General features: G+C 37.3%; 129 protein-coding genes and 1 other RNA gene (2 of these 130 only partly in view). 59 read left to right on the top strand and 71 right to left on the bottom strand.

Annotated features, from left to right (window positions below):
* Positions 1-1,050: the 5' portion of a helix-turn-helix domain-containing protein gene (locus BW964_RS14870; RefSeq protein ID WP_084175898.1), read on the bottom strand. Its footprint begins 435 nt before the window's first position; 1,050 of the gene's 1,485 nt are visible here — the first part of the coding sequence; its start codon is at positions 1,048-1,050; its stop codon lies off the left edge, out of view.
* Positions 1,051-1,175: 125 nt separating this feature from the next.
* On the opposite strand from BW964_RS14870, the gene aceB reads away from it, so the two are divergent.
* The 3 genes from aceB (at position 1,176) to BW964_RS14855 (ending at position 4,679) form a co-directional block, all read left to right on the top strand.
* The gene (gene aceB, locus BW964_RS14865) at positions 1,176-2,753 is read left to right on the top strand and encodes a malate synthase A (protein ID WP_076508342.1); all 1,578 of its coding nucleotides are present in this window, start codon (positions 1,176-1,178) and stop codon (positions 2,751-2,753) included.
* A gap of 122 nt (positions 2,754-2,875) precedes the next feature.
* Positions 2,876-4,156 (top strand): isocitrate lyase, encoded by a 1,281-nt coding sequence (aceA, locus tag BW964_RS14860; RefSeq protein WP_076508340.1) that lies wholly within the window; start codon positions 2,876-2,878, stop codon positions 4,154-4,156.
* A gap of 127 nt (positions 4,157-4,283) precedes the next feature.
* Complete coding sequence (locus BW964_RS14855) at positions 4,284-4,679, top strand: acyl-CoA thioesterase (RefSeq protein WP_076508339.1); 396 nt, start codon at positions 4,284-4,286, stop codon at positions 4,677-4,679.
* Between the two features lie 46 nt (positions 4,680-4,725).
* On the opposite strand, the gene BW964_RS14850 is transcribed toward BW964_RS14855, so the two are convergent.
* The 6 genes from BW964_RS14850 to BW964_RS14825 all read right to left on the bottom strand — a co-directional run bounded on the left by BW964_RS14850 (position 4,726) and on the right by BW964_RS14825 (position 9,042).
* Complete coding sequence (locus tag BW964_RS14850) at positions 4,726-5,670, bottom strand: helix-turn-helix transcriptional regulator (protein WP_076508337.1); 945 nt, start codon at positions 5,668-5,670, stop codon at positions 4,726-4,728.
* Positions 5,671-5,867: 197 nt separating this feature from the next.
* Positions 5,868-6,194 (bottom strand): transposase, encoded by a 327-nt coding sequence (locus BW964_RS14845; protein ID WP_076508335.1) that lies wholly within the window; start codon positions 6,192-6,194, stop codon positions 5,868-5,870.
* Positions 6,175-6,363 (bottom strand): hypothetical protein, encoded by a 189-nt coding sequence (locus tag BW964_RS14840; protein ID WP_167369807.1) that lies wholly within the window; start codon positions 6,361-6,363, stop codon positions 6,175-6,177. Before BW964_RS14840 ends, BW964_RS14845 begins: the two co-directional genes overlap by 20 nt.
* Positions 6,364-6,370: 7 nt before the next feature.
* Positions 6,371-6,808 carry a transposase gene (locus BW964_RS14835; protein ID WP_076508332.1) on the bottom strand — a complete coding sequence of 146 codons (438 nt, stop codon included), beginning with the start codon at positions 6,806-6,808 and terminating at the stop codon, positions 6,371-6,373.
* Positions 6,809-7,099: 291 nt separating this feature from the next.
* Positions 7,100-8,362 carry a hypothetical protein gene (locus BW964_RS14830; protein ID WP_076508331.1) on the bottom strand — a complete coding sequence of 421 codons (1,263 nt, stop codon included), beginning with the start codon at positions 8,360-8,362 and terminating at the stop codon, positions 7,100-7,102.
* A 35-nt stretch (positions 8,363-8,397) separates the two neighbouring features.
* Positions 8,398-9,042 carry a hypothetical protein gene (locus BW964_RS14825; RefSeq protein ID WP_123911935.1) on the bottom strand — a complete coding sequence of 215 codons (645 nt, stop codon included), beginning with the start codon at positions 9,040-9,042 and terminating at the stop codon, positions 8,398-8,400.
* Positions 9,043-9,697: 655 nt separating this feature from the next.
* Here BW964_RS14825 and queD point away from each other — a divergent pair.
* The 5 genes from queD to BW964_RS14800 all read left to right on the top strand — a co-directional run bounded on the left by queD (position 9,698) and on the right by BW964_RS14800 (position 13,230).
* Positions 9,698-10,144, top strand: coding sequence for a 6-carboxytetrahydropterin synthase QueD (gene queD / locus BW964_RS14820; RefSeq protein WP_073335212.1), 447 nt, complete (start codon positions 9,698-9,700; stop codon positions 10,142-10,144).
* A gap of 29 nt (positions 10,145-10,173) precedes the next feature.
* A complete protein-coding gene (locus BW964_RS14815; RefSeq protein WP_084175895.1) occupies positions 10,174-10,965 on the top strand; it encodes a UDP-2,3-diacylglucosamine diphosphatase in 792 nt (263 codons plus the stop codon).
* Between the two features lie 180 nt (positions 10,966-11,145).
* Positions 11,146-12,129, top strand: a complete 984-nt coding sequence (locus BW964_RS14810) for a LuxE/PaaK family acyltransferase (protein ID WP_076508328.1) — start codon at positions 11,146-11,148, stop codon at positions 12,127-12,129.
* Positions 12,130-12,190: 61 nt separating this feature from the next.
* Positions 12,191-12,661: a phosphate ABC transporter permease gene (locus tag BW964_RS14805; protein ID WP_228437935.1), complete on the top strand. Its 471-nt coding sequence runs from the start codon at positions 12,191-12,193 to the stop codon at positions 12,659-12,661.
* Positions 12,662-12,684: 23 nt separating this feature from the next.
* Positions 12,685-13,230 carry a hypothetical protein gene (locus tag BW964_RS14800; protein WP_076508326.1) on the top strand — a complete coding sequence of 182 codons (546 nt, stop codon included), beginning with the start codon at positions 12,685-12,687 and terminating at the stop codon, positions 13,228-13,230.
* Between the two features lie 638 nt (positions 13,231-13,868).
* On the opposite strand, the gene BW964_RS14795 is transcribed toward BW964_RS14800, so the two are convergent.
* From BW964_RS14795 to aqpZ, 7 genes are all read right to left on the bottom strand, one after another.
* The gene (locus tag BW964_RS14795; protein WP_076508325.1) at positions 13,869-14,675 is read right to left on the bottom strand and encodes a GLPGLI family protein; all 807 of its coding nucleotides are present in this window, start codon (positions 14,673-14,675) and stop codon (positions 13,869-13,871) included.
* Between the two features lie 8 nt (positions 14,676-14,683).
* Complete coding sequence (locus tag BW964_RS14790; RefSeq protein WP_076508323.1) at positions 14,684-15,286, bottom strand: hypothetical protein; 603 nt, start codon at positions 15,284-15,286, stop codon at positions 14,684-14,686.
* On the bottom strand, positions 15,270-16,280 hold the full coding sequence (locus BW964_RS14785; protein WP_076508322.1) for a hypothetical protein: 1,011 nt from the start codon (positions 16,278-16,280) through the stop codon (positions 15,270-15,272). The genes BW964_RS14790 and BW964_RS14785 overlap by 17 nt, the downstream gene beginning before the upstream one ends.
* Positions 16,255-16,446: a hypothetical protein gene (locus BW964_RS14780; protein ID WP_076508320.1), complete on the bottom strand. Its 192-nt coding sequence runs from the start codon at positions 16,444-16,446 to the stop codon at positions 16,255-16,257. Before BW964_RS14780 ends, BW964_RS14785 begins: the two co-directional genes overlap by 26 nt.
* A complete protein-coding gene (gene gwsG / locus BW964_RS14775; RefSeq protein WP_076508319.1) occupies positions 16,436-17,386 on the bottom strand; it encodes a grasp-with-spasm system ATP-grasp peptide maturase in 951 nt (316 codons plus the stop codon). The genes BW964_RS14780 and gwsG overlap by 11 nt, the downstream gene beginning before the upstream one ends.
* Before the next feature lie 51 nt (positions 17,387-17,437).
* A complete protein-coding gene (locus tag BW964_RS14770) occupies positions 17,438-17,617 on the bottom strand; it encodes a hypothetical protein (protein ID WP_076508317.1) in 180 nt (59 codons plus the stop codon).
* An 834-nt stretch (positions 17,618-18,451) separates the two neighbouring features.
* The gene (aqpZ, locus tag BW964_RS14765; protein ID WP_076508963.1) at positions 18,452-19,168 is read right to left on the bottom strand and encodes an aquaporin Z; all 717 of its coding nucleotides are present in this window, start codon (positions 19,166-19,168) and stop codon (positions 18,452-18,454) included.
* Positions 19,169-19,385: 217 nt separating this feature from the next.
* Between aqpZ and BW964_RS14760 the strand changes: the two genes are divergently transcribed.
* The 13 genes from BW964_RS14760 (at position 19,386) to BW964_RS14700 (ending at position 36,094) form a co-directional block, all read left to right on the top strand.
* Positions 19,386-20,006, top strand: coding sequence for a DUF5715 family protein (locus tag BW964_RS14760; RefSeq protein ID WP_076508316.1), 621 nt, complete (start codon positions 19,386-19,388; stop codon positions 20,004-20,006).
* A 203-nt stretch (positions 20,007-20,209) separates the two neighbouring features.
* Positions 20,210-20,944, top strand: coding sequence for a hypothetical protein (locus BW964_RS14755; protein WP_076508314.1), 735 nt, complete (start codon positions 20,210-20,212; stop codon positions 20,942-20,944).
* Positions 20,945-20,963: 19 nt separating this feature from the next.
* Entirely contained in the window at positions 20,964-21,587 is a 624-nt protein-coding gene (locus tag BW964_RS14750; protein ID WP_076508313.1) for a hypothetical protein, read from the top strand.
* A 17-nt stretch (positions 21,588-21,604) separates the two neighbouring features.
* Positions 21,605-22,366 (top strand): sensor histidine kinase, encoded by a 762-nt coding sequence (locus tag BW964_RS14745; protein ID WP_228431971.1) that lies wholly within the window; start codon positions 21,605-21,607, stop codon positions 22,364-22,366.
* A complete protein-coding gene (locus tag BW964_RS14740; RefSeq protein ID WP_076508309.1) occupies positions 22,335-23,012 on the top strand; it encodes a response regulator transcription factor in 678 nt (225 codons plus the stop codon). Before BW964_RS14745 ends, BW964_RS14740 begins: the two co-directional genes overlap by 32 nt.
* A gap of 159 nt (positions 23,013-23,171) precedes the next feature.
* A complete protein-coding gene (locus BW964_RS14735; protein WP_076508308.1) occupies positions 23,172-24,512 on the top strand; it encodes a T6SS phospholipase effector Tle1-like catalytic domain-containing protein in 1,341 nt (446 codons plus the stop codon).
* Positions 24,513-24,696: 184 nt separating this feature from the next.
* Positions 24,697-26,622 carry an ABC-F family ATP-binding cassette domain-containing protein gene (locus BW964_RS14730; protein WP_076508961.1) on the top strand — a complete coding sequence of 642 codons (1,926 nt, stop codon included), beginning with the start codon at positions 24,697-24,699 and terminating at the stop codon, positions 26,620-26,622.
* A 295-nt stretch (positions 26,623-26,917) separates the two neighbouring features.
* The gene (locus tag BW964_RS14725; protein ID WP_076508306.1) at positions 26,918-27,274 is read left to right on the top strand and encodes a hypothetical protein; all 357 of its coding nucleotides are present in this window, start codon (positions 26,918-26,920) and stop codon (positions 27,272-27,274) included.
* A 428-nt stretch (positions 27,275-27,702) separates the two neighbouring features.
* Complete coding sequence (locus BW964_RS14720; protein ID WP_084175892.1) at positions 27,703-30,087, top strand: TonB-dependent receptor; 2,385 nt, start codon at positions 27,703-27,705, stop codon at positions 30,085-30,087.
* A gap of 50 nt (positions 30,088-30,137) precedes the next feature.
* Positions 30,138-30,713 (top strand): hypothetical protein, encoded by a 576-nt coding sequence (locus BW964_RS14715; protein ID WP_076508305.1) that lies wholly within the window; start codon positions 30,138-30,140, stop codon positions 30,711-30,713.
* A gap of 138 nt (positions 30,714-30,851) precedes the next feature.
* Entirely contained in the window at positions 30,852-32,186 is a 1,335-nt protein-coding gene (locus BW964_RS14710; protein ID WP_076508303.1) for a trigger factor, read from the top strand.
* A gap of 203 nt (positions 32,187-32,389) precedes the next feature.
* On the top strand, positions 32,390-33,076 hold the full coding sequence (locus tag BW964_RS14705) for a hypothetical protein (protein WP_076508302.1): 687 nt from the start codon (positions 32,390-32,392) through the stop codon (positions 33,074-33,076).
* 162 nt (positions 33,077-33,238) lie between these two features.
* Positions 33,239-36,094: a M16 family metallopeptidase gene (locus BW964_RS14700; RefSeq protein ID WP_076508300.1), complete on the top strand. Its 2,856-nt coding sequence runs from the start codon at positions 33,239-33,241 to the stop codon at positions 36,092-36,094.
* 56 nt (positions 36,095-36,150) lie between these two features.
* Here the strand turns inward: BW964_RS14700 and BW964_RS14695 are convergent, their stop codons facing one another.
* A complete protein-coding gene (locus tag BW964_RS14695; protein ID WP_076508299.1) occupies positions 36,151-36,735 on the bottom strand; it encodes a DUF3109 family protein in 585 nt (194 codons plus the stop codon).
* Positions 36,736-36,740: 5 nt separating this feature from the next.
* Entirely contained in the window at positions 36,741-37,646 is a 906-nt protein-coding gene (locus BW964_RS14690; protein ID WP_076508297.1) for a DUF6427 family protein, read from the bottom strand.
* 42 nt (positions 37,647-37,688) lie between these two features.
* On the opposite strand from BW964_RS14690, the gene BW964_RS14685 reads away from it, so the two are divergent.
* Positions 37,689-37,922, top strand: a complete 234-nt coding sequence (locus BW964_RS14685; protein ID WP_073335195.1) for a DUF6341 family protein — start codon at positions 37,689-37,691, stop codon at positions 37,920-37,922.
* 78 nt (positions 37,923-38,000) lie between these two features.
* Here BW964_RS14685 and BW964_RS14680 read toward each other — a convergent pair whose 3' ends face one another.
* The 5 genes from BW964_RS14680 to BW964_RS14660 form a co-directional block, all read right to left on the bottom strand.
* Positions 38,001-38,438 (bottom strand): universal stress protein, encoded by a 438-nt coding sequence (locus tag BW964_RS14680; protein WP_076508296.1) that lies wholly within the window; start codon positions 38,436-38,438, stop codon positions 38,001-38,003.
* Positions 38,439-38,498: 60 nt separating this feature from the next.
* Positions 38,499-39,104, bottom strand: coding sequence for a fumarylacetoacetate hydrolase family protein (locus BW964_RS14675; protein ID WP_076508294.1), 606 nt, complete (start codon positions 39,102-39,104; stop codon positions 38,499-38,501).
* A gap of 101 nt (positions 39,105-39,205) precedes the next feature.
* On the bottom strand, positions 39,206-39,607 hold the full coding sequence (locus tag BW964_RS14670; RefSeq protein WP_076508293.1) for a putative signal transducing protein: 402 nt from the start codon (positions 39,605-39,607) through the stop codon (positions 39,206-39,208).
* Between the two features lie 3 nt (positions 39,608-39,610).
* The gene (locus tag BW964_RS14665) at positions 39,611-40,375 is read right to left on the bottom strand and encodes a 3'-5' exonuclease (RefSeq protein ID WP_076508291.1); all 765 of its coding nucleotides are present in this window, start codon (positions 40,373-40,375) and stop codon (positions 39,611-39,613) included.
* Positions 40,376-40,475: 100 nt separating this feature from the next.
* Entirely contained in the window at positions 40,476-41,189 is a 714-nt protein-coding gene (locus BW964_RS14660; protein ID WP_076508290.1) for a CDP-alcohol phosphatidyltransferase family protein, read from the bottom strand.
* Positions 41,190-41,278: 89 nt separating this feature from the next.
* On the opposite strand from BW964_RS14660, the gene BW964_RS14655 reads away from it, so the two are divergent.
* The 9 genes from BW964_RS14655 to BW964_RS14615 all read left to right on the top strand — a co-directional run bounded on the left by BW964_RS14655 (position 41,279) and on the right by BW964_RS14615 (position 52,401).
* A complete protein-coding gene (locus BW964_RS14655; protein ID WP_076508288.1) occupies positions 41,279-43,207 on the top strand; it encodes an LTA synthase family protein in 1,929 nt (642 codons plus the stop codon).
* A 299-nt stretch (positions 43,208-43,506) separates the two neighbouring features.
* Positions 43,507-43,926 (top strand): DUF2147 domain-containing protein, encoded by a 420-nt coding sequence (locus BW964_RS14650; protein WP_076508286.1) that lies wholly within the window; start codon positions 43,507-43,509, stop codon positions 43,924-43,926.
* A gap of 367 nt (positions 43,927-44,293) precedes the next feature.
* Complete coding sequence (locus BW964_RS14645) at positions 44,294-45,274, top strand: pyruvate dehydrogenase complex E1 component subunit beta (RefSeq protein ID WP_076508284.1); 981 nt, start codon at positions 44,294-44,296, stop codon at positions 45,272-45,274.
* Positions 45,275-45,390: 116 nt separating this feature from the next.
* Positions 45,391-47,385: a KUP/HAK/KT family potassium transporter gene (locus tag BW964_RS14640; RefSeq protein ID WP_076508283.1), complete on the top strand. Its 1,995-nt coding sequence runs from the start codon at positions 45,391-45,393 to the stop codon at positions 47,383-47,385.
* 67 nt (positions 47,386-47,452) lie between these two features.
* Complete coding sequence (locus tag BW964_RS14635; protein WP_034731532.1) at positions 47,453-47,926, top strand: Fur family transcriptional regulator; 474 nt, start codon at positions 47,453-47,455, stop codon at positions 47,924-47,926.
* A gap of 3 nt (positions 47,927-47,929) precedes the next feature.
* Positions 47,930-49,663: an OstA-like protein gene (locus tag BW964_RS14630; RefSeq protein WP_076508281.1), complete on the top strand. Its 1,734-nt coding sequence runs from the start codon at positions 47,930-47,932 to the stop codon at positions 49,661-49,663.
* A 97-nt stretch (positions 49,664-49,760) separates the two neighbouring features.
* The gene (locus tag BW964_RS14625) at positions 49,761-50,936 is read left to right on the top strand and encodes an aspartate aminotransferase family protein (protein WP_076508958.1); all 1,176 of its coding nucleotides are present in this window, start codon (positions 49,761-49,763) and stop codon (positions 50,934-50,936) included.
* Positions 50,937-51,127: 191 nt separating this feature from the next.
* A complete protein-coding gene (locus BW964_RS14620; RefSeq protein ID WP_073335235.1) occupies positions 51,128-51,514 on the top strand; it encodes an START-like domain-containing protein in 387 nt (128 codons plus the stop codon).
* Positions 51,515-51,591: 77 nt separating this feature from the next.
* The gene (locus tag BW964_RS14615; protein ID WP_076508279.1) at positions 51,592-52,401 is read left to right on the top strand and encodes an aminotransferase class IV; all 810 of its coding nucleotides are present in this window, start codon (positions 51,592-51,594) and stop codon (positions 52,399-52,401) included.
* Between the two features lie 79 nt (positions 52,402-52,480).
* Here the strand turns inward: BW964_RS14615 and BW964_RS14610 are convergent, their stop codons facing one another.
* Positions 52,481-53,062, bottom strand: a complete 582-nt coding sequence (locus tag BW964_RS14610; RefSeq protein WP_076508278.1) for an N-acetylmuramoyl-L-alanine amidase family protein — start codon at positions 53,060-53,062, stop codon at positions 52,481-52,483.
* Positions 53,063-53,169: 107 nt separating this feature from the next.
* Complete coding sequence (locus BW964_RS14605) at positions 53,170-53,718, bottom strand: YqgE/AlgH family protein (protein ID WP_076508276.1); 549 nt, start codon at positions 53,716-53,718, stop codon at positions 53,170-53,172.
* A gap of 24 nt (positions 53,719-53,742) precedes the next feature.
* Here BW964_RS14605 and pdxH point away from each other — a divergent pair, with 24 nt between their 5' ends.
* A complete protein-coding gene (pdxH, locus tag BW964_RS14600) occupies positions 53,743-54,384 on the top strand; it encodes a pyridoxamine 5'-phosphate oxidase (RefSeq protein WP_076508274.1) in 642 nt (213 codons plus the stop codon).
* Positions 54,385-54,662: 278 nt separating this feature from the next.
* On the opposite strand, the gene BW964_RS14595 is transcribed toward pdxH, so the two are convergent.
* Entirely contained in the window at positions 54,663-54,953 is a 291-nt protein-coding gene (locus BW964_RS14595) for an HU family DNA-binding protein (RefSeq protein WP_002976900.1), read from the bottom strand.
* 398 nt (positions 54,954-55,351) lie between these two features.
* Between BW964_RS14595 and panD the strand changes: the two genes are divergently transcribed.
* The 8 genes from panD (at position 55,352) to BW964_RS14555 (ending at position 62,900) form a co-directional block, all read left to right on the top strand.
* Positions 55,352-55,702 (top strand): aspartate 1-decarboxylase, encoded by a 351-nt coding sequence (panD, locus tag BW964_RS14590; protein ID WP_034709952.1) that lies wholly within the window; start codon positions 55,352-55,354, stop codon positions 55,700-55,702.
* Positions 55,703-55,705: 3 nt separating this feature from the next.
* On the top strand, positions 55,706-56,731 hold the full coding sequence (locus BW964_RS14585; RefSeq protein ID WP_076508273.1) for a lysylphosphatidylglycerol synthase transmembrane domain-containing protein: 1,026 nt from the start codon (positions 55,706-55,708) through the stop codon (positions 56,729-56,731).
* 315 nt (positions 56,732-57,046) lie between these two features.
* Entirely contained in the window at positions 57,047-57,622 is a 576-nt protein-coding gene (locus tag BW964_RS14580; protein WP_076508271.1) for a TerD family protein, read from the top strand.
* A 30-nt stretch (positions 57,623-57,652) separates the two neighbouring features.
* Positions 57,653-58,324, top strand: a complete 672-nt coding sequence (locus BW964_RS14575; RefSeq protein WP_073335178.1) for a TerD family protein — start codon at positions 57,653-57,655, stop codon at positions 58,322-58,324.
* A gap of 84 nt (positions 58,325-58,408) precedes the next feature.
* Positions 58,409-59,047, top strand: coding sequence for a vWA domain-containing protein (locus tag BW964_RS14570; RefSeq protein ID WP_076508269.1), 639 nt, complete (start codon positions 58,409-58,411; stop codon positions 59,045-59,047).
* Between the two features lie 23 nt (positions 59,048-59,070).
* On the top strand, positions 59,071-60,114 hold the full coding sequence (locus tag BW964_RS14565; protein ID WP_076508267.1) for a TerY-C metal binding domain-containing protein: 1,044 nt from the start codon (positions 59,071-59,073) through the stop codon (positions 60,112-60,114).
* Positions 60,115-60,152: 38 nt separating this feature from the next.
* Entirely contained in the window at positions 60,153-61,382 is a 1,230-nt protein-coding gene (locus tag BW964_RS14560; protein WP_076508265.1) for a PP2C family serine/threonine-protein phosphatase, read from the top strand.
* Between the two features lie 3 nt (positions 61,383-61,385).
* Positions 61,386-62,900: a helix-hairpin-helix domain-containing protein gene (locus tag BW964_RS14555; protein WP_076508264.1), complete on the top strand. Its 1,515-nt coding sequence runs from the start codon at positions 61,386-61,388 to the stop codon at positions 62,898-62,900.
* Between the two features lie 640 nt (positions 62,901-63,540).
* Here BW964_RS14555 and BW964_RS14550 read toward each other — a convergent pair.
* The 9 genes from BW964_RS14550 to BW964_RS14515 form a co-directional block, all read right to left on the bottom strand.
* Positions 63,541-63,999 (bottom strand): GNAT family N-acetyltransferase, encoded by a 459-nt coding sequence (locus BW964_RS14550; RefSeq protein ID WP_228437934.1) that lies wholly within the window; start codon positions 63,997-63,999, stop codon positions 63,541-63,543.
* Positions 64,000-64,001: 2 nt separating this feature from the next.
* Positions 64,002-64,523 carry a 3'-5' exoribonuclease domain-containing protein gene (locus BW964_RS14545; protein ID WP_076508262.1) on the bottom strand — a complete coding sequence of 174 codons (522 nt, stop codon included), beginning with the start codon at positions 64,521-64,523 and terminating at the stop codon, positions 64,002-64,004.
* Positions 64,524-64,526: 3 nt separating this feature from the next.
* A complete protein-coding gene (locus BW964_RS14540) occupies positions 64,527-65,069 on the bottom strand; it encodes a hypothetical protein (protein WP_076508260.1) in 543 nt (180 codons plus the stop codon).
* 37 nt (positions 65,070-65,106) lie between these two features.
* Positions 65,107-66,309 carry a tyrosine--tRNA ligase gene (tyrS, locus tag BW964_RS14535; RefSeq protein ID WP_076508259.1) on the bottom strand — a complete coding sequence of 401 codons (1,203 nt, stop codon included), beginning with the start codon at positions 66,307-66,309 and terminating at the stop codon, positions 65,107-65,109.
* Positions 66,310-66,658: 349 nt separating this feature from the next.
* Positions 66,659-66,796: a hypothetical protein gene (locus tag BW964_RS22570; protein WP_165789175.1), complete on the bottom strand. Its 138-nt coding sequence runs from the start codon at positions 66,794-66,796 to the stop codon at positions 66,659-66,661.
* A gap of 11 nt (positions 66,797-66,807) precedes the next feature.
* A complete protein-coding gene (locus BW964_RS14530; RefSeq protein WP_076508257.1) occupies positions 66,808-67,398 on the bottom strand; it encodes an NAD(P)H-dependent oxidoreductase in 591 nt (196 codons plus the stop codon).
* A gap of 75 nt (positions 67,399-67,473) precedes the next feature.
* On the bottom strand, positions 67,474-68,295 hold the full coding sequence (locus BW964_RS14525) for a helix-turn-helix domain-containing protein (protein WP_076508256.1): 822 nt from the start codon (positions 68,293-68,295) through the stop codon (positions 67,474-67,476).
* 10 nt (positions 68,296-68,305) lie between these two features.
* A complete protein-coding gene (locus tag BW964_RS14520; protein ID WP_076508254.1) occupies positions 68,306-68,770 on the bottom strand; it encodes a GNAT family N-acetyltransferase in 465 nt (154 codons plus the stop codon).
* The gene (locus BW964_RS14515) at positions 68,767-69,393 is read right to left on the bottom strand and encodes a TetR/AcrR family transcriptional regulator (RefSeq protein WP_076508253.1); all 627 of its coding nucleotides are present in this window, start codon (positions 69,391-69,393) and stop codon (positions 68,767-68,769) included. The genes BW964_RS14520 and BW964_RS14515 overlap by 4 nt, the downstream gene beginning before the upstream one ends.
* An 89-nt stretch (positions 69,394-69,482) precedes the next feature.
* Between BW964_RS14515 and BW964_RS22845 the strand changes: the two genes are divergently transcribed.
* Positions 69,483-69,617, top strand: a complete 135-nt coding sequence (locus BW964_RS22845; RefSeq protein WP_262484545.1) for a hypothetical protein — start codon at positions 69,483-69,485, stop codon at positions 69,615-69,617.
* On the top strand, positions 69,617-69,988 hold the full coding sequence (locus tag BW964_RS14510; RefSeq protein ID WP_076508251.1) for a hypothetical protein: 372 nt from the start codon (positions 69,617-69,619) through the stop codon (positions 69,986-69,988). The genes BW964_RS22845 and BW964_RS14510 overlap by 1 nt, the downstream gene beginning before the upstream one ends.
* Here the strand turns inward: BW964_RS14510 and BW964_RS14505 are convergent.
* A complete protein-coding gene (locus tag BW964_RS14505) occupies positions 69,956-70,708 on the bottom strand; it encodes a hypothetical protein (RefSeq protein ID WP_076508250.1) in 753 nt (250 codons plus the stop codon). The genes BW964_RS14510 and BW964_RS14505 overlap by 33 nt on opposite strands.
* A gap of 37 nt (positions 70,709-70,745) precedes the next feature.
* Entirely contained in the window at positions 70,746-73,115 is a 2,370-nt protein-coding gene (locus tag BW964_RS14500; RefSeq protein WP_076508248.1) for a TonB-dependent receptor domain-containing protein, read from the bottom strand.
* 134 nt (positions 73,116-73,249) lie between these two features.
* Here BW964_RS14500 and BW964_RS14495 point away from each other — a divergent pair, with 134 nt between their 5' ends.
* Positions 73,250-73,825 carry a Crp/Fnr family transcriptional regulator gene (locus BW964_RS14495; protein ID WP_076508247.1) on the top strand — a complete coding sequence of 192 codons (576 nt, stop codon included), beginning with the start codon at positions 73,250-73,252 and terminating at the stop codon, positions 73,823-73,825.
* Between the two features lie 59 nt (positions 73,826-73,884).
* Complete coding sequence (locus BW964_RS14490) at positions 73,885-74,901, top strand: NAD-dependent epimerase/dehydratase family protein (RefSeq protein WP_076508245.1); 1,017 nt, start codon at positions 73,885-73,887, stop codon at positions 74,899-74,901.
* 11 nt (positions 74,902-74,912) lie between these two features.
* Here the strand turns inward: BW964_RS14490 and BW964_RS14485 are convergent, their stop codons facing one another.
* A complete protein-coding gene (locus tag BW964_RS14485) occupies positions 74,913-75,533 on the bottom strand; it encodes a hypothetical protein (protein ID WP_076508243.1) in 621 nt (206 codons plus the stop codon).
* A gap of 90 nt (positions 75,534-75,623) precedes the next feature.
* Positions 75,624-76,013 carry a VOC family protein gene (locus BW964_RS14480; RefSeq protein ID WP_228437933.1) on the bottom strand — a complete coding sequence of 130 codons (390 nt, stop codon included), beginning with the start codon at positions 76,011-76,013 and terminating at the stop codon, positions 75,624-75,626.
* 177 nt (positions 76,014-76,190) lie between these two features.
* On the opposite strand from BW964_RS14480, the gene BW964_RS14475 reads away from it, so the two are divergent.
* Entirely contained in the window at positions 76,191-76,754 is a 564-nt protein-coding gene (locus BW964_RS14475; RefSeq protein WP_076508240.1) for a TetR/AcrR family transcriptional regulator, read from the top strand.
* Positions 76,755-76,793: 39 nt separating this feature from the next.
* Positions 76,794-78,197, top strand: a complete 1,404-nt coding sequence (locus tag BW964_RS14470) for an MFS transporter (protein ID WP_076508239.1) — start codon at positions 76,794-76,796, stop codon at positions 78,195-78,197.
* A 70-nt stretch (positions 78,198-78,267) separates the two neighbouring features.
* Here BW964_RS14470 and BW964_RS14465 read toward each other — a convergent pair whose 3' ends face one another.
* The 10 genes from BW964_RS14465 to BW964_RS14420 all read right to left on the bottom strand — a co-directional run bounded on the left by BW964_RS14465 (position 78,268) and on the right by BW964_RS14420 (position 86,249).
* Positions 78,268-78,717, bottom strand: coding sequence for a hypothetical protein (locus tag BW964_RS14465; RefSeq protein ID WP_076508237.1), 450 nt, complete (start codon positions 78,715-78,717; stop codon positions 78,268-78,270).
* Positions 78,718-78,725: 8 nt separating this feature from the next.
* Entirely contained in the window at positions 78,726-79,802 is a 1,077-nt protein-coding gene (locus BW964_RS14460) for a serine hydrolase domain-containing protein (RefSeq protein WP_076508235.1), read from the bottom strand.
* A 126-nt stretch (positions 79,803-79,928) separates the two neighbouring features.
* Positions 79,929-80,129 carry a YqaE/Pmp3 family membrane protein gene (locus tag BW964_RS14455; RefSeq protein ID WP_228423788.1) on the bottom strand — a complete coding sequence of 67 codons (201 nt, stop codon included), beginning with the start codon at positions 80,127-80,129 and terminating at the stop codon, positions 79,929-79,931.
* 29 nt (positions 80,130-80,158) lie between these two features.
* On the bottom strand, positions 80,159-80,611 hold the full coding sequence (locus tag BW964_RS14450; protein WP_076508234.1) for a hypothetical protein: 453 nt from the start codon (positions 80,609-80,611) through the stop codon (positions 80,159-80,161).
* Positions 80,612-80,667: 56 nt separating this feature from the next.
* Complete coding sequence (locus BW964_RS14445) at positions 80,668-81,399, bottom strand: class I SAM-dependent methyltransferase (protein ID WP_076508232.1); 732 nt, start codon at positions 81,397-81,399, stop codon at positions 80,668-80,670.
* A gap of 162 nt (positions 81,400-81,561) precedes the next feature.
* Complete coding sequence (locus BW964_RS14440; protein ID WP_076508231.1) at positions 81,562-82,278, bottom strand: hypothetical protein; 717 nt, start codon at positions 82,276-82,278, stop codon at positions 81,562-81,564.
* 132 nt (positions 82,279-82,410) lie between these two features.
* Positions 82,411-83,541 carry a lactonase family protein gene (locus BW964_RS14435; protein ID WP_317044352.1) on the bottom strand — a complete coding sequence of 377 codons (1,131 nt, stop codon included), beginning with the start codon at positions 83,539-83,541 and terminating at the stop codon, positions 82,411-82,413.
* A gap of 59 nt (positions 83,542-83,600) precedes the next feature.
* Entirely contained in the window at positions 83,601-84,389 is a 789-nt protein-coding gene (locus BW964_RS14430; protein WP_076508228.1) for a DUF4919 domain-containing protein, read from the bottom strand.
* Between the two features lie 54 nt (positions 84,390-84,443).
* Positions 84,444-85,436, bottom strand: coding sequence for a phosphotransferase (locus BW964_RS14425; RefSeq protein ID WP_076508226.1), 993 nt, complete (start codon positions 85,434-85,436; stop codon positions 84,444-84,446).
* 159 nt (positions 85,437-85,595) lie between these two features.
* Positions 85,596-86,249, bottom strand: coding sequence for an NAD(P)H-dependent oxidoreductase (locus BW964_RS14420; protein WP_076508224.1), 654 nt, complete (start codon positions 86,247-86,249; stop codon positions 85,596-85,598).
* Positions 86,250-86,348: 99 nt separating this feature from the next.
* Here BW964_RS14420 and BW964_RS14415 point away from each other — a divergent pair, with 99 nt between their 5' ends.
* Complete coding sequence (locus BW964_RS14415; RefSeq protein WP_104669432.1) at positions 86,349-86,738, top strand: winged helix-turn-helix transcriptional regulator; 390 nt, start codon at positions 86,349-86,351, stop codon at positions 86,736-86,738.
* 63 nt (positions 86,739-86,801) lie between these two features.
* Here BW964_RS14415 and BW964_RS14410 read toward each other — a convergent pair whose 3' ends face one another.
* Positions 86,802-87,626 carry an alpha/beta hydrolase gene (locus BW964_RS14410; RefSeq protein ID WP_076508221.1) on the bottom strand — a complete coding sequence of 275 codons (825 nt, stop codon included), beginning with the start codon at positions 87,624-87,626 and terminating at the stop codon, positions 86,802-86,804.
* Positions 87,627-87,710: 84 nt separating this feature from the next.
* On the opposite strand from BW964_RS14410, the gene BW964_RS14405 reads away from it, so the two are divergent.
* Positions 87,711-88,088, top strand: a complete 378-nt coding sequence (locus BW964_RS14405; protein ID WP_076508220.1) for a winged helix-turn-helix transcriptional regulator — start codon at positions 87,711-87,713, stop codon at positions 88,086-88,088.
* A 106-nt stretch (positions 88,089-88,194) separates the two neighbouring features.
* Here BW964_RS14405 and BW964_RS14400 read toward each other — a convergent pair whose 3' ends face one another.
* Together BW964_RS14400 and BW964_RS14395 are read right to left on the bottom strand one after the other, a co-directional pair.
* A complete protein-coding gene (locus BW964_RS14400; RefSeq protein ID WP_076508218.1) occupies positions 88,195-88,935 on the bottom strand; it encodes a CPBP family glutamic-type intramembrane protease in 741 nt (246 codons plus the stop codon).
* Positions 88,936-89,065: 130 nt separating this feature from the next.
* On the bottom strand, positions 89,066-91,102 hold the full coding sequence (locus BW964_RS14395) for a M3 family metallopeptidase (RefSeq protein ID WP_076508217.1): 2,037 nt from the start codon (positions 91,100-91,102) through the stop codon (positions 89,066-89,068).
* A 255-nt stretch (positions 91,103-91,357) separates the two neighbouring features.
* On the opposite strand from BW964_RS14395, the gene BW964_RS14390 reads away from it, so the two are divergent.
* The 6 genes from BW964_RS14390 to rimM all read left to right on the top strand — a co-directional run bounded on the left by BW964_RS14390 (position 91,358) and on the right by rimM (position 95,195).
* Positions 91,358-91,888: an SRPBCC family protein gene (locus BW964_RS14390; RefSeq protein WP_076508215.1), complete on the top strand. Its 531-nt coding sequence runs from the start codon at positions 91,358-91,360 to the stop codon at positions 91,886-91,888.
* A 214-nt stretch (positions 91,889-92,102) separates the two neighbouring features.
* Positions 92,103-92,552, top strand: a complete 450-nt coding sequence (locus BW964_RS14385; RefSeq protein ID WP_076508214.1) for a hypothetical protein — start codon at positions 92,103-92,105, stop codon at positions 92,550-92,552.
* 188 nt (positions 92,553-92,740) lie between these two features.
* The gene (locus BW964_RS14380) at positions 92,741-93,334 is read left to right on the top strand and encodes a DoxX family protein (protein WP_228431973.1); all 594 of its coding nucleotides are present in this window, start codon (positions 92,741-92,743) and stop codon (positions 93,332-93,334) included.
* Positions 93,335-93,375: 41 nt separating this feature from the next.
* A complete protein-coding gene (locus BW964_RS14375) occupies positions 93,376-93,888 on the top strand; it encodes a nitroreductase family protein (protein WP_076508211.1) in 513 nt (170 codons plus the stop codon).
* 189 nt (positions 93,889-94,077) lie between these two features.
* The gene (locus BW964_RS14370; RefSeq protein ID WP_073335141.1) at positions 94,078-94,641 is read left to right on the top strand and encodes a 30S ribosomal protein S16; all 564 of its coding nucleotides are present in this window, start codon (positions 94,078-94,080) and stop codon (positions 94,639-94,641) included.
* 11 nt (positions 94,642-94,652) lie between these two features.
* Positions 94,653-95,195, top strand: a complete 543-nt coding sequence (gene rimM / locus BW964_RS14365) for a ribosome maturation factor RimM (RefSeq protein ID WP_076508209.1) — start codon at positions 94,653-94,655, stop codon at positions 95,193-95,195.
* A 427-nt stretch (positions 95,196-95,622) separates the two neighbouring features.
* Here rimM and BW964_RS14355 read toward each other — a convergent pair whose 3' ends face one another.
* The 3 genes from BW964_RS14355 to BW964_RS14345 all read right to left on the bottom strand — a co-directional run bounded on the left by BW964_RS14355 (position 95,623) and on the right by BW964_RS14345 (position 99,068).
* A complete protein-coding gene (locus tag BW964_RS14355) occupies positions 95,623-97,269 on the bottom strand; it encodes a serine hydrolase domain-containing protein (protein ID WP_076508206.1) in 1,647 nt (548 codons plus the stop codon).
* Between the two features lie 67 nt (positions 97,270-97,336).
* Positions 97,337-98,140, bottom strand: a complete 804-nt coding sequence (locus BW964_RS14350; RefSeq protein WP_076508204.1) for a helix-turn-helix domain-containing protein — start codon at positions 98,138-98,140, stop codon at positions 97,337-97,339.
* The gene (locus BW964_RS14345) at positions 98,124-99,068 is read right to left on the bottom strand and encodes a transcriptional regulator (protein ID WP_076508203.1); all 945 of its coding nucleotides are present in this window, start codon (positions 99,066-99,068) and stop codon (positions 98,124-98,126) included. The genes BW964_RS14350 and BW964_RS14345 overlap by 17 nt, the downstream gene beginning before the upstream one ends.
* Before the next feature lie 107 nt (positions 99,069-99,175).
* Here BW964_RS14345 and BW964_RS14340 point away from each other — a divergent pair, with 107 nt between their 5' ends.
* The 4 genes from BW964_RS14340 to rpoN all read left to right on the top strand — a co-directional run bounded on the left by BW964_RS14340 (position 99,176) and on the right by rpoN (position 103,800).
* The gene (locus BW964_RS14340; protein WP_076508201.1) at positions 99,176-99,814 is read left to right on the top strand and encodes a hypothetical protein; all 639 of its coding nucleotides are present in this window, start codon (positions 99,176-99,178) and stop codon (positions 99,812-99,814) included.
* Positions 99,814-100,413: a CDP-alcohol phosphatidyltransferase family protein gene (locus BW964_RS14335; protein WP_076508200.1), complete on the top strand. Its 600-nt coding sequence runs from the start codon at positions 99,814-99,816 to the stop codon at positions 100,411-100,413. The genes BW964_RS14340 and BW964_RS14335 overlap by 1 nt, the downstream gene beginning before the upstream one ends.
* A gap of 315 nt (positions 100,414-100,728) precedes the next feature.
* Positions 100,729-102,177: an asparagine--tRNA ligase gene (gene asnS / locus BW964_RS14330; RefSeq protein WP_076508198.1), complete on the top strand. Its 1,449-nt coding sequence runs from the start codon at positions 100,729-100,731 to the stop codon at positions 102,175-102,177.
* Between the two features lie 159 nt (positions 102,178-102,336).
* Positions 102,337-103,800, top strand: a complete 1,464-nt coding sequence (gene rpoN / locus BW964_RS14325) for an RNA polymerase factor sigma-54 (RefSeq protein ID WP_076508197.1) — start codon at positions 102,337-102,339, stop codon at positions 103,798-103,800.
* 73 nt (positions 103,801-103,873) lie between these two features.
* Here rpoN and BW964_RS14320 read toward each other — a convergent pair whose 3' ends face one another.
* From BW964_RS14320 to BW964_RS14310, 3 genes are read right to left on the bottom strand one after another with little or no spacing between them, the layout of a single operon-like run.
* Entirely contained in the window at positions 103,874-105,502 is a 1,629-nt protein-coding gene (locus BW964_RS14320; protein WP_076508195.1) for an AMP-binding protein, read from the bottom strand.
* 58 nt (positions 105,503-105,560) lie between these two features.
* Complete coding sequence (locus BW964_RS14315; RefSeq protein WP_076508194.1) at positions 105,561-106,235, bottom strand: beta-carotene 15,15'-monooxygenase; 675 nt, start codon at positions 106,233-106,235, stop codon at positions 105,561-105,563.
* Positions 106,228-106,719 carry an RNA polymerase sigma factor gene (locus BW964_RS14310; protein WP_034729370.1) on the bottom strand — a complete coding sequence of 164 codons (492 nt, stop codon included), beginning with the start codon at positions 106,717-106,719 and terminating at the stop codon, positions 106,228-106,230. Before BW964_RS14310 ends, BW964_RS14315 begins: the two co-directional genes overlap by 8 nt.
* Before the next feature lie 272 nt (positions 106,720-106,991).
* Between BW964_RS14310 and rnpB the strand changes: the two genes are divergently transcribed.
* Positions 106,992-107,316, top strand: an RNA gene (gene rnpB, locus BW964_RS14305) — RNase P RNA component class A.
* A 60-nt stretch (positions 107,317-107,376) separates the two neighbouring features.
* On the opposite strand, the gene BW964_RS14300 is transcribed toward rnpB, so the two are convergent.
* The 15 genes from BW964_RS14300 to BW964_RS14235 all read right to left on the bottom strand — a co-directional run.
* Positions 107,377-107,928: a hypothetical protein gene (locus tag BW964_RS14300; RefSeq protein ID WP_076508192.1), complete on the bottom strand. Its 552-nt coding sequence runs from the start codon at positions 107,926-107,928 to the stop codon at positions 107,377-107,379.
* Between the two features lie 3 nt (positions 107,929-107,931).
* Positions 107,932-108,309, bottom strand: a complete 378-nt coding sequence (locus tag BW964_RS14295; RefSeq protein WP_076508191.1) for a hypothetical protein — start codon at positions 108,307-108,309, stop codon at positions 107,932-107,934.
* A gap of 57 nt (positions 108,310-108,366) precedes the next feature.
* Positions 108,367-108,561 carry a hypothetical protein gene (locus BW964_RS22390; RefSeq protein WP_123911936.1) on the bottom strand — a complete coding sequence of 65 codons (195 nt, stop codon included), beginning with the start codon at positions 108,559-108,561 and terminating at the stop codon, positions 108,367-108,369.
* Between the two features lie 35 nt (positions 108,562-108,596).
* Positions 108,597-109,133 (bottom strand): hypothetical protein, encoded by a 537-nt coding sequence (locus BW964_RS14290; protein ID WP_076508189.1) that lies wholly within the window; start codon positions 109,131-109,133, stop codon positions 108,597-108,599.
* Positions 109,134-109,145: 12 nt separating this feature from the next.
* Entirely contained in the window at positions 109,146-109,709 is a 564-nt protein-coding gene (locus BW964_RS14285) for a hypothetical protein (protein WP_076508188.1), read from the bottom strand.
* A 9-nt stretch (positions 109,710-109,718) separates the two neighbouring features.
* Positions 109,719-110,096 carry a lipoprotein gene (locus BW964_RS14280; RefSeq protein ID WP_076508186.1) on the bottom strand — a complete coding sequence of 126 codons (378 nt, stop codon included), beginning with the start codon at positions 110,094-110,096 and terminating at the stop codon, positions 109,719-109,721.
* Positions 110,097-110,136: 40 nt separating this feature from the next.
* On the bottom strand, positions 110,137-110,694 hold the full coding sequence (locus BW964_RS14275; RefSeq protein WP_076508185.1) for a hypothetical protein: 558 nt from the start codon (positions 110,692-110,694) through the stop codon (positions 110,137-110,139).
* Between the two features lie 6 nt (positions 110,695-110,700).
* Positions 110,701-111,078 carry a hypothetical protein gene (locus BW964_RS14270; RefSeq protein ID WP_076508183.1) on the bottom strand — a complete coding sequence of 126 codons (378 nt, stop codon included), beginning with the start codon at positions 111,076-111,078 and terminating at the stop codon, positions 110,701-110,703.
* 55 nt (positions 111,079-111,133) lie between these two features.
* A complete protein-coding gene (locus tag BW964_RS14265; RefSeq protein ID WP_076508182.1) occupies positions 111,134-111,679 on the bottom strand; it encodes a hypothetical protein in 546 nt (181 codons plus the stop codon).
* Between the two features lie 26 nt (positions 111,680-111,705).
* Entirely contained in the window at positions 111,706-112,083 is a 378-nt protein-coding gene (locus BW964_RS14260) for a hypothetical protein (protein WP_076508180.1), read from the bottom strand.
* A 137-nt stretch (positions 112,084-112,220) separates the two neighbouring features.
* Positions 112,221-112,748, bottom strand: a complete 528-nt coding sequence (locus BW964_RS14255; RefSeq protein WP_076508179.1) for a hypothetical protein — start codon at positions 112,746-112,748, stop codon at positions 112,221-112,223.
* Positions 112,749-112,760: 12 nt separating this feature from the next.
* Complete coding sequence (locus tag BW964_RS14250; protein WP_123911937.1) at positions 112,761-113,303, bottom strand: hypothetical protein; 543 nt, start codon at positions 113,301-113,303, stop codon at positions 112,761-112,763.
* Between the two features lie 3 nt (positions 113,304-113,306).
* The gene (locus BW964_RS14245) at positions 113,307-113,684 is read right to left on the bottom strand and encodes a hypothetical protein (protein WP_076508176.1); all 378 of its coding nucleotides are present in this window, start codon (positions 113,682-113,684) and stop codon (positions 113,307-113,309) included.
* A gap of 153 nt (positions 113,685-113,837) precedes the next feature.
* Positions 113,838-114,707 (bottom strand): polyphosphate kinase 2 family protein, encoded by an 870-nt coding sequence (locus tag BW964_RS14240; RefSeq protein WP_076508174.1) that lies wholly within the window; start codon positions 114,705-114,707, stop codon positions 113,838-113,840.
* 227 nt (positions 114,708-114,934) lie between these two features.
* Positions 114,935-115,343: the 3' portion of a DUF1573 domain-containing protein gene (locus tag BW964_RS14235; RefSeq protein ID WP_034729320.1), read on the bottom strand. It continues 56 nt past the right edge of the window; only the last 409 of its 465 coding nucleotides appear in the window; its start codon lies off the right edge, out of view; the stop codon is at positions 114,935-114,937.

The following is a 115,343-nucleotide window of genomic DNA, read 5'->3' as shown; positions in this document are numbered from 1 at the left end:
TTCCTTTAAAATCTGAATCTTATCCGAATTTTTTTTCTTGACCAGACACAGGTAAAATAAATCTTTTATCCCCAATTCAGAAGATAGAAGATTGGTCAGCCGGTAATAAAAAGTTTCCGGAGAATCTGTAAAGCTTTCAATCAGCTCTTCAAAACTTTTCGGTTCCCAGGTGTGCTGAAGCAAAAATTCTGAGGTTTTTTCAAGCGTCTGTTCCTTGGAAATCAACAAAGCACCGGCAAAATAAGAAGCATAAAAATTATTCAGAATTTCTTCAAAACTTCCGAAATCCAGCCACGAATAGGTGTTGGGACGAATTTTTAATTCCAAAACATTAAATCCTATTTCTTTGGCCAGAATAAAGGTTCTCTGATCTTTTTCAAGCTTCTGGTTTAAAAGTAAAAGTTTTTGTTCAGGAACGAACAGCGAACGCAAATTATCCAGAATTCCGAATTGTTCAAAATCCTCAGACCAGATGCTGTAATGAAACTTTTCCGTGAGAATACTTTCCAAAACAGAAGCTCTCAGATCTTTGTTGATGTCCAATCCGTTTTCTTTGATGAATTCTACTGTTTTATCCTCAATTTCAGGGAAATAATTATCATACAGCTCCTGAAAAGATCGGAGTACCGCAAAATAAAAACGTTCTTTTCCCAAATTATAATTCTGCGAGATCTCAATCAGCGCATTAATAAAAGCAGTGACCTTTTTGGGAGCATCACTGATGATGCTGATCAGATTGTTTTTACTGATTCCAAAAAGATCCAGCGGCACTTCCTTGAAGAAATCCGATTGAAGAATCTCGTTAAATGGAGCTAAGCTTTTGTCGAGTTTAGTAGAAACCAGCTCGTCAAAAGTACAGCCCAGTGATTCCGAAAGCTGGATGATCTTGTCATGCTTCGGATATTTTTTTCCGTTTTCAATTTCATTGAGGTAAGATTTGGATAGTCCGGTCTTTACCGCAAGATCCTGCAGAGACCAGTTTTTCTTTTGTCTCAGCTGTTTCAGCTTTAGTCCGAAAACGGTTTTGATAAAATCACTTTCTGAATTCATATTCAAATATAAATAATTGAATGCGATTATTCGCATAATAAATTTTAAAAATAATTAGCGAACGTTCGCTGTTTGTGAAAATTTTTATTTATGTTTGTAACATCAAATCACAAAATCAATAGGTTATGGAAACCAGGACTCAATTAAAAATAAAAGATAAGAAACAGTTTGACGATGTTTTTACTCCGGAGATGACCGATTTTCTGGCAGAACTTCATCAGAATTTCAATGCAAAAAGACTGGCACTTTTAGAAGAAAGGAAAAAAACACAGCAGCTTTTTGATTTGGGAAATCTTCCTGAGTTTTTGCTGGAAACCGAAGAGGTAAGAAACGGAAGCTGGACCTGTGCGCCACTTCCCTCTGACCTTTTAGATAGAAGGGTAGAAATTACAGGACCTGTAGACCGGAAAATGATCATTAATGCATTAAACTCCGGCGCATCTGCTTTTATGGCTGATTTTGAAGACAGCAACTCGCCAACCTGGGAAAACTGTATTCAGGGACAAATAAATCTGGCCGATGCGGTAAGAAGAACTATAGATTTCACGACTGAAAATGGAAAATCTTACCAGCTTAATGAAAAAACAGCCGTTCTTCAGGTGCGTCCAAGAGGTTTACATCTCCCGGAAAAACATGTGGAGATCAATGGTGAAGAAACATCAGGTTCGCTCATCGATTTTGGAATTTATTTTTTTAACAATGCTCAGCAGTTAATACAAAATGGAAGTGGCCCCTATTTTTACCTTCCGAAATTAGAACATTATAAAGAAGCACGCTGGTGGAATGAGGTTTTTGTTTTTGCCCAAAATTATCTTGGAATTCCGACAGGAACTATCAAAGCAACGGTGCTCATCGAAACCATTACCGCTTCATTTCAGATCGATGAAATTTTATTTGAACTAAAAGAGCACAGCGCCGGACTGAATTGCGGAAGATGGGATTATATTTTCTCATTCATCAAAAAATTCAGAAACCTTCCGGAATATTTAGTGCCCGACAGAGATCAGGTGACCATGGCTTCACCGTTTATGAGTGCGTATTCAAAAAGAGTGATCGAGATATGTCATAAAAGAAACGTTCATGCTATCGGAGGAATGGCAGCACAGATTCCTGTGAAAAATGATGATGAAGCGAACAATTCGGCTTTTGAAAAAGTAAGAAAAGACAAGGAGCGTGAAGTGAAAAATGGTCACGACGGAACCTGGGTGGCTCATCCTGCATTAGTCTCCGTTGCAAAAGATATTTTCGATGACCATATGCCAACGCAAAATCAAATTGATAAAAAATTGGAATACCACATCAAAGAAACAGATCTGTTGGAAGTTCCAAAAGGTGAAATTACTGAAAAAGGAATCAGAAAAAATATCAACGTAGGTATTTTGTATCTGGAAAGCTGGCTGATGGGAGTAGGGGCCGCAGCTATTTACAATCTGATGGAAGATGCCGCTACCGCAGAAATTTCCAGAACACAGTTGTGGCAATGGCTACAAAATGAAGCAAAGCTGGATAACGGGCAAATATTGACCCGAGTAATGATTCTCCAATGGGAAGCAGAAGAGATGGACCACATCGAAAAGTATGTAGGTGAACAGCGTTTTAAAAATGGAAAATTCAATCTTGCGAAAGAGCTTTTCAATGAATTGGTATTCTCGGAAAAATTTGAAGAATTCCTGACTTTGAAAGCATATCCTTTCATTGAGTAATCGTGTAAAACCCATCGAATTTAACTCATAGCGTACCAATGATATCTCAAATAGTGCTAAAACTCACCCTAATCCCTGAAACCTATCCCATAATCCATAACAAACAACAAATCCAAAATAGTATGAAAACAAGACAAGAACAAATCCAGGCTATAGAACAGGATTGGCTGAACAATCCCCGCTGGACAGGAGTGAAAAGAACCTATACTGCTGAAGAAGTACTAAAACTTCGCGGTTCTTATAAAATCGATTATACGATTGCGACAGAAATGGCAAACAAATTCTGGGATAAATTAAATAACCAGGATTATGTGGCAGGACTTGGTGCATTAACCGGAAACCAGGCGGTTCAGGAAGTGGATGCTGGACTGGAAGCGATCTATCTTTCAGGGTGGCAGGTAGCGGCTGATGCCAATTTATCAGGAGAAATGTATCCTGATCAGTCATTGTACCCGGCTAATTCAGTGCCTTCTGTGGTGAAAAAAATAAATAATGCTTTATTGAGGGCAGATCAGATCCAGTCGGTGAGTGGAAACGGGGATAAGGAGTATCTGGTTCCCATTATTGCAGATGCTGAGGCAGGATTTGGAGGTAATCTGAATGCTTTCGAACTGATGAAACAGATGATAGAAGCAGGAGCAGCAGGGGTTCATTTTGAAGATCAGCTTTCTTCTGCAAAAAAATGCGGACACCTGGGCGGGAAAGTTTTGGTTCCGACTCAGGAAGCTATTAACAAGCTGGTAGCTGCGCGTCTGGCTTCAGATGTATTGGGCGTTCCAAGTATTATTATTGCAAGAACAGATGCGGATGCGGCAGATCTTCTGACCTCAGATATTGATGAAAGAGATCGGAAATTTGTGACCGGAGAAAGAACTTCCGAAGGATTTTACGTGGTGAACAATGGAGTAGAGCAAGGAATAAACCGTGGTTTATCTTATGCGCCTTATGCAGACCTGATCTGGATGGAGACTTCTAATCCCGATCTGGAACAGGCAAGAAAGTTTGCAGAAGGAATTCATGCTCAGTTTCCGGGGAAAATGCTCGCTTATAACTGTTCACCTTCATTCAACTGGGCAGCGAGATTAAGTGTGGAAGAAATGGGGAATTTCCGTGAAGAGCTTGCAAAAATGGGGTATAAATTCCAGTTTATTACACTGGCAGGTTTCCATGCATTGAATACTGCAATGTTTGAACTCGCTTTAGCGTATAAAGAGAGGGGGATGGCAGGATATTCCGAACTGCAGGAACGCGAGTTTGCTTTGCAGCAGAAAGGATTCAGAGCTGTAAAACACCAGTCGTTTGTAGGAACAGGGTATTTTGATGAAGTACAGAATGTGGTGACTAACGGTTCTTCTGCAACCGTTGCTATGAAAGATTCTACGGAAACGGCGCAGTTTCATTGATCATTTTCCTTATTTAAATAAAATTTTCAAAGATGAACCTTCTCAGTTTTGAGAAGGTTTTTTGATCGAAATTAGAATTAAAAATTTAAAGTTTATATATTTGATTCGTAATGCAGAAGAAAGCATAATGGATTTAACATATCAAAAAGAAATACACATAACGGAAGAGCATATCGACAAGAATCATCATGTCAATAATGTGCAGTATGTACATTGGGTAGAAGAAATTGCCGGTGAACATTGGGATTCTTTGAAACACAAAACGGAATTTGCAGAATTCGCATGGATCCTCGTCGATCACCATATTCAGTACAAAAAACAAGTGTTCTTAAATGATGTGATCACCGTTAAAACCTATCCGAAACCTCCTGAAGGCATAAAACAACCCAGAAAAGTTGAATTCTACTGCAAGGATAAACTTGTGGTAGATTCAGATACGCTTTGGGTTTTGGTAGATCTGAAAACTCAGAAGATCAAAAGGCTGGAAAGTGACTGGCTGGATAATATTTTTGAAGAATCATAAGTTTTCAAAGCCATCTGAATCATCATCAAAACGGATCTGCTCCCAACTATAAAGTATCGATCCATTTGTACAGATCTGTATCAGCAGATATTCCGAATGATTTCCTCATTCTGCTTTTCTTTGTCTGAACGGTTCGTACTGAAATGTGATTATATTCAGCGATATCTTTTGTAGTGAAACCCAGCTTGAGAAGAGCACATAATTTAAACTCCTCGGACGTGATATTCGGATTTATTTCCATGAGATTAGCATATAAATTGGGAAATGAAGATTTTATTTTGGGTATGAAAGCGATATCATCATTTATCGCTAGTTTGACCAGATTCTCCAAATCCAGATCATCTTTTCTGTTGAGTTTTGTACGCATATCGGAGATTATTTTTTCACTTCTAAGAAGCTTCTGGTATAATTCCAAAACCGTAAAGTGTTTTAACATAATAAAATACCCGATAATCGCCAGTGCCACAAACACCATTATAAAAGTAATAAGTCTCTGATTTTTTAAAAATTCTAAATTTCCCATCTTACCAATGCTGAATATTCTGAAATCATAATAATGACTTATGAGAAATAAAATAAATACCGTAGCAAAAATAATGATGACATGCTTCACGGTTTTTCTTGTATTAAAAATAAACAGCGGACTGGTTAATAGCGGAAAGTAGTACAATGACATCCCATTTTCAAAACCTGATGTGGATGAGAAAAAGAAAACCACCAGAATGCAAAGCTCGATGGTAATAAGGCATGCTAAAGAATTTTGTCGAACCTTCGTAAAAAAGAAAAGGATAAGAGAAGTAACTCCTAATATAAACAACACTCCAAAATAATTTTCGAACCCAAACCACAAGTCCCTGAAACTGTTGAAAATCAAAATAACCCCTATAGAAAATGAGAATAAATTGAGTCTTTGGCCATCAAGACGCTTAAGGTGGTCTGCATCGGTATCAATATGCAGATTCAGTATATAATTCAGTATTTGATGTAGCATTTTTAATAAATAAATGTAAAAATATAATGCTTATTGATTGATAAATTTAAGTTTTAAAATTAATTTTCTGTAATATTAAAGAAAATAGTATTGTTTATATGTGCTTGTTTATCAGTTGAATAAAATTAAATTTTTCTTTAGCAAAACTTGAAATAACATCCCTGAAATGCTTTCTCTTAAAAAAACCGCATACCCTTTTATACCACAAAATATCTTTTCCATTTGGATACTGTGTTGCGGCTTAATTTAAAATGGATGGCAAGCTGGCTGTTGTTGAGTTGATTTTTTTTCTGGTAGTCAAGTATTTTAAAAATGTCTGTTTTTGTATATGAACGGTGCCTCTGGTTGGTTGCAAAAGTTTCTTTGTTCGGGAGGCCGAAAATTTTTTCGTTCAGTTCTAAAATGTCCATAACCGATAAGCTTTCCTTTTGTAATAATTGCATGCAGGAATCTCTTTTATTTGGAAACTCTTTTATAATGATGTCGTTATAGATTCTTTTATAATCAGGGATTAATTTTTCCATAAGTAGTTTTTATTTTAATTTCACATACCTTTTCTTCTTTGAAATACAGCAATAATACCTTTATTCTCCCTGGCCAACTCTTAGACAAAATGTAAAACCAGAAATCGGCAGGATAGTAGTTAAAGTCCTGTTCAAGAAGCTCTGTTATCTCTTTTTTGGATTTTCCCATGAGATAATCATAGCTGTTTTTTTTCATCTTTATATTTGCTTATCCATTTATAAAGAGTTGTTTTTGGGATTTTATAACGTTCAACAACTTCAAATTTTGACATTTCTCCCGACTGTATTTGCTTCAGAATAAAGCCAATAACTTCTTTTGTATAGATGTTTTTACGGAACTGAGGCAGGATTGTTTTTTTGTGTGTTTTGTTTTCTGCACTTTTCGTTACTGGAGCATACAAGATCAAATGCTGTGAATACAGCCTGAAAAAATCATATTCTAATAGCTTGCTCCATTTCAACAGATTTTCCGTTTCTACACTGGTTGCTTTGTAGATTTCCTTTATTGCCTGTTCCGTACATTGCATAAAATTGCAGATACGGGAAAGTTCTATTTTGCGTGCTGCAACTTCTTGTTCAATCAATGATCCTATTGGAATCTCTTTAAAATTCATTTGTTTGTATTTTTTGAAGTCCTATAGAAACCGGCAGACAGGTGATCTGCCGGATAGGAATTTATTATGTTCTGTTTTTATATACGCTTTAATATCAATGGATTTAGTCCTCATTGGTCCATTGTCAGCCCCTGCCATTACCGTGAAAAGATAAACGGTTTTTATGTCTTCCTGTGCGATCCGCTTGTTCCGGTTTGTTATTTGGATGGAAGCACAAAGCTGGTTGTCCCCTTGCTTTCATGACTGTATATTAAATAGTAACAAAATTTTTAATAAAATTTGAAATCATTGTTAGGATGACATTCTTTGTGCGGTCATAAAGACACGCCGGATGTTATTAGTAGGATCATTATCATTCAGGTTATCTACAGAAACAAAAACTGTTATTCTATACCAAATTAAGTCAACAATTAAATCTACTGTTTCTATCTCCTGTGAATCATCACTAAAGCTAGTGGCTGTTACAGCAGTTGAACTACCATTCATATTATCTCCCCAGTTAAGATAAATTCCGTTGTCGGTTTCCATATAACCTCCTGGGGCTAATAAAACGTTCGAACGCCGGAAATGGTCTATGCTCGATGATGATGCATACCATAGCTTGATATTACCCGAAGAGACATTAATTAAACGAGGATTGTAGCTAACCACTCCGGACCCTTGATTGGAGCTTACAGTAAAATTAAGATCCAATCTTACCTTTCCTCCTATAACAGCATTAAAAGAGCTGCCAATCTGTGTACTCAATAATCCTACGTACGTCGCGGGTAATCTATAAGTAAAGAACTGGTATTCACCGGCAGCCAATACTTTTCCAGGGCCAACTGATGCACTACAGCTTTGTCCTCCGATGGAAAGAGGAAATGTTGTTGTATTTGGACTGGATACCGTTGGTGTCCCGGAAATGCGATAGTTTAAAGTCCCGGATCCCTGCGCAAAATTACTCTGTGAAAGTGTTGCGGTAAGTCCGTTGACAGGTCCCATAGATTGTGCGGGGTAAATTCCTCCATTTCCTCCAGTATAGGCAACAGATAGGGTGCCTGCAAAAGGAACGCCGCTAGTATAGGTAAGTGGCTCCAGAGTTCCGTCTGTACATCTCAAACTACTTATGGTGCCAGGCTGTAATGAACGCCCATTAAAAGATCTCCATTGGGAACTGTCCCAATATACATATCCTTGATAGGTAAGGGCAGATGTTCCTAAATTAAATACTAGTAAACCGGTTGCCGGACTTGGAATTGTAACCGCATCGTCATACGCTGTTAAAGCTACTCTTGGACCTAAAAATCCTTTTTTATTTGTTGCGGCAAGCTGACTTACATTAAGTTCCAGAATAGCAGAGGCATCTGGATCTGCACCGATACCTGTTGATCCGGATGCAGTGACAATAAAATCATCTGCTAACTGTATTTCAGTGGGAGTTCCTGTGGCAACATTGTTTTTGCCGCCATCTATATTGAAGATCCCTTGTGGATTTTGTGTGTTGATACCCACCTGGCCGAAAGCTAACGAACCGATCGTTACTGTAAAGATGATATAAAATTTATTTCTCATTTTGTTTTCTCATTTTAGAAGAATGGAAAAGAGCTTTATAATAACTCCCTTCCTGAATTGATAGATTTGAACTCATACTTTTTTTCATATCGTGTATTTAAAAGAGGAGGAGGACGGATCTGTATTCCTGATAATAAAGTCCATTCGGATAATACTGTTTTGAAAGGTTGTTTTGGAAATTTTTCATTTTCGTATACAGCAAACCTGTTGTATGCATGCTGCAATACTGATTGTTTTCCCTTAAAAGGAGTGGTTATGATAACGGCAATATTTACTGATTTTTTACTGGAAACTATAACAGAGCTTTTATTGTCAGAGATATAGACTTCCCGTTGGGAAACCAATTTTAAAAACGTCTTTTCTGTTTTTCTATTTTTAAATTTTCTTGCAGTTATAGCAAAGGCTTCCGGTAATGACCTTTGTTGAATTTGAGAAGAACGCACAACGGCTTTGATATTGGATAACTGTTCCGGACTCTGTACTGTGGTGATGTCTTTAGCATGGCATGAAACCCAACTATTATATTTCTCCGTTCGAAAAATAATACTGTTCTTTTTAAGTAGATTGTCATCTATTCCTGTGTGTAATTGTGCATCGATATTGTAAAAAATGCATAGAAAAAGAAGCATGCAGGATGCTTTTTTCGTACGGTAAATGGTTTTCTTTAATTTGATTTTCACCTACTAGAGAATTAAGGTGCAAGATTAGCCTTATTTTTACGTATGTTAAAGGAATGAGATACGCTGCAGATACTGTATCTGTCTACTTAGACATACTACATAGATACTATCAAAAAAACAACACGAATTTAAGTTTATTATTATCAGTGATTTAATGCAGTTGTGGTGATGTTCTCAAAACGCTGACCTGAGCAATAATGAGGTGAAAGTGGATCCTTTTGTAAGATTATAACGACTAAAATTTATGGATGTGGAAAATCAGACTTTAGAAAGATCGTCCTTCACCGAAAAGATAACACGGGACTTAGAACGAGACCTTTACAACTGTCTTTACCTATCTTTTCCAAGAGAGACGGGAATCTTCAGTATTGCAGATGAAGAAAATTAAGAAAACTACTAATTATTCTCACGGATAACGGTAAAAATCACATCGGGTAACAATGTTTAAAAATTAATGAAATCAAATTTTATAATCATTTATTATTGACTAGTTATAAAACAAAATTAAGAGTAGGTTTTTTTCCTGCTCTTTTTTATTTTAAATTTGAGCATTATTTTATGGTTTCATTGATCGTTGAGACATATTTTGACACAATTAAATTTGACTTAATTGTAATATAATGAAAACCAGTTATTTAAAAATAGTACCTTTAATATGATACGTATTACAAAAATTTTCACATTCGAAACAGCCCACGTGCTGTACAATTATGATGGGAAATGTAAAAATATGCACGGACATTCCTATAAGCTGTTTGTAACGGTTAAAGGAAGAGTGATTAATGATTTGGAGAATTCCAAAAATGGAATGGTAGTGGATTTCGGAGATATTAAAAGTATCGTAAAATCTGAGATCGTAGACCTTTGGGATCATGCAGTCCTTGTTAATGCATTGTCTCCCCATAAAGAACTGGGAGAAGATCTTGAAAATAAAGGACATAAGGTGATCTATTGCAGTTTTCAGCCGACCTGCGAAAATATGCTGTACGCCATTGCTGCCAAAATAAAGTCAAAACTTCCGGCTGAGGTTTCTCTGGCCTATCTTAAACTTCACGAAACAGAAAACTCTTATGGAGAATGGTTCGCAGAAGATAATAAGTAACAGTAATTTATCCATAAAAACTCAGACCGGTGTTAAAAACGATCATTAATTTAGAACCTGGAAAAAAAGTCTATTTCGCTTCGGACCAGCATTTTGGCGCTCCTAATCCTAAGGAAAGCAAGAGGCGTGAAGAGAAATTTATCCGCTGGATGGATGAGATCAAGGAAGATGCTCAGGTTTTGTTTTTAATGGGCGACCTTTTTGACTTCTGGCACGAGTGGAAACATGTTATTCCCAAAGGATATGTGCGCGTTCTCGGAAAAATTGCCGAACTGAAAGACAGAGGGATTCAAATCTACTTCTTTGTAGGCAACCATGATCTGTGGATGAAAGATTATCTTGAAGAAGAGATCGGATGTACTGTTTTTTATAAGAAGCAGTATTTTGAGATGGGTGGAAAAGAGTTTCTCCTGGCTCACGGAGACGGTCTGGGGCCTGGTGACAAAGGATATAAAAGAATGAAAAAGCTTTTTACCAATCCCGTAGCCCAGTGGTTTTTCAAATGGCTGCATCCCGATATTGCCATGAAAGTGGCTTTGTATCTTTCACAGAAAAATAAAATGATCTCCGGAGAAGAGGATAAAGCCTTTTTAGGAGAAGAAAAAGAATTTCTGATTATCTATTCGAAAGAAAAACTGAAGACCCAGAAAATCGATTATTTTATTTACGGTCACCGTCACCTTCCTATGATTTTGGATCTGGAACAGAAAGCAAAATACATTAATCTGGGAGACTGGATTTCCTATTTTACCTATGGCGTTTTCGAGCATGATTTTGAACTGAAGACGTTTAAAGACGGCACAAAAAAAAATTACCCCTGAGAGAGGTAATTTTCGAATGAACCGAAGCTCACTCTTGTTTTTAATCCATATTCCAAATTAATAATTGCAAGAAGTTTACCAAAGTATAATTCTGCAATGAAAAAATAGTAAAAAAATACAATTTTTTATATAATTCATTCATTTTGAGTTGATAAGAAGTTTTAAAATAGTCTTATAAAATTGGAAAATATATTCAGCATACAGACAGAACAGGATTTCCTGGATGCATCGTTGGCCGCTTTTCATTATCAATATGAACATGTTGAGATCTACAGAAAATTTGTAGATTATCTGAAAATAAACCCCGATGAAGTCAATACGGTGACCAAGATTCCTTTCCTGCCGATCGAAATGTTTAAAAACCACCAGATCCTGGACAAAAAAGCGAAGACTGATTTGTTTTTTCAGAGTTCCGGAACTACGCAGATGAATCTTTCAAAACATTTTATTGCCGATCCCGGTCTTTATGAAGAAAGCATTGTTAAGAGTTTTGAACAGTTTATAGGAAAACCTGAAGATTTTATTTTTCTGGGTTTACTTCCAAGTTATCTTGAAAAGCAAAATTCATCTCTGATCTATATGGTAGATTATCTGATGAAAAAATCTGCAAAACCTGAGAACGGCTATTTTCTTTATAATCATTCAGATCTGTTTGAGCTTTTAAACAATCTGAAAGATAAAAAAGTCATCCTTTTCGGAGTGTCTTTTGCGCTGCTGGATTTCCTGGACTCTATGGAATCCCTTAACTTATCGGTTGGTGAATCTCAAAATCTGACAGTTATTGAAACCGGAGGAATGAAAGGCAGAAAAGAGGAAATGACCAAGGATGAACTCTTGAAAATTCTGCAGAACGGTTTTAAAACAGAGAAGATCTATTCCGAATACTCAATGACGGAGCTGCTCTCTCAGGCCTATTCGCTGGGCAACAATGAATACAAGTGCCCCAACTGGATGAGAATATTAGTACGGAATGCAGAAGATCCTTTTTCCTACGAGCAGGAAGGAAGAACCGGAGCTGTTAATATAATAGATCTGGCTAATATCCATTCATGCTGCTTTATTGCAACACAGGATTTGGGTAAAAGACTTCCAGGCGATACATTTCAGGTGCTGGGAAGAATAGACCATTCCGATATCCGCGGATGCAGTTTGCTGGTTTCATAAAATTCAGTTTTTAAAATAATAATCATCTCTTGCTATGGATTTCATGAAAAAATTCTTTTTAATGGTTATGCTGACTGGGATTTCTTGTCTTTTATCTGCCCAGAAGAAGGAAAATGATATCTGGTCTGGAACCTATAGGGTGAATGAGATCAAGAAGGGGATTACCACGACTACAGACACCTTAGTGGTTACCAGAATTAAGGATGCTGATCCTAAGGAAATTCCTGCTAAAGAAAAATCAGATCTGGCAAGATGGTCGATGACTTCAAAAAGAGATGGAGGGCAGGATAAAATCACTATTAAGCGGTTTTTATTTGATGTCGAAGATGATCGCGATGCTTATAAAGAATTTGGGTGGACAAAACTGCATAAAGATGGAAAAATGAATTGCATGGATGGCGGACATTTTTTTATTTGCCAAACCCAACCCAATACTGTCGTTACCTTTGGGAAAAATGAGTCTTATGTGACCAAAACAGGTATTTTCGGGATATGGCTTCATTATGGCGTTGTGGAACTGCAAAAGAAATAATCTCAATTTAAACATTAATTGTCATGCTGAAGATCGAAGAACTTGTTCACGCTTATATCCATTCCCACTGCGATTTCGAAAAAGAAATTGTACTCACGAATTATTTCCAGGCCGACTGGGAAGCGGATATTCTGTTGGTTGATTCTGAAGGATTCAGCCATGAAATTGAGATCAAACTTTCAAAAAGTGACTTTAAAAATGATTTCAAAAAATCATACCTCAATAAAGAGACCGGCGAAAAATTTCTGAAACATGATAAGATTTCCTGCGGGGATTATATCTGCAATACGTTCAGTTTTCTTCTTCCGATGGGAATGATAGAGCATACCTTAATTCCCGGACACTGTGGGATTATCGAATTTTATCATAATGCAGACACCTGGGAAACGGAGTTTTACCTGATACGCAGCCCCAAAAGAGTGCACGAAGATCCCTACTGGAAGCTCAATGATAAAGATGTTTTTATCAGAAAAATGGCGCTGAATCTGCTGCAGCGAAAAATGGAGATCAAAGGAAAACATGAAGAACTTATTTTTAAAAATCCTTTTGATATCAGAAAGATTAAATAACATGATTTTAAGGTAAGAATAGGAATGAGATTTGTAAAAAACCATTAAATATTTAAATGGTTTTTTGCTTGTTCTTTTGAGAGACTATATTATAAATATTTTGTATAAATTGATGATTTTTGTAAAGAGTTTTGATGTTCAAATTGAACAGGTGAAGCTCGGATTACTTGGGGGCACAAGAAAAGAAAAAATAGAGTATCTCTGACGTTAGGCTCTGAAATCATCATCATGATTGGATTTCATTTTGATTCTCATAAAACTTTTAAGCATTATTATCAGCAGATAGTTTGTGGCTATTGGTGAAATTTATTTCCCAAAAGCCTATCGTACAATAGATTTTTGGAGCTTCACTAAAGGATTTTTGTGGTTTCCGCTTTGTTTTTGAAAGAAAAACGTTTGAGGAAATACACCAGGATAAGCTTTAGGGATAGCACAATTCTGAAAGTTTGCAGAGAAATCAAAGAATCCATGACCATAAATTTTTCAAAGATTTAGTTGAACGTGGCAAGTCTTCAATGGTCTAGTTTTATGGATTTAAATTGCATTTCAAAAAAACCGTCATTAAACTTGAAAAAAGTAAATGACGGCCAATTATTTTAAAATTTCCATTAACCCGAACTTAGGTTAAATTTAATGAATTATGGATATTTTGTAGCTTCCGAGAGTTCTATAGGATTATTATTATTATTTTTTAAAAGCTTTTGTTTAAATTCAGTAAGTTGCTTAAAGTTAGGGGTTACTTCTCTTCCTGATTCATCCACAACCTTCATTACAGCTTTTCCTGCCTTGAGTTCCTTGTAAGGATCATTATAATAATCCAGATAAAGTTTGTTTAATTGTTTTTGAGTAACCGGAATGAAATCGGTTTCCATATTTACTTCTCCATTATCTTTTTTTAGTTCAGTCATGGTAAAAATATAATTATCTCCTGAATCTCTTATGTCTATTATAAGACCAGGCAAAGAATTAAAAACATAAGGTCCTTCTTGGAAAGGAATTTCTTTAGCAAACCACGCTGTCCAATCTCTTCCCTTATAATGTAAAGTAGCTTTCTGGCAATTTATATTATCAATATTTTTAGTTTCTTCTGTAATTTTCCAATCTAATTTAGGACAGTCTTCTTTCAGAGAATACCTATCCAATCCAATTATATAATATTTTTCTATTTTATTCTCTTTTTTGTTTTTTGCTATCATAAAATCAAAATCCGCGGATTTTGTCCGAACATCTATATTATGAAGAGCTAACGAATCTATATGATACAAATCGTAAGAATAAAATTTCGAAATTTCATCTTTGACATCTAATAACATTTTTTTATTTGCTGATTCATTTTTTGTAGAATCTATTTTATATGTCATCTGATAATAAATCCTATATGTCTGACCCTGAAAATCAGTAAGGCATGATAAAATAAAAAGGAAAGTTAAAATATTTTTTTTCATAAAGTTTTTTAATTAATAGGTTCTACATATCCGTCCCATAATAAGTTATTATTTTCAAAGAACATATCATTAATTTCTTTGTTAAAGTTTTTATAGTTGGGATCTTTAGGATAGTTAGGATTATTTATTGCTACAAACCTTATCACTCCGCCATCAACTTTTTTGAACAAATCAAAAACCTGAAATTTTCCGAAAGAGTAACGAGAAAACACTTGATTTAAATCTTCTTTATGTGGTATTTCAGAATATCTTTTTTTCACTTCTTCAATAGAAACTCCTTTATAATAAAAGCCTAAAATATTTGAAAATGTAGGCTGATAAGTATACATAAATAAAAATTGCTCTGTATAATTTTGTGGAATATTATGATATAACAATTTTCTCATTTCTGAGGAAGTGAAATATATATATTGTTTATCCACTTTGTTATACACATAATCCGCATAAGTATAAAAATCAATTTGGTTTTTCCCTTGATCAAAATATAATTTAAACTTGCTATATGATTGATTATCAGATTCAACTCTTTGCTCTTTTAAAAAATAATAATTTTGACAACTCGTTAAGCAGAATAAAGCTAATATACTTATATGTCTAATGAATCCATTCATTGGTGTGAATATTATAATTACAATTTACGAAATATCCTTCTCTTTCCGGTATATATTCTGGGATGAAGCTTGCAGTACAGGCATATCTTAATTCACAATCTTTACATGGGTTAATTTTATCCCTATTTAGCCTCCATAATTCAGAGAGGATTGATAAACTTTCTTCTATCTCTTCTTTTGACCCTAAAAATAGTCCATAATCTTTTTGATCTACGGCATTTAACCTTATTCTCCCCAAATGATCTACGAGGATAGTTTTGTATAGGCCAAGATTAAATTTTTTTGCTGTAAGGAATGCTCTATGATTGATAGCGATTGTATCAATACTCGATTTTGGAACAAATAAATTACTTTCATCTTGCTTTAAATAATATAAATTTATCCTACCGTAGTTATCTTCCTTCAAATAAGGCGATTGATAAAAATAGATACTTTTTAATCTTTGTTCTTTTAATAATACAGAGGCAGTAAAATTTTCCTGGTAGGGCAATGATACAGATAAATCTATAACACAAGATTTTTCAAGAGAATTCAATACATTATGGATTTTTTTTATATCCACATTAAGTGAAAAATGAAAATGTAAACGCTTAACTCCCAAATAATCAATTCTATCCGAAATATATTGCATTTTATCTATTAAATCATCTGATACAATAATTGTAGCAAATTCAATTTTTGAGACATCATCATTAAAACAATCATCTGAAAGATTCGGAAAATGATCTTTATATGCGAAAAAAATAAACTCTTTTTCAATCAGAAATTCTATGTATTCCTGCGCAATATCATCATTTTTCCATTCTTCTATAATATTCACTATAGTTTTAGAATGAATATTATAAATAAAATCAATCAGAGAATTGGGAACCCTTTCAATATCATCCCTTTGCAAATCATAAATAGCCCCTAATTGAATACCTTTCACCGGAATACAACATGCAAAAACAAAGCATTTTTTATTAATATCAAGGTTTAGGTGGGCTAATTCCATCTTTATAAGGTTTTAAACAAAAAATTTCTGACTGATACTTTTTAGCTTCAATTTTTCTTAGTGACTGTGTTACTAATTTATTATTTTCAGTAACCTGGGCAAAAATAACCGGAAGCAATTCTTTTTTATGCGGGTTAAGTTCCTGTAGTAAGCTCTTATTCATCATTCATTTTTTTTAACTGTTTTGCTATTTCATAATGCAGGCTATAGTTACAATGATAAGATGTCATTCTAAATTGTCCTGAAGGATTAATTTCTAAAAAATAGTATTCTCCATCTACCCCCTTTATAATATCAATAGAACCTGTATCTATGTGACATGCTTTCATTAGTTGGCAGATTTTGTGGTTAAGATCTTCAGGTAATTGGTAAGGGACAAATCGATTCGGTTTATTCTGGTTATAATTTCTGAAATCTACAGAAGTTTGCTCGTCATTTTGAGAGAATACAGCCATAGGATAATTTTTCCCATTTAAATGAAAAATCCGAAGCTCATATTCTTTGTAAATATGTTGTTGAAATAAACTTGGGAAAAAGGAAACAGTAGAATTATTATATTCTACTGTCATTAAAGGAAATTTTTTTTGATTATGGCTGATGACTGCCCCTTCATTAACAGCTTTAGTAATCCAATCTTTCTTCTCTGTATCAAAATTATTTGCAATTACTGTAGACGGAATCTTTAATCCTATATTATTTGCTATAGCCAACATTTCAATTTTATTTAATCTGTTGACTTTTGAATGATGATTTATCCATTTTTTATCATTCAAAAAATATAGAATTGTTTTTAAAATACCATAATACTCTGAATGTAAATATTGGAACATTTCATTTGAAATATTCTTATCAAGCAAATCTTTATATTTGTTAAAATTCCCCCATTTTCTATACCATACAGCTCTAACTTGGCTCAAATTCACACTTCCAAATAATTTATTCTCAACAGTTAATGAAGTGGGGGAAGAGATTTTATAATATATTTTCGTTGTTCCATTAAATAGATCGACATCATTAATACGAATACAGGATTCCCCCATATTCGCTAAATGTTCCATAACAACATTTGTGTCGTCATCATGTGTAGTAGATAAAATTAAAATCATAATAAAAAAAAGGGCTGATTCTATAAAGAAAAGCCCTGATGTAAATTTTAATTAACACCCGTCAGATGCACCAGAAGGAATAACTACTGATGCTAAAACATAGGGGTCATTAGCTGTTCCTGAACCACTACATACGCCCTCAGGGAGAAGGCTTCTTTTACCGCCATGAATTAGTTTTAGGCTACCTGTATTAAGTACTTTACCGTTTTTTAGTGACGTTAATTTTTTCATAACTGAATTTGTTTAAAGGTTTAGAAACTAAAAATATAAAATATAAATTAAATAACTCCAATATGGTGTGATTTTTTTATTATGTTAAACTGTTTATAAAGAGGGATTTACAGTGTAAAATAAATCTCTTTGTATTTATTTGTATTAATCGAAAGTAGGTGATTATTTAAGTTTATAGCGTATTTTTCAAATTTTTTTTCTAAAAAATTTGAATTATTTATCTTTACATTATGGTAAAAGGATCAAAACTTAAACAAGCAAAGGAAGAGAAAAAATGATCCAGGATGAACTTGCGTTCATATTAAAAACAAGACAAAAGACAATTTCAAACGGGTAAAGTGATAAGAGTATCTCTCATTAGATAATTTGGCAAAAATAAAAACCGTTTTAGAGATCGACATTTTTATCTTGATTAGCGTATCGCTGGAATTAGCATAGCCGGGAACACCGAGTATATAAATATTATTTTGGTAACACTAATATTATAATTATCTATCACAGAATTGATCACTTGCGCAGTTAACTGATTTTGGCAAATCAATACAAAAGACAGTAAGAGGAGAATTTTTTCATTTTAATTAAGTTTAAGTTATTATTAATCTCGTTTCTATTAATTTTTATCCTAAAATTGAAACTTATAATTTTCGTGACAAATAGATAATTAGCAACTGTGAGATATGAACCAATAACTGTCTGAATTCTTTCTGTAAATGTAAAGACTCATATATCCGTAAAGAAAAAACAATTGAAGATATTAACAATGCTGGATTAAAACTGCTACAATCAAAAAATCCTGTCAAACAACAGGATTTTATATTGAAATCAATGAAGTTACTAATCAATAACTTCAGCAGTACCTCTCTGAAGTAAAAACTTGTAGATCAATCCTCCTGTAATTCCTCCCGCAATAGGTGCTACCCAGAACAGCCAAAGCTGAGACATCGCAAGCCCACCCGTAATGACAGCCTGTGAAAGTGATCTTGCCGGGTTGACAGAAGTATTCGTGATCGGAATAGAAATTAAGTGGATCAGGGTTAAGGCCAATCCAATGGCAATACCGGCAAACTTTCCGTTAGCCCATTTGTCTGTAGCTCCCATGATGACAATCAGGAAGAAAGCCGTTAATAAGAATTCAGCAAGAAATGCCGCACCCATACTGAATGCTTTTCCATTATAGACCGCTTCACCATAGAAGTTGGTCGCAAAAGCTCCCGGTTTTGAAAAATCTACAGCCCCGGAACCACTAAGGATAGCATACAGACATACCGCAGCCAAAAGAGCTCCAAGACACTGCGCCACAACATAAGGAATAAGGTCTTTTGCAGAGAATCTGCCTCCTGCTAAAAGTCCGAAAGAAACAGCCGGATTGAAGTGTCCGCCAGAAATATGACCGACAGCATAAGCCATCGTAAGAACAGTAAGACCGAAGGCCAAAGCTACACCCAAAAGGCCAATACCGATGTCGGGAACTCCGGCAGCAAAAACTGCACTTCCGCAGCCACCGAAAACAAGCCAAAATGTGCCGAAAAATTCAGCAAAAAGTTTTTTTATCATATGTTTATTATTAAAAGTATCTCAAATGTAAAATTTAAATCTTAAAATAGAAAGATAAATCTTTAAAATATTTCAATTTATAGGGAAGAAAAATTAGAGATTTAATAATTTGGTTTGATGTTTGTTGGGAAATTTTTTATAATGACAGTAAACGGGAGTTGAATGATATGACATAAATGTTTATCTTTCGTTTAGTAATTGAAAAGCGTGGTTAATGAGAAAGTTTTTTTGTGTGGCCTTGGTGCCCTTTATGTATAGCTTTTATTATTCGCAGGCAGCAAAAAAAATGCTTCCCTGTTATGATCTTACATCGGTACTGAAAGTAGAGCCCACTCCTTTATACAAATCACATCTGGATGCCTCAAAAAGTTTTGGAGTCAAATTGCTTATGAATTCTAAAACCGTTCAGAAATATATCAACAACGGAAAATTTCATAAAATAAAAAAGATCGGAAAAGGATATCGTGTTCAGAAATTAGATTACAGCCGGGCGTATATGGTTTCCAAAGCAAAAAGTACCCTGGAAAAAATGGGAGCCAGATTCAGTAAAGAAACAAAGGGACATACTTTTACCGTATCTTCAATCACCAGAACACTTGAAGACCAGTGCAGACTGAGAAGAGTGAACTCCAATGCATCGCTCGGGATAAGCTCCCACAATTACGGAAACTCATTCGATATTTCTTATATCCGCTTCAATGATGTACTGAAATACAATCCCAAAATGGAAGCAGCACTGGAGAAAGTATTAAAATTCTATGCTGAGTCGGGTAAAATTTATTATATCAAAGAAAGACAGCAGAGTTGTTATCACATTACGGTCAGGAATTATTGATGCTTTACTTTTCAATGGTCGCCATTTAATGCTCCTGTTGATAGAAGATTACTCTCAATCAATCACAATTTTTTTTTTACCGGATAGCTATTTTTTGTTTGCCAAAATTAAATTTATTTTACGAATAATAAATTTATGATATGATTATTTGTGCAGGAGGTTTAGTTTATATAATTTTATACGACTAAATAAACCATGAACTTATGAACGAGAACGATTATAAAATGGCAGTCGCCGAATGGAGCAAATGCCTTTCAGATTACCACTTAATCTCAAATCTGATTCCCACCAATTACATTTTCGAACTTTCTGCGGATAAGATCGAAAAAATCAAAGAAAAAAATAAATATGTAGACGTCTGCGCAGAAGTAGGAGTCTTCAACGGCGAAGTAGTCCTTATTTTTGTTCCGTTGGATGAGAAAGGATACGTTGACAGAAGCATTGTTGAATATGAGTATACTGTTTTAGCGCCTCTTAAGCATGATATCATTCTGCAGCAATCAAAGGAATTTACCGTTGTCAAAAACGCAGTTCTTTCCAGCAATCTTACTAAAATAGATGATAATACCAATACGTTTTTTCCGGTTTCCGACCAGCCAATCCTGGATCAGGATATAGCCGTAGAAGCTATCGGACGTTGGAGAAATGAAGGAATGGAGTGGTTCTTCCGTGAATGTACAGAATTCGGAGGAGCGAGAATTTTTAGAAAATTCTATATTCCTATGGAAGATCTTTGTCATCCTGAACCGAAGGTTGCAGGCATCAAATGTTCTTTCGCACTCAGATACAATGATATTTATGAGAGAATGCTGGTAACGCTGATTTTTATCTCTTTCCATGAGCTATTGCAAGGAACCAGTGCAAAGACACTTTCGAATACCTATGATTGGGCAAAACCTTGTCCTCCTATCTGCCGTATCCCTGAACTTGGATCTTAAATACATAGGATAGACAGGAATGACCGATTTTTTTAAAGCAATTTTATTCCTAAACTATGGTCTGCTTCTGTCCATCATACTTTTGGGAGCAGCAAAATACCGTATATTAAATAATAAAGAGAAGCAATATTTTCACTGTATTGCTTTTCTTTTTTTTATCGAATTAGTGAATCTCGTTTTACCTTATATTTTCAATCTGAATGACACATCATTTCTGTATCCGCTCTATATAGCCGGAGAATTTTTCCTCGTTACCGCTTTGTTTATCAGGAAACTGGAACTTCCGAAATATTTATTAGGCATCACAGCATTGCTGGCAGCAGCATTTATGGCGTCAAAATATAGATTCGATTATCCGTTCAACAGTGATATTGTCAAGGTGATTTCAAATATCATCATCATCTGTCTTTCAGGCTTTGCTTTGCTTCGTGAAATAAAGGGGGCATCCACCCAAAACCGCTTTCTTCTGGTAGATGCGTGTATTTTTTTTTACTATTCCGTTTCGGTCTTTATCTTTATTATTCAGCACCAGATCGCTAACCTGTCAGAAAATGACTATTATATTATTTTAAGTGCAAATAATATTCTGTCAAGCATTTTATACTGTTCATTTTTATATACCTTCATCAAATTAAAGAAGTAACCTTAAATATCAGCCTGTTGATCCTTATAATTGTTACCATAGCAATTATAGTATCCTTTATTCTTCTAGCCTACAGGGCCTTTATCAGCAGGATCATTAAGGAGAAGAACGTTCAGCATGAAGCCGAAGTGCTCCATCAGAAAAAACTCGTACTTGAAAATATCAAAGCTCAGGAAGAAGAGAGAAAAAGAATTGCCGTCATGATTCATGATGATATAGGAAACAGGCTCAATATCCTTTCATTGTGGATGAATAACCTTGATACGAAAGGCGATGAGGTAATTAAAAAAAATATTTATGGTCAGATGTCCTCACTTATCGATGCGGCCAGAAGTATTTCTCATTCATTATATCCTGTCAACCTCGAATCTGTGGGATTTGTTCTCTATGTGGAAGAGCTGATTGCCAACCTTTCGCACAAGATCAATATTTCTATGCAGGTCATGCCCGGATATGAGAAAAAGGATATCTTTGTGGAAGTACAGCTGTACAGAATTATTCAGGAATTTACCACCAATGTGATCAAACATTCCACAGCAACAGACCTTTGGATTTACATCAAAGATTACCCCCTGAATATGGCCGTAATCATTTCAGATAACGGACAGGGATTTGACTATGACCTGGTGAAAAAAGGAATGGGGATCAAAAACATCGAATCCAGAATAAAATCCATGAATGCCGTCCATAAATGGAAAAGCACTGTAAATAAAGGAAGCCGTCTAATCATTATAATTCCAAAAAACCATGAACTCCCAAATCAAAATAGCCTTAATTGATGATGAACAGCTGATCCTGGAAGGGGTAAAAATGCTGCTTTCAAATGAGAAAAACATATCCGTATGCCTCACTTCCAACAACGGCCCGGATTTTATTGAGAAACTGGGAAACCTTTCAGAAGATGATTTTCCAAATATAGCGCTGGTAGACGTGCAGATGCAGCCCATGAACGGCTTTGAGCTGGTGGAAGTTCTTAAAGAAAAATATCCGGAACTGAAGATCATTATCCTTTCTTCTCATTACAAAACGTCAATTCTCGGCTATATGGTCAAGTTGGGCGTGTCTGCTTTTCTTCCCAAAAACTCAGACCGTAAAACATTTATCGATGCGATTACCATGGTTTATAAAAACGGAGTTTTCTTTACCGCGGAAGACCATCAGATGCTTTTTACCTATATGAACAGTTCTGCAAAGAAGAAATCTCTTTTTGAAATGGAAGACGAACTGTCTGAACGCGAGAAAGATGTGGTTAAACTGATCTGCCAGGAATACACCAATAACGAGATCGGGGAAAAGTTATTCATCAGCCCTCGCACAGTAGAAAGTCACCGCCAGCGGATCCTTGAAAAGATTGGGGCGAAGAATACGGTAGGTATTGTTATCTACGCTGTTGTCAACAATATATATTCTCTGGATAAAATTTGATTCCGTAGAAATACGGAATTTTTTATTTGGTATTTTTCACGCTAGTATTGCTTTTCCTTCTTCCGTTAATTTGAAAAATAAGTTTTACAGGATTTAATACAAAATCTAACAATGAAAAGAGGTAGAGGAAATTTTTAATAATTAAAGCAAAACACAGCGATGGAAAACGATACAATACTATCTGTTGGAATCTTTTTTGACGGAACAGGAAATAACGGGATCAATGCTGCTTCATCGGATAGACCTTCACAAAATAATGAAAGCTACAAAGGAGCACCTACTAATATTTATAAATTATTCAATTTATTCAAAGGAATCAATAAAATATATGTGGAAGGGATCGGAACCGTCACAGGTGGTGAGGATAGCAACTTTGCAATGGCTACATGTGCCAATCCTCCTGACGGACAGGGATATTCTTCCGATGACAAACTATCCAGGGCAGATCGTTTTGTTCAGGATATTGTAGGTGACAGAAATACAGAATATCATTTCTATGTCTATGGATTCAGCAGGGGAAGTATGCTCGCAAGAGAATTCTGTAATCAGCTTGTCACAAAGTATCCATCGGTAAATATTATGATAAAATTTCTGGGAGTTTTTGATACGGTTGAATCCAAACCATTCAATACCTATGATATGAATCTCCCGCAGGAAGTGGAAAATGCACTTCATATCTGTGCAGTCAACGAATGCCGTTTCTTTTTTCCACTGACCGGCTTTTTTGAAAATTCAAAAAATATGCAGGATACGAAAACCGAAACTTCAGGATCTGTCTGGAAAGAAGTTTTTGTTCCCGGCGCTCATGCTGATGTAGGAGGAGGTTATCTTCAGGCTCCGCATTCCGTATATATTTCTACAGATTTTATTAATACCAACGACCTTCAGGATTATGTTTCGGATGTCAGAAATGCAAAAACAGATGCCGAAGGCAATAAAATATGGGACGCCCTGCTTTCCGGATTTCAGATTGAGAAAGGAGTGGTGCTTTCCCAGGCTTATGTTTCCAGAGATGTGATTTTGAATACCCTTCCTATGGTATACGGAAAAGTAATGCTGCAGGAAACCAATAATGTTATGGCCGGAATCTTCAGTACAGACCTTGTCCATTCAGGTCTTGAGATGACAGATGATTCTTTCCTTTCAGAGTTCTATACCCAACTTGCAGCCTATGTGGAAAGTTTTTCAATGGCTATGAAACCACAATATGATTATTCAGGTTTCGCAGATTATACGCATATTTCAGCCAATTTTGGAATCTATAGTGCCGATCTGTTACAAAGATCAGCAGATGAGATGGAGGCAGAACTGATCAATAACGGCCTGAACGTACCCAGCAGTACCTCTGTAGACCGTGGAATCCATACCAAACTGCTTACTGACCTGCATCTTCCGGAAGACAGTTTCGTCGCAGACTTTCTGTATGGAACCAATGTTCCCAATAATGATATCTGGAGCCGTACGATCGAGATAAGATCCTTCGCGGCAGAACAGAATTAGAATAAATAACGTTAGTACTTTTCAGTTTTAAATTTAGGTTATGAAGGGATGTCTGGCAGGGCATCCCTTTTTGTTGTTCCAAAAGCCGTGCTATCAGGGAGTCTTTTTTATTTCTGGCCTATTCATTTCTTTTTCCGTACTTTTGCACCCGAAAATTCATTATTCATCACTAATTTTTAATAAAATGCTTTCGGTTCAAGGTTTAGGATTACATCATTCGGGAAACTATCTGTTTCAAAATACCAATTTCACCATTAAAAAGGATGATAAAGTTGGTCTCGTAGGAAAAAATGGAGCGGGGAAATCCACTTTATTGAAAATGCTTTCAGGGGAAATTAATTTCTACGAAGGAGCTGTAGTTCGCGAGGGAGGTGCTACCATTGGTTTCCTGAAGCAGGATCTGGATTTCGTAAAAGGAAGAACCGTCTGGGCTGAAACGATGCAGGCCTTTGAACAAATCAATGCCTGGAAAAACGAACTGGAGGAGGTAAACCATCAGATGGCTGTAAGAACAGATTATGAAAGTGACGCGTACACAGATCTGATCAATAAAATGACAGAGCTGAACGATCTTCTCATGAATCATGATGCTTACAATCTTGAAGGCGATATGGAAAAAGTATTGTTCGGTTTAGGATTTAAAGCGGATGATTTCCAAAAAATTACAGACGAATTTTCCGGAGGATGGAGAATGAGAATTGAACTGGCTAAACTGCTGCTTCAGAAAAATGATATCATGCTTCTCGATGAGCCTACCAACCACCTGGATATGGAATCCATTATCTGGCTGGAAAACTTCTTGAAAGACTATCCCGGAGCTATCGTTCTGGTAAGTCACGATAAGCAGTTTATGACCGCTGTCTGCAACAGAACTTTTGATATCAATAATAAAAAAGTTGACGATTATAAAGCCAACTATTCCAAATACCTGATCATGCGTGAAGAACGCCGTGAGAAACTCATCGGGGCCAAAAAGAACCAGGATGCAGAGATTAAGCAGATGGAGGATAACATCAATAAGTTCCGTGCAAGTGCTACCAAAGCTTCCTTCGCACAGTCGCTTATTAAAAAATTAGATAAAATCGAGCGTATTGAAGTGGATAATGAAGACGTTTCCAAATTCAACATCCGTTTCGTACAATCTATGGTTCCCGGAAAAGTAATTTTTGAAGCTGAGCATTTAGGAAAAGCATACGGGAAAAAACAAATTTTTGATGATGTAGACTTTATTGTTCAGAGAGGAGACAGAATTGCCCTTTTGGGACAGAACGGACAGGGAAAAACCACTTTGGCGAAAATTCTTGCCGGGGAAATTAAAGATTATTCAGGAACCTGGAATTTAGGACACAATGTCAACATCGGATACTTTGCCCAAAATCAGGAAGAAGTACTGACCCCGAATAAAACTGTTTTAGAAGAAGCTGAAGATGCAGCAACAGAAGAAACCAGACCTAGGGTAAGAGATTTATTAGGATCTTTCTTATTCCAGGGGGAAGCTGTTTCCAAAAAAACAAAAGTGCTTTCCGGAGGAGAAAGAAACCGTCTGGCCCTTTGTAAATTATTGCTTCGTCCATTCAACACATTGATTATGGATGAGCCTACCAACCACCTTGATATTCAGTCTAAGGAAATTATCAAGCTGGCTTTACAGAACTTTCAGGGAACATTGATCGTGATTTCTCACGATAGAGAATTCCTGGACGGGCTTTGTGATAAAATTTATGAATTCCGTGACGGAAGAATGAAAGAATTCCTGGGAAGTGTTGGAGAATATCTTGAATACAGACAAAAAGAAACACTCAGAGAAATTTCTGCTGAAAAAGCAAAACTTCACAGTGAAGATATAAAAGTTGAGGTAAAACCAGCTCCGAAAGAAGTGAAGGTGGAAGAAAAATCAACAATTGTAAGCAAAGAACAAAAAAATATTCAGAATAAATTAAAGAAGGTAGAAGAAAAAATTTCCGAGCTTGAAACGGAAATTGAAAAAATGGAAGATACCTTCACCCAGGAAAACCCTTCAGAAGAAACTTTAGAAAAATATAACAAAACTAAAGAAGAACTTGAAGTGGCTTTACAGGAATGGGAGCATTTAGGTTCTCAGTTGGTTTAATTTATTAAAAATAATACAATATAGATCCTTCGCCTTTGCCCAAGATGACCATGCTAAAATAATATGTTTTTTACTTTGAGTGCACGGCACTGTAAATGACAATCAGGAGTAGGAAGGTTATCCTGAGCAAAGGTCGAAGGATTTTAAGGATAAAAGAAAATTTTAAAAGAATGATCACATCGCCGGACTTTTTTTTGTAACAAAAAATTAGTTTTACCGACGTATTGAACAGTTTTAATGCCGTGTTTTACGAAAACTTAATTTAAAACTTAAATTATTTTTATAATTTTACAAGATGATTTTTAAGGAAAGCAGAAATCTGAAGAATTTTATTTCCAAACTTTTGTTTGGGATCTACTTCATTGCGCTGTTTTCTCAAAGTTTTCATCACCATGACGCTGTCGACTACTTTAAGAGTTTCAATCTTAAGAAGACAGAAAATGCAATGACCAAAACTTCGGCTAAAGAAAAGCCCGGCGATTGTCTTGCTTGTCATTTCTTAGCTACAGGACATACATTGGTTCCGGACGAATACAATTTTACTTTCGAACATTTTACGCACGAGGTAAAACAGGTGATTGCCATTCAGGAAAAAATATGGTCTCAGACCAAATTCACTTTTCAGCTTCGGGGGCCTCCCGCAATTTCATAAATCATAGATTTTTATGGGCTTTAATTGATTTTAAAGTTCAGTACTTTGGGTTTAAAGCTATTGTTTAATAGCTGTTAGATACGGTTTCCGGGATTCGGGATATATTATGGATAAAGGATTTATGTTCAATAATGAGTATTGAGGCTGGAAGAATTTTCTGAAAGTCTTTATTACAAATGTTGTCCTTATTGATGATTTGGGATGAAAGTTCCGGGATATCAAAGTTTGAGAGTACATAAGTTCATGCACCAGCATGGTTTGTACATTTAAGAATGGATTGATATTGATTCATTGGTGTACAAGTCTCTAGTCTCATGTCTCTTATCTCTTATCTCTTATCTCTTATCTGTAATCTAACAAACAACCCATTCAACAAATTTTTACGAAAAAAATGTATCTGTAAAAGGTACGCAATCAATCTATAGACAATGAAATGGATATATAGTCTGATGTTGGTCTTTTTTGGACTGACATCAATAAGTGCACAAAAATCGTATTCGGTAGAAGGAACTGTTCAGGATTTTCACGATAAAACCATGCTGCAAAATGCTGTGGTGAATATCGGTGGATTTACAGCTAAAACCGATACTAAAGGTAAGTTTGTGCTGAATAAAATTCCTGCGGGAAAATATACGCTCATTGCCAGACATCCTGATTGCGATGATTATACTGAAAATATAGAAGTTGGTCAGGATGTACAATTGGTCATTAAGCTAGAGCACCACAGCCATGATATAGAAACGGTGACCATTCATGGAAGTCATAAATCTAATGGTTCTCTGATTATTAAAACATTAGATAAATCTGAAATTGAGAGAAATTCTACCGATAATCTGGGGAATTTATTATCTAAAATTTCTGGGGTTACCACTTTAAAAACAGGGAATAATATTTCAAAACCTGTTATTCACGGCCTGTATGGAAGCAGAATTTCTATTTTAAATAATGGGGTAAAGCTTGCAGAACAGGAATGGGGAGTAGAACATGCTCCCAATGTTGATATTAATAATTTTCAGCACATCGATGTGATCAAAGGAGCTTCTGCATTGAAATACGGAAGTGATGCTATCGGAGGAGTGGTGGTGCTGGAACCTGAAATTTTCCCTAAAAAAGATACCATCAAAGGTTCAGTAGGACTTACGGGGATCTCAAATGGCAGAGGCCTCGGATTGGATGTAGATGTTGCTAAAGTCTGGAAAAACGGATGGGCTGTAAAATCCCGTGGCAGTGTCAAAAAATTAGGAGATCAGAGCGCTCCCGATTATAATCTGAAAAATACGGGAATGGATTTTTCGTCTTTTAATTTTACGGTTCAGAACAACAGTTACGAAAAAGGAATTTCTTTTGACTATTACCTGACGAACCAGAATATAGGAATTTTGAGAGATTCACACGTTTCCACTTCCGGGGATTATGACAGAGCAATGACTGCAAATCCACCGATTTACTCAGGGAAATTCAGTTATGATATTGATAATCCGAGACAGGTGGTGGAGCACCATATTGCAAAAGTTTCAGCGTTTAAAAGATTTGAAAATATTGGAAAACTTTCAGCAACCTACAGTTATCAGTACAATCACAGACAGGAATATGACATCCGGAGAGGTGAACTGAATGATGTTCCTTCTTTGGATCTTGAGCTGATGACGCATCAGTTTAACCTTAATGATTTGTTGGAAAGAGGCAAATGGTCTCTGGAAACAGGAATTGATGCAGGTTTTCAAAACAATTATTCGGACCCTGCGACAAAAGCGAGACGTTTGATTCCTAACTATGATAAATATTCTGCCGGAGCTTATTCTGTTTTTAAATACAAGATTTCTCCCAAATTTAATTTTGAGGCTGGCGCGAGATATGATTTCACCCGTTATGATGTGACCAAATGGTACGATCAAAGTGACTGGGAAAAATTATATGCCGACACCTATCCTCAATTTTATGTGAAGAAAAACCAGAACAGAATTCTGACGCGTCCACAGCTTAATTACAATAATGTTTCCTTTAATGCAGGTTTGGAATACCGCCCGGGGTCAAATTTTGATCTGAAATTTAACTATGCAAAAGTAGGCAGATCGCCAAATGTGGCAGAGCTGTTTTCGGACGGTTTGCATCATTCTGCAGGTGTGATCGAAACGGGAGATATGGCATTGAAAAATGAGCAGGGACATCAGTTTAATTTAACAGTAGACTCAAAATTCAATGTTTTGAAAGGACTGAATATTTCTGTAAACCCCTACTTATTTATCACCAAAAACTTTATCAATCAGGTCCCTGTGGGAATTAAAGGGACAATCAGAGGGGTGTTTCCCGAGTGGGCCTATCAGCAGATCGATGCCAGGATGTACGGGGTAGACCTTGATATCAACTGGAAACTTACGGATGACCTTACCTATGTGGGAAAAGGAAGTTACGTTCACGGACAGGATGATACCAACAATGAACCTTTGATTCTGATGATGCCCCCGAATTTCTCCAACGCATTGCAGTTTAAAAAGGAAAAATGGAATAACTTCTATTTTACCGTTGAAAATCAAACCTCTCTGAAACAAACCAGATTCCCTGTCCGAAATGTTCCCCTGGAAGTATATGTGGATGGCGAATTGGTGGATAAAACCATTGATCTAAGTACACCACCCAACAGCTACTCACTTTGGAATGTGCAAACAGGAATCAATATCAGCAAAAATCTTTCTGCAGGGCTTATCGTCAACAATCTTTTTAATACTTCTTACAGAGATTACCTGAACCGTTTGAGGTTCTTTGCAGATGAGGCAGGAAGAAACTTTATTTTAAACTTTAGATACAAATTCTAAGGATTCAGAAAATATTACATTAAAATTTCACAAAACTTAAAATTCTAAAAATGAACAAACTATTCAATACTAAAAATATCATCAAATTACTAGCTGTTTTATTCATTACGATTACTGTTATTTCTTGTCAGAGAGACGGTTCTGTAGCAGAAGACGATCTTCCTCAGGAAGAGCTTACCAATATTATCTTGTTGGTGAAAGAAGACACTCCGGGATCTACGGCGATTGAATATAATTACAGCATCGGAGCAGGAGGTATTCCTACAATTCCTCTCAAAGACGGGAAGTCTTACACCGTGGAAGCAAAATTCAGAAACGGAAATGAGGACGCTACCAACGAAATCATAGAAGCTAAAGATGAGCATTTCCTTATTTTCGACTTTCCGAAATCGAATATTAACGTTACCAGATTGGATGGAAACGATTTAAGAAATAAAGATGGAAAAAGAGTTGGGTTGAAAACAAAATGGGATGTTGTAAAAGCGGTGGACGGAACTTCTCCATTTCTGAAATTAACCCTCATTCATGAGCCTCAGAGTGTAAATGACACCAAGGTTGGAACAGCTTGGGGAAGTGTAGTAGGAGGAGAAACAGACGCAGAAGCGACTTATAATCTAAGTAATTAGAAATACTTCACATAGATAAAAACCGCTGATATTTTCAGCGGTTTTTTATTTATCAACATTTGAGGACTAAGAATTGATTAGAAGTAGGTTATTCTCATAAAATTTTCATATTTTTGCAACCTAAAATTTTAATCAATAATGAAGGTTACCGCACAAAACCATGATGACGTAAGTGCATTACTTACAGTGACATTGGAAAAATCTGACTACAAAGAAAAAGTAGACAAGCAGTTGATTAATTATGCTAAAAATGCGCAAGTTCCTGGTTTCAGAAAAGGGAAAGTGCCTTTGAGTATGGTTAAAAAACAATATGAAGCAGGTATTGCATTCGAAGAAATCAACAAACAGGTTTCTGACGCATTGAACAATTATGTTAACGACAACAAGTTAAGATTAGTTGGACAACCTGTTCCTCAGCCAGTAAACCAATTGGACTACAACGCTGATCAAATTGAAGTTGGTTTCGAGGTAGGATATGAGCCTGAATTCACTATAGATTTAGCTAAATATGAAGCTCCTCATTATAAAGTAGAGGCTTCTGACAAGGAAATCACAAAGAGCATTGAGAACATGCAGAAGCGTTTTGCGGAGCAGGTTCCTCAGGATAAAATCGGTAAAGATTCTTATGTAGCTTTAGAAATTTCTCAGGTTGTAGAAGAAGATGCTGAAGGAGAGCACCACCACCAGCCAAAGAACGTTACCATTACGGCTGAAAACAAAGAAGCTTTCAAATTGGTAAAAGCTTTGAAAATGGACGGTTCTGTAAAAGTATCTAAAGAAACGCTTGCAGGTGATGAGGAACTGGCTAAAGAATTAGGATTCACTAAAGAAGAAGTTGAGCACTTACACCATGCTGAAGTAGAAGTTAAAGTAAAAGACTTCTATGCATTGAACTTAGCTGAGCTTAATCAGGAGTTATTCGACAAAGTATACGGAGAAGGAACTATAACATCTGAAGAAGAGCTTAAAGAAAAAGTAAAATCTGAATTAGATGAGTACTTCCAGCAGAATGCTGACGTTCACTATGTGAATAAAGTATTGGAGCAGGTTACTGAAAAAGAAGAAGTGAAACTTCCTGAAACTTTCTTAGTAAAATGGTTGTTATTCTCTAACCAGAACATCCAGTCTGAAGAGCAGGCTAAAGAAATTCTTGAAGCAGAGAAAAGTCAGTTAAGATACCAGATCATTGAAGGTAAATTAATGACTGATAACGAAATCAAGTTAGACTATGCTGATGTATTGGCACAAGCTGAGCAGTTAGTGAAAAACCAGTTAGCAATCTACGGAATCCACCACTTAGGGGATGAAGAAGTTCAGAAATACGCTGTTGAAATGTTGAAAGATCAGGAGCAGGTAAGACAAATTTCTTCTGAAGTAGCGATGGCTAAACTGAAAGATGTAATCCTTGAAAAAGGAGGAAAAAAAGAAACTAAAATCTCTCACGACGAGTTTTTAGAAGAACTTAAGAAATAATTTATTTCGATATAAATATTTGAAAACCTCCGAGCAATCGGAGGTTTTTATTTTTGCCTGCTGCCTGTCATATTCATCTTTGTTTTCTTAAAAAATCTTAAGGTATCAGGACCGGAATGCTCCGGTATGAGCCTATAACGCTACTTTATTTCAGGCATTGTAGTCATTATTCATATATTTACATCCTTAAATTTATTATAGATATGAAAAAGATCATCATTCCGTTTTTCTGTGCCGTATTGTTTTCAGTTCCGGCAGCCGCTCAGAAGACTAGCGCAGCTCCCGCAAAGACGGAAGTCGTGAAATCTAAACTTACTCCCAAAGAAGTTATTGATAATTACTTCAAAGCTTTAGGAGGAAAAGCTAAGTTAGAAGCCGTAAAATCTACGATTGTAGACAATTCCCTTAGTGTTCAGGGAATGGATATTACCATGAGTACCATGAAACAGGGCAATAAATTCAAATCTGAACAAACCGCCATGGGACAGAAAGTAACCCAGTTTTTTGACGGTGAAAAGGGATACATAGAAAGAGGTGGTCAGAAAACTGACTTCCCTGCTGATAATATCGCTGAACTGAAAAAAGGCAAGACTGTCGAAGCATTAGCTTTTGATCCTTCAGGTTTTCAATCGGTTACCGTAGAGAAAGTGGATGGCAAAGATTATAATGTATTAGCTTCAGAAAAAGGAAAATTTTACTTTGATGCCGCTACAGGGCTTCTATACAAATCTACTGTAGGAGAAGGAAATGTTGTGGTCAAAAATTATATGACTGTTGAAGGTCTGAAGTTTCCTTCTGAAGTTGAGATCGATGGAAAAGGCCAGAAAGTGACCATAAAAACCACAAAAGTTGTTTTAAACACCGGCGTTTCAGATGCTGATTTTAAATAAAAATTGTCATTTTGCAATACCAATACGATACAAAAGCCGGATATTTTCCGGCTTTTTGTTGCCTTTTTAATTTTAACTCAAATTTAACTATGATATGAATTTTAACATTTCTTCAGCTGGTGAATAATTGATATTTTTAGCACGAAAATAAATTCAAATTACATGAAGAAAGTTTTATCATCATTTGCGGTCATCTTCCTGATGTCTTCAAATGTTTTCAGCCAGAATATCCCCATGGATGCTTCTGTGAGAATCGGTACCCTTCCCAACGGGATGAAGTACTACATCAAAAAAAACACATTACCTGAAAAGAAAGTAGATTTTCGTCTGGCCATCAATGCCGGATCTATTCTTGAAGATGAAAATCAGAGAGGTTTAGCTCACTTTATGGAGCACATGAACTTCAATGGAACCAAGAATTTTCCGGATAACAAACTGGTAGATTTTCTACAGTCGATCGGCGTGAAATTCGGACAGCACCTGAATGCTTACACAAGTTTTGACGAAACCGTATACATGCTTCCCGTTCCGCTGGATAAAGCAGGAAACCTGGATGCAGGTCTGAAAGTAATGGAAGACTGGGCTTTTAATGCCACACTTTCCGATGAGCAGATCAATAAAGAAAGAGGCGTTGTTTTGGAAGAACTGAGACTTGGCCTTGGTGCTGATAAAAGAATGGCAGATAAATACCTTCCTAAACTATTGTATAAATCTCAGTACGCAGACAGACTTCCGATCGGTAAAAAAGAGGTCTTGGAAAACTTCAAGCCGGATGTCATCAGAAAATTTCACCAGGACTGGTACAGACCGGACCTGATGGCGATTGTTGTAGTAGGAGATATCAATGTAGACGAAGTTGAAAAGAAAATCAAAGACAACTTCAGCAAGTATAAGAACCCTTCTAAGCCAAGAGAAAGAAAAGTATTTGATCTTCCCAACCACAAAGAAACATTAGTGGCGATCGAGACTGATCCTGATGCTACAAATTCTATGGTTCAGTTTATTATGAAAGACGCGGAAGCTTACAAGCCGGATGTTACTGTTGAACATTACAACCAGAGCATTATAGAAGGTCTTTCTACCGCAATGCTGAATAACAGATTAAAAGAACTGATTAACTCAAACAATCCACCTTTTACCTTCGGATCTGTATACCATGGAGGGACGTATGCTAGAAGCAAGGAAGCTTTCCAGGGATTTGCAGTAGTAAAAGAAGGAAACCAGCTGAATGCTCTGAAAGTCCTTTTGGAAGAAGTAGAAAGAGCGAAAAGATTTGGATTTACCCAGTCTGAGCTGGACAGAGCGAAAGCACAGACACTGTCCAACCTTGAAAGATCTTACAACAACCGTGATAAGACGGAAAGTGATATGCTGGTGGACGAATATGTAAGGAACTTTCTGGAGCAGGAACCAATGCCGGGAATTGCATGGGAATATGAAGATACTAAAGCATTCCTTCCTAAAGTTACTCTGGCGCAGACCAACGAGGTGATCAAGAAATTGGTGAAAGATGACAGCAGGGTGATTGTGATGACCGGGCCAAAGAAAGACAACGTTACCATGCCTACAGAAGCCATGGTTCTCAATACATTTGAAGCTGTAAAAATGGCAGACCTTAAGCCTTACGAAGAAAAAGCAGCCATCAAAAATTTAGTAAAACCTTTCAAATCAGAAGGGAAGATTGCCAAGACTGAAACTGATGCGCAACTGGGAACAACAACCTGGACATTAAGTAACGGTGCTAAAGTGACTTTTAAAAAGACAGATTTCAAAGATGACGAAATTGTATTTTCTGCAAGAAGTTTAGGAGGAAACTCCCTGATCTCCGATGCAGACTTTATTAAAACTCAGTTTGCTTTTGGAGCATTATCTGAAGCAGGAGTGGGAGGATTCTCAAAAGCAGATCTTACCAATTATCTGGCAGGGAAGCAGGTAAGTGTAAATCCTATGATTGGACCTTACTTTGAAGGTATTTCCGGAAGAACTTCCCAGAAAGATTTGGGGACAGCTATGGAGCTTACGTATGCTTATTTTACCGGTTTGAACTACAACCCTGCAGCATTCAATGCCTACAAAGAAAAGCAGTCTGCTATGCTGGATAACCTTTTGTCTAATCCTCAGGCATATTTTTCAAATGAGCATGCGAAATTCATGAATCAGAAGAACCCGAGATTCATTGGGTTGTTTCCAATGGAAAAAGACTGGGCAAATACAGATTACAAAAAAGCATACGATATCTATAAGGAGAAATTTGCCAATGCCGGAAACTTCCAGTTCTATTTTGTAGGAAATATTGACGAAGCCAAACTAAAAGAACAGGTACTTCAGTATATCGGAGGACTTCCTACCTCCGGAAAAACAACAACATTTAAAGATACCGGATACAGACAGATGACCGGAGATTATTCAAAAGTCTATAAAAAAGGAAAAGATCCCAAGAGCATGGTCACCATCTCTTACAGCGGAGAAACCCCTTATAATGAAAAAGAAGCTTTAGCTCTTTCAGCTCTTGGAGAAGTCGCTACCATCAAAGTGATAGAAAAACTTAGAGAAGATGAAAGCGGAATCTACGGGGGTGGAGCCAGAGGAAGTATGAACAAGATTCCTTACAGTACATACAATTTCAGCATCAGTTTCCCATGTGGACCTGAAAATGCAGAAAAACTGACAAAAAGTGCAGTGGCTGAGCTTCAGAAACTGATCGATAAAGGTCCCGAGCAAAAGGATCTTGACAAATACAAAGAAGGAGAGTACAATGACAACAAAACAGAACTAAAGGACAATATGTTCTGGATGAATGCTCTTGCTAAAAATCAGTTGGATGGCAGCGATAAATATGACATACTGAACTATCAGGAAAAAGTAAAAGTGCTTACCGTGAAAGACCTTCAGGATGTGGCTAAAAAATACCTTGCGAAAGGTAAAATCACCGCAACGCTGATGCCGGAAGACGGATGGGAAAATAATAAAAAATCTGATGCAAAACCTGCAGTGGCTGGCGCGTCCGTTGTTAAATAATATTTTTCAGAATACTTGAGAAAAAAACCGCAGATCAGTCTGCGGTTTTTATTTATTTAAGAGCCATAGGCTTTTTTCCATTCCTCAGCGGCTTCACTTAAAACGCCGTAGAACTCCTCACCATATTTTCTGGTCAGTGGAGTTTTCAGAAATTTATAGACAGGAACCTGCAATTCTTTCCCCAGCGCACAGGCATCGCTGCACACCTTCCATTCGTGGTAGTTAAGCGCTGTGAAAGTAGAATATTCTGTAATACGGATCGGATAAAGGTGGCACGAGATCGGCTTTTGCCAGTCTACAGCACCATCCTCATAAGCCTTTTCAATACCACACTTTGTAATTCCTTTTTCATCGAAAGTTACATAGGCACATTCGCGGTCTTCCACCATGGGCGTTACGTACATTCCGTCCTGCGGGTCTGTGGTCCATGTTCCCTGTTCTTCAAGGGCTTTGATGCCTTCCTGTGTAAGATAAGGCTTTATTTTATCAAAAATACTGTCTAAAATCTCAAGTTCGTCCTTATCCAACGGAGCACCTACATCTCCTTCCACACAGCATGCACCTTTACATTTCGAAAGGTTGCAAACAAATTCTTCGGAAAATATATCCTCTGAAATCAATTTATCGTCTATCTGAATCATAATCTTTAAAATAAATTAAAATAAGTACCTGCCTTAAAAGCAACCAAACTCATAATGATAAGCCATAAGCTTACCTCCTGCATCCAGTATTTAGGCAAAAATCTCATCATCCTGCTCAGGATAATACTTGATGGAAATGCCAGAAGCAGTAAATATTCATAGTTTTTATTCATGTACAGAATAATAGTCACCAGCTGGGCCACTGAAAAAACGAGCAGAAATGTATATTTGTACCGGCTTATCGGGCTTTTCTTATTGTAGTTTTTAAAATGGTCGTATACCGCATAAATCAGCATCAGAACAATAGGAATTAAAGGAAACAGATCAATATAATCCGTCATGGGTTTCATCTTTCCAAATGGGAAGTAATCTATATTCCACGTTGTAAAATGGAAAAAGAACATGATCGAGAAATAGCTGAATGCAATTAATATCGTTCCTAAAAGAAACCTGAAGAGATTTAAACTTATTTTTTGAGAAGTGGCGATCACGTGAATGATCACGAAAAGCGCCATTGGCCAGGTCGTGGGCAGGAAAATAAAATTCAAAGCAACGATGGCTCCTACCAATACATAAGACTTCTTTCTGATGTCTTCATCTGCACTCGTGAGCAGTAAAACAAGAAAGGAATTGGTCAGCAGAGAAACCGCAATTCCAATGTCCAGATTTCCGGGATAAAGCCCGAAAATAAAAAAGGTATACAGAAATAAAGGCAGATGCGTCTGATAATTGAGCGCAATGCTGTGAAAACAAAAATATCCCAGTGCAATTCCCAGGAAAGTTATCCCGGCAATAACAGCTTCATAAGTGTTGAAATTCAGTATGTTAAATATTATAACTACTAAAAGAAGAAAACCAATATAAACAGGGATTGAAAAAATATTGCTTTCTTTTGAAAGTAATTTAAACATTTTTTATAAATTTGTACAAAGTTAATTTAAAAAAGGAAAATAATGACGTCTTTCTGGTTATTCTTAAGTAAAGTTTTCAAATGGACCTTCGGTTTTTTTGATTCGTTTGGAAATGTTTTAAACTGGATTCTATTTGCCGTTTGCTGCGTATTGTTTACGTACTGGTGCTATGTACTGGTAGTAACATTGGGTGGTGATAAAGATAAAGACTATTATTCTCCAACTGAGGGTAAGAACCCTTACTACGATCCAAAGATCTATAAAAAAGAAGGTTAATTAATTGGTTATATAGTAAAAAACCGATTAGACTCAGGTCTGATCGGTTTTTTTATTAACAATTAAAAATGTATTTTTTTAGTCGTGGATAGGGAGTACCAGTACCGGAATGTGGGAATCTTTTGTAAGCCCTTTCGTTAAACTTCCTACAAAAACATCATAAATTCCACTTCTTCCATGGGATCCCATGACGATATAGTCGGCATTTTTAGCTTTCGAATATTCCAGGATAATATCCTTGGCAATCCCTTGTTTTAAAAGATGCTCGCAATCCACATCATGGGCAATAATTCTTTGCTCAATCTTATTCAGCTCTACCAGTTCCGCTCTGATCTCATTGGCTTCTACTTCAGGAAAATATTGATATCCCATATCACCGATAGCAAAACCAATATCTGATGGCGCTACGTGAATCAAAAAAATTTTGCCGTTTAACTGTTTTGCGAATTTTACAGCTCCTTCTACAAGCTGTTCCGTTTTGTCCCCAAAATCTACGGGTAGTACAATATTTATCATGACCTTTAATTTTGTTATTTTAAAGATAAGAAAAAAATGCCAAAATTTTATGTTAAATACTTATAATATTCGAATATCAAGGATTTTATCATCTTTCAGATAAGCTTCCAGCACATCATTTTCCTCCACTTTTCCTACCCCTTTTGGAGTACCTGTAAAAATAAGGTCACCCACTCTCAAGGTAAAATACTGAGAGGCAAAAGCAATAATATCATCGAAACTGAAAATCATATCTTTGGTATTGCCATCCTGAACCTCTTCTTTATTTTTAAGCAATGAAAACTCCAGGCCACCAAGGTCATAGTCTTCCTTTTTAAAGAAGTTTCCCACCACTGCCGAGCCGTCAAAACCTTTAGCCAGTTCCCAAGGAAGGCCTTTCGCCTTAAGCTCGCTCTGAAGATCTCTCGCGGTAAAATCTATTCCTAAACTGATCTCCTCATAATGCTTGTGAGCCACCTCTTTCCGGATGTATTTTCCTCCCTTTGAAATCTTTACAACCACTTCCAGTTCATAGTGAACGTCATTCGAAAATTCAGGAATATAAAAATCATTTCCCTTTAAAACCGCAGTGTCGGGCTTCATGAAAATAACCGGTTTTTCAGGAATCTCATTTCCTAATTCTTTCGCATGTTCGCTGTAGTTTCTTCCTATACAAATGATTTTCATAGCTCTTATTTATTTTAGGGGGCCGTCATGGAAAACAAGGGGTAATGCACAAGCTTTTCAGTGACGGCGAAGGAATTTATTAATATTTTTAAACTTTAATTCTATGGGTGTGTAAATTCATTACCACAGTAATAACATACAAACTTCTGACTTGACAAAATCGAGATCCCAAAGAAACTCGTTGCCCGGTCATCCCTGTAAATATGGTTTGACCCGCATTTGGGACATACAAAGTCAAATGCCGGATCTTTTATGGTATGTTCCACTTCCAGGGAATACGCTTCATTATCATTATAATCCTGCAGTATTTGTTTTGCCTTTTCCAGATCATCCTCAAAAACCTGCAACTGAATGCCGCCTACAGCTTGTGACAACAGCCAGTCAGACTGAATCAGCTGTTCATTGGCTATAAAGCCATTGACTCCATTTTCGGCAAGGATCTGTTTGTCCCTGTTAGCTTCAAGAGCGGTTTCGTAGAATTTGAAACGAACGAGATTTGACATGTTTTAAAATTTACTTGACAATTGAATTTTTGTGAAGACTTTCTTCGTATACAATGGGAAATCAGCATTCTGAAGCCATCCGTAATAGCCCAGATCCTTTTGAAAAACCGCTTTCACCACCTGCCCTTTATATTTTCCAAAATTGAAAACAGCCTCGGTTTTATCATTATATCCGATAAATCCTGCCAGGTCAGCATTCTTATTATGGAAAGTGAATTCACTTAAAGGCGCAATTTCATTCGGAATATCGTCATATTTTCCAACCTGCGCATCCAGTACCTCAAAAGTAGCCATCACATCCGCTTCTGCAGAGTGAGCATTTTCGAGAACTTTACCACAGTAGAACTGATAGGCTGCTCCAAGATTTCTAGGCTCCTTCTTATGGAAAATGGTCTGTGCATCTACCAATCTGAATTTACTAAGATCAAAATCTATTTCTACTCTCAGAAGTTCCTCTGCCAGAAGCGGAACATCAAACCTGTTGGAATTAAATCCTCCCAGATCACTTCCTGCAAGCATTTCCATCACTTTTGGAGCGATATCTCTGAAGGTAGGAGCATCTTTTACGTCCTCATCATAAATTCCGTGAATTTCACTGGTTTCATTAGGGATCGGCATTTCAGGATTGACACGCCAGGTTTTGCTTTCTCTCGACGCGTCAGGGTTTACTTTTAAAATACAGATCTCTACAATCTTATCTTTTCCAATATTGGTTCCTGTTGTTTCAAGGTCAAAAATACAAAGAGGTTTATGGAGTTTTAAATTCATGTCTATAATTTGAAAATGAGTTAATTTGAAAATGTACTGATTCTATAATGAATAATCTGGTACTTCTAAAATCTGATGTCTAATATCCGACATCTAATATCTATTTCAGCTGCCTTTGAAAAACCAGCGATACGAATATATAATAAATAACCAGCATCGGAATACCTACGATCTGAAATATCATCAGAATGGCAATTCCGCCGCCTAATAAAATAACCTTTGGATAATTGTCCTGAAGTTTTTTTGATTTGAATTTCATTGCCATCATTTTGATCGGGCTGATCAAAAGCCATGAAGTAACAACCGTCAATACAATTAAAAATAATGAATTTTCAAATAAAAATCCAAAACTCCCTGTTTCTTTGAACGCATAATACAATCCAAAAAGCAGTACCGTATTGGTAGGTGTATTCAGTCCTTTAAAATAATAACGCTGCTCCTCATCAAGATTAAAGATAGCCAGTCTAAGGCAGGAAAAGACCGTTACCAGAAGGCCAATATAACGGATGTCGAAAGGAAGATGGAGTCCTAAGATTTCATTTCCAAACGGCTCCAGAGCCATATACATCGTAAGACCGGGAATCACGCCGAAACTGACCATATCCGCCAGAGAATCCAGCTGAAGTCCCAGATTGGAGTTTGATTTTACCGCACGGGCTACAAACCCATCAAAAAAATCGAAAATGGAAGAAAGAATGATACAGATGGCTGTCGTCTGGTAATCTCCTAAAATAAGATGGATCGCACCTACACAGCCTGCAAATAAATTGGCAAGGGTCAATAAATTGGCAAGATTATTTTTTATGAAATTCATGTCAACAAAAGTACAGTTTTTCCAAATTTTATCCTGAAATATTATGAAGGAAAAAATACATTAATCGGTTTTTGATGTAAATTTGCCGAATGAAATTTTTTAAAGAATTTAGAAAACAAGAAGTTCTGGTCCTTTTATACCGGATTTTCTTAGCATACGTTTTTTATCAGATTGCCCGGCTTTTGTTCTGGTATTTCAATAAAGAACTCATCAAAGTAGATTCCGTTTCAGATTATTTCAACCTGGCGTTTCATGGAACAGCCTTTGATACAACGGCGATTTTATATGTCAACGCCTTATTTATTCTGTTAAGTCTGGTTCCGATTGTGATCAATACAAAGAAAGGGTATCAGAAGGTTCTTTTCTGGCTGTATTTTGTCACCAATGGAATTGCCTATGCCATGAATTTCGGAGACTTTATCTACTATAAATTTTCGCAGGCAAGACTCACATCTACAGCTTTGGACGTTGCAAAACATGAATCCAATGTTTTTAAAGTCTTCACGGTTTCTTTAGGGCAGCATCCCTTTGTTCTGATCTGGTTTGTGGTTTTAATGGCACTTTGGGTCTTTCTGTATAAGAGAGTGAAGCTTACAGAACAGAAACCTTTAAAGCTTATTCCCTACTTTATCTGGTCTGTCATTGTTCTCTGCGGCACTATTGTTTTGGTTATTGGCGGAATACGGGGCGACTTCAAGCACAGCACAAGACCTATTAATTTAGTAGATGCCAATCGTTTTGTAGTCAATCCACTACAGGGAAACGTGGTTTTAAACAGTACATTTTCGTTTTTCAGAACATTGGGAACCAATAACTTTAAGGAAGTTCATTTTGTAGATGAAAAATATATTACTGATCATGTTCAGCCTTATAAAATATATGACAGGAAAGTAGAGAACCGTCCCAATATTGTTATTTTTATTGTTGAATCCTTCGGAAGAGAATACTCAGGCGCTTTTAATCAGGATAAAAATATAAAAGGCTATGTTTCCTATACACCTTTTATAGACAGCCTTGCCGGCCAGAGTTTGATTTTTCCTAATACTTTTGCCAATGGAAGACAGTCCATTCATGGGATGAGCAGTGTATTGGCAGGCATTCCGAGTCTTACCGACGCGTTTACCAGCTCACCATATTCCAATCAGAAAATTCAGTCTATTGTTTCAGTTTGTAACGATCTCGGCTATGACACCTCCTTTTATCATGGTGCGCCAAACGGCTCGATGGGCTTTCTTGGATTTGGAAATATATTAGGCTTTAAACATTATTTCGGAAAAAATGAATACAATCATGATGAAGATTTTGACGGAATGTGGGCTATATGGGATGAACCGTTCCTTCAATATTTTGCAAAGAATGTAGGAAAGAAGCAGCCTTTTATGGCAACGGTATTTACGGCATCATCACACCATCCGTTTAAAATTCCTGAAAAATACAAGGGTAAATTCAAAAAAGGAACCATAGAAATGCATGAGCCGATACAGTACACGGATTATGCCATTAAAAAATATTTTGAAACCGCTAAAAAACAGCCATGGTTCAATAATACCATCTTTGTTTTCACAGGAGACCACACCAACCAGGTGGCTTATGGTGAATATGAAAAAGCGATGAACCGTTTTGCTGTTCCGCTGATCCTTTATTCTCCAAATCCAGAATACAATCTGAAAGGAGTAAATCCTGAAACTGCCCAGCAGATCGACATCTATCCTACATTGGCAGACCTTATCGGGTACAACAAGCCGATAAGAAGCTGGGGTAGAAGTGTGGTAAGTGATAAAAAATATCCATCTATTATCGTTAATTCAGATGGAAGTTCAGAGCAATTTATCATAGGAAACCATATGTACCGTTTCGACGGGAAAGAAATTACGGGAATCTATGAAAAAAATGACCTTGGTTTTGAACATAATATGATAGGTAAACTGAAAACTCCTGAAATAGAAAAAGAAATGCAGACTGCTAAAGCTTGGTTTCAGGATTATATGGATCGAGTGATCAACAGAAAACTTAAATAAGTTGGAGAGTAGTAGGGCTTTTGGGTTTTGTTGCTGACTTTATATTTGCTGGTTCAAACCCCACATCCCGAAACTTTATGATTTCCTGAAATCGAAGAGTCCAATATCTGATATCTGGCGTCTGATGTCTAGTGTCTGATATCTGAAATCTAACTTCTTGCCTCCTCAACCCATTTACCCTTTTTGGCCCATGATATGCTCTGTATAGTAAAAGTTTTTGTCTGTTTAAAATTTAATTTATACTTTTAGCAATAGATAGATAACAAAAAACGTATATCGGAATTAAAACTATAAAAAATATGAAAAAATTATTATTAACATTCGTGCTGTCTCTGTTTGGCGTATTATCGTTTGCACAGATTGAAGGCAAGTGGAAGACAATAGATGATGAAACAAAACAAGCCAAGTCTATTGTGGAGATCTATAAGAAGTCTGACGGAAAGTATTACGGTAAAGTTTCTCAGTTGCTTATAAAGCCTGCAGATCCAAACTGTTCATCTTGTAAAGACGACAGAAAAGGTAAACCCATCTTAGGAATGGAGATTATCAGAGGTCTGAAAAAAGATGGAGATGAATTCACAGGAGGGACCATCACAGATCCTAAATCAGGTAAAACTTACAAATGTACCATCACCAAAAGTGGCGACAAACTGAATGTAAGAGGATATATGGGAGTTTCTGTATTCGGAAGAACTCAAACCTGGGACAAAGTAAACTAATCAGGTTCAATACAATTATAAGACGGCATTTCAGTGATGAAATGCCGTTTTAATATATAACGAAATTAAAAATTTCCCGCTTACAAGATATTTTAATTACTATACAAAAATTTTATAGTAGATACAAAAGAGGATTGGTTCCGAATTCAGAAATTATGGGGTCTAGCATTTTATATTTTAATTTATAAAACAACTTATGGCAAAATTCTCTCTGATCTCAGAAAAAACGACAAAGAACTAAGCCAGACGGAAGAAAAACCTTTTTAATTCAATTGATATTTCAGGTATCTCATTCAATGAGATGCCTTTTTTGTTATGTTAGTAATAAAAAAACACTATTTTTGTAGTCTAAATTTTTCAAATAAATATGGCAGAATATACTTTTCGTGAGGTAATTGCGCAAGCAATGAGCGAGGAAATGCGTAAAGACGAATCCATCTTTTTAATGGGGGAGGAAGTTGCAGAATACAATGGTGCGTATAAAGCTTCAAAAGGAATGTTGGATGAATTTGGTCCTAAAAGAATAATCGATACACCTATTGCTGAGCTTGGTTTTACAGGGATTGCTGTAGGGGCTGCGATGAATGGTAACAGACCAATTGTAGAGTATATGACGTTCAATTTCTCATTGGTAGGTATTGATCAGATTATTAATAATGCAGCGAAGATCCGTCAGATGAGTGGAGGCCAGTGGAACTGTCCGATCGTTTTCAGAGGTCCTACTGCTTCGGCAGGACAATTGGGAGCTACCCACTCTCAGGCTTTTGAAAACTGGTTTGCCAACGTTCCCGGTCTTAAAGTAGTCGTTCCTTCAAATCCTTACGATGCAAAAGGGTTACTGAAAACAGCTATTCAGGATAATGACCCGGTTATTTTCATGGAATCTGAGCAGATGTATGGAGATAAAATGGAAATTCCTGAAGAAGAATACTATTTACCAATAGGAAAAGCAGATATCAAGAGAGAAGGAACAGACGTTACTTTGGTTTCTTTCGGTAAGATTATGAAACTGGCTATCCAGGCTGCTGAAGATATGGCTAAAGAAGGAATCTCTGTAGAAGTGATTGACCTGAGAACGGTTCGTCCTCTGGATTTTGATACCGTTTTAGCTTCTGTTAAAAAGACAAATAGATTGGTAATTCTGGAAGAAGCATGGCCATTCGGTTCAGTATCTTCTGAAATTACTTATATGGTACAGCAAAAAGCATTTGATTATTTAGATGCGCCGATCAAGAGAATTACAACTCCTGATGCACCTGCCCCATATTCAGCTGCATTATTTGCAGAATGGTTCCCTAAACTTGAAAAAGTGAAAGAGGAAATCAAAAAAGCGATGTACGTAAAATAACTGTTATAGAGAAAAACTTCCGAAAGGAAGTTTTTTCATTTATTCTATTCATGAAGAATAGTTCTTGACGTCATAAAATTAGTATAAATTTGCGCGTTTAAAAAAAATAAGCTGACATGGCAGACGTTACAGAAGAAGGTTATCATTTTGACATAAAAAAACTTTCTTTTATTGGAGTTTTAGTCTCGCTCGGAATTGTTTTCGGGGATATCGGGACATCACCGCTTTACGTAATGAAAGCGATTGTAAATGCAAGAGACGGGGGCAGTAATATGCCTTTCAACGAATACATAGAAGGAGCTCTATCCTGTATTATTTGGACCCTGACTCTTCAGACTACAATAAAATACGTAATTATTGCTTTAAGAGCAGATAACAAAGGAGAAGGAGGGATTTTAGCCTTATTCTCGTTAGTTAAAAACCTTAAAAAAGGATGGCTCTACCTTATTGCGATTATAGGCGCAGCAGCCCTTGTTGCAGATGGAGTGATCACGCCGTCGCTTACCGTGATGTCGGCTATTGAAGGTCTCGAGATCTATAATCCTCATACCCCTGTTGTTCCCATTACGATCGGAATTCTGATTGTCATCTTTGTGGTACAGCAGTTTGGAACCAGTTTTATCGGGAGGTTTTTTGGACCGGTAATGGTGGTGTGGTTCCTTGTGCTGGGAGGTTTGGGCGTTATGCATTTGAGTGAAAATTTCGAAATTTTAAGGTCTTTCAATCCTTATTATGCCTATAAGCTTATTGCTCATTCTCCAAGTGCAATTGTTATTCTTGGTGCTGTGTTTCTTTGTACTACCGGGGCCGAAGCTCTTTATTCAGACCTTGGGCATTGTGGTGCTAAAAACATAAGAGTGAGCTGGGCGTTTGTAAAGATCATGCTTATTTTAAATTATCTGGGACAGGGAGCATGGCTTTTAACCAATCATGCGAAACCTGGATTCTCTGTAGTCAACCCATTCTTCGGAATCATGGAAGAGTGGATGATAGTACCGGGTGTAATTTTGGCAACTGCGGCAGCAATTATTGCCAGTCAGGCCTTAATTACAGGTTCTTTTACCATTTTTTCTGAAGCCATGTCTCTTAACTTGTGGCCTAATCAGAAAATCGATTATCCTTCAGGGGTGAAAGGGCAAATGTATATTCCCAGAATAAACTGGGGACTTCTCATCCTTTGCATTATTGTAGTACTCCATTTCAGAGAATCAGGAAAAATGGAAGCCGCCTATGGACTTTCCATTACGGTCACGATGCTGATGACCACCATTCTCCTTATTTTCTGGTTGTTAAAGCATAGAGTAAGTAAAGTATTGATTCTGTTCTTTGCTTTGGTATATCTGTCTATTGAACTAGGATTCTTTAGCGCAAACATTATCAAGTTCATGGAAGGCGGTTGGATCACCGTAGTATTGGCTGGTTCTATTGGAATCTCTATGTATGCATGGTATAATGGCAGACTGATAAAAACAAGATTTATCCAGTTTGTGAAAATAGATAAATACGTCTCCATCATAAAAGATATGAAGCTGGATGAGAGCATTCCAAAATATGCAACCAATCTTGCTTATCTGAGCAGAGCCAAAAGAAATGACGAGGTAGAATCCAAAATCATCTATTCCATCATTAAAAAACAGCCGAAAAGAGCCGATCATTACTTTATATTAAGTATTGTCAATCAGGAAGATCCATATACTTTCAGATATACCGTAGATGAAATTCTGCCCGGAACTGTTTATAAAGTGAATTTCCTTTTAGGGTTTAAAGTAGACCGTAGAATCAATGACTATTTCAATATGGTCCTGAAAGATCTTATGGCAGACGGAACCATTCCTTCAAGAAGCAGCCACCCGTCTCTCAGAGCCCATAACATTCCACCGGATTTGAAGTACGTGATTATAGATAATACATATATTAACGATATACTTTTAACGGTTAAACAGAAGATTATACTCAATATCTACAACTTCGTGAAGTACATCGGAAGTGATGACTTTAAAGCGTGGGGAGTATCATCACATAACGTGGAAGTAGAATCTGCACCCATCACAGAACTGACGGTTTATGACACCAAGATTGAGCAATCTGGCTTCTTTCGTCATAATTCCTAAAAGTCCCGGCACCAAACCATGCGGTGTATTTAAATAAAAATCAATAAATTTGTAGATAATTTTTTTGATGGATACAATACAAAAAGAAAAAAATATTGCTTTGATTAAGGATGTTTTAAGAAACTACTTATTAGAAAAGGGTTTCAGAAACACTCCTGAACGATATACGATATTAGAAGAGATTTATAATATGGATCACCACTTCAATGTGGATGATCTGTATCTTTTGATGATGCAGAAGAAATATCATGTTTCAAAAGCAACCATTTACAACACTATTGAAATTTTCCTTGATGCAGGCTTGATCCGTAAGCATCAGTTTGGAGAAAAAACATTGACCTCTTCATCTTATGAAAAGTCTTATTTTGACAAACAGCATGACCATTTGGTGATCTACAAAAAAGGCTCCGATAAAGAAATTGAAGAGATCATCGAATTCTGCGATCCAAGAATTCAGGGAATTAAAGAAGCAATTGAAGAAGCATTTGGCGTAAATATTGATTCGCATTCGCTGTATTTCTATGGCACTAAGAATGATTAATTAATGAGAATAATCCTTTTTCTGTTACTTTTTATTTCTGCGTTCAGTTCTGCACAGGACAATAAAACAACGCAGATGGATCCTTATATTCAAAATAAAGGAAAACCTTTACCCGCAGTAAGACCTGAAGACAAGGTAAAGATCATCCATGCTGATGAATTTAAAAAAGATACAAAGTACGAGGGCAACCAGTACATGGTAGGTCATGTTCAGATAGAGCATCAGGGATCTATTCTCTATGCAGATGAGGTGATTCTTTATAATGATCAGAGTCTCGTAAAAGCTATTGGTAATGCCAAGCTTCAGAACGCAGACGGCTCTGTCATTACAGCCCAGGAGATGGAATATAACGGAGTTACCCAGAAAGGAGTTGCCAAAAAAGATGTTGTTCTTACCGATCCCAAGCAGACGATCAAAACAGATATTCTCTATTATGACAGACTGGCCAATCAGGCTTACTTCAATACAGGAGGAACGATTTCTGATGCACAGAATGTAATGTATACCAAATCGGCTACTTATTTTCTCAATACCAAAATGATAGATTTTGTCGGGAACGTAAAAATAGACAACCCGGATTACATTATAGAAGGCGTTAATATCAAACAAAACCAGAATACCAAGGTGGCTGAGTTTTTTGGCCCTACTACCATTACCAACCGCGCGAACCGGAAAAACAGGATTTACACCGAAAAAGGAACTTACAGAATGGAGACGAAGGAAGCCTTCCTGAATAAAAACTCCAAGATCTTTTACAATGACAAGATCCTTACCGGTGATGATATGTATTTTAATAATATCACAGGTTTTGGTAAAGCAACCGGGAATGTTACTCTGGATGATCCTATAGAAAGAAGATACATCAAAGGAGGATACGGAGAAGTGTTCCAAAAGAAAGATTCCGCGATGATGACCCAAAGTCCATATGCTGTTAAGATCATGGAAAAAGATTCCATTTATTTTGCAGCAGAAAAAATTCTTTCTTACCAGAGACGGGACTCAGCAGATATAACAATAAAGAAAAGTTTTTTAAGAGCCTATAGAAAAGGGCGTATCTTTAAATCAAATGCACAGGGTAGAGCAGACTCCATTGCCTTCAACGAAACAGATGGGATCATGCATATGTATACCAAACCCATTCTTTGGAGCGGTGAAAAACAGGTGACAGGTGACAAGATTGAGGCCTATTTCAATACCAAAACAGAAAACATAGATTCACTGAAAGTAATTGGAAATGCTTATGCCATAAGCAAAGTAGATTCGCTAAACCTGAAAGATGAGTTCAACCAGGTGAAAGGAAAATTTATGACCGTTTATTATCAGAATAACGAGATTAAAGAAGCCAGAGTCGTTGGGAATGCCCAATCGATTGCCTATGTGGATGACGTTGATCAGGAAACAAAAAAGCCTCAGAGAATAGGAATCACCCTTTCCACGTGTGGAATCATTGGAGCTTTATTTGAGGAAACCGGGCTACAGATCATCTCATGCAGCATAGCAGCAAATTCTGATACCTATCCTATGAGTAAGATAGAACCCGAGAAAAGAAAATTTTCCGATTTCAACTGGAATACCAAAGACCGGATCAGAAAATGGCAGGATATTCTTGTAGACAGTCCCAACTATGAAGAAATAAAATATTCTTCTGATAATGAATTGTTCAACCAGGCTCAGGAAGCTATAGATAAAGAAAAAGCAAAAGAAGAAGCTAAAAAACCTAAACGGGTTAAAAAATAAGAAAAAGACCAGCAGCAGCTGGTCTTTTTTATGTTCTTTAATTTTAGCGTTTAATGAATGTTTTATAGCTTTGCTAAAAATTTTCGCGACAATGGAAATGCACAAAGACTTTTTTATATATCAGGCACAGACCACAAAATTTGCAGCAGGTTTTGAAGTTGAAAGAGCAGAAGGAAGCTTTATCTACGGAACAGATGGAAAGAAATATCTCGATTTTGTAGCAGGTGTTTCTGCCAACACTTTAGGACATTCACATCCTAAGGTTGTGGAAGCCATCAAAGAACAGGCAGACAAATACCTTCACGTCATGGTGTACGGAGAATATGCACAGGAAAAACCCGTCGCATTATGTAAACTGCTGGCAGAATCTACTCCAGATCCTCTGGAGATCACTTATCTTGTCAACAGTGGGGCAGAAGCCATTGACGGAAGCCTGAAGCTTGCCAAGCGCTATACCGGAAGAGAAGAAATCGTTTCCTTTAAAAACTCATACCACGGAAATACACACGGCGCATTGAGCGTATCTGGAAACGAAACTCACAAAAGAGAATTCCGTCCGCTGCTTCCAATGGTAAGCTTTATTGAATTCAATAATGAAAATGATTTTGATAAAATTACAGAGAAAACAGCCTGTGTTATTCTGGAAACCATTCAGGGAGCGGCAGGATTTTTAGTACCTGAAGATGGGTATCTGATCAAACTTAAAAAAAGGTGTGAAGAGGTAGGAGCCCTTCTGATCTTGGATGAGATCCAGCCCGGATTCGGAAGAACCGGTAAATTATTTTCCTTCGAGCATTTTGGAATGGTTCCCGATATTCTCGTCATGGGAAAAGGAATGGGAGGTGGAGTGCCGGTAGGCGCTTTTATGAGTTCCAGAGAAATCATGGAAACCCTTTCGCATTCCCCTAAATTAGGTCATATTACAACATTTGGAGGAAACCCTCTGATCGCAGCAGCCAGCCACGCCACATTGAAAGAAGTATTGGAAAGTGGTCTGATGGAAGAAACGATCGAAAAAGAAAAACTGTTCAGAGAACTTCTTGTTCATCCAAAGATTAAAAACATCAATGGTAAAGGCCTGATGCTGGCCGTTAATCTCGGCACACCCGACTACACCCTCAGCGTAGCCAAAAAGTGCATGGAAAAGGGCCTTATTGTATTCTGGCAGCTTTACAGAAATGAATATATGAGGATCTCTCCACCGCTCACGATTTCTTTGGACGAAATCAGACAGGGCTGTAAGATTATTCTGGAGGTTTTGAATGAAGGATAAACCATAAAATCTCTCTGAAATAGAGAGATTTTTTTTATGCACTACATGGCTGTTTTAAGTACGAAAATAATATTCAAGATAGAATTAAAACCCGTGATAAATATCATGAAGATTCTTTAAAAAAATAAGTGCTTTTTTGTGTAATAAAAAAATTAATTTATATATTGCGGGACGATAAAAACAAAGATTATATGGCGAAACATAAAGTCCATTACGAATTTCCAATGCATTGTTTGTCAGAGATTTTATATGAATATCTGGCGACGGCTGAGGGGCTATCAGAATGGTTTGCAGATGATGTGACAGAGAAAGGAGATGATTTCTTTTTTAGTTGGGGTGGAGGACCTGCTGAAAAGGCCACTTTGATTAGATACAAGCCTGAAGGTTTCGTACGTTTCAGATGGGAAGAAGATGAAGGGACTAAAAATTTCTTTGAAATGACAATCACAGTAGACGATATTACAGAAGACCTTGCCCTGAATATTACAGATTTCTGTGAAGAAGGAGATGAAGAGGAAAATGCATTATATTGGGAAAACCTTATAGAAAACCTTAGAATAAAATTAGGTGCGGCCTAAGCCGGACACAATTAATTGGTAAAACTGATGAACGATTTATCGTTCATTATTTTTTTATAAATAAATCACATCAAAAATTGGAAAATCAATATTTTACATCAGACGGTTTAAATGTAAAGAACAGAGCGTTCCTTTTAGGCGACGCAGTGAAGGTTTCTTTCTTCGTGAGAAACGGAGGATTGATCATGGATGAAGAATGCTATTTCTTCTTAATGGCTTCCATGAGAAAAATGAGAATGAATATTCCGCTTACCTATACCCTGGAGTTTTTTCAGACCCTTTTTCACAAAGACGTTATCGACGGGAAAGGAATTAAAAATGGAATTATCAATTTTCAGGTTTTCAGAAATAATGATGCGGTGACTGTTTCAAAATCTTCCGTAGCTTATTTTTATGAGGTGACGGAATCAGATGATGTACTGGCTGTTCAGAAGAGACCATTGGAAATGGACCTTACCAAGGAAATCAATGTCAATAATAATTTATTAAGCAATATCAGAGTTCACAGCCCGGAAAATATCTATGGTGGAATCTATGCAGAAGAAAATGATCTCGATGATGTGATCCTGCTTAATCCCAATAAAAGAATCGCACGGACAACATCCGGAAACCTGTTGTTTCTGGAAGGTAATGTGATTAAAGTTCCGAAACAGTCCGAAGGTGCCTACATCTCTCCATTGATGGAGAATTTTGTTACTTTTTTACATAAAAATAACCTGGCAGATATTCAGGAACATGAGATTATAGCTTTTGAATCTCAAAAGGCGGAAGAGATTTTAATGATCTCTGACGAGAAAGGCATATTTTCTGTAGGTAAAATAAGAAATAAAACTTTTGAAAGCTCCCGGTTTATAGAAATGGTGGAAAGCTGGAAGAATAGTTTTTAAAATTGACAAACCCGGTAAACAACAAAGTACCCAAGTCCTTTACCGGGTTTTTTCTGACTAAATCAGAATTGTATCTTTATTAATATTCACGGATAATCTCTGTGAATTTTTGTGCGATTTCTTTTTGTCCCTTTTCACTGGTGGCATACTCTCTGTCCTTAGTATTGTTGATGAACCCAAGTTCTACCAATACAGCAGGAGCCTTTGTTTCTCTCAGCATGTGGAGATTGCGTTCCTCGATTTTACGGACATCAAATTTTTTGGAAATTTTTTCAGCAAGCTTTTTAGAACCATCGGTATTTTGGATATACACTTCAGTTCCTTCCTTCTCGCTTTCCTTTTGAGGATCACTGTTCATATGAAGAGAAATGACCAATTCAGGATTCAGCTTGTTGATCATCGCTGTTCGCTCCTGAAGGGTAGGATAAGCATCAGAATCTCTGGTTAAAATAACTTCATACTGATCCTGATTTTCGTTCAGTTTCTTAATCTCGTTAGCGATGCTTATAGTGATTTCTTTCTCCGAGAATTTTCCATAGATACTTCCCGTATCATTTCCGCCGTGTCCGGCATCGATGACAATGTATTTTTTATTGGTAGGGGTAAAGGATAAAAACGAAGCAGAAAAAGCGGATAAAGCAAGTAGTTTGATTCCTCTCATGGTCGTGATTTTTGGTTTCTCAAATAACGGGAATTCTTTCTTTAAAATTGGTTAACATAATCTTAAAGTTTGTTAATGTTTTCCTATCCTATCAGGTAGGAATTCAGTTAGTTAAGAGAGATATCCTCTGGAGAGTTGGCCCAAAGCAGATATTCGCCACCAAGATTCTGCATAATTGACTTCCAAAGAGTCTGGTCATTGGGAAGCGTGTAATCTAAATTGTACACATCTACCACCGTCCACATCTTCCTCAATACCTCTTCATTCAATTGTTCTGCCGCCCATCCGGAATACCCGGAGAAGATTTTTACATCATGAATATTCAGCTCTTTATTGAGCACTGCGCTGATGATACTCTCAATATCTTCCGTAATGTAAAATTCCTTATTGATTTCAGAATAAACCTCGGTCACCTTCTTTTCTTTGACGATAAAGAAGACCTTATCATTTTCCACAGGGCCTCCGTCATAGACCTCTATTTTGAAGTCAAAAAAATTTTTGAACTTACTACTCATCTGGCTGTTCTTTTTGTTTAATATCAAACCAAATGCACCGCTTTCGTTATGCTCAACGATCAGCACCACCGATCTCGAAAAAATATCGCCGGAAATGTCAGGTGTGGAAATTAATATTTTACCTTTGTATGAGTAATTCATACTCAAATTTAATAAAAAATATTTATGGAAAACCTGCACGACAAAAGAAAAGTGTATGAGAAATCCCAACTTATTGAAAGTGAGATAAAACAAAACCCCATTGAACAGTTTAGAGACTGGTTTTTAGAAGCTAGTGCCAGTCCGGCAGTCTCTGAAGCCAATGCTATGGCAGTTTCTACTGTGGAACAAGACGGATGTCCCAGAACAAGAATGGTACTGCTCAAGGAGTATACCTATGAAGGTTTCATTTTCTACACCAACTACAGCAGCAGAAAGGGAAAAGCAATAGAAAACACTCATAAAGCCTGTCTTAGCTTTTTCTGGCCTAATCTTGAAAGACAGATCATCATTAAAGCTGATCTTGAAAAAATTGCTGAAAATCTTAGTGATGGCTATTTTCATTCAAGACCTAAAGGAAGTCAGCTAGGCGCTGTCGTTTCGCCTCAAAGTCAGGTGATTCCGGACAAAGAATTTCTGGAAGAGAAATTAAAAGAGCTAGAAAAACAATACGAAAACAGTGAAGTACCAAGACCATCCAATTGGGGAGGCTACATCGCAAAACCTTACGAAATTGAATTCTGGCAGGGAAGGCCCAACCGTCTTCATGACAGGATGATTTATGAGCTTGAGGGTCTGGACTGGAAGATTTCAAGACTGGCGCCGTAGGAATGAAAAGCTAGAAATTAGAAAGGAATGCTGGCTTTTATCAATGCCAATAGATAGTATTTAAAATTCAATAGAAGCGGGCTTTGGGCTCGCTTTTACTTTGTAATCATGACTTTAACCAAAATTTAAAAATGATAATCATAGAGCCGAATCAAAGAATTTTGAAATTTCTGCTGATTGTATTATCTCTGGGTGGCTAAGGCACTTGAAGCCATTGGTACAAAATAAAAAAGGCCGCTTCAGAAGAAACAGCCTGTGAATTTTTATAATCTGAATGATTATTTTTTCTTAGCACCAGAAACTGCATTCGATAAATCAGCTCCTGCTTTGAATTTAGCAACTTTTTTAGCAGCAATTTTGATCGGCTTTTTAGTGGCAGGGTTGATACCTTGTCTGGCTGCTCTCTCAGCTACTGAGAAAGTACCGAAACCTACTAAAGAAACTTTTCCATCTTTTTTCTTTAAAGTAGTTGTTACATTACCAATGAATGATTCTAAAGCAGCTTTGGCTGCAACTTTAGTGATTCCTGCATCTTTTGCGATTGCGTCGATTAATTCAGACTTGTTCATAATTTTTAATATTAAGTTAGTTCGTAATTATAGCAAATATAATACTATTTTCTAATTGTGCAATTATTTTATTAAAAGTTATAAAAATTTTTTGCTTTTTGACGAAAACAGTTAAAATATGATAATTTGACTTTTCACGTAAAATCTACGTTACGGCTCACTAAAATCATGCCAAATGCTTATGAGTATTGACTTTAGCAAAAAAATAATATTATTTCCTGTATTTATTAAATCCTGAATTTCGTATAAACTATTAATATTTTTATGGATATGTTTGCATATTTTATAAATAATAGCTTGAAAACTTGTCTAATATAAAATTAAATAGCTGGGTATCTGGGAGTTTTAAAATGATTTCAAATGCCTGTTTTATTAATTTTTATTAATAAATTTGCAGGATGTTAATAGAAGTTTTCAAGTCTAAGATCCATAGGGTACGGGTTACGGCCTCAGACCTTAATTATATTGGGAGTATAACGATCGACGAAGATCTTATAGAAGCTGCCGGTCTAGTAGTGGGAGAAAGAGTCTATATCGTCAATGTCAACAACGGAGAGCGTTTTGACACCTACGTTATCAAAGGGAAAAGAAAATCCGGGGAAGTATGCCTCAATGGCCCTGCCGCAAGAAAAGTACAAAGAGATGATATCATTATCATTATTGCTTATGCGCAGATGACCCCTGAAGAAGCACAGGTCTTCCAGCCGAAGATTGTTTTCCCGGATGAAAAAACAAACCTTCTGACCTGATCCATGGAGAAAAAATCAAAGAATCCTTTAAAATCAATACTAACAATAGTAATATCGCTTGCTTTTGCAGGCTTTTTTTTATGGCTCGCCCTAAAAGGTCTTGACTTCAAAGTCATCAAGGCGTCTTTGGCGAAAGCCAATTATCTCTGGGTACTGTTTGCTTCCGTATTTGGAATTCTGGCGTACTGGTTCAGGGCGATACGCTGGAACCTGATGCTGGAACCTATGGGGCACAAAATTTCAAATTCAAATTCACTTTGGTCGATATCATTCGGATACCTCATGAATCTTACCATTCCGAGAAGCGGTGAAGTAGCAAGAGCTACTGCTTTATATGGAGTAGAGAAAGTTCCGGTAGATAAGTCTTTCGGGACAATCATTCTGGAAAGAGTAGTAGATCTTATCTGCATGCTGGGATTTCTGGGGTTGACCTTGCTTTTCAAATACGATGCAATTCTGTCTTTTTATGAAAACTCAGATATTAAGATTTCTAATAATATTCTGATTATTCTCCTGATCCTCGCAGTGGGAATGGTTCTATTTTTTGTATTTAGAAAGAGACTTACGGAAGTTCCGTTTTTAGGTAAAATAGTGAGTTTTATTGATGGCATTTTTGAGGGATTGGCGAGCATATTTAAACTAAAAGAGAAAGGCAAATTCATCCTTTATACATTAGGAATATGGATTTCCTATTACTTTGCAGCCTATCTTGTCTGTTTTGCCCTTCCCGAAACCTCCAATTTCACTATTGCTGACGGATTTTTCATTATCGTTGTCGGCACCCTGGGAATGATTGTTCCTGCCAGTGGCGGTATCGGTGCCTTTAATCTGGCCATGAAGTTCGGATTTATGGCACTTTTTATTTCAATGGGGAAAAGTGCTGAATTAGGAGGAGAAATGGGACTGACCTATTCTTTTATTTCACTTCCGTTGCAGATCACCATTATGTTGGTCATGGGACTGATCTCTATTCCGATGCTGGCCAAAGCAAGAGAAAAAGCAGTTTCCGATCAGGAATTTAAAAATTAATTGTACAGAAATTTTTTAATCTATAGAAGTCCGGCTAAAAAACCGGACTTTTTTAATGCTGATTTTACGACACCAACAACCTTATAGGTTTTCAAAACCTATAAGGTTTATTTTTTCTGCCTATAAGATGAAAAACCTGAATAATTAGCCAGAATTAGATGTATTCTTTTGAATCAGCAGTCGTATGTTAAAACCTTATTAAAATTAAACATTTGTACTGCTGATCGCACGTCATTTATTTTTTTATCAATAAATTTGGTCAGTTCACAAATCAAATTTATCTTAAACGAAAAATAATTAATAATCTAAAACACTATGGCAATTAATTTACAGAAAGGGCAAAAGATCGAGATAGGACTTACAAAAATGACGATAGGACTGGGCTGGGACCCGAATGAAGGAACAGGTTTTGACTTTGATCTGGATGCTTCTGCCATCATGATTGATTCCGACAGAAAGTTAATCAATGAAGAATGTTTTGTTTTTTATAATAACCTGCAGTCTCCGGACGGTGCACTGACTCATACAGGAGATGATCCGAGCGGTAAAAACAGTGACGGTGACGATGATGAAGCCATTATTGTAGATCTTGAAAAAGTAGATCCTAAAGCAGAAGAAATTCTTTTCGTAGTGACTATCGAAGATTTTGAAAGAAGAAAACAAAACTTCGGACAGGTAAGAAATTCATACATCAGAATTGTAGATAACAGTACCCATCAGGAGATCGCAAAATATGAGCTGGATGAAGATTTCTCCATTGAAACCGGAGTGGAATTCGGAAGATTGTACAAAAAAAACGGGAGCTGGAAATTTGAAGCATCAGGAATAGGCTACAGAGCAGACCTGGCGTTTTTCCTTGAGAAATACTATAAAGGACAGATCATTAAATAATTATATTTTCAAATACACAAAACAATAACTATGGCAATTAATTTACAGAAAGGTCAGACGATTGATTTAAGAAAAAATGACCGTGGAGAAAGTGTTTACGATCTTTCAAAAGTAACGATCGGTTTAGGATGGGATGTCAGAAAGCAGGGAGGTTTCTTTGGGAAACTCTTCAGCAAAGAAGCAGAATACGATCTTGATGCAGTGGCTTTTCTTTTAGACGGAAATGGTAAGGTCGCCAACCTTGGAAAAACAGTACAGACCAATGAAGGAAGACAGATCGCGCTTTATCAGGGTGATGTGGTTTTCTTTAATTCCATGCAGCATCCAAGCGGAAATATATGGCTTACGGGAGATAACAGAACCGGAGCAGGAGATGGAGATGATGAGCAGATCATCGTTAAATTGGACCAATTGGACGAGAGCTATCAGAAAATATTATTCCTGGTAACCATTTATCAGGGAAAACAAAATAATCAGCATTTCGGTATGATAGAGAATGCCTTTATCAGAGCGGTAGATGCCAAAGGGAAAGAGATTACAAAATACAGCCTTTCAGGAGATGCAAGTATGAATGGGAAATGTGCTATGGTTTTTGCAGAAGCTTACCGACACAATGGCGACTGGAAATTCCGTGCCATTGGAGAACCGCATCAGACCGATAATTTTATTGAGATTCTGAAGCAGTATTCTTACAGCAATTAAACTATAACGATTGATCAAACTAAAAAAGCCGGCAGGAAAGTTTTCAACTTTCGCTGCCGGCTTCAGAATTAATACCATCTTATCATGAGCAGGAGACTATTAGCCTACTTTTTACTGGACACTTCAGGTTCTATGAACGGAGAACCCATCCAGGCACTGAATAATGGATTTAACGGGCTGATAAGCATGCTCCGTGCAGATCCTCAGGCCATGGACAGTCTTCATCTCAGTGTAATCACTTTTGACCGTGAGGTTAAAAATATTATTCCGCTGATTGACCTGGCCAGTTTTTATCCCATGGAAATCACTTGTCCGGACAGTGGTCCTACCCATACCGGTGCGGCATTGGAGATGGTTTCGGAACTGGTGAAGAAAGAACTGGTCAAAGGTTCTTCAGACGAAAAAGAAGACTGGAGACCTCTGCTGTTTATCTTTACCGATGGGAAACCCTCCGATATCCAGAAATACAGACAGATGATCCCTGTGATCAGAGGTCTGGAATTCGGTGCTATTGTAGGTTGTGCAGCAGGCCCGAAAGCAGATGAACAGTTTCTGAAGGAGCTCACGGACCACGTGGTGAAACTCGATACTACCGACGCCATCACCCTTTCCTCATTTTTCAAATGGGTAAGTTCATCCATTACGATGGGAGGGAAATCACAGGGAACGGAAGAAAGCACACCGCTGCCTCCGCCACCTTCCGAGCTTAATATTATTATCTAAATCACTTGTCTTTACGATAAACCATGAGAAGACTACCCATTTATTTTTTAGTTGATGTCTCCGAATCTATGGTCGGAGAGCCTATTGAGCAGGTACAGGAAGGTATCGCCAATATCATCAGAGAATTGAAAAAAGATCCCTATTCACTGGAAACGGTTTATATCTCTATTGTAGGTTTTGCCGGAGAAGCTGAAGTCATTACACCGCTTCAGGATATCATCAGCTTTTATCCGCCGAAGATTCCTATTGGAAGTGGTACATCGTTGTCCCAGGGTCTTATTAAAGTCATGGACTGCATAGACCGGGATATTGTGAAAACGACTTACGAAAGAAAAGGCGACTGGAAACCGATCGTTTTTCTTTTTACAGACGGGGTTCCTACTGATGATGCGACAAAAGCGATCGAAAGATGGAACAACAAGTATCATGGGAAAACCAATACCATAGCCGTATCTATCGGAGAAAATACCAACTATAAACTGCTGGGAACCTTATCAGATAATGTTTTGCTGTTCAATAACTCGGATGAGAACTCTTATAAAGAATTTTTCAAATGGGTGACAGATTCTATTAAAACAACCAGCCAAAGCGTTACCGAAGCCAATAAAGAAGGAATTAATCTTTCAAAAATAGACTCTGTCATTCTTGAAAAAGTAGATCCTCAACTGGAACAAAAATTCCCGGACAATAATTTTGTGGTGTTGAATGGGAAATGCTCTGAAACGGAGAAGCTCTATTTAATGAAATTCAAAAAGACATTTGCCGAATCAGGAATACCCGGAATGTCTACAAGATATTACAGACTGGATGGTGCTTACAAAATTGATGAAAAAGCCTATTTCAGACTCTCTTCTTCCCGGAAAAATAACCTTAAAATATCCATAGAAGAACTTCAGGGAGGAACTTCCTGTCCACATTGTGCGAATCCTATCGCTTTGGCAACCTGTTCGTGCGGCGGAATTCATTGTCTGAAAGGAGAGGGCTACAACAAATGCCCATGGTGCGGAACTTCGGATTATTACGGATTTTCGAGTGAAGGATTTGATATCAACAGAACACTTGGGTAATACGATAAAATCCTACTTCCAATACCCAACACAAAACCATGGAAAAAGCAGTTATTTACAAAGAAAAAGAAGAATTTAAAGAAGTCCATCTGGTGCTTAAAAATGCCAGTTCAAAACAGTTTTATGAATTCAGTTTTGAGATGGACGATTTTCCGAATATAAAAATTAAAAGCATAGCGAATCTTCAGGAGACGGGACTTACATTTGATAATAACAAAATATCCGGAATTCCTTATACAAGCAGCGTGCATGAGCTGGATATTGAATTTTATCATATCCGGGATCAAAACAGCACCGAGATTAAAACAGTTCATCTTCTGGTGAATGCAGATCCCAAAGATCTTTGGAAAAATATTCCATCCGATATAAATGATATTTACTATAAGCCTGATGAAGCCTCTTATCAGGGGCAATTTTCAGATAGAAAAATTACTATTGTTTCCAAGAGAGGACGTTCTCACGCTCATGAAGGGAAATTCAGGGATGATGATTTTGCGGTGAATGAACTTCCCGGAGGCTGGAGTATTGTTTCCGTTGCTGACGGTGCAGGTTCTGCTGTAATGGCCAGAGAAGGTTCCAGATTGGCTGTAGGTTCAGTAAACAGTTTCTTCAATTCCAATGAAATTTTAAATGAGATCAGCAACAATATTGAGATCGTTTACAACGCCTCTGACTCATCAAAAGAAATACGGTCCGAAGCCGGAGAAAATGTTCTAAAGCTTCTGTATAAAGGGGTTCGTCATGTTTATGATGTTTTGGATCAAGCAGCAGCAGAACATTCATTGTCTGTAAAAGACTTCCACACGACCCTCATTTTTGCCCTGACAAAAAAGTTTGATTTCGGATATGTCATTCTTACGTTTGGAGTAGGAGACTGTCCCATCAATTTAATCAATCCTGAGTTTTCTGAAGTAATGCTGCTGAATACAATGGATGTGGGTGAATTTGGTGGCGGTACCCGGTTCATCACCATGAAAGAAATCTTCAATCATGATATGGTCTCAAGATTTGGAATGACCTGCGTGAATGATTTTTCTTATCTGGTCCTGATGACAGACGGTATTTACGACCCAAAATTCATCACGGAAAATAAACTTGAAGACATCGAGAGCTGGAAAACTTTTTTTGATGACCTGAACGGAAATAATGACGACCGCACAAAGGTAGATTTTATCAACGATACCGATATTGATCAGCAGCTTCTGACATGGACCGATTTCTGGAGCCGGGGAAATCACGATGACCGAACACTGGCCATAATCTATTAAAATATGAAAAAGACCGTTAAAGTTGCTTCCATTCTGGACCCCAACAAATCTTATGAGTATGTAGATGAAAGCCCGATCCGTGGCGGCGTGAAAGATGTTTATTTTTCGCCCGACAGAGAATATGTCGTCGCCTTTTACCGAAGTCCTTTGGATGCAGGACAGAAAGAGCGCATCATGAGGATTGTTTCTACTTACCTGGGAAACATAAAAGGTGGAAATTCAGCAGATTATTTTCTGAACGAAATATTCAGGTGGCCTTATGATATTGTAGAAAGGAACAAACTGACGGGAATTGTGGTTCCCATTTACCATAAAAAATTCTTCTTTGCCAAAGGCTACATCGGGTCCGATAATATTCAGGGTCAGGATAAAGTGGGGAAATGGTTTACTGCTCCTATGTTCAGGAATCAGCAGTATCCGTTGAGGCTGGATCATTCGGAACTTGGGGATTGGCTGAGCTATTTTCAGATCAACATCAATATCAGCAGAGGCGTTAAAAAGCTCCACCAGATGGGACTGGCGCACTCCGATCTTTCGTACAATAATATTCTGATAGATCCGGTGACGAAATCTGCCTGTATTATTGATATAGACGGACTTGTCGTTCCAAAATTATTCCCGCCGGAAGTGATCGGAACCGCCGATTTTATTGCTCCTGAAGTTTTAAAGACCAAGCATTTGAGCCTGCAGGATAGCGGAAGACATCTGCCTGATCAGAAAACCGATCTGCATGCATTGGCCGTGCTGATCTATATGTACCTTTTCAGAAGACATCCTTTGAGAGGAGGGAAAATATGGGATCTGGACTCTGAGAAAGATGAGGTAATTTCTATGGGGGAAAAAGCTTTGTTCGTAGAACATTCCCAGGATCCGTCCAATCATGTAAAGGCTGACCACCTGAGAAAGTGGGATGCCTTTTGGGGTGATCCTCAAAAGATTCCTTACACTGCTGCAGGACCTTATCTTTCCGAACTTTTTAAAAAAGCATTTATAGACGGACTTCATGATCCTATCAGACGCCCTATGGCTAATGAATGGGAAACTGCCTTGTTGAAGACCGCCGATTTGGTACAACCCTGCCACAATCCGGAATGTACCGAAAAATGGTATGTTTTTGATAACAGCAGCCGTCCTAAATGCCCTTTCTGCGGTACTCCACATCGTGGAACGCTGCCGGTTCTTGATCTGTATTTTAAATTCGATGATGAGGTCTGGAAGCCAGAGAACCATAGATTGATGGTCTACAACAACCAGTATTTATTCAAATGGCATGTTTCCAGAAAAGTGATCCGAAATGAAAATCTTACCATGCAGGATAAGATGCCGGTGGGATATTTTACTTTCCATGATGGAAGATGGGTGCTTGTCAATCAGAGCCTTACTACGATGAAAGATGTTACAGAACAAAAAGAGATTCCGCCCGGCTCTATGGTTGAACTGACTGACGGAAAAAAAATCCTGTTATCTGCTGAAGAAGGAGGCAGGCTGATCTTTGTTACTTTAGCGAATCAATCATAAAAAATCTACAGAGTTTTTAGAAAACTTAAGTATACTTCTTTTATGTAAAGTATTTAAACTTTAAAAAAAACTTAAGTGTAAAAACTTTTGTGACTTTTGTTGTGGAAATAATTTTAGTTGGTGGGGGCTTCAAGAGCCTCAACCCCAGTGATCTTTGTCGTCAGTTGTTATTGTTATAGTGACGGTAGTAACTAGTCATTATATAAATCCCGCAGATCTCTCAGATTTCAATAATGAGATAAAAATCTACAGATTTTTTTAGAAAACTTAAGTGTACTTCTTTTACGTAAAGTATTTAAACTTTAAAAAAAACTTAAGTGTAAAAACTTTTGTGACTTTTGTTGTGGAAATAATTTTAGTTGGTGGGGGCTTCAAGAGCCTCAACCCCAGTGATCTTTGTCGTCAGTTGTTATTGTTATAGTGACGGTAGTAACTAGTCATTATATAAATCCCGCAGATCTCTCAGATTTCAATAATGAGATAAAAATCTACAGATTTTTTTAGAAAACTTAAGTGTACTTCTTTTACGTAAAGTATTTAAACTTTAAAAAAAACTTAAGTGTAAAAACTTTTGTGCCTTTTGTGGTTGAAAATAATATCGAGTCGAAGCTTCGAGAGCACCAGTCTCTGGCGCTCTTTGCTAGTATTGGTTGTCTAAGTCACCCTTAAACTCCATGAAATAAGAGTGCTCATCCTCATCCACCGTTTTAAACCCTAAACTGGTGTATAAATGTTGAGCCTTATTGGTTTTTAAGACACTTAATTCTACTGTTTTCCCTTCCTTGGACGATTCCTCCAGAATCTCTTGTAAAATCATTTTTCCGAGCCCTTTTCCCTGTTGGCCGGGATCTATCTGAAGTTGTAGAACTTCCGTTTTATCATCACCTCTGCTGATCTTCAATAATCCGGCAGGTTCATTGTTTAAAAGGATGATATGGGCTTTATCAAACTGATAAAGAATCCGTTGGAGTGTTGTTTCTCTGTCGGTTGGGAGATTGGAATCGGCATAATGCGGATTCATGGTTTTTGTTCTCAGATCGAGAAGATAATCAATGTCGTTTTCTGAAGCTTTTCTGTATTTAAGATCTGTTTTCATCATCTTTACTTTAATCCAATTTTCAGTCCCATTTCATTTTTCATATGCAGCAGAACTTCAGCATTTCCTCTGGCATCATCTACCGGATTGTGGGTGTGTTCTGTTTTACGGAGATGCTTCCACTGGGCAAAAGTATCCTTTTCCAGTCCGCAATACAGGTCAGATAGTCTTCTTGAAGAATAGCCAAAAGGATTTTTTCCAGTAAAATGATGAAAATACCAGCAAATGAACATCCAGTCGAAACCGTTATTATCACTGATAAAAATAGGCCTTCCTTTTGAATTTTCTTTGATCCATTCTTCAAATTCCAGCATGACTTCTTTAGGATCATCAAAACACATGGTTTCTTCCCTACTGAATCCGGAAACAGCCAAAGCATCCGTATTGAATTTTTCCGAAATAGGCTTCAGTTTTCCGTAGAAAGTATTTTCCAGTGCGTCATTCACAAGAACTGCTCCAAAGCAGATCATCGAAAAATCTCCGGGAATCGGGCCATCCGATTCAATATCGACCATAAAATAGCTCATTATCTAATCAAATTTTATATTTCTGCTGTTCATATAGGCTTCATCAATCTCTTCTCTTTCCAGTCGGTCAGGGTAAATAGAAACTTTTATGAATTCATTTTCGAACGAATCTTTGATAAACAGCTCATTACCATTTAATTTTACTTTTTTAGTGAATCCTTTTGTAATAATTTCTTCTGCTTTTAAAGTATTAATGTTGAAAATAAAAAGTCTTTGTCCGTGCTTATCAAAATATAGGGTCACAAGAAAGTTTTCAAAAAACTGTAAATGTCCTCCCGATGATGGCTGACCCATTGTATTAATAGGGGGACGCCAATTGATGATGATATCTCTGTTTATTTTTATCCGTATCAGTTCGTGTCCCACTTCGTTATTCTGCCACCAGGCGAAAACTCCCTGGTTATTGATGGCTGTACTGTACTTATCTATTTCAATTTCGGTACCGAATGCATCTTTCCAGAAAATCCGGTCTTCTTCAATCTCAAAATCCCGAACAGTAAGATAGAGTTCTTCTTCTAGTATTTCGAAAATTTCTTTTGTGGTCATACCATTTATTAAGAAAACAAATATATTAAAAGAACCTCTAATTATACAGTTCAAAAAAATCTCTTTTTCCGATTTTGATCTTTGTCTGTAGGAGCAATTCAATTTCCTGATCAGGATCCGTTATCTTGATATGATTAATCTGAATGCCTCCGCTTCGGATGAGTCTGCGCACTGCCGATTTGCTGAGGTCACTTTTAAGCTGACTGCACAATTCCACCGCTTTCATTGTATTTTTCTGAGATTGAAGTAAGTCTATAGAAATAGGTTCATACACTTTCTCTTCAAAATTTTTATTCTGAAACTGACTGCTGAAAAAGGCCTCAGCTACCTCTGCTTCAGCATGGCCATGGTATTGGGTAATGATGTTTTTGGCGATCAGCTTTTTGATATTCATCGGATTTTCATTGTTTTCCAATTTTAGTTGTAAAGCTTTCTTTTCTTCGTTGGAGAAATCAGTCGCAAGGTTAATGAATTCATCCATCAGACTGTCCGGAATGGACATCGTTTTTCCAAACATCTCATTGGGCTCATCCGTCAGACCGATCGTATTGTTCAGAGATTTACTCATTTTTTCCTTACCGTCAAGACCTTTGAGCAAAGGCATGCATATCACAATTTGGGGTGACATCTGATGAGCTTCCTGAAGCTGTCTTCCCATCGTACAGTTGAAAAGCTGATCTGTTCCGCCCATCTCAATATCACATTCAATCTGTACAGAATCGAAGCCCTGAAGGATAGGGTACACCAGTTCATGCATGGCAATCGAAGTATTTTCCGTAAACCTTTTATTGAAATCATTCCGGTGCATCAGCTGGGCTACCGTTACTTTTGACATCAGCTGGATCACCTCCGAAAAACTGAGTGCATCCAGCCAGTCGGAATTAAAAACAATTTTAGTTTTTTCCACATCAATGACCTTTGAAAGCTGCTGGATATAGGTCTGTGCATTATGATGAACATCTTTTACACTCAGCGGTTTTCGGGCCTTGTTTTTTCCCGTTGGATCACCAATTCTGGCTGTAAAACTTCCGACGACAATCACAATTTCATGTCCCAGTTCCTGAAACTGTTTCAGTTTTTTAAGCACGACGGCGTGTCCCAGATGCAGATCCGGAGCGGTAGGATCAAATCCCAGTTTGATTTTTAATTTTCTTTTTTCAAGTTCAGCCTGTTTAATTTTCTGTTCCAGACCGTTTTCCGGAAGAATGATGGCTGTGTTTTCTTGTAATGTACTGATCATAATTATTGGGTTATAAAACAAAAAAAAGCCCGGACAATGCTGTCCGGGCTCTCTGTTGATATTAGATTATTCTTATTGAATTACAGATATAGAAAGTCTTCCCGAACGTTGATCCGGGGAGTAATACTCACTGAAAAAAGGAAGACGCAATATGCTGTTTAAATGTTTCATTGATAAGGTAAGTATAAAAAGCTTTATAATGTTGATCCAATATTTAAACCATTAAGACCCGCTGTAAAGTTCCATATCAGTTGAGATTTATAAAAAAACTTACTGTTCTTTAACAGTTTATGAATCCCAATGGTTTAAAATAGAGGTTTCAAAACAATTTTACTTATCGCTCTTGCAGCTAATTCCATGCCATAAATCCCTCATAAGCAAAATAAAGAATACATATCAATACAATGTATCTGATCATTTTTTTGCCAAGTTTATAAGTCTTGAATAATGCAGGATTCTCTGCCTTTTTTTCTGCCGTTTTTTTCATTATTTATCAGTTTAAAGGTTGACAACGGGTTGAGAATAAGTATTGATAATCTGCTCTTTCCATATCTCTATTTCCCCGGGAGAAGCTTTATCAGCTTTGTCAAAAAAGAAATGCTGAATGATTTCAAAACCACTGTAGAGGAAGATTCCGTTATCTGAAGTAAGGGTAAGCGCTTTATCCATTCCCATACGTTCATATTCCTCATGAGATTTTCCGTGTGTATTCATAATGATCGTTTTTTTACCTTTTAAGAGCCCCTTCTGTACACCCTGGTCATAGCGGTAGGCAAAGCCATAGCTGAAAACGCGATCGATATAGCCTTTCATAATGGCTGGCATTCCGGTCCACCAAATCGGATAAATAAAGGTAATATATTCTGCCCATGAAATATAGTCCTGTTCTGTTTTTACATCATCAGAAAGCTGTCCTGCCATTTGTCCCTGCATATCTTCCAGTGAAAAAACCGGATCAAAGCCCATTAAATTCAGATCCCTTATTTCTATTTCATGATCGCCTTTTTCCAGGCTTTCGATGACGGTTTGAAGCAGATGGTTATTCAGGCTGTTTTCATTAGGATGGGCGTAAATGATTAAATGTCTCATCGTTTTATTGTTTAAATTAATAAGACAAATGTAGAGCAGCGTCAACGGCAAAAATTGTAAGAAAACGAAATGCAGCTATTCTGATCCGGAACGGCAGATGTCTTTCTGAAACTTTACATACTGAGACGGAGAAATACGAATGAAATGTCTGAAATCATGAATCAGCTGGCTTTGATCATAGTAGCCACATGCGTCGATAATATTGAACCATTCAATCTTTTTACCACATTTCAGTTCTTTCTCAATGAAGATGATGGCCTTGAGAAAACGGTTGTAGCGGGCAAGTTCTTTGGAAGAATACCCAAACTGTTCTTTCTGCTTCAGCTGAATATTTCTTTCACTCTGACGGGTTTGTTCCGCGATAGTTTTAACGGGATTCAGACTGAGGTTTTCGAAATTACTCAGCAAACGGCTTGTCTCATCCTGTTCCTGAAGGTAAGGACGGCAGAACTGAAGAATATGATTGGTTTTTTCCTGTGGGGAAGGGAATTTTGAGAGCTGATGCCAGAGTTCCGTGAAACAGTTCTCCTGTAAAAGTTCATCCGGGTGAGTTCCCTGGTTGGAGATCATTGCTTTTCCAAAGAAACGGTAAAAAGCATCGTCTTTGAAATTGGCGACCAGAATGGAACTTCCTGCTGGCAACGTATAATCAAATGTTTGTCGCACCGGGCCTAAAACTACACATTGTTCCACTTCAACCCTGGTGTTTTCCTGAGTGGTCATAAAGGCGTTGGTTCCGAAGCAGAACAGCATAATCGTTTGGTAGGAAGGAAGCAAAGTTTTGGTTACCGCAGTGGAAGACTTATTTTCTGCGAAATAAAAATGGGTAAATACAGGTTCAAACTCTGTAGAAACTGATAGGGTAAGCTGATGATATTGTGGGTCTGCTTCCTGCATTTTAAGATTTTTAATTCAGTTCTTTCTCCATTTTATAGTTGACAAGCTCTATTCCTTTTACATGAACTGTTTGCTCTGTGATCACCTGAAAACCCATTTTTTCAAAGAAGGGTTTTGCGGTTTTACTCACCTCAGCAGTCAGTTTTTTTTCTTTCCTAATCATGACTTCCTGTTCAATAAAGGTATACATTTTCCGGGCGATTCCCCGATGCTGAAAATCTTTGTGAACGAAAAGCAGATCGATATAATTTCCCCGGTCAAGGGTGCAGAATCCAGCCAATTGTCCGTTGACTTTGGCAACAATGACCAATTGTTTTTCTATTACCTGCATCCATCTTTCTTCATTCTCTGCTCCGGATTTCCAGGCATCGATCTGATCGTTGTTATAATCGTTTTTACAAACAACAGCAATGGTATCTGTAAAAAGACTGCGCATTTCCGGCAGGTCACTTATATTTCCTTTTCTGATGATCATGACTCACTGATGTATTTTTCTATATAAATTTTCTGCTGTTCCTCCGTCAGTAAAGGATAAAACAGATTCATCTGTATCAAAGCGTAATGTTTCACGGCTTCATCTTTGTTCATCTTGAAAGCAAGGCTATTGTGAATGATCCAGTTGTCTGCGATGATGAATATCTGGGTGGTAAGACTTCTCAGGATAAAATCAGGAATATGATTCCTGAATATATTATTTTTCTGAAAACCTTTGAATATGACCTGAAATTCATCCTTTCTTGTAACATTGATGGATTCGTACCGGGATTCTATCGCCGGGATGTTTTTTAGGATATCAAAAAAGTTCATGAAAATAAACCGGAAAGAATAGAAAACCTCATACGTGGAAAAAGTAAAATGATACAGGTCTTCCAGGGTTTTATTTTCTATTTTCTGGAGACCATTCAGTAAATCATCCATTTTAAGAATCAATTCCGAAAAAAGAATCTTAATAATATCTTCTGAATGTTTAAAATGATAGTGCAAATTTCCGGCACTCATATTCAGATCAGCTGCAATATGCCTTGTAGTAATGTTATTGTAGCCTTTTTCATTGAATAACTCCAATGCTTTTGATAATATTTTATCCTTGGTTTTCATGCATCAAATATAAGCGACTTTAAATCATATTTCAAAATTAGAACAAATGTTCTAATTTTTAATATATTTGCATCAGAAAATCAATCAGGATGGAAGGAAAAAAAATGTTCAATTACGAAACTGCTGAAAACAGAGATTCCAAAAAAGAAAAAAAGGTACCGGAGACCTTGGTGAAAATACTGCAGATCATTATCGGATTGATTATGGCAATCCTTCATATGTAATGAAAAATAAAATTTCCTACTGGTTTTTGCTGGGACTGGTGGTCTGGGCTCTGATCATTTTTCTTAGAAAAAGTGAGATTTTTATTCCTGTAATCAGCAATCATTTGACTGATCTCATCACTGTTCCTATGTATGCTTATCTGATAGAATATTTGATGAAAGAAGTCGCGGGATATCATTGGAAACCCGATTTTAAATTTATTTTAACCTCTGTATTCTATTTGTCTATGCTTTTTGAAGTGATGTGTCCTATGGTTTCGGAAAGGTTTACAGGTGATATCTTAGATATTGTGGCTTATCTGGTAGGAGGTGTGGTCTATTATTTTCTTAGAATCAAATTAGTGAACTTTTTCAAATGTGAGGATATGTAGAAAGCCCAATGTTTTTGAATAATTAATAATGAGCTGATCCTTTTGAAAATAATATTTAAATGAATAAAAAGCATCTCCTGAATCGAATTTTATTTCATCCGGTTCTGCACTATACTCAAAGGTTGAAATTTTTGCTGCAGTGTGAATAGAAAATGTAGTATAATTAAAATTTAGTGAACTAATCTTCTTTAAAGGAATATCAATGATTTCCTCATCCTGTAGATACCCTGCCATTATTTTATTTTCCATGGAATTTGATAAGGGAATTGTTTTAAAACTGATCATATTCCAGTCTCCAAGTAATTTTTTCCTTTGCTTTTGTGTTTCTTCAGCGATTGATACTGCTTTTTTCATATCCCTCGATTGGAAATCATTTCGAACAAAGCTTCCATAATAATCTTTTCCTTTCACAACGATCCTATCAGAATCGATCACTTTAATATGGAATAATGCTTTGTCCCGATCATATAATTTTAAATCTCTTACTCTGAGATTTTTATTAAGTAAATATTGTTTACCCCAAACGGTAGTACGTGCTGCATACCCATTCTGAAAATATAAAAATTCCCGCCAATGGTCATTTTCTTTAGTAACTAATGAATCTGAAAGCCATTCTCCTTTGAAAAAATTGGGATTATATTCTTTTTCTTTAAAGCAAGAGACCAGCAGAAATCCTGAATAGATCAGGAAACTGCTGGTCAGTATTTTTTGTAGCAGCATGATCAAAGTTATCTGCTTCTAAATTATAAAATAAAGTTTAATTTCCTCCGCCTGCCCTCTTGGAATCTTCAAATTTCACTTCCTTCGTAGCTCCTTTCACATTATTGTTCCCGAATTTGTAGGTGACAGAAAGATGAATATTTCTCGTAATCCCTTTGCTAAGATATTCTACATTATAATTAGGATAATATTCTATTCCCTTGTTCCGGTTCGTATTCAGAAGATCATTCACATACAGATTGATCGAAAGTTTTTTTTCCATCAGGTTAAGTTTCATTCCGGTATATACTGACGCATTAGCATAATAATACGTATTTCCGTCCCTGTTCGGAAGATTACTCCAAAGTCCAAGCATTAATGTAAACGTCTTACTTTTATTCAGGAAGAAATTATTGTCCATATTAAAATTGGCGCTGTATCCTTCCGGGGCGGCCAAAGCAGCAGGGTCGTAAGATTTTGTCTTGGCGTAGTATCCATTCACGAAAATATTGGATTCCATCCATTTCAGCTTGTTGTAATTATAGCTGATATTGATTCCCGCCTGATCCTGGTTGTAGAAGTTTTTAACGATGCTGTATTTTGATTTGCCTTCCACTACCTGAATTCGGTCCCAGTTATCTTTATTATAATTATAGTACAGTGTGACATTGAAATTATTATTTAAAACATATCCGAACTCGAAATTATCTGAGAATGAAGGCAGCAGATAAGGATTTCCCGTGCTGTATTCAAATTCCGAGATATAGAATTTAAACGGATTCAGGTTTCCAAAATAGGGACGTGAAATTCTCCTTGAATAGCTCAGTGAGAACGCATTGTTTTCGTTGGGCTTGTAGCTGATGTAAGCGGTCGGGAACAGTTTTCCATATTCAATTTTAGCTGAAGAATCATCATTCATCGAGATCCCCTCCAGCGTTGTGTATTCATAGCGAAGTCCGGCTTTTGCATCCAGTTTGTCATTGATCTTAAAGCTGGCTGATGCGTAGGCCGCATAATTCTGTTCATTATAAAAGAAAGTATTCGTTCTTTTGGTGTTCAGAATATACTGGTCATCTTCAATATTGAAAAAATTGAACTCAGAATCATTTTTGATCTTTGTATACTTCAATCCGGCTTCCGTTTTAACCTTCCCAAAAGCTTTTTCCAAATCTGCCTGACCAGAATAAATTCTGTATTTACTGACCGGATTGGCAAAAGTAGAAACCTGATCAGAAGTGATGGTATTATAAAAATTTCTCGCATTGGAATTGTTGAGCATCATATTCGCGGTTATACTCAGTTTACTGCCCAAAGAATCAAGTTTGACATCATAAAATGCAGTTGCATTGTGAACGTTTCTCCGGTTTTTATTGCTGTAATTGGAGAGGACATCCAGGTAACCTTCCTGATCAAAAATGCTGGCTTTGCTTTCCCCTTTTTCCAACGGATTATTGAACGAATAATTGTAATTGATTCCTACCAGATTTTTATCATTGATCTTATATTCACCCTTTATTCCAGCTGCTTTGTAGCGGTAATTGTTCCTGTTCGTACTGTTGGTTTTCCAGTAATTATTATCCGTTGTCCCGGTAAGGTAATTATGAGAACGGTTTTCCCAGTAATTATCCCCCATAGACAAATTACCGCTGACCGACAGTTTATCTCCCTGATAATTAAAAGTAGTACCGCTTCGCGTAGAGGTTGTTGGTCTTCCGCCATAATAGCTTCCCGACGTCTGAATTGAGCCATTCCAGCCTAGATTAGCGTTTTTCTTCAGAATAATATTGATCAGTCCGCTTTTTCCTTCTGCTTCATATTTTGCAGGCGGTGTGGTAATCACTTCTATTTTAAGAATATCATCAGAGCGGATCGTTTTCAGATAATTGATGAGTTCCTGTCCGTTCAGGTTCAGCAGCCTGTCGTTGATCATCACGGCTACATTACTTTTTCCGGCAATACTGATGGCATCATCTGTAGCCCGTACCATGGGGGTTTTAGCAAGAGCTTCCACCGCATCAATTCCCTGTGAGGCTACAGAGTTTTCTACATTGAAGACCAGTCGGTCTACTTTTCTTTCGAACAGTTTTTTCTTTGCAGTTAGCGTTACCCCTTCAATTTTTTTCTCTACAGGCACTTCTTTGATCTGAATATCTTTTTTTGAATTTCCTTTTACAGTGATCGTTTCGCTGTTGGTTTTTACCCCATCCTTTATAATTTCCATGATATAGCTTCCTTCCTCTTTTAATGGAATTTTAAACATTCCTTTCTCATCGGTGATGGCGGAAAATTGGGTATCTGCTTTGGTGATCAGTACTTCTGTTTCCGGTGCAGGCTTGTTTTGCAGGTCGGTGACAGTTCCTTCGATGCTTTGTGCAAAAAAATAAGATGATGAGACAAGGCTTAAAAGAAGAATAATCTTTCGGTTCATAGTTAGCTTTTTATAGATAACAGTTCATTGGGGAGTCACGTTACATGAAAAAGATAAAAAATATTTAAAGGAGTGGTCATCCCATCAGGTTTTCTTTTGTTTAATTTTGTAAGATATCCGAAAAATATTCTATCATGCATGACAAGCTTTTACAGTTTATTGGCTCTGACTTTAATTTTAATTCCGATGAAATTGAAGCGATCAAACAGTGCTTTGAGCCGGTCAGCTATTCTAAAAATACACTGCTTGAGGAAGCCGGAAAGATTCCGGGATATCTTTATTACATTGTTTCAGGATATCTCAGGCTGTTTTATCTGGATGAAAACGGGAATGAAGTGACCACTCATATCAACTGTCCTCCGGGATTTTTTACCTCTTATACTCATTTCATCAATCAGACCCGTTCTGAAGATAACGTCGAATGCATCACCAATTGCGACCTATTAAGGATCACCAAAGAAAACCTGGATCAACTGGTCAGCAACAGCCAAAGCATGAAGGATTTCAGCATTTCCGTATTTCAGCAGTCCATCACTTACAATGAAAACCGTTCCAAAGAACTGTCAGTATTCAATGCAGAACAACGCTATCTGAAACTTATAGACCATTACCCTGAAATCATTCAGAACGTACCCATTCAGTATATCGCTTCTTTTTTAGGAATGAAACCGGAAAGTCTCAGCAGGATCCGGAAAAAGATCATTAACTAACAAAAGTCAAGTGGTTCCGGTTTTGGGAAGATGAACTTTGCAGTAGTAAAATCAATACAATGACAAAGAATACTATGAGCCTGGTTTCCGGAGCCAACGGACATTTGGGAAATAATCTGGTAAGACTCCTGTTAAAACAGGGAATTCCTGTACGGGCAGCGGTAAGAAATAAAAATAATACGAAGCCCTTCGAAGGCTTGAACTGCGAAATCGTACAGGCAGATATCACCGATAAGGCTTCTTTTGTAAGCGCGCTGCAGGGAGTGGAAACATTTTATGCCGTAGGAGCTTCCTTTAAATTATGGGCGAAAGATCCCAAAAAGGAAATCTATGATGTCAATATCAATGGCACCCGGAATACCATTGAAGCTGCGGCCGAAGCCGGTGTAAAGAAAATTGTTTACGTAAGTTCCATTGCTGCCTTAAATTATACCAAACTTCCCGCCAACGAAAGTGGAGGCTACAATCCGGATAGGAGAGATCTGTACTACAATTCTAAAAATGATGGAGAAAAGCTGGCTTTCAAACTGGCGAAAGAATTGGGTGTCGAGCTGGTGTCTGTAATGCCTTCAGCCATGATCGGAAGCGAGGCTTTTTTTCCACTGAACGTCTCCTACCATATCCTGAAACTTATTCTGAACAAAGAAATTCCGGTAGATACAAAAATTACGCTGAATTGGATCGATGTAAAGGACGTTGCCAATGGATGTTATCTGGCAGCTGAAAAAGGACGTTCAGGGGAGCGCTATATTCTGGCTAATGAAGAGTGCATGACGATCACGGATACGACTGCTTTAGCCGCTAAACTTTATCCCGAACTGAATCTGAAAGTCCCCAATTCTGTTCCTAAAATAGTGTTATACAGTATTGCAGGGATGATGGAACTGACGGCTAAACTCAATGGAAAACCTCCGTTGCTGACCAGGAAAGATATTGCGATGTTTTCCGGACTGCAGCAGAATTTTGACATTTCCAAAGCCAGAAATGAATTGGGATTCAACCCTAAAGCTCCTGAGCTGGCGGTAAAGGAAGCATTGGATTATCTGATGAAAAATAAAAGTATTCTGGGGGCTTGAAAAAGCCTCTTTTATGAGATATGAAGCTTAATGACAGATCCTTTATAGTATTTCGTAAGATCATAAAGTTCTCCGAAATAATGCTGCAGATCAAGATTATTATATTCGGAACCTTTTGTACGGGACTGATCTTCTGCAAGAGCATACAAAGCAGGATAATCCGTTTTTAAATAATGGGAAAGAATGGTACAGCTTCCTTTTTTTTCAAGGGCGATATCGGTGAAAAACAAACCATACACCAGAAACTGATTAAGATGTTGAGCATCCACGATAAAATCCAGATTCTGTTTAGAATAATTTTCATAATCTGAAAGAAGATCCTGAAAAGATTGTATATTTTCTTTTTTCGGGATTTCATAGAATACATCAATTCCATGGATGAAAAGCTGGGTTTTTGCTTCTTCAGGATCGGTGGGATAAGTACTAATGAACCAGGAAAAAATACTTGTAAGTTCTTCTTTAGAAAGGTGGTCCAGAGAATCTTTTATTTTATTTTTAATGATTTCAAGACTTACCGTCGCATCATCATGAAGAAAGCTGATGATCTGTTCCTCTTCACGGCATAGCTTATTGTACAAATTGATTTTAGCAATATTCGGATTGGTTTTGATGAAATACAGTTCTTCTGCCATTGCTTTGTACCACAAGGTCTGTTTGTAAAGTGGTAACTAAAGATACGAAATATGTAGGCATGATAAGTGAAAATGTTATGCAGTCAATGATTAATTATTTTTTAGCGTTTCATGAAGAGCAATTCTGTTTCCTTCGGAGTCTTCAAATTCAGCGACTGCAAATCCGTATTGTTCATTACTATTTTTTGGATAAAGGATCTTTCCACCGTTCATGAGTACTCTGTTCAGGGATTCTTCGATGCTTTCTGTTTTAAAATAAATTATAACACCACCTTTGGTCGGTTGGTACACATCCCCTTTGGCCAGAGCTCCCGTGATCCCACTGTTTTTTTCTTCAAATGGAAATAGCGACATTTCATAGCCATCAATATTCTCCTGGTCAAAGTGGAAATTAAAAACGGAAGTATAAAACTGCTCGGCACGCTTCATATCAGTAACTGGAATTTCAAAGTAGACTACCGGATTGGATTGTTGCATCATTTCTTTTTTGGACGGACTGCAAGATACTGATATCAGGAGTAAAAATAAATAAAGGAGTCGCATTTTTGATAGGGTTCTTATTTGTTTTTTTGATTGACTAAGTTAAACTATAATTGATTGATTTAAAAAATAGATAGACTTATCTATTTTTAATGTAGATTTGTAAAAATTTTCGGGATGAAAAAAGAAAAAGTACAGGAAAGGATCATCAGGGTAGCTTCCGATTTATTTTACAGGCAAGGGTTCAATTCCACCGGAATTAATCAGATTATTGCTGAAGCGGATATTGCCATAGGATCTCTGTATAATCATTTCACTTCGAAAAATGATCTTCTTCAGGCTTACCTGATCAAGGAAGAGTTGGAATGGTTCAAGGGTTTTGAAGACCATAGCGCTCAAATTTCCGAACCCAAACAGAAAATCCTCTCTTTGGTAGATTACCGTAAAAAGTTACAGAAATCGTCAAAGTTTGCAGGCTGCCATTTCATTAAGATTATTGCTGAATTGGGAGACAGTAGTCCTGTTGTTTCTGATTTTGCAAAAAAGCACAAAGGCAGACAGAAAGAAATGATCAGAACACTGGTGAGCGAATATGCAGAAAATAAAAAAAACTTGAATACGGATCTAATCACAGAAAGTATCTTCCTGCTGATAGAAGGAGCGGTAGTGACTTCCACCATTGATAAAAACACCAATTCTTTTAACGCTGTTCAAAAAATGATTGAGGCTCAGTTGCCTTAATTTTTTTTACAAATTACGAATAGATATATCTATATAAAAATGAATTCTAACTATTTGAAATTGATGGTCATATTGTCCGGTCAGCTCCTGACGATTATGGATATTTTCATCATCAATGTATCCATTCCATCCATTCAGCGTGATCTTCATGCTTCGCATGGAGAAATGCAACTCATGATTGCGTCTTACCTTATTGGTTTTGCTTCATTCCTCATTACAGGCGGAAGGTTAGGGGATCTGTACGGACGGAAAAAGATCTTTATGATCGGGCTGGTTTTTTTTATGTTGAGTTCTGTGGCTTGCGGAGTTTCATCCGGTGCGGTTCTGCTTGTTATTTCACGGTTTATTCAGGGGATCGGTGCGGCGCTTATGTCTCCGCAGGTCCTTTCAATGATACAGATTCTGTTTACAGGTCATAAAGAAAGAACAAAAGCCATGGGCTGGTATGGAATAACAATTGGGTTGGGAACTATTTTAGGGCAGTTTCTGGGCGGTTACTTTTCCTCAATGACGCTGATGGATGAATCCTGGAGGCTGATTTTCCTGATCAATATTCCGGTCTGTCTGCTGGCTCTATGGTTTAGCAATACCATCTTAACTGAATCTAAAACTAGTGCTGACAAGAATACCTTTGATTTCTTTGGCGTCCTTATTTTAGCTGCCGGACTTTTCTGTTTTACTTACGCGCTTACCCTGTCTGAACATCAGGGAATCCAGATCAGGAGTATAGTATTGCTTCTGTTTTCAATGGTTATTTTAATCTTTTTTGTTGCCATTCAAAAGATGAGGTTAAAATGGGGGAAATCCTTTTTGATTGATTTTACCTTGTTCAGCTATAAAAATTTTAATCTGGGAATTCTGGCAGTTTCCTTTTTCTTCATCATGCTGGATTCTTACTTTTATATCCTGTCACTGTTTTTCCAGGATGGGCTGCAGATGGGTTCTCTGCATGCAGGAGAGATTATTGTTTTTCAGGGAGTCGGTTTTATCCTGGCTTCTTTGTTTTCAGCGAAATTTATTTTAAGATATGGTAAAAAGTTTTTAGTGGCGGGATTGGTCCTGATCATGACTGTTCTTATTCTGCAGATACTTTTATTTGACAGGGAAACCCCTTTTTTCATTCTTTGTCTGCTCCTGTTTTTTCATGGATTGGGGGTGGGCTCTATTATTCCGTCACTGGCTACCATTGCGCTGTCCGGGTTGCCAAAAAAGCTTGCAGGAAATGCTTCCGGAGTGTACAATACCTTTCAACAGGTGGCTGCGATCTTAGGAATTATTGTGGTGGGGAGTGTTTTCTATTATTTCCTTGGAGTAAAACCTTCGCCGCAGGACTATCATGTGGCTTTCTCAGCAGCTTTGGCCATCAATATCGTTTGTCTGATTATGGTTTTATTTTCGGTTGTAAAAGTTTCTGAAGATATACTTCCAAAAAGAAAAATTTGATGGGATTACTCAATTCATTAGTTCGCAGGAGTATATTTTTTTATCATAGATCTATATCTTCTAAAAATATTTAATAGTTGTAGCTACGCTCTATTTTGGTCACAATAAAGTTTTCAGGGGACAGGAACAGGTACGAGATAGTGTAGTAGACATATCCGTACAGGAAAACAAAATCAATTTTAAATTCATACCGGCTGAGACCCGTAATTTCAATATGATTGATGATATAATTCACTTCATCTTTGCCCATGTCATGGTTATGAATAATCATAGGATCAACCGCCATTCTTGTCTGAGAAAGGATCCTCTCCTGATGGTCCAGATAAAAATCAATTAACTGCCGGAGATCGTTTTCAAAATCCATGGTTTCAGAATATTCCCTGTAAAAAAGGTCTTCAAATATGAAAACGGGAATTTTACTTTGTACTCCGTGATGATCCGTGATATACTCACGGCTTTGCCAGTTTTCTGTACCTTGTTGAAATTCAATAATCCTTCCTTTGGGTGTTGTTATCTTCATTTAATTGATTATTTTTTTTCGGACTGCGATGCAATTTTTGCCATGTTTCTCACAATCTCTGTCGGTGAGTGACAGTCACAGTTGCTGAATCCTATAACGTAAATGTCTTCAGAAGGAATATACACGCCCATACTTTTAAACCCGAAAATAATTCCGCCATGTTCCCTGTCCGGAGTTTCGTTAATATCTTTCAGGTGCCATCCGTATCCATAACTAAATTCTTCACCATTATTCAGCTTATATTTCTGAAAGGCCTTTTGGGTTTCGGCTGTATGGAGCAGGAGGTTCCGGTTTAAAGCCTGTTGCCATTTCAGCATATCGTCCACTGTAGACATCAGTGAACCGGAGGAGAAAGGAACACTGAAACTAATCATGGTTTTATTGACAAATCCATATTCTTTCTGATGATAGCCGTAAGCTCTTTTAGGAATAAGCTGTCGATCGGTCGCATAATAAGAATGGCTCATACGTGCTTTTTCGAAAATATTTTTTTTGATGAAATCTTCGTAGGTTTGCCCGGATACCAGTTCAATAATATAGCCTAATACGACATATCCCGAGTTATTATAGTCAAATTTTTCTCCGGGAGCAAAATCTGCAGTTTCGTTTTTGAAGAAATCAACCATCATTTCGGGCTTCATTTCTTTTTGTGCAATGGTGGATAAAGCTTTCATTTTTGTAAAATCTTTAATACCGGACGTGTGGGTCAGCAGATGATGAATGGTGATTTTGTCACCGGAAGGGTAGTCTTTGATATACTTTGAAATGGGATCACCCACATTTAATTTCCCCTGCTGTTCAAGCATCAGAATCGCTACAGCAGTAAATTGCTTGGTCATCGATCCGATCTGGAAAACATGGTCCGGGGTCATGTTGGCATCCAGTTCCAGATTGGCTTTTCCAAAAGCTTTGCGGTAGATGATCTTCCCTTTTTTGGATACCAGAAATGCGCCACCAGGTTCATTTTGATGGCCAAATCCGGTCAAAATAAGACTGTCTGTTTTCTTTTCATAGGTCTGAGCCTTCGTATTTTCACAAATGAATAACAGAAATAGAAAGGCTGTTAAAAGTTTTTTGGTCGTCATTATTATTAATTTGTTATGCAAAGATATAATTAATTACCATTACTATGTTATACTTTATAGCGGTTGAATAAAAAAATGACCGATTAGATCATTTATTATTTTTTGTAGAGCTTTACAGCCCAATTTTTATCTTTGGTTTTCTTTCATGGCTCTGATGAGTTTGTCATTGCGACGGTCCGCTCTTGCATTATTTAAAGACAATACGGCCCAGATCGCGGCAGGAAGCCAGCCGATAACTGTGATTTGTAAGATTAAACAGATGATTCCGGTTAAAATTTTCCCTCTGAACATGAAAGACAGGAAGGGAAGCAGGATGGCTAGTAACATGATGATATTTAATTTTTATCGTTTAAACTTTATTTAGATTCTGTTTTTTCCTGAGCGACGATGCCTTCGTAATTTTCAGGTTCATTTTCTAACGGAACAGGATAGAAATTATTTCCTTTTTTGCTGTAGACTTTTGCCCGGTAAGGGTATTTTTCAATGCTGTTGGTAATGGACTGAAATAAATCTGCTTTGGAGAACCATACCGTTCCACATTCACCACATCCCCAGAAGGGTTTTGAATCATCTACATAAGAAATCAGCCCGTAACAGGAAGGGCATGGACATCTCAGACCGTCTTCATCTGCTGTTTTTTGGGGAATGGGCTGCTCCATTGTCAGGGGATTCAATGAAAAACTGCTGTAACAGGAAAGGCATTCCAGCATGATAAACTTCATTCCTTTTTTCTGTGAATCGGAGATGAATGCCGCTTGATCAGGAGATGCTTTAAATGTTTCTTTACATTGATCACATATAATATTCATGATGGTCTTTGGGGGTATTCTATTCTTAATGTTTTGGTGTCTGAAATTATTTTCTGTTATTTTTCTGCTGAAATTAACAGCATCATGGGACGGCGTAATTCATCCTTCATTTCATCAAATTCTTTCAACAGGTCTTCGCTGGGTTCCGGCTCTGTGATTTCATTGATTTTGAATCCCAGTTTTAACAAAGTGTTCAGATAAGTTGTCAATGTTCTATGGTATTTTATGACATTTTCTCCTAAAAATGTAGTGTCTCTTTTTCCTTCGATAAAGTAATGATCAACCGGCCAGTGTAATTTTTCTTTATCTTCATCATACACCCAATCCTGCGTTCCTTGTGCTGTAAAAACGGGATGCTCCACAGAAAATACGAAATGTCCTTGAGGTTGAAGCCAATTGTAAATATTTTGAGCTACGACATCAAATGATTCTGTATAATGAAAAGTCAGAGAGCTCAGGATCATATCAAATTTTCCCGAAGGATAATGGAGGTCTTCAAGCGCTTCCTGTACATATTCAATCCCCTCAAGTTGGTTGATCTCTTTGGCTTTTTCAAGCATCTTTGCTGAAAGATCTACTCCGATAACAGATTTTGCTCCGTTTTCTATAGCATAGCGGCAATGCCAGCCGAAACCACAACCCAGATCAAGAACATTTTTTCCTTTAAAATCGGGCAGCATTTTTTTCAGCGCAGGCCATTCTCCGGCTCCTTCCAATCCTTTTTGAGAGCGAAGCATTTTTTCATACTGTTCGAAAAAGGATAAATTGTCGTATTTATTTTCTTTCATAGGATCATGAGAAATATTTCTGCGACGTCTTCCGGACGTCTGCGTTGGTCTAATGTTTCATAAAGCTCTTCAACGGTTGTCATAATACAATCAAAACTATTAAAAAATAATGATTAGACCAGGTAATGGGTTGATTTTTTCAGCATTGATCAGGATCATTTTCTACTTGTGCTTCTTCTTCAATGACCACAGAAAAATAGCTCCGATAATTCCTAAAAAGATCAGAATAAATCCGACCAGACCCGTCACAGCCTCATAAAATAATGACCCCTGAAAATAAAATAAATCTGTGGATAAAAACAGTTTACTTTTTTCAGGATGGTGAGGATGGGTGAGAATAAGATAATCCTTTTTCTGTATTTTCTCTGAAACTGATTTTGAAAACTCGTTGACCAGTTCCTTACTTTTTTTCCCGTTCCAAAAGGGATAATATCTGTACAAAGCTTCAGGCTCTGAATTTTTATACGTTGTTCCGTTAAACTGATATTCGTAATCAATGGTAACATAGGAATTTCCTTTTCGTTTGTAACCGTTGTCCCAGGAAGTAAATGGTTGTATCATTTGGACATTCACCGGTTTCCAATCTGGATGAGACCATTTAAATTCCAGGATTTTCAGAAACGGAGAAAGAGAGAATACAGTAATTAAAGCAAGATAAACCACCCCTGTTGCAATCAGGGAATTACTGACCACTTTTTTAAAATCATTTCTGAAATTACGGAAGCTCTTAAAACGGGTGACCATTACCAGAAATAAGGCATAAAAAAAATACCTTACAGGGTTTTCTATAAAGACAACAAACAGTATTCCTCCTCCAGCTACAATTATTCCTAAAACCGAAAAAAAGGAGTCTGATATTTTTTTGAATTTTTCAGTCATAGGAATTGGTTTTTTATTTTAGTTTCGTCCTGCGGATAATATCAAAATTAAATAATCCGTTAGATAATTCCAATTCCAGAAAGTCAGCTTTATCTATTCGGGTCATCTTCACTGATGGGATGAATATTCTGTTTAAGTAGAGGAGTACTTTCTGATCTTTACACAAGAAGCACTTTTAATTTTCACTTTTCTTCCGGTTTTTTTTAATAAACCTGTTTTTGAATCCCGTCTGAATACAACGATAGTATTACTTCCGGCATTGGCGGTAATTAAAAATTTTCCGGTCTCATCCAGGTCAAATACCCTTGCGTGTTTCCCTAAAATAGACTGGTATCCGACATTTTTTAACGTTCCGTCTTCAAGAATGGAGAAAATGGCGATATTATTTTCAACACCACGATTGGAGGCATATAAAAAGCGTCCGTCCGGCGAAATGTGAATATCCGAACTTTCAAAGTTCTCTTTGTACTCGTCTGTATGTGCATTGATCCTTTGAATACTTTTCAACCTAGAATTTTCATATTGATAGGCATTCACCGTTCCTGATAATTCTTCAATACAATAGGCGAACTTTCCATTGGGATGAAAGGTGAAATGCCTTGGTCCACCTCCTGAAGTGGTGGGAATATACGGGGGGTGAGCTGCCTGCATAGGTTCTGCTTTATCAGTGTCAAACGTGTAAGATCTTATTTTATCGGCTCCAAGATCTGGTAAGAACAGATGAGTAAAATCAGGTGAAAAAACTGCGGCATGAACATGCGATCTGTCCTGCCGGTCTTCATTGATACTTCCCTCCGAAAACTGAAAATTCTGTACCGCAGGATGTAGGGTTCCATCTTCTGAAAGAGGATATACGGAAGCACTTCCTTCTGTGTAATTGGCATTCACCACCCATTTGCCATTTTGATGAACCGTCACATAGACCGGATTTTCGCCGCCACTTTTCTGACTGTTTATAAAAGTAAGCGTCTCATCTTTCGGATTGAATTTAAAACTGCTCACACTTCCTGCATCGGGCGTCTTACTTTCTGTACAGGCCAATACATATTTTCCATTGGGCGATAAAGTAAGAAATGACGGGTTTAAAATTCCTTTTACGGATGTTACCTTGGATAATTTCCCTTTGATGGTATCCAGCTTATAAACATAAATTCCTTCGGTGCTTTTATCCCGGTTGAATGATCCAAAAAAGACGTAGGTATTTTGTGAATATCCATTGATAAAGATTAAAATCAGAGCGATAAGGCTTATTAGTTTCTTCAATTTAATTTAATTTTTAGAGTGTGGCAGATCGGGGGGTATTGGATAAGGGCATATTTGTTTTACTGTTCTGTTGTATAGTCTTCTTTTTCCAATGAAGGCAGCCAGTGCGTTAAATCCGAAAAGCGCATGATGTGGAAACAATCGTAGCCGCCTAAAAGTTTTTTTTCGGTGGTCAAAAGTAACGTTACCTTTTTGGGAAAGCATCCGAATTTGGCTTCATATAGGGAGAGTCCTTCAAAAAAATTATTGAGGATATACGGAGCCTGGCGACTTCCATCGCCATATTTCAAGACGGAATTGATGATTTTCACCATCATTTTAAAATGGAGCTGAGATAGATTCTTCTGATCAAGCCGTTGGTAAGCATAAGCTATTTCTTTGTGAGCGGTGATGTTGTTGGGGCTTTGAACAAGAATTTTTTTTGCGGTTTCAATGGCCTCAGAATAGTTTTTGTTCTCGTTGAGCTGATAGGCCTTATTGGCTAAACTGTCCAGATCCTTTGGATGTAAGGCATTCGTATGTATTTTGTATTGGGTAAGGCTGATGATTTGTTCTTCAGACAAAAGAGTATCCAGTTTTGCTATTTGAGTTTCAATATTTTTGAAATAATAAATGGAATTTTGATCAGTGGACTCCTTCATGGTTATCCTGAATTTTGGAATGGTATTTTTGGGAGTTTCCGCTTTATTATTGCTCTTGGCCTTAACCTCTACTATTTTAACAGCAGAGTTTCCATTGGCTTTATACTCTTTTATTTCCTGAGGAGTCGGTGGCAATGGCGCAACCTGTCCAAAACTCAGGTTCAATAGAAATAGAATAAAAAATGGAAGGTAATAATTTTTTTTCATGTTTGTAGATTGTATTGTAGACGTTTTAGCTGTGGTTGTTTCTCTGTTTTTATATTATTCAATTTCGATTTTATGATAAGCCATCCAGCGTTTCAGATTTCCAATCATTCTTTTTAGATGGTCTTCATTTAGAAAAATATTCGTCCAGTACTCAAATCGGTCACATTGAATACTGATGTAATAATTCATGATGGCTAAACAGGCGAAAGGTAAAAAATCTTTTTCCTCTTTGCTTATTTCACTGATCGTTTCGTAGCCTTTTAAAAAGCTTTCTGCTTTGATCTGATAGTCGTTTTCATTGATGTTGGTGGAAAACAACTGATATAAAAAGTAGGAAATGTCAAAACATAAAAAACCGTTGCCACAAAAATCGAAGTCAAAAAAAGTTACCTCTTTTTCATGATCAAGATGCATATTGTCAAACCAAACGTCAAGATGGATGGCTCCATATCTCATGGGTTGCCGGTGTGCATTTTTGAATTTTTCAGTCAAGAAATCGGATAGTTTTTCTAAAAAAATAAGGTCATCCGTTGTGTTCTTGAAAAACATTTTTGTTCTTAAAAGAGAATCTGAAAGTAAACTCCGGGTATTGTAAGTGATTCTGTTGAGCGTAAAGCTCTCTGTTGATTGGTGAACTTTTGCTAATGCCTGACCTATGAGAAAACTGGCCTGGCTTGAAAATTTTGCAGATTTTGTCCCTTTTGCATACGAGAATAATACACCGAATCTTTTTCCCTCGGGCGCATTGATTTCCTGAATGTATTCATTTGACCGGTCTGAGACCGGATAAGAGATCGGTCTGTTATTTTCTTTCAGGTGAATTAAAAGTCTTAATTCCTCTTCTACTTCAGATTGGGTTCTCCAACCATACGTGTACACCCGGAATACATATTTTTCTTCGCCATCTGTAACGATGTAAAGATGATTCATGGCTGCCCGAAATAACTTACATTCTGTTTGGTCGCTTAGCTGATATTGCTGTTGAATAAATTGACTAAGTACATTCGGTGAAAGTGTACTGTGTATTACCGGAAATCCTTCTGCCATCAGTGTTTTCTGTTGTTATAGTTTCGATAGTAAAAAACTGCTTTGAACAGCTTTTTACTGCGGTGAAATTACAAAAAAACAAAATTAAAGCAACCGTTTTTGAACCAAATTTTAAGTCTTTTTTGCCAATTCAACAAGGTGGCTCAACTTGAGAGATCTTTAGGTGTTCTTCATTTCTTTCTCGATATTCATTAATCTCGTTGCCCAATGTTCTAGCAGCGTTTTTCTCTCTTCATCCGTAAGTCGTTCTACAGAATAAACGATTTCCGGTTGTAAAACGGAGAAGCCGAGAAATTCAAGAATGCCGTGATGTAATGGAAATAGAATGGAGTTTATATCACCGTATTTTTCTTCCACATAATTTTTTTGAGGACCACCGGTTGTTAAAGACAGCATCGCTTTTTTTCCTGCTGAAAAACCATTGTCAAAAATTTTACCGTTATCGTAGAATTTTCCCAAGGTAAAAACTTTGTCTACCCAACCTTTTAGAATCGCCGGAACCGAAAACCAATACAAGGGAAACTGCCAGATCATGACGTCGCACCACTCAATCTTTTCCTGTTCCGAGACGATATCCGGCATCAATGTAGAGTGTTGTACCGCAAATAATTCTTCATTCTGCTGTTTGAAATAGCCGGGATTTTGTAGTTCGGTGAAATTTCCTTTTCCACTTACGGGTTGATAATTTTCTCTGTATAAGTCAGTGGTTTTAACCTCATGACCTGCTTCCTCCAAACTTTTGATTGCAGTGTTAAACATTGCTGCATTTAAACTTTTTTCTTCTGGATGAGCAAGGATGATCAGTATTTTCATATTTTTGAATTTGTACTATAATTTATTGAGTTACAAAATTATTTTTAGTACACTATATTTGCAATAACTATCTAAACAGATAGGTTAAATACAATTGAAATGAAGACAGAATGCATCGGCGACCATGTGAAACTGGAAGGTAAAATATATCCTTGTACTGTAAGTCTTACCATGGATCTGGTAGGAGGGAAGTGGAAAGCGGTGATCCTTTACCATCTGAAAGACGCTTCTAAAAGATACAACGAACTTCGTAAAGAACTGCCAACAGTTACGGAAATGACGCTGAGCTTACAATTGAAGCAGTTGGAAAAAGATGGTTTGGTTTCCAGGACAGTATTTGGTGAAAAACCGCCCATTAAAGTGGTGTACAGTTTGACCGATCTTGGGAAAACTTTTATTCCTGTGTTAGACGCAATCACAGAATGGGGCAATCGGATTGTCACTGAAAAAGGTGAATTTATCCAAACCCCTGAAAAAGAAGAGAATTAAATGTTCATTTAAATCTGTTGCTACCTTATTTCGACAGGTATTCCTTATTCCTATTTTCGTTTCTTATTTTTTCAAATGTTGTTTAAAATATACAAAATGATGTTCTATAGATTTATTCCAGTATTCTGTATTGTGGTCGCCCGGTTGACTGATAAAAGTTGCAGGAATTCTAAGACCGTCGGTTTGCTGTTTCAGTTGGGTAGAATTTGAATATAAAATATCTTCCGTCCCGCAGTCAAAGATAAAGGCTTTCTTGAAATTCGGATGTTGTTTCAACAGGGTTGATATACTATACTGGTTCCAATTTGCTGTTTTTGGATCGCCCATATGGGTGGTTAAATCATCGATCAATCTATTGTTTTGCCAAAAGTGCTGACTTACTTTCCGAAAATTAGGATAATCAATTTCCAGAGCGCCACTTGTAGAACCTGCTGTATTGAAATAGTCCGGGTGTAAGATGAAATACCTCAGTGCTCCGTAACCTCCCATACTCAAACCGCTGATGAAAATATTTTTGTCATCAATAGTAAATGAACGATGCACTTTGGGAACCAATTCTTTAAAGAAAAAATCTTCATATTGCGACTTTTTGTTGGTCGGACTGTTGATGTAATAAGAGGTAAAACCATCTGGTGTAACAATGATAAAGTTGTATTGGTCAGCTAATTTTTGTAAGTCTGTGGTTTTCGACCACTGCCTGTAATTTTCGCTGTAACCATGTAAAAGATAAACTAAAGGAAGTTGCTCTTTTTCATTATATGATTTTGGCTTAAAAATCAGAACGGTATCCGACTGAGCTGTATATTGAGATTTTATAATCCATTTTTCCTGTGCTTTTAATGAAATGGTAATGACCAATCCGATGATGATGCCTATTAACTTATTCATATTGTGTATTTTTATTACAAAATTCAGCAAGCATTTTGTGGTGTGCAATAACGAACAAAATTGTGAGCCTTTAAAATGAGAGATATGCGTAAAGAAAATTCCACCAATACGGTCAACGAACAGTTTTTGTTTCAGGTTTGTGAGCTCAATTCAGCGGTTGCCATGATCAGCGGGCGTTGGAAATCGCAGATTGTCTATTCTATTTCACAGGGGAACCATCGGTTTCATTTGCTTAAAAAGGAATTGACAAATATTTCTGAACAGGTTTTAAGCAGTCAGCTTAAAGAGCTGGAAACCCACGCCGTCATTGTCAAGAAAGAAATTCCCAATACGGTTCCTGCCGGGATTCAATATGTTTTGACCAATAAGGGACTAGCTTTAATTCCTATTTTGGAAAGTCTCTGCGATTGGGGAAAAACCTATGCTGATGGTAAAGAAATTTCGGTTGGTCCTGTGTTGTAATTTAATGAATTCATCTTATAGTATCTATTCTGAAATGTTTATAACTTCAAATTATCCAGTTGAGATAATCTTGATCCACCTGTAAAAAACACCTATTCCATTATTTTCAGACGCCGGTGATCAGAAATATCATATGAGTGACGATATGGGCAACCATGGCTGACTCAAGGCCTTTTTTCCAGTATAGCCATCCGAATATAATTCCACCCACTGAATTTCCTAAAATAATATACAGGATGAGACTAAAAGAAGGATTTTCAACCCAACCATTCACGATCGGTAAATGCCCAAGCCCGAATAACAGAGATGAAAGTAAAATCCCAGCCCAATAAATCATCATCCTTTTGCTCTTGAAAATCAAATGAAATAACCAGACAAAAAGCGTCATTAATCCAAATCGCATGACGATTTCTTCAGTTATTCCTCCATAAAGAAATCTGTTTAATAGGTTAGGCGTAAAGTTTTTTAAAGCTTTGGGAATATCAGAATTAAAGATCCATGACATAAAAGATAATAACGATCCACTTAGTATTCCTCCAAGAAGTCCAAATTTCAATATATTTTTATAATCAACAGACACTTTACTCTTTCGGGTTAAATATTCAAAGACGGGCAATTTAAATCCAACCTTATCATAAGCTAAAGTTCCAATGACCGTAAAAATAATCAATAAAATAGTAGGGTTAAGCAGGACCAGCAATTTGAACTGAAAGGGAGTAAAAACGTCAGACATGTCAGTTTTCAACTTCTCTATAATGGGAATCTCCATGGTTAAAAGAGATAAAACTCCTAAAAAACCTAGTGTGAAAAGTAAAAGTCCCAGTTTTATCTTGTAGTGTTGTTTCATAAATATCTGCCTGTATTGGATGTGGGTGTTGAATAGAGTGAATTCAATTGAAAAATCTCAGATTATTTTAAAAGAAGCTACTGAAAAGTAGCTTCTTTGATTAAGTCATTTATAGTAGGGTCCCACTATTTTATCCAAACGCTCTCTTTAGCAAGCTTTCTACTTTCGGCTCACTTCCCCTGAAACTTTTGTATAACTCCATCGGATCTTTGGTTCCGCCTGAAGAAAGAAGAACTTTATATTTTGCAGCGGTTTCCGGATTGAAAATTCCGGTTTCCTTAAAATATTGGAACGCATCTGCATCCAGCACTTCCGCCCACTTGTAAGAATAATATCCTGCAGAATAACCTCCCTGGAAAATATGGGAAAAACTGGGACTCATGGCTGTTTCGGGATTGACAGGATATAGTGTTGTTGCTTTTGTATACTTATCTTCAAACTCCTTCACCGTTTCACCCTCCAATTCTGCCACTTTCGTATGGTAGCTCATATCCAGAAGCCCGAAACCAAGTTGTCTCATCGTTTGGTAGCCTTCCATGAAGCTTTTGGATTGTTCGATCTTTTCAATCTTTTCATCAGGAAGTACTTCCCCGGTTTTATAATGTTTGGCAAACGTCTTTAAAAATTCAGGCTCGTAACAGAAATTCTCCAGAAACTGAGAAGGCAGTTCTACAAAATCCCATTTCACAGAAGTTCCGGAAAGACTTGGATACTGTGTATCGGCCATCATTCCGTGAAGGGCATGTCCGAATTCATGGAATAAAGTGGTTACTTCCTGGAAAGTCAGCAAACTAGGAGTTTCTTTTGTTGGTTTGCTGAAATTACAAACAATAGAAATGTGGGGACGGGAGTTTTCACCGTCTTTTTTATACTGATTTTTATAGCTCGTCATCCAGGCTCCGGCTCTTTTGCCTTTTCTTGGGAAATAATCTACATAAAGCAAAGCTTTGAATTTTTCTTCAGCTTGCACACTTCCAGCCTCAGAAACTTCATACACCTTCACCTCTTCATGGTATTTTTCAATATCATTTCTTTCCTTAAAGCGAAGGCCAAAAAGTTTTCCGGCCAGTCCGAAAACAGCATCCTGTACCTGATCCAATGGGAAATAAGGCTTCAGTTCCTCATCATTAAAATCATATTTCTGTTTGCGCAGCTTTTCAGCATAGAAAGTATGGTCATAGCCTTGTAGTTCATCAATTCCGTCAGCTTTAGCCAAAGATCTTAATTCCTCAATCTCCTGGTCTGCATAAGGTTTCGCTTTCGTTAAAAGTTCATTTAAAAAATCAAAAACTTTCACCGGAGATTTGGCCATTCTTTCTTCCAGCACATAATCTGCATAGTTTTGATAGCCTAATAATTCTGCTTTTTGCTGTTTTAATTGAAGAAGTTCCTTAATCAGTTCCTGATTGTCAAATTCTCCTCCGTCAAAAGATTTTTGACCACTGGCCAGAGCGATTTCCTTTCTCAGTTCACGGTTTTCAGCATACGTCATGAACGGAATATAGCTTGGATACTGCAAGGTAACGACCCATCCTTCAAGTTCCCTTTCTTTCGCTTCCTCCGCATATTGGTCCAGAATAGCCTCAGGAATTCCTGCCAGATCTTCCTTATTTGTGATCTGTTTGAAATAAGCATTGGTAGATGCTAAAACATTCTGTCCGAACTGCAGTGACTTTAAAGATAGATCCATATTGATCTTCTGTAGTTTTTCTTTATCCTCTTCATTCAGCAGGGCACCGCTTCTTACAAAACCTTTGTACGTTTCGTTCAAAAGCATTTCCTGCTCCTCATTAAGATGATATTGTTCTTTTTCGTCGTATACTTTTTTGATCTTATCGAAAAGAGGTTCGTTTTGAGAGATCTTTGAAGAATATTCCGTTAAAAGCGGAGAAATTTCCTGAGCCAGCTTTTGAATTTCATCACTTGTTTCCGCAGAATTTAAATTGAAAAAAATACTGGAAACCACATCCAGTTGCTCTCCTGAATAAGCCAAAGCTTCAATTACATTTTCAAAAGTGGGTGCCTCGGAATTGCTGACAATGGTATTGATCTCATCTTCAGATTTTTTGATCAGTTCCTGAAATGCAGGAAGAAAATCTTCATTTTTAATACCGTTGAAAGGGGCTGAGTGATATGGTGTCGTAAATTTCTCTGTTAAAATATTCATTGTTCGATTTTTAGGTAAGGTAAATTTAATGATTCATTGGGAATCACAGCTGAAATCCGCAAAAATAATGCCCCGATATCAAGATGTGACAAAAATGCTTTATCTTTAATAATCTTGTCATATGAAAAGAGACGAGGAGGGTGGAATGACTAATTTTGAAAACAATAAACCATAAAATACGGATCATTGGCAGGGCTCATGTTTCTTATGTTTTTAAGGTAAAAAATAAAACAAGTAACACAAAATATCAAAACTATGAAAACACTCTTAAAAATTCTTGGCGTAATCATCCTTCTGGTTGTTGTATACGCAGTGATAGCCATGCTGGCATTCAGTAAGAATTATCACTTTGAAAAATCAATAGTCATCAATGCGCCGACAGAAAAAGTTTGGAAGCACGTAGGTTCATTAAAAGAATACAATGTCTGGGATCCATTTTCAAAAGCCGATAAAGATATTGTCATCACCTATTCCGGAAGCGGTGATAAAGTAGGAGATTCTTACCACTGGAAAGGCAACGATAAAGTAGGAGAGGGTGAACAGTCCATTACCGAAATTGTACCCAATGACAAGCTGATCACTCAACTTCATTTTATCAAACCTTTTGAAGGCAATGCTGTCGCAAAATTTGTTTTGACCCCTGAAGGAAACGGAACGAAAGTAACCTGGTCGATAGACAACGAACTGAATACCATGATGAAAATTATGAAGCCTATGATGGATATGAATATGAAAACCATGTTTGACCAGGGACTGGGAGACCTTAAGAAAATCTCTGAAAAATAAAAAATATAAGCCTTGTAGAAATGCAAGGCTTTTTTTGTGTCCGATTTTTTTTTAGAACTAAAAAAACTATTAAATCCGTGACAGCAGCAGGAACTCATTGTAGCAGTTCACAGCATCAGTGTTTTTTTTAGAAAATTTTTGCTTGTTTTGATGGAGAACGAAAATTTCAATTGTTATTTTAAAAAATTATTATCTTTATGTAAAGATTAGATTTATGGAGAAGATCGTATTTGTGAAAAGTGATATAAGAAATTATGTCAAAACAGTTATCTCTGAGAAAATAGAAAAACTTAAAAATTTCATAGAGTTCACCCTGGAAGCAAGTCGTGATATTAAAAAGACCCCGAAATATGACAGCATGAGGGAGGAAATGCAGGAAGAGATTTACCAGATGCAGCGCCAGCTGGGAGCTTTGAATGACCTCAAAAGAAATATGTCAAAGGTTCTGAATAATTCCACAGAAAGAATACAGCTGGGTTCTTTGGTGATCACCAACAAGGCCCGGTTCTATATTTCCGTTTCCTTAGGAGAATTCTTTTTTGAAGGAGACCGGTTTTATGCCATCTCGCCGGAAAGCCCAATGGCCAAAAAGATGATGGGAATGAAATCCGGGGATGCTTTCACCTTGAATAATATTCATCAGGAGATTGTGGAGGTGATTTGATGATAAGGGGGATGAGAATAAAGAATAAAGAATAAAGAATAAAGATGCGGGACAGACGATTTTTATAGTAATTTTAGTACCAGCAGACCCTATACTACCCTAAAACCAATAACCAGAAAGCCCAACCCTGCTATTCGCACACCATGACATTTGAAAAATTACGAACCAATAGATTTAATCAGTGGGTGATGATTCACTTACGCTATTTAGTAGGATTTGCATTTTTTCCTTCCGGGATGACAAAATTAATCGGAAACCGATTCACCATCCTTTCAACGGATACACCGATAGGATACTTCTTTGAAGCCATGTATCAGACGGGATTTTACTGGAACTTTTTAGGACTTTCTCAGATTATCGCTGGCATTTTGCTGATGACTCAGCGGTTGGCCCTTCTTGGAACTCTGATGTTTTTAGCGATATTAACCAATATATGGATCATTACCATAAGTCTTTCCTTTACCGGAACATGGATCATCACGTCTCTGATGATGATTGCGGTGATGATATTACTGATATGGGACCATCATAAGCTGATTCCTGTTCTGAGGTATAACCAGCCAATAACCGTAAAGGCTTATCCTGATCCGGAACGTTCCTGGATCATTGCAGGACTTATTTACACTGTGTGTCTTCTCTACTTATCATTTCCGGGATCTGTCCCTCGTGGCTTGGAGCTATGGATTTCGAGGGGATTGGTTATGATCATTGTATTTACATTTTTATTTACGAACTATAAAGTATATAAAAATAGGAACCTATTACTGAAAAATCAGGCTTAAATCAATGTAACGCATTCGATTACATATCGTAAATTTGCAATATGAATAAAGCGGAAATTTTAAAAGAAATCATAGAACAGAGAAGAAGTATATTCCCGAAAGATTATTCTGAAACCGAAATATCTCAGGAAATTATAGAGGAAATACTCCATTCAGCAACATTAGCCCCGAACCATAAGCGTACAAAACCCTGGCGTTTTAAAATTTTTAAAGGGGAAGAAAAAGCGAGATTAGCATCAGAAATGCAGGCTATTTACAAGGCTACACAATCCGAACAGACTTTTTTAGAGAAAAAATACCAGGATATTGGCTTTAAAATCAATAAGGCAGATGCTGTTATTTCTATTATCGTCAATTTCAGTGGAATGGTTCCTGAATGGGAAGAAATCGCGGCCGTTTCTATGGCCGTACAAAATATGTATTTAACATGTACAGCCAATAATATAGGCAGTTACTGGAGTTCTCCGGGGCTTGTCAATCACCTTAAAGACTCTCTGACCATTGAAGAAAATCAAAAATGTCTGGGGCTTTTCTATATGGGAAAAGTAGATTAATAAAATAATATAACAATTTATCAGGGTAATACTAGGACAATGGATTCTTGGTTAAGAATGTTCAAAAGCACTGCTGTATTGATAGATTGATAAATTGTTACATTTAATAATTGTCGGATAAAATTTTTTATTTATCTTTGCACTCTTAAATATTTAACTGGGACGAGTTCCCGTAAAATTCACAACATTATGTCAGTAAAAATCAGATTACAAAGACACGGTAAAAAAGGTAAGCCTTTTTTCCACATCGTGGTTGCAGATTCTAGAGCTAGAAGAGATGGTAGATTCATCGAGAAACTAGGAACTTACAACCCAATTACTAACCCTGCTACTATCGATTTGAACGTTGATGCTGCTGTAAAGTGGTTAAACAACGGTGCTCAGCCAACTGATACTGCAAGAGCGATCCTTTCTTATAAAGGTGCCCTTTACAAAAAACACTTACAAGGTGGAGTTGCTAAAGGTGCTTTTGATGAAGCTGAAGCTGAAAAAAGATTCGGTGCTTGGTTAGAATCTAAAGAACAAAAAGTACAAGGTAAAGTAGAAGGTTTAACTAAAGCTCAGGCTGACGCTAAGAAAGCTGCTTTAGACGCTGAAGTTAAAGTAAACGAAGCTAGAGTTGCTGCTGCTGCACAAGTTGAAGCTGATGCTAAAGCTGCTGAAGAAGCTGCTAACGCACCTGCTGAAGAAGTTGTAGAAGCTACAGAAGGAGAAGCTCCTGCTGCTGAAACTGAAGAAAACACTGAAGCTTAAAAAATACCTGTATGCGTATAGAAGATTGCTATTTACTAGGAAAAATCACACGCAGACATGGCCTTGCGGGAAATGTTATCCTTAAATTGGATACCGATCAACCCGAGCTTTACAATAAATTGGAATCAATATTCGTTGAAATCAACGGACTATTGGTTCCGTTTTTTATTGAAAGATCTTCATGGAGCAAAAATGATGCTCTGAACCTTGCTTTCAAAAATTCTTCCGAAACATTGGTCGATCAATCTTTAGGGAAAAGCGTTTACTTACCGCTTGCCACCCTTCCAAAACTTTCCGGAAAACAGTTTTACTATCATGAGATCATCGGCTTCGATATTCTTGATGAAAATGGTAAAGAATGCGGCGTGATAAGATCAGTAAACGATCAGACTGCCCAAAACTATTTCGTAACCAATCTTGATGGAAAAGAAGTAGTGATTCCTATCATTAAAGACTGGATTCTTGAGGTAGACAGAGAAGAACGATTCATCAAAATGCAACTTCCGGAAGGACTTATCGACGTTTTTTTAGTATCCGCTAAAAAAGACGAATAATCTAGTTTTTCAGATAATAGATCTGAAATTTCCCCTCTTTCATCTTACTTACTAAGAAATATTTTCCCGTTTTGGTCTTTACAGGATCAGAAGCGATGATTTTCGTATGATCTTCCTTCGTGGAAACGGTTTTGTTTCCAATTTTTACATCGTAATAGTACCTATAGACCGGATGATATCCAAACGAAGCTACAAAATGATTTCCGGTGCTGAACCATTGGTTTCCTCAAACAATTTTATCCTTTACACTGAACGACACGGTATCTGTGGACAGATTTTGGGAGAGAAATTGCTCTCTATCTGAGAGAATTCCATCTTAGGCAAAGCTGTACCTTAAGAGGAGTACTTTCCAGAGAGTGCGGTGTAAAAAAATATGAGTGACTATCGCTAATCACTCATACTTTATTGAAGGTTACTTCTTTATTCATTATTTCTTATAAACAGCTGGCAGCAGATATTCCTCAACGATTTTATCCGACTGTAAATGAGCATAAGATTTGTTGTAAGCTTTTGCTGTAATAACGATGACAAGTGGGATTTCTGTGAAAATAATAATTTTATTTCCACCGTTTCCACTGGATTGATACGCCTCAAAACGTTGGTTTCCGACCTTATAAACTTTTCTCCAGAATAAATAGCCGTAGCCTTCGAAATCCTGACTGTCCGGGAAGTAATTGGTGAAAGATTTCTTTACCCAATTTTTATCAATAACACTCTGACCGTTCCACATCCCGTTATTTTTATACAACTGTCCGAATTTTGCAAAATCCAATGTTCTCATACGAAGTCCACCAGCCAGAGAAGGCTTCCGCTGAGGCGTAAACTGCCATTGGTAGTTCGTGATTCCAAGAGGTTGAAATAGCTTTTTTCCGGCATAATTTTCAAGACCTTTTGGAACTTTCTGATCCAAAATATCACCTGTCAGCACCACACCTGCTGTAAAGTAGCTCCAGTTTTTTCCAGGCTTGTTTTCTGTAGTGGGTAAATCCAGGACGAACTTCACCCAATTCTTGGTAGGATACATATTTTCTTCATTTCCCGGAGATTCCTCATCTGCATCATTTCCGTCAAAACCTGAGCTCATGGTCAGCAGACTTTTTATTGTCACACTGTCTTTGCTGGAAGAATAATTTTCAAATTTCTTCAAATCATAGAATTCTTTCAGCATCTGATTCTCATTTTTAAAATATCCGTCTTTAATGGCAATACCCATTAAAGCTGAGGCAAAAGATTTACCTACCGACCGCGTATCCTGCAAAGAATCTCTTCCTGACTGGCTGAAATATTCCTCCAAAAGAAGCTTTTCATTTTTAATGACCACAATACTGGTGATATCTCTGAACCTGTTTTCTGCAATTTTTGTGTTTAGAAGCCTGATCTTTTCCTGATCAAATGTTTCATCAGACACTTTCCATCCGCTGTTGGGGTTTATTGCTTGAATGGCCACCTGCTGCTCCGAAGTATTTTTATGAGGAACTGTTAATTGAATTTCACCTGCTGCAATGGTATTTCCAACCTTGAGTGATGGTGTTTTTAAATAAGGCTTTATTTCAATTTTCAATACATGATTTCCTTCTGTTAATGCATCAACTCCGCCATTGCCCAGATAAAATCTCATCCACATATATTTCCCCCATGAATCCTCATTTTTTGAACTTAATAAAGGAATTCTAAAAGTAGTTTTCTTCTTTTTGTCTTCCGGTAATCCTGCTCCCGTATTTAAATTTTCTGTATAAATTAATTTTCCGTCCACATAGAAATTGAATTGATAATTTCCTTTTTTTAGTAATTCGTCAGTGGATAAAGCGGGATCGATCCGATGTAAATAATTGACTAAAGAATTATCCATAAATACGCGGATACCAAGATCTTTATCTTCCTGAAATACCATCGTTTTGAGGAAATCAGATTCTTTTATCTGATCCGGGGATATTGTTTTATCCAGGAAAATAATTTGGTTGATGTATTTTTTATGAATGGGTTGTAGGATGGCATCAGGATCTGCAATATTTTTTGACTGGCCTGAAGAAAGTCCAAAACTAAGAAGTATAACAAAAAGGAGAATAGATTTCATTTTATTTTTTTATCTGAACAAAAGTAGCAACAAGTCTTGATACAAAATAGAATGAAATTAACATTATTTACTTCATAAGTAGTTTTTTATACTGTAACGGAGTAATTCCCATATGTTCTTTAAACGATCTGATAAAATGACTTTGATCTGCAAAACCACAGTCCAGCGCTAATTCAGTTAAAGAAGGATAAGTATTGAGAAGGGTTAGGGATTTATTGACCTTCAGTTTTCTGACATACTCTCCCATACTACAATGGAAATGTTTCTGAAAATCCCGGCTCAGATGGACCGGATGCACATCCAATGTCGTAGAAAGATCTGTCAGATTCAGTTTTTCTGTAAAATTTTCATGTAAAATTTCATCAATCCTGCGTACCCATCCTGGCTTTTTATCATAAGATTGAACCTTATCTGATAACTCACAGAAAATATTCAGCAAAAGTTCATGAACAGACAGCTCAAAACAAGGATCATTCAATTTTGTTTCTCTGAAAATCCTGTACATTAACAGTTTTAAAGCTGGATTTTTCAAATTAAAACTTCCTTCAATACAATCTTTTGAAAGCTGAAATTTTTCAAACCATTTTTCAGTAACTTCCAGATGGAACCCTCTGGTAAATAGATCGGGTTTGATGTTGTAATGGGCATCTTCCCAGTGGTGATAGAGCAGTGTGCCTGCCGGACAGTCATAGATTTCTTTTTTATTTCCTTCCGTCATATTTCCCTGCAGCAGAAATGTGAAATAAGCATTTTCATGATAATGCCAGTCTACGTAAGGATGCGTGTATTCCGTATCTGTAATGGTCAGTCCATCAAAACGCAGCATTTCATTGGTCTGTCCAAAAAATTCACCATTATGAAGATTTTTCATATGACAGTTTTTGTTTTAAATGTTCGATCTGCTCGTACATTTTATTGAAAAATATTTTTCTGTCCCGGTTGCCGGAAGTATTCAGAGATTTAGAATTTTTAATCTGATGTTCAAAATAATTCTTTGCCTCACGGCATGTTTTTGCATCATTGATCAGAATATAGCCAAACATATTCACGGGTAAAGCAAAAAGAGAGTGGTGGGGATGATGAAAAAAGATGTCATTGGAAAGATGCATCAGTTCATTTTCATACAAATGAAATTTTGGATTGTTTTCCGTCTTGTGCTCAATATATTCTATCAATTCTTTCAGCTCCTTCAGAATAATATGACCTTCATTTTTTTGCAAAAGTCCCGTCTCATAATAAAATAAGATTTGTTGCAGAATACTGGAAATGGTTCTTTCATTCCACAATTCCACTATATTTTGGGCCTCATATTTTTTCTTAAGTTCCTGCGTATTGGATTCGAAACAGGGCGGTGAAAACTGCAGGAAAGGAATGAAAACCTGTTTCGCATTAAGCAGATTCATCCAGACATAAATTTTAAAACGGGAAAGGAGGGTGTCTGAAAGCGTATAAAAAAAAGGAATATCCTTCGCTGAATAATAAATTGTCATCTTATCAGAAAGGGGCAGATTCTCAAAAATGCTGAGATTATTCTGAAAAAAGGATTGCAGATCTTCTGTTTCGTTCACGACTGAAGTTTTCTGAACCACAAGCTGTTGGTCTGAAGTTATGAATTGATTGAGAGAAATCTGGTAATATCTGGCCAGTTCCAAAGCCTCTTCAAAACTGAATTTTGCTTTCAGAGATGTTCTTCTGTGGGATGCATCATAACTTATATTGAGAATATTGGCAATCTCATCATTCAAAGATTTATCACCTATTTTTTTGCGGATTTCCTTGAGTAAAAGTTCCTGATACATGGTTTTGTGATTTTCACAAATGTACTTCTTTATTTTAATTTTTTTTCACATTCGGGTTGGTGTTTTTCACAGGTACTTTTGGAGTATAATTTTTAAAACAATAAGTTATGAAAATAAATTTTTTGATCATGATCGGCCTTTTTACAGGAACGATGATCAGTGCTCAGGATAGTGTATATGCAGTATCAGACAGACCTAAGTTTATTGCTTTTTCGCCATCGAAAGAAACAAAAAATGTGAATGGAATGCTTATTAAATATTACGACGAAATTGATCAGGAAATACAGCCTAAGAAAGTCAATGGGATTGGATTAGGTTTTAATGGTCTGGGAGTTTTCTTTCCTGTGTTGTTCCTTGTGAATATTACCTCTATTGATAATTGGGGAATTAGTGATATTGGTTCAGAACCTTTGCCGGACAAAATGAATACGATTAACGGAATGCAGCTTTCCATTGTTAATATGGAACCTACGGTGACTAACGGTTTGGAATTAAGTTTATCCAGTAACATAGGCGCACCTTCCGTGATCAATGGAGTGGCCATCTCACCCTTGTACAATTTTCATCATACCACCAAAGGAGCCGCCATTTCCACTTTAGCGAATGTAAGCCAGAAATGCAGGGGCATTCAGGTGGCTTTGATTAATGTTTGTAAAGATTCACGGGCAATACAGATTGGCTTTTGGAATGAAAATGAAAAAAGAAAAATGCCTCTCATCAACTGGAATTTTAAAAATAAGAAATAATGAAAAATATACCGTACCTGCTTATTGCAACCCGATTTATTCTTGCTCCCGTTATTCTGTTATTGGCTTATTTCAAAGGAGCAGAATCAAGATTTTTGATTGTAGGGTTAATGTATTTCGGATTACTAACCGATATTTTCGATGGAATTATTGCCCGGAAAGTAGGGAGTTCATCAGAAAAACTAAGAAGACTGGACAGTCAGACTGACTTGATTTTCTGGCTCTCACTGGGATTTGCCTCCTATTTTCTGAATCCTGGATTAATTAAAGACGAATGGTATGGCATTCTTTTAATCTTTGTTATGGAAGCGCTTTGCTATATGGTCAGCCTCTGGAAATTTGGTAAGGAAACCTGTACTCACGCTTTTCTGTCAAAAATGTGGGGTTTGAGTCTGCTGATTGCATTTACCTATCTTATCGGGTTTCAGCAAACAGGCTGGGCATTTTATCTAACGGTTGCATTCGGTTTTATCTCTCATATTGACGTTATTTTGATTGTTTTGCTGCTTCCGAAATGGCAGTATGACGTACCCAGTTCCTATCACGCCTGGAAAATCCGAAACGGAAAAGAGAGAAAAAAGACGGTATTTTTTAATTAGAATGTGGGTTTGCAAGGAAGCTGGAAATGGGAATTTTAAAACGTGAATTGCAACAGGTTTTATTACTTTTTTGCACTTTGGTGAATTCTCCCGACTGTATCCTTGGCAAGGTTTTAAACCTTGCCAAGGATACCAAGACTAGGAGTAAAAGTACTATTTAATCTTCTCAATCAGCTTAAATACTATTTACAGCATCGTTTTAGATTGAATATTTTAGTAAATGATTTTTTAAAAAGACAGCGTAATCATCAAGTTGCGCTGTTTTTTTGTAACTTTGCAGTCGTTAATTTTTAAACGAAAATTTATAATCAACAAATGAAAAAGCAGACGATTAAAGAAATCCTACAGGATTACAAGAAAGTATTACATCATGACATTACTGTTTACGGATGGGTAAGATCATTCCGTGCCAATCGCTTTATTGCCCTTAATGATGGATCTACGATTAATAATTTGCAGATAGTTGTTGATTTCGAAAATTTTGATGAAGAGATTCTTAAAAAGATCAGTACGGCATCTTCCCTTAAAGTAGTGGGAGAAGTGGTAGAAAGCCAGGGAGCGGGACAGGCCGTGGAAATTATTGCTAAAAAGATTATCATCTTAGGGGATAACTTCACAGAAGAACTTCAGAATACGATCCTTCAGCCTAAAAAGCACAGCCTTGAGAAGCTTCGTGAGCAGGCACACCTGAGATTCAGAACCAATGTATTTGGAGCTGTTTTCAGAGTACGTCATGCCGTAAGCTTTGCAGTGCATTCATTCTTTAACCAAAACCAGTTTTTCTATATCAACACACCGGTAATTACAGGAGCTGACGCAGAAGGAGCAGGAGAAATGTTCGGAGTAACGAACTTTGACCTGAACAATATGCCAAGAACTGAAGAGGGGGAAATTGATTTTGCACAGGATTTCTTCGGTAAAAAGACCAACCTTACGGTTTCGGGACAGCTTGAAGGAGAAACGGCAGCGATGGGATTAGGAAGAATTTATACGTTCGGACCTACTTTCCGTGCAGAAAACTCAAACACCACAAGACACCTGGCAGAATTCTGGATGATAGAGCCGGAAGTGGCCTTCAACAACCTTGAAGATAACATCGACCTTGCAGAAGATTTCTTAAAATATGTGATTCAGTACGTTCTTGACAACTGTAAAGATGATCTGGAATTCCTGAACACCCGTTTTGAAGAAGAACAGAAAGGAAAACCTGAAAAAGACAGAGCAAAAGAAGGTCTTATCGAAAAACTTCAGAACGTTATTGCTAAGCGTTTCAAACGGGTAAGTTATACGGAAGCTATTGAGATCTTACTGAACTCTAAAGAAAATAAAAAAGGAAAATTCCAGTATCCGGTGGAAAACTGGGGGGCGGATCTTCAGTCTGAACACGAAAGATACCTGGTTGAAAAGCATTTTGAATGCCCGGTAGTATTATTCGACTATCCAAAAGAGATCAAAGCTTTCTATATGAAACTGAACGACGACAATAAGACCGTTGCAGCAATGGACGTTCTTTTCCCGGGTATCGGGGAGATCATCGGAGGATCGGAAAGAGAAGCAAGATTAGATGTACTAAAACAAAAGATGGCAGATATGCATGTAGATGAACACGAACTTTGGTGGTACCTTGATACCCGAAAATTTGGTTCAGTACCTCATGCAGGTTTCGGATTAGGCTTGGAAAGACTTGTTCTTTTCGTAACAGGAATGACTAATATCAGAGATGTGATTCCTTTCCCTAGAACACCGAAAAGTGCTGAATTCTAGATCAATAAAAAAAGCCTTAATGTAAAAATTAAGGCTTTTTTATTTTTTAATCGTTTATTATGATACCATGTATAATGCAAAAATCATGCTAAATGTGTTTTTTGTCGAATTTATTTATTAAATTCGTAGAATATGTTATGTTAAAACACAAAGACTAATATGCTTAAACAACACTTACAACTCAAATTAGGACAGAAGCTGGCACCTCAGCAGATCCAGCTGATGAAGCTTATTCAGCTTCATACCCTGGAATTCGAAGAGGAGCTGGAAAGAGAGCTAGAAGAGAATCCTGCTTTGGAAATTGTAAAGGAAGATCCTAAAGAAGACGATTTTTCTTCTCTTGAAGACGCTTATCAGGATGAAGGGACAGCAAGTATTGAAACCGATTTTGATGTCAACGAGTATATCTACGATGACGAACCCAGCTATAAAACAGCATCCAGCAACTATTCTCCGGACGACGAAGAATTTGATAACGAAAGTCTGCTGACAGAAGGACAGTCTTTATATGATTATCTTCTGGAGCAGATCCGTTTGATCAATATCAGTGACGAGGATGAAAAAATTGCAGAATATGTGATTGGAAATCTTGATACGGACGGCTATTTAAGAAGAGAAATCAAAGCGATCGTAGATGATCTTGCTTTCTCACAGGGAATTTATACTACCAAAGAAAAAGTGGATGATATCCTGGAAAACTATATCCAGAAGCTTGATCCGCCTGGAGTAGGAGCCCGTGGCCTTCAGGAATGTCTGCTGCTTCAGATCGAAAAGAAAGTAAGCTCTGATAAAGCAGTGTCTCTGGCTGCCAATATTTTAAGACATCAGTTTGATGCGCTTACCAATAAACATTACAATAAGATCATTCAGAAATATGATATTGAAGAAGAAGATCTTAAAGATGCCCTTGAAGAGATCTCAAAATTATCTCCAAAAGTAGGAGGGAACTTTGATACCCAAACCATCACCATCAACCAGGAAATTATTCCGGATTTTGTGATTCAGGTGAAAGATGGAATGGTGATCCCAATGCTTAACAGCAAAAATGCACCTACATTAAGAGTTTCTGAAGAATACAAAGATATCTTGACAACGTATTCTCACGATAAAAATTCTTCGGAGCATAAGCAGGCGGCCTTATTTATCAAACAAAAATTAGACGCTGCCAAATGGTATATTGATGCTATTAATCAGCGCCAGAATACCTTATTGCAAACGATCACGGCTATTGTGAAATTCCAGAAGGAATATTTCATTACCGGTGACGAAAAATCACTGAAGCCAATGATTCTGAAAGATGTGGCTGACATTACAGGATTTGATATTTCTACCATTTCAAGAGTAGTAAAAAGTAAATATGCCGATACATCCAACGGGATTATCTATCTGAAAGACCTGTTCTCAGACAGTCTGACGAATGATGATGGGGAAGAAGTTTCTACCAAGGAAATCAAAACGCATCTTCAGGAAGTGATCAGTAAGGAGAATAAGAGAAAACCTCTTACAGATGATGCTCTGGTAGTCATTCTGAAAGAACAGGGGTATAATATTGCCAGAAGAACAATCGCCAAATACCGTGAACAGCTTAATATTCCGGTTGCAAGATTAAGAAAAGAACTTTAATAAGTGATCTATAAACATCTAAAAGCCCGGAATTTCCGGGCTTTTTTTCATTAAAATCTCTGTGAGAAATTTTTTAGGTACGCTGTTTAAACTGATTCAGTTCAAGTTCTTTAATAGAAATTTCACGCATTTCCACTTTTCGTATTTTTCCTGAGATCGTCATCGGAAATTCATCCACAAATTTCCAGTATTTCGGAACTTTATAGTGAGCAATTCTCCCTTTGCAATAGTCCAGAAGTTCAGCTTCCGTTATATCAAAACCTTTTCGGACTTTTACCCAGGCCATTACTTCTTCGCCATATTTTTCACTCGGAATCCCGATGATCTGTACATCAAGAATATTGACGTACGTATACAGAAAATCTTCGATTTCTTTAGGCGAAATATTTTCACCACCACGAATGATCAGGTCTTTTATTCTTCCTGAGATGGTAATATAACCTTCTTCATCCATGACGGCCATATCACCGGTGTGCATCCATCGGGCATCGTCCAGTACTTTTTTTGTATTTTCGGGATCATTCCAGTATTTCAGCATGACAGAATACCCTCTGGTGCAGAGTTCACCGTGCTCGCCGCGTTCTACCGTCTTTCCGTTTTCATCAATGATTTTTATTTCAAGATGATCCTGGACTGTTCCTACGGTACTGACTTGCTTTTCTAATGGTGTTCCGATCAGAGTTTGTGTGGAAACAGGAGAGGTTTCCGTCATGCCATAGCAAATGCTCATTTCTTTAATGTTCATAAGGTTTTCCACTTTTTTCATGATCTCAGGAGGGCAGACCGAGCCCGCCATGACCCCGGTTCTTAAATTTGAAAAATCATAAGTATCAAAATCCTTAACCGCCAGTTCAGCGATAAACATGGTGGGAACTCCGTATAAAGAGGTGCATTTTTCATCGGAAACAGCTTTTAGCGTAATATCCGGGTCAAAGCTGTCATTAGGAATCACCATACATGCTCCGTGAGCGGTACAGCATATATTTCCGATCACCATTCCAAAACAGTGATAAAACGGAACCGGAATGCAGACACGGTCATTCTGTGAGTATTTTAAGCGTATCCCTATAGAATATCCGTTATTTAAAATATTGTGATGAGAAAGGGTGACGCCTTTGGGAAAACCTGTAGTGCCTGAAGTATACTGGATGTTTACGGCATCATCAAACTGTACATGGTCTTCAAAGCTGTGAAGCGTATCATCTGAAATATCCTGTCCCTTATTTAAAAAATCCTCCCAGTTATCATCAAAGAAGATTTCGTGTTCCAGGCTGGGGCAGACTTCTCTGGCGTACGCTACCATTTCCTTATAATTGCTTGTTTTAAAGCTTAAGGAAGAAAAAATAAAACGGATTCCGGATTGGTTAATGACGTAGGTAAGTTCATGGGTCCTGTAGGCAGGATTAATATTAACAAGAATGACTCCTATCCGGGCAGTGGCATATTGAAGTAAGACCCATTCATAACGGTTTGAAGACCAGATTCCGATTCTGTCTCCAGCTTTGGCGCCTGAAAAAATTAAAGCTTTGGCAACAGCGGTTGTCTGATTATAAAATTCCTGATACGTAGCTCTGTAATTCTGATGAACGCAGACTAAAGCTTCCTGATTCGGATATTTTTCAACCGTCTTTTTGAGGTTTCCTCCGATTGTTTGTCCCAATAATGGAATGGAGGAAGCTCCATAGACGTAAGATAATGGCATAGTTTAAGATTTGGTAGAATAAAATTAATGAAAAATCTTGAACTGATGCCTGTTTATGCTAATTTTCCTGAGAATCTATATCTTTAAGCTGTTTTAAATTCCGATCCAGTTTTCTGATAATAATTCCATACACAAGTCGGTAATAAAGCCAGATCAGAAGCACACATAGCACTGTACTGACAATGATTCCTACAATGACAATAATCAGATTAGAGTTGGATGGCTGTACATTTTGTGAATTTAAGATATAAAAAATAAAGGCTGTAAATACAAACGTAAAAGCAACCAGAAGAGCAATACTGATCAGGATAAAAGCATTGACGGTCTTTTTGAATTTAATGATTCTTATAATGAGACCTTTGAGATTTTCTTCGATCTTTATTTTACGGTAATTCTGATAAAACTTCAGGACAAAATAAGCCGTGATCAGCAGGCTTAAAACTTTAATCGCTAAATAAGCATGATCAAAATTCGTCTCTATTTCAGGAGCTTTCTGAGCGCCAAGCTTTTCTAATATTTTACGGAAACTGTCCGATTCCTCATCCTGAAAGAAATAAAACAATCCCAGAACAGAAAAGAATAAAAATTCTGCCACACTGATCCAGAAAATATATTTCACATAATTGCGTGATTTTTTGTTCAGCATCTGAAGGATTTCTGCGCTGTCATATTTCGGTTGAACAGGCTGTTCCTGCCATGTTTTCTTAAAGCTGTCTAAATCAAAATCAGGCATATTTTTCCATCTGTTCTTTAAGGGTTTTCTTTAATCTGTTCATTTTCACGCGCGCATTGACCTCGGTGATCCCAAGGTTTTCTGCAATATCCTTATAAGGCAGGTCGTCAAGATACATCATTACAATCGCCCTTTCTACATTGGGCAGGGTTTTGATGACCGTATATAGCAGTGAGATCTGCTGCTGCTTATCATCATCATCTTCCACAAAATCTCTATGGTTGATATCCAGCTCGTTCGTAGGAAGGCTTTTGCTTTTTTTTCTGAAAAGAGTAATAGCGGTATTAAGGGCTACGCGGTACATCCACGTAGAAATTTTAGAGTTCCCTTTAAAAGAATCGTAGCTTCTCCAAAGCTGCAGTACAATCTCCTGAAACAAGTCTTCCTCATCCTCAAGAGAATTGGTATACAGACGCGAAACTTTAATAATCAGACCCTGATTATCCTTTATAAGTTGCGCAAATTCTTTTTCTCTGGAAGTCATAGATATATAATGGCACGAAGATAATAATAATGCAGTGATTTGTTGATATGATGATTTGAAAATGTGATGATGATCTGGAAATAGATCGGCAGAAATATATAATATTAAGTAGGAACGGGCTTTATCTCATTTTTACAAAAAAATATTCAGGCTATTAAGCTTCAGTCACAACCTAAAATTTCAGGTCTTTTTAAGGGCAGACAAATATTTCTCTTCATATTAGTAAATCCTTGGATCAAGACATCACCAAATAATATGTATCTTTGCAACCGCGAGAAAATCGGCTTGTTGATTCCTGCTTCGGCAGGGGTAGGAAAGTCCGGACACCATAGAGCAGCAAAGCGGATAACATCCGTCACCCGTGAGGGTAGGACAAGTGCAACAGAAAGCAAGTACAGTTCGGCTGTAGTGAAACCAGGTAAACTCTTTGCGGTGCAATGATAAGTATATCGGTTCTTTTCAGCAATGGAAATTAGGGGCGGCTCGTCCTGAAAGCCGAGGGGTAATCAGCTCAAGTTTTGCAGCAATGTAAGACGCAGATAAATAACAGGCACTTCTCAGGAAGAACAAAATCCGGCTTATAGATTTTCTCGTGATTTTTTTGAAACATACTGAACTGTTGATAAAAGAAAAGCGGAGACCTGGTCTCCGCTTTTTTTATGGATATATTTGAAAATACGTTATGGTATCAGTTCCTGTAATGGTAAACCATTCAGCAGAACCATTCGGGGTAGAAAAATAATCAACGCTGGTAATACATGAATTTGGAGTTGCATTTCCAAGACTTGTATTGAACCCTACAACATGGTTTCCTGTACCTGCATAATACATCTGGAATTTTGATGTAGTCCACTTGGTATTGTTAGCAATGACACCGCCAGGCATAAGGCTTGGATTGTTCCATAATCTTATTGTTGAGGGTGACGGCCCAAGGGTTACAATCCAATTGGTGACTGGATAGATAGAAGTACTGAATTGATCTCTGTAATTATCTATTTTCCATGCAAGGCCATTTCCCATATGTGAATTGGCAGGAACAATAATTGAGGCCGGATCGTTATTCATGACGGCCGGAACACAGCCATTGAGATTCATAGCCATAAGATTCCCGTGAAAATCATGCGGAGAATAATTATTAAGCATAAACATCCCCTGTGAATAAGCCAGCGATGCTGCCGTTATTCCTAATACGGTTACAATCTTTTTCATAGATTACTTGTCAGATTTAATGTTTTTTCTGATCTCATCACTTTTCTGCATATAAATCTGCGTAGCCCAAACGATGATCTGACTCATGTCATTACCCGTCTTTCTTGTCATTTCAGCTTCAGTAATTCCCGTGGAGAGAATCAATTCTTTAGAGGCAGGAACAAGAAGCGCTTTTCTTCTGTCACTCAGCTCCGAAGTATTTCTTTTTCTTTCCTCTTCAGTAGGTCTGTTCTGTGGATCTCCCAAACTTTTAAAAGCTTTGTCGAAGTTTTCCATCTGTGGCGTTTTCATGCTCGCTACTGTGTTTGCTGCAGCTCCTTCATTATTACATGATGCTAAAGTTAAAGCGGCAAAAGCGGCTGATAAAAGAAGTTTTTTCATAATTAATTAGATTTAGTTTTGATTAATAAATTTGTAAATAAGAATAAATGATATTGACTATTGTACACTCTGCATCTTGATTACCGTAGTGCCTGATGATACGTTGGGATAGCATTCCCCTGCAAAATTATAAGCTCCGAGAGTTCCCTGAAAATCAAAAGCAGTAGCATAGTTATCAATGGCCATCATGCTATGTTGATAGTAGGCATAGAAAAGCAGGGTCAGTGAAATAATAGTGAATATTTTTTTCATGATTTTATAATGAGTGTAAGTATGTGCTGATACTTTTAGTAAAGCTGCAGGTACGTAATCCCACTAATGACAAATATTTCTGCGCTGTTGTCTCCTGACGGAGTCGTATAATAAGCCATCGAGCCTGGGCTGCAGGGGCTGGATAGACCTAAATTGGCCTGGAATTCAGGATTTGAGGTGTTGGTTCCGGGAAGCGTAGTATAAAACTTGGTAAAGTACCATTGGGTAGTGTTTGAAATAGTACCGCCTGGAGAGAGATTGACATCATCCCAAGACATAATCGTAGGGGTATTAGGATTGAAATACACAACCCAGTTGGTCGTGGGATATAAAGAATAAAACTGGTTCAGATAATCTTTGTAGACCAGCTCATGTCCGTTACCCATATGAGAATCCGCAGGAACTATGATTGGCGCTTCATTTCCTACTCTTGGGTAGCATCCCACAGAAGAATTGCCGGCCCCCATGAAACCGTTGTAATCATATTTTGAATAATTATTGATGATCAGCGTTCCCTGCGAATAGGCAAAAGAAGCCGCTGCTGATGCCAATAGTAATAGAGTCTTTTTCATAGCTCAATTCAATTAGTAAAGTTGGATGTAAGTATAATTGATACCACCGCTCATGAGGGTGAATATTTCAGCACTGTTGTTTCCTGTGGAAGAAATGAGATGATCAGATGCTGTATAACATGAATTGGCCGCGATAGTGATGGCACCGTGGAAATTGTCGGGCGCCAATGTTGTCGTTCCGGGATAGTACATCACAAATTTTGTCGTAGCCCATCTTGTATTGTTTGATAATACACCACCAGGCATTATAGCAGGGTGATTCCATGCTCTGGATACGCCAAGAGCGCTGGATGTGGTAACATTCCAGGAAGTCATAGGATATAAAGAAGAGGTATACTGATCTCGGTAATTATCATACCTCAGTTCATTTCCGTTACCCATATGAGAATCGGCAGGAACTCTTACCATATCCGGATTGGCAGAACTGATATAAGGATAGCATCCTCCGGCAAGATTGTTGGCAATAATAAATCCCACAAAATCATATTGAGAATAATTGTTGAGAATAAGAGTTCCTCCCTGTGAATATCCCAGAGAAAAAGCGGCTAAGCCTACTGCTGTTAGTAATTTTTTCATAATGATTAATTATTTGTCTGATTTAATATTTTGTCTGATTTTATCGCTTTTCTGCATATAAATCTGGGTGGCCCAAACAATGATCTGGCTCATGTCATTGCCTGTTTTTCTGGTCATTTCAGCTTCTGTGATACCTGTTGACAGGATTAATTCTTTCGATGCGGGAACCAGAAGTGCTTTTCTTCTGTCGCTCAGTTCCGAAGTATTTCTTTTTCTTTCCTCTTCAGTGGGTCTGTTTTGCGGATCTCCAAGACTTTTAAAAGCTTTGTCGAAATTTTCCATCTGTGGAGTTTTCATGCTTTCCACAGTATTGACAGCAGTGCCTTCATTGCTGCATGACGTTAAGGTTAAAACAGCAATGGCTGCAGATAAAAAGTATTTTTTCATAGTTAAATTATAATTTGATGAACAATAAACGATCTCTTGTTTAATAAAGCTGTAGATAAGTTTCTACCAGGCCTGTGCTGGTGGTGATCGTAAACATTTCAGCACTGTTGGCCCCACTTGGTGTTGCAAAATAATCCCCTGACCCATTACAAGGATTTCCTGCAATACTCAAATTAGCATTGAACCCGGTAACATAAGAAGAGGTGGCTGTATCATACATGGCAAACTTGGTAGAAGACCATTTTGTATTATTGGAAAAGACACCGCCGGGCATAAGGCTACCATGATTCCAGGGCCTTACGTTGCTGCTGGTCGCTGAAATATTAACAGTCCAGTTTGGCATAGGATATAGGGATAAAGTAAACTGATCTTTGTAATTAGGATATACTAATGCTTGACCGTTACCTATGTGGGAATCCGGATGAATAACAACAGTATCGGTAGTTCCAATGATAGGATAGCACCCTCCTGAAAAATTATTAGCAATCAAAGCCCCTCGATATTCATACACACTATAATTGTTCACAATCATGGTTCCTCCCTGTGAATAAGCCAGTGAGGCCACTGTAACTCCTAGTATTGTCAATAGTTTTTTCATGTTAAATTATTTATCGGATTTAATGTTTTTTCTGATTTCATCACTTTTCTGCATATAGATCTGGGTCGCCCAGACGATGATCTGGCTCATGTCGTTGCCTGTCTTTCTGGTCATTTCAGCTTCCGTAATGCCTGTTGACAAGATTAATTCTTTCGATGCGGGAACCAGAAGTGCTTTTCTTCTGTCGCTCAGTTCCGAAGTATTTCTTTTTCTTTCCTCTTCGGTAGGTCTGTTCTGTGGATCTCCCAAACTTTTAAAAGCTTTGTCAAAGTTTTCCATCTGTGGAGTTTTCATATTTTCCACCGTGTTTACAGCGGTGCCTTCATTGCTGCACGAAGCCAGAATTAAAATGGCAAAAGCAGCAGATAACAGTTGTTTTTTCATAGAAATATTTTTAAAAAATTAAAGTTTTTATGATAGTTCATCGGTGGGGTTGTTACTAATAGATCTGGAAATAAGTAACCAACCCGCCGGGCGTTGTGATCGTAAACCAATCTGCAGAAGAACCGGTGTTGGGGCCTGTCTGGCTGGAGCTCAGGAAACCTCCCGAAAGTACAGGATCACCTACTTCAAAAGTATCATAGCTGTATCCCGTGCTGTCTGTAAGTGAAAAAGCAAATCCCATCCACTCATCCACAGGGGTAACCGCAGTGATGATGGGATGATTGTATGGATAATTTCCGTTATTGGCGCTGTTCAAAGGATCAATATACCACCAACCCGGAATAGGAATAGGATTAGATCCTCCGGTGTTATCAAATTTGTCATATTTGGTATAGCCTCCCGCAGGAATAGTATACGTGCTGTAAGGGGCATTGGGAAGGGCATACATAAGAGGCTGAGAAGATCCGGATCCTGCCGAGCCGACCGTCATAAACCTCCCCGCAGCATCATAGCCGCTGTAGTTATTGATGACCAATGTGGAAGATTGTGCAGAAATGCCTATTCCTGCCATAATCCCCAGAATAATGCTTACTTTTTTCATTTTGTTATTCGATTTAGGGTGAATGTTTATTTTTCAGATTTGATATTTTTACGCATCTCATCACTTTTCTGTAGGTAAATCTGGGTGGCCCAGACGATGATCTGGCTCATGTCATTCCCTGTCTTTCTGGTCATTTCTGCTTCTGTGATCCCTGTGGAAAGGATTAATTCTTTGGAGGCGGGAACAAGAAGTGCTTTTCTTCTGTCACTCAGTTCAGAAGTATTTCTTTTTCTTTCCTCTTCAGTAGGTCTGTTCTGTGGATCTCCGAGACTTTTAAAAGCTTTGTCAAAGTTTTCCATCTGCGGGGTTTTCATACTTTCCACAGTATGGACAGCAGAGCTCTCATTGCTGCATGATCCTAATGTTAACAAGGCTATAAAAGCCGATAAAAAAAGTTTTTTCATGATTAAATTATATTAGAATAGGGATTAAAATGATCTTAGAATTTGGACATAAAGAATCTTCAGAAAGCAAAACAGCTGCTTTCCGTATGAATGATTTTCAAACAAAACAGGCAGCCGTCTTTACAGCTGCCTTTTATTTAAAAGATTTGCAGGTAAGTGGTGGGACCGCTTGGGGTAGTTATGGTAAACCAGTCCGCACTTGAAAAAGCACCCGTTCCTGAAGCCGTAAATCCTGAGTATACTAAAGGATTTCCCAGCTGATAAGTGTCCGTATTTCCTGTTGAAGGATCAGTCAGCCAGAAATGGAATCCACCCCATATATTGGAAGGGTCCATTACAGATGCAATGAAAGGATGATTATAAGGATATGTTCCGTTGTTGGCCGGATTGGTAGCATCTCCTACGTACCATGTCGTGATAGGTACAGAGGCCGTCCCCGAAGTACTGAATGTATTATATTGGGTAATAGCTCCAGCAGGTACGGTGTACGAACCGTAAGGAGGGTTGGGTGCGGCATACATATAAGGACCTGATGTCCCTGCTGTACCGGTGCGAAGTCTTCCTACGGCATCATAGGAACTGTAATTTTGTATCACTAAAGGAGAAGTTTGGGCAAAGGAAAGAACTCCCGCCAGTGCTGATAAAAGTAATGTTATCTTTTTCATAGTAATAAAAGTTTATTGAATGATTAGGTAAGTGTATACGTCCGCTCCGGAAGTGATGGTGAACCACTTGGCATCTCCCCACGCTGTAGTAACGGTATCTGGAGCAGTATTACAGGGTAAAGCCGTTCCTCCAATATCTCCGTTAAAATAGGTTTCAGGTACTGAAGTGCCGGCATGATACATCTGGAATTTAGACATAGACCATTGGGTATTATTAGAAATAACGCCACCCGGAATAAGACTTCCGTGACTCCACAATCTTGGAGGCGATGAAGATCCCGGAGATAAAGTTACATTCCACATAGACACCGGATAAGAGGACGTATTAAACTGATCTCTATAGTTCTCATATTTTGCAGTAGCGCCTGCCGGTATTACAATAGCATCAGGATCTCTGGAGCTAATCATTGGATAGCATCCTCCTAAAGTATTGTTCGCATAGATAGTTCCGTGGAAATCATAGTTGGTAGTGAAATTCTGAATGATCAGCATTCCTCCCTGAGCATAGGCTGAAGAAAGCGAACACATGCCGAGCAATAGTAAAAGCTTTTTCATGATCTATTTCTCAGATTTTAAGTTTTTACGGATCTCGTCACTTTTCTGCATGTAGATTTGGGTAGCCCATACAATAATCTGGCTCATGTCATTGCCGGTTTTTCTGGTCATTTCAGCTTCTGTAATACCCGATGAAAGGATAAGTTCTTTGGATGCCGGTACCAGAAGAGCCTTTCTTCGGTCGCTCAGTTCAGAGGTATTTCTTTGCTTTTCCTCCTCGGTAGGTCTGTTCTGAGGATCACCAAGACTTTTAAAAGCTTTGTCGAAATTCTCCATTTGTGGAGTCTTCATACTTTGTATAGTATTGACGGCTGTTCCCTCATTGTTACAGGAAAGAAGACTTATTACAGCGATTGCTGATAATAATAAATGTTTTTTCATAGTTAAAGTTTAATGATTCGTGATGAAATGTTAATTTTTGATAAATGTATAAAAAAAAACAACGTGAACAATAAATTATTCACGTTTTGGTGTCTTGATGGTTAAATTTATTTACTATTACATAGTTGTTGTATAATATTTTACATCTATTTGTTATTCACTGTCAAGTGTTTTTTTAGCTTTATCAAGTTCTGATTTTTCTTTTTCGCCCAGTTCAGGATATTTGAGATTCATCTTTTCAAGAGTATCAATAATGATCTGTACAGCTGCTACTCTTGCAAACCATTTGTTGTCTGCCGGAAGTACATACCAGGGGGCATGGTCTTTTGATGTTTCGTTGATCGCTGTTTCATAAGCTTCCATATATTGTGGGAATAATGCTCTCTCCGGAAGATCAGCCGCAGAAAATTTCCAGTTTTTCTCCTGTTCATTGATTCTGTCCAATAATCTTTTCTTTTGCTCACCTTTAGAGACATTTAAAAATATTTTTACAATAGTCGTTCCGTTTTGAGCAAGGTGCTGTTCAAAATTCCGGATGCTTTCATACCTGTTTTTCCAGAACTTATCATCAAAATCCTTTACTGAGGACCATGTCTTTTCGCTGAGGTTATATTCAGGATGAACTTTACATACCAAAACACTTTCATAGTGCGACCTGTTGAAGATCCCGATCATTCCTTTCTGGGGAAGCGCAAGATAATGCCTCCATAGAAAATCGTGAGAATACTCTTTGGAACTAGGTGTTTTAAAGCTGGTTACATTACAGCCTTGTGGATTTACTCCGCCGAAAACATGTTCTATCAAACTGTCTTTTCCTGCTGCATCCATGGCTTGAAGGATGACCAGAAGAGACTGGCTGCCGTCGGCATACATTTTTTCCTGCAGCTCACGGAGTTTTTCTTTCTCTTTGATTAATAGCTGCACTCCTTCCTCTTTGGTCAGCTTTCCTTCATAGGCTGTTGAGCTTTTTTTTATTGAAAATTTTCCCTTTACCAGGAAGTCATCTGAGAAATTGGTGTCCATATATTATATATTTAATGATTGTAAAATTTAATGATTGAAAAGATTAAAGATTGAGAGATTACTACATCAATAGAGAATCTCTAACTAACCTCTGATTTCTAGCTCCAAAGTTTGACATCTGATGTCTGACATCTCAAATCTAGCCTATAATTTCTGATATCTTATTTAAATGTAATAAAAAAACCGCCTCCAATGGAGACGGTTCCTTTATTTTTTTTGAGTAGAGATTACTTTGCTGCTGCTTTTTTTGCAAGTTTAGCTGCTTTTTTTTCAGCTTTAGCTGCTGCTTTCTGCTCTTCAGCTGTCAATGGCTTCGGTTCAGGAGCGCTGGCATCTACATTTCCTTTGATATAGATAACACTTCTGCTGTTAGCCGGGTCATTAGAGAAAACCTCAATCATCTTGTTGAAAGGTCCGTTAAGAGTAGTGTTGTATCCTACTTTAATTTTAGCAGACTTTCCTGGCATGATAGGATCCTGGCTGAACTCAGGAGTTGTACATCCGCAAGAAGGCTTTACATTGGAAAGAATCAAAGGTTTGTCACCTGTATTGGTTACAGTGAAAAATCTTGTACCATCTGCACTTGGCTTGATCGTACCATAGTCAAATGTAGTTTTATCAAATGTAATAGTCTGT

Source organism: Chryseobacterium shigense, from assembly GCF_900156575.1.
Classification (GTDB): Bacteria; Bacteroidota; Bacteroidia; order Flavobacteriales; family Weeksellaceae; genus Chryseobacterium; species Chryseobacterium shigense.
The sequence above is the reverse complement of the archived record's forward strand: the minus strand, read 5'-3'. Positions and strand labels throughout refer to the sequence as shown.

Coding starts and splice junctions, on each gene's coding strand:
- aceB (WP_076508342.1), top strand. CDS start 1,176: ATGGAAACCAGGACTCAATTAAAAATAAAAGATAAGAAACAGTTTGAC.
- aceA (WP_076508340.1), top strand. CDS start 2,876: ATGAAAACAAGACAAGAACAAATCCAGGCTATAGAACAGGATTGGCTG.
- BW964_RS14855 (WP_076508339.1), top strand. CDS start 4,284: ATGGATTTAACATATCAAAAAGAAATACACATAACGGAAGAGCATATC.
- BW964_RS14850 (WP_076508337.1), bottom strand. CDS start 5,670: ATGCTACATCAAATACTGAATTATATACTGAATCTGCATATTGATACC.
- BW964_RS14845 (WP_076508335.1), bottom strand. CDS start 6,194: ATGGAAAAATTAATCCCTGATTATAAAAGAATCTATAACGACATCATT.
- BW964_RS14840 (WP_167369807.1), bottom strand. CDS start 6,363: ATGGGAAAATCCAAAAAAGAGATAACAGAGCTTCTTGAACAGGACTTT.
- BW964_RS14835 (WP_076508332.1), bottom strand. CDS start 6,808: ATGAATTTTAAAGAGATTCCAATAGGATCATTGATTGAACAAGAAGTT.
- BW964_RS14830 (WP_076508331.1), bottom strand. CDS start 8,362: ATGAGAAATAAATTTTATATCATCTTTACAGTAACGATCGGTTCGTTA.
- queD (WP_073335212.1), top strand. CDS start 9,698: ATGATACGTATTACAAAAATTTTCACATTCGAAACAGCCCACGTGCTG.
- BW964_RS14805 (WP_228437935.1), top strand. CDS start 12,191: ATGGTTATGCTGACTGGGATTTCTTGTCTTTTATCTGCCCAGAAGAAG.
- BW964_RS14800 (WP_076508326.1), top strand. CDS start 12,685: ATGCTGAAGATCGAAGAACTTGTTCACGCTTATATCCATTCCCACTGC.
- BW964_RS14795 (WP_076508325.1), bottom strand. CDS start 14,675: ATGAAAAAAAATATTTTAACTTTCCTTTTTATTTTATCATGCCTTACT.
- BW964_RS14790 (WP_076508323.1), bottom strand. CDS start 15,286: ATGAATGGATTCATTAGACATATAAGTATATTAGCTTTATTCTGCTTA.
- BW964_RS14785 (WP_076508322.1), bottom strand. CDS start 16,280: ATGGAATTAGCCCACCTAAACCTTGATATTAATAAAAAATGCTTTGTT.
- BW964_RS14780 (WP_076508320.1), bottom strand. CDS start 16,446: ATGATGAATAAGAGCTTACTACAGGAACTTAACCCGCATAAAAAAGAA.
- gwsG (WP_076508319.1), bottom strand. CDS start 17,386: ATGATTTTAATTTTATCTACTACACATGATGACGACACAAATGTTGTT.
- BW964_RS14770 (WP_076508317.1), bottom strand. CDS start 17,617: ATGAAAAAATTAACGTCACTAAAAAACGGTAAAGTACTTAATACAGGT.
- BW964_RS14760 (WP_076508316.1), top strand. CDS start 19,386: ATGAGAAAGTTTTTTTGTGTGGCCTTGGTGCCCTTTATGTATAGCTTT.
- BW964_RS14755 (WP_076508314.1), top strand. CDS start 20,210: ATGAACGAGAACGATTATAAAATGGCAGTCGCCGAATGGAGCAAATGC.
- BW964_RS14750 (WP_076508313.1), top strand. CDS start 20,964: ATGACCGATTTTTTTAAAGCAATTTTATTCCTAAACTATGGTCTGCTT.
- BW964_RS14740 (WP_076508309.1), top strand. CDS start 22,335: ATGAACTCCCAAATCAAAATAGCCTTAATTGATGATGAACAGCTGATC.
- BW964_RS14735 (WP_076508308.1), top strand. CDS start 23,172: ATGGAAAACGATACAATACTATCTGTTGGAATCTTTTTTGACGGAACA.
- BW964_RS14730 (WP_076508961.1), top strand. CDS start 24,697: ATGCTTTCGGTTCAAGGTTTAGGATTACATCATTCGGGAAACTATCTG.
- BW964_RS14725 (WP_076508306.1), top strand. CDS start 26,918: ATGATTTTTAAGGAAAGCAGAAATCTGAAGAATTTTATTTCCAAACTT.
- BW964_RS14720 (WP_084175892.1), top strand. CDS start 27,703: ATGAAATGGATATATAGTCTGATGTTGGTCTTTTTTGGACTGACATCA.
- BW964_RS14715 (WP_076508305.1), top strand. CDS start 30,138: ATGAACAAACTATTCAATACTAAAAATATCATCAAATTACTAGCTGTT.
- BW964_RS14710 (WP_076508303.1), top strand. CDS start 30,852: ATGAAGGTTACCGCACAAAACCATGATGACGTAAGTGCATTACTTACA.
- BW964_RS14705 (WP_076508302.1), top strand. CDS start 32,390: ATGAAAAAGATCATCATTCCGTTTTTCTGTGCCGTATTGTTTTCAGTT.
- BW964_RS14700 (WP_076508300.1), top strand. CDS start 33,239: ATGAAGAAAGTTTTATCATCATTTGCGGTCATCTTCCTGATGTCTTCA.
- BW964_RS14695 (WP_076508299.1), bottom strand. CDS start 36,735: ATGATTCAGATAGACGATAAATTGATTTCAGAGGATATATTTTCCGAA.
- BW964_RS14690 (WP_076508297.1), bottom strand. CDS start 37,646: ATGTTTAAATTACTTTCAAAAGAAAGCAATATTTTTTCAATCCCTGTT.
- BW964_RS14685 (WP_073335195.1), top strand. CDS start 37,689: ATGACGTCTTTCTGGTTATTCTTAAGTAAAGTTTTCAAATGGACCTTC.
- BW964_RS14680 (WP_076508296.1), bottom strand. CDS start 38,438: ATGATAAATATTGTACTACCCGTAGATTTTGGGGACAAAACGGAACAG.
- BW964_RS14675 (WP_076508294.1), bottom strand. CDS start 39,104: ATGAAAATCATTTGTATAGGAAGAAACTACAGCGAACATGCGAAAGAA.
- BW964_RS14670 (WP_076508293.1), bottom strand. CDS start 39,607: ATGTCAAATCTCGTTCGTTTCAAATTCTACGAAACCGCTCTTGAAGCT.
- BW964_RS14665 (WP_076508291.1), bottom strand. CDS start 40,375: ATGAATTTAAAACTCCATAAACCTCTTTGTATTTTTGACCTTGAAACA.
- BW964_RS14660 (WP_076508290.1), bottom strand. CDS start 41,189: ATGAATTTCATAAAAAATAATCTTGCCAATTTATTGACCCTTGCCAAT.
- BW964_RS14655 (WP_076508288.1), top strand. CDS start 41,279: ATGAAATTTTTTAAAGAATTTAGAAAACAAGAAGTTCTGGTCCTTTTA.
- BW964_RS14650 (WP_076508286.1), top strand. CDS start 43,507: ATGAAAAAATTATTATTAACATTCGTGCTGTCTCTGTTTGGCGTATTA.
- BW964_RS14645 (WP_076508284.1), top strand. CDS start 44,294: ATGGCAGAATATACTTTTCGTGAGGTAATTGCGCAAGCAATGAGCGAG.
- BW964_RS14640 (WP_076508283.1), top strand. CDS start 45,391: ATGGCAGACGTTACAGAAGAAGGTTATCATTTTGACATAAAAAAACTT.
- BW964_RS14635 (WP_034731532.1), top strand. CDS start 47,453: ATGGATACAATACAAAAAGAAAAAAATATTGCTTTGATTAAGGATGTT.
- BW964_RS14630 (WP_076508281.1), top strand. CDS start 47,930: ATGAGAATAATCCTTTTTCTGTTACTTTTTATTTCTGCGTTCAGTTCT.
- BW964_RS14625 (WP_076508958.1), top strand. CDS start 49,761: ATGCACAAAGACTTTTTTATATATCAGGCACAGACCACAAAATTTGCA.
- BW964_RS14620 (WP_073335235.1), top strand. CDS start 51,128: ATGGCGAAACATAAAGTCCATTACGAATTTCCAATGCATTGTTTGTCA.
- BW964_RS14610 (WP_076508278.1), bottom strand. CDS start 53,062: ATGAGAGGAATCAAACTACTTGCTTTATCCGCTTTTTCTGCTTCGTTT.
- BW964_RS14605 (WP_076508276.1), bottom strand. CDS start 53,718: ATGAATTACTCATACAAAGGTAAAATATTAATTTCCACACCTGACATT.
- pdxH (WP_076508274.1), top strand. CDS start 53,743: ATGGAAAACCTGCACGACAAAAGAAAAGTGTATGAGAAATCCCAACTT.
- BW964_RS14595 (WP_002976900.1), bottom strand. CDS start 54,953: ATGAACAAGTCTGAATTAATCGACGCAATCGCAAAAGATGCAGGAATC.
- panD (WP_034709952.1), top strand. CDS start 55,352: ATGTTAATAGAAGTTTTCAAGTCTAAGATCCATAGGGTACGGGTTACG.
- BW964_RS14585 (WP_076508273.1), top strand. CDS start 55,706: ATGGAGAAAAAATCAAAGAATCCTTTAAAATCAATACTAACAATAGTA.
- BW964_RS14580 (WP_076508271.1), top strand. CDS start 57,047: ATGGCAATTAATTTACAGAAAGGGCAAAAGATCGAGATAGGACTTACA.
- BW964_RS14575 (WP_073335178.1), top strand. CDS start 57,653: ATGGCAATTAATTTACAGAAAGGTCAGACGATTGATTTAAGAAAAAAT.
- BW964_RS14570 (WP_076508269.1), top strand. CDS start 58,409: ATGAGCAGGAGACTATTAGCCTACTTTTTACTGGACACTTCAGGTTCT.
- BW964_RS14565 (WP_076508267.1), top strand. CDS start 59,071: ATGAGAAGACTACCCATTTATTTTTTAGTTGATGTCTCCGAATCTATG.
- BW964_RS14560 (WP_076508265.1), top strand. CDS start 60,153: ATGGAAAAAGCAGTTATTTACAAAGAAAAAGAAGAATTTAAAGAAGTC.
- BW964_RS14555 (WP_076508264.1), top strand. CDS start 61,386: ATGAAAAAGACCGTTAAAGTTGCTTCCATTCTGGACCCCAACAAATCT.
- BW964_RS14550 (WP_228437934.1), bottom strand. CDS start 63,999: ATGATGAAAACAGATCTTAAATACAGAAAAGCTTCAGAAAACGACATT.
- BW964_RS14545 (WP_076508262.1), bottom strand. CDS start 64,523: ATGAGCTATTTTATGGTCGATATTGAATCGGATGGCCCGATTCCCGGA.
- BW964_RS14540 (WP_076508260.1), bottom strand. CDS start 65,069: ATGACCACAAAAGAAATTTTCGAAATACTAGAAGAAGAACTCTATCTT.
- tyrS (WP_076508259.1), bottom strand. CDS start 66,309: ATGATCAGTACATTACAAGAAAACACAGCCATCATTCTTCCGGAAAAC.
- BW964_RS22570 (WP_165789175.1), bottom strand. CDS start 66,796: ATGAAAAAAACGGCAGAAAAAAAGGCAGAGAATCCTGCATTATTCAAG.
- BW964_RS14530 (WP_076508257.1), bottom strand. CDS start 67,398: ATGAGACATTTAATCATTTACGCCCATCCTAATGAAAACAGCCTGAAT.
- BW964_RS14525 (WP_076508256.1), bottom strand. CDS start 68,295: ATGCAGGAAGCAGACCCACAATATCATCAGCTTACCCTATCAGTTTCT.
- BW964_RS14520 (WP_076508254.1), bottom strand. CDS start 68,770: ATGATCATCAGAAAAGGAAATATAAGTGACCTGCCGGAAATGCGCAGT.
- BW964_RS14515 (WP_076508253.1), bottom strand. CDS start 69,393: ATGAAAACCAAGGATAAAATATTATCAAAAGCATTGGAGTTATTCAAT.
- BW964_RS22845 (WP_262484545.1), top strand. CDS start 69,483: ATGGAAGGAAAAAAAATGTTCAATTACGAAACTGCTGAAAACAGAGAT.
- BW964_RS14510 (WP_076508251.1), top strand. CDS start 69,617: ATGAAAAATAAAATTTCCTACTGGTTTTTGCTGGGACTGGTGGTCTGG.
- BW964_RS14505 (WP_076508250.1), bottom strand. CDS start 70,708: ATGCTGCTACAAAAAATACTGACCAGCAGTTTCCTGATCTATTCAGGA.
- BW964_RS14500 (WP_076508248.1), bottom strand. CDS start 73,115: ATGAACCGAAAGATTATTCTTCTTTTAAGCCTTGTCTCATCATCTTAT.
- BW964_RS14495 (WP_076508247.1), top strand. CDS start 73,250: ATGCATGACAAGCTTTTACAGTTTATTGGCTCTGACTTTAATTTTAAT.
- BW964_RS14490 (WP_076508245.1), top strand. CDS start 73,885: ATGACAAAGAATACTATGAGCCTGGTTTCCGGAGCCAACGGACATTTG.
- BW964_RS14485 (WP_076508243.1), bottom strand. CDS start 75,533: ATGGCAGAAGAACTGTATTTCATCAAAACCAATCCGAATATTGCTAAA.
- BW964_RS14480 (WP_228437933.1), bottom strand. CDS start 76,013: ATGATGCAACAATCCAATCCGGTAGTCTACTTTGAAATTCCAGTTACT.
- BW964_RS14475 (WP_076508240.1), top strand. CDS start 76,191: ATGAAAAAAGAAAAAGTACAGGAAAGGATCATCAGGGTAGCTTCCGAT.
- BW964_RS14470 (WP_076508239.1), top strand. CDS start 76,794: ATGAATTCTAACTATTTGAAATTGATGGTCATATTGTCCGGTCAGCTC.
- BW964_RS14465 (WP_076508237.1), bottom strand. CDS start 78,717: ATGAAGATAACAACACCCAAAGGAAGGATTATTGAATTTCAACAAGGT.
- BW964_RS14460 (WP_076508235.1), bottom strand. CDS start 79,802: ATGACGACCAAAAAACTTTTAACAGCCTTTCTATTTCTGTTATTCATT.
- BW964_RS14455 (WP_228423788.1), bottom strand. CDS start 80,129: ATGTTACTAGCCATCCTGCTTCCCTTCCTGTCTTTCATGTTCAGAGGG.
- BW964_RS14450 (WP_076508234.1), bottom strand. CDS start 80,611: ATGAATATTATATGTGATCAATGTAAAGAAACATTTAAAGCATCTCCT.
- BW964_RS14445 (WP_076508232.1), bottom strand. CDS start 81,399: ATGAAAGAAAATAAATACGACAATTTATCCTTTTTCGAACAGTATGAA.
- BW964_RS14440 (WP_076508231.1), bottom strand. CDS start 82,278: ATGACTGAAAAATTCAAAAAAATATCAGACTCCTTTTTTTCGGTTTTA.
- BW964_RS14430 (WP_076508228.1), bottom strand. CDS start 84,389: ATGAAAAAAAATTATTACCTTCCATTTTTTATTCTATTTCTATTGAAC.
- BW964_RS14425 (WP_076508226.1), bottom strand. CDS start 85,436: ATGGCAGAAGGATTTCCGGTAATACACAGTACACTTTCACCGAATGTA.
- BW964_RS14420 (WP_076508224.1), bottom strand. CDS start 86,249: ATGAAAATACTGATCATCCTTGCTCATCCAGAAGAAAAAAGTTTAAAT.
- BW964_RS14415 (WP_104669432.1), top strand. CDS start 86,349: ATGAAGACAGAATGCATCGGCGACCATGTGAAACTGGAAGGTAAAATA.
- BW964_RS14410 (WP_076508221.1), bottom strand. CDS start 87,626: ATGAATAAGTTAATAGGCATCATCATCGGATTGGTCATTACCATTTCA.
- BW964_RS14405 (WP_076508220.1), top strand. CDS start 87,711: ATGCGTAAAGAAAATTCCACCAATACGGTCAACGAACAGTTTTTGTTT.
- BW964_RS14400 (WP_076508218.1), bottom strand. CDS start 88,935: ATGAAACAACACTACAAGATAAAACTGGGACTTTTACTTTTCACACTA.
- BW964_RS14395 (WP_076508217.1), bottom strand. CDS start 91,102: ATGAATATTTTAACAGAGAAATTTACGACACCATATCACTCAGCCCCT.
- BW964_RS14390 (WP_076508215.1), top strand. CDS start 91,358: ATGAAAACACTCTTAAAAATTCTTGGCGTAATCATCCTTCTGGTTGTT.
- BW964_RS14385 (WP_076508214.1), top strand. CDS start 92,103: ATGGAGAAGATCGTATTTGTGAAAAGTGATATAAGAAATTATGTCAAA.
- BW964_RS14380 (WP_228431973.1), top strand. CDS start 92,741: ATGATTCACTTACGCTATTTAGTAGGATTTGCATTTTTTCCTTCCGGG.
- BW964_RS14375 (WP_076508211.1), top strand. CDS start 93,376: ATGAATAAAGCGGAAATTTTAAAAGAAATCATAGAACAGAGAAGAAGT.
- BW964_RS14370 (WP_073335141.1), top strand. CDS start 94,078: ATGTCAGTAAAAATCAGATTACAAAGACACGGTAAAAAAGGTAAGCCT.
- rimM (WP_076508209.1), top strand. CDS start 94,653: ATGCGTATAGAAGATTGCTATTTACTAGGAAAAATCACACGCAGACAT.
- BW964_RS14355 (WP_076508206.1), bottom strand. CDS start 97,269: ATGAAATCTATTCTCCTTTTTGTTATACTTCTTAGTTTTGGACTTTCT.
- BW964_RS14350 (WP_076508204.1), bottom strand. CDS start 98,140: ATGAAAAATCTTCATAATGGTGAATTTTTTGGACAGACCAATGAAATG.
- BW964_RS14345 (WP_076508203.1), bottom strand. CDS start 99,068: ATGTATCAGGAACTTTTACTCAAGGAAATCCGCAAAAAAATAGGTGAT.
- BW964_RS14340 (WP_076508201.1), top strand. CDS start 99,176: ATGAAAATAAATTTTTTGATCATGATCGGCCTTTTTACAGGAACGATG.
- BW964_RS14335 (WP_076508200.1), top strand. CDS start 99,814: ATGAAAAATATACCGTACCTGCTTATTGCAACCCGATTTATTCTTGCT.
- asnS (WP_076508198.1), top strand. CDS start 100,729: ATGAAAAAGCAGACGATTAAAGAAATCCTACAGGATTACAAGAAAGTA.
- rpoN (WP_076508197.1), top strand. CDS start 102,337: ATGCTTAAACAACACTTACAACTCAAATTAGGACAGAAGCTGGCACCT.
- BW964_RS14320 (WP_076508195.1), bottom strand. CDS start 105,502: ATGCCATTATCTTACGTCTATGGAGCTTCCTCCATTCCATTATTGGGA.
- BW964_RS14315 (WP_076508194.1), bottom strand. CDS start 106,235: ATGCCTGATTTTGATTTAGACAGCTTTAAGAAAACATGGCAGGAACAG.
- BW964_RS14310 (WP_034729370.1), bottom strand. CDS start 106,719: ATGACTTCCAGAGAAAAAGAATTTGCGCAACTTATAAAGGATAATCAG.
- BW964_RS14300 (WP_076508192.1), bottom strand. CDS start 107,928: ATGAAAAAGATTGTAACCGTATTAGGAATAACGGCAGCATCGCTGGCT.
- BW964_RS14295 (WP_076508191.1), bottom strand. CDS start 108,309: ATGAAAAAACTTCTTTTATCAGCCGCTTTTGCCGCTTTAACTTTAGCA.
- BW964_RS22390 (WP_123911936.1), bottom strand. CDS start 108,561: ATGAAAAAAATATTCACTATTATTTCACTGACCCTGCTTTTCTATGCC.
- BW964_RS14290 (WP_076508189.1), bottom strand. CDS start 109,133: ATGAAAAAGACTCTATTACTATTGGCATCAGCAGCGGCTTCTTTTGCC.
- BW964_RS14285 (WP_076508188.1), bottom strand. CDS start 109,709: ATGAAAAAATTACTAACAGCAGTAGGCTTAGCCGCTTTTTCTCTGGGA.
- BW964_RS14280 (WP_076508186.1), bottom strand. CDS start 110,096: ATGAAAAAATACTTTTTATCTGCAGCCATTGCTGTTTTAACCTTAACG.
- BW964_RS14275 (WP_076508185.1), bottom strand. CDS start 110,694: ATGAAAAAACTATTGACAATACTAGGAGTTACAGTGGCCTCACTGGCT.
- BW964_RS14270 (WP_076508183.1), bottom strand. CDS start 111,078: ATGAAAAAACAACTGTTATCTGCTGCTTTTGCCATTTTAATTCTGGCT.
- BW964_RS14265 (WP_076508182.1), bottom strand. CDS start 111,679: ATGAAAAAAGTAAGCATTATTCTGGGGATTATGGCAGGAATAGGCATT.
- BW964_RS14260 (WP_076508180.1), bottom strand. CDS start 112,083: ATGAAAAAACTTTTTTTATCGGCTTTTATAGCCTTGTTAACATTAGGA.
- BW964_RS14255 (WP_076508179.1), bottom strand. CDS start 112,748: ATGAAAAAGATAACATTACTTTTATCAGCACTGGCGGGAGTTCTTTCC.
- BW964_RS14250 (WP_123911937.1), bottom strand. CDS start 113,303: ATGAAAAAGCTTTTACTATTGCTCGGCATGTGTTCGCTTTCTTCAGCC.
- BW964_RS14245 (WP_076508176.1), bottom strand. CDS start 113,684: ATGAAAAAACATTTATTATTATCAGCAATCGCTGTAATAAGTCTTCTT.
- BW964_RS14240 (WP_076508174.1), bottom strand. CDS start 114,707: ATGGACACCAATTTCTCAGATGACTTCCTGGTAAAGGGAAAATTTTCA.